99 protein-coding genes, 2 tRNA genes and 2 pseudogenes (1 of these 103 only partly in view) are annotated in these 98,663 nt (G+C 59.8%); 41 read left to right on the forward strand and 62 right to left on the reverse strand.

The features are described from left to right. Positions 1-712, forward strand: the 3' portion of a protein-coding gene (locus E4Z66_RS13880) for an OmpA family protein (protein ID WP_168797804.1). The gene continues 266 nt to the left of window position 1, outside the view; 712 of the gene's 978 nt are visible here — the last part of the coding sequence; its start codon lies off the left edge, out of view; its stop codon occupies positions 710-712. 167 nt (positions 713-879) lie between these two features. On the opposite strand, the gene E4Z66_RS13885 is transcribed toward E4Z66_RS13880, so the two are convergent. The 4 genes from E4Z66_RS13885 to E4Z66_RS13900 are packed head-to-tail and all read right to left on the reverse strand — an operon-like array spanning position 880 to position 4,654. Further along, positions 880-1,836, reverse strand: coding sequence for an ornithine cyclodeaminase family protein (locus tag E4Z66_RS13885; RefSeq protein WP_136463611.1), 957 nt, complete (start codon positions 1,834-1,836; stop codon positions 880-882). Then, entirely contained in the window at positions 1,833-2,333 is a 501-nt protein-coding gene (locus tag E4Z66_RS13890; RefSeq protein WP_246036031.1) for a TRAP transporter small permease, read from the reverse strand. Before E4Z66_RS13890 ends, E4Z66_RS13885 begins: the two co-directional genes overlap by 4 nt. Continuing rightward, positions 2,330-3,310 carry a TRAP transporter substrate-binding protein gene (locus E4Z66_RS13895; RefSeq protein WP_136463612.1) on the reverse strand — a complete coding sequence of 327 codons (981 nt, stop codon included), beginning with the start codon at positions 3,308-3,310 and terminating at the stop codon, positions 2,330-2,332. The genes E4Z66_RS13890 and E4Z66_RS13895 overlap by 4 nt, the downstream gene beginning before the upstream one ends. A gap of 24 nt (positions 3,311-3,334) precedes the next feature. Beyond that, positions 3,335-4,654: a TRAP transporter large permease gene (locus E4Z66_RS13900; RefSeq protein ID WP_136463613.1), complete on the reverse strand. Its 1,320-nt coding sequence runs from the start codon at positions 4,652-4,654 to the stop codon at positions 3,335-3,337. A gap of 83 nt (positions 4,655-4,737) precedes the next feature. Here E4Z66_RS13900 and E4Z66_RS13905 point away from each other — a divergent pair, with 83 nt between their 5' ends. Continuing rightward, complete coding sequence (locus E4Z66_RS13905) at positions 4,738-5,370, forward strand: helix-turn-helix domain-containing protein (protein ID WP_136463614.1); 633 nt, start codon at positions 4,738-4,740, stop codon at positions 5,368-5,370. After that, entirely contained in the window at positions 5,360-6,796 is a 1,437-nt protein-coding gene (locus tag E4Z66_RS13910; protein WP_136463615.1) for an amidase, read from the forward strand. Before E4Z66_RS13905 ends, E4Z66_RS13910 begins: the two co-directional genes overlap by 11 nt. A 185-nt stretch (positions 6,797-6,981) precedes the next feature. Here E4Z66_RS13910 and E4Z66_RS13915 read toward each other — a convergent pair whose 3' ends face one another. From E4Z66_RS13915 to hisD, 8 genes are all read right to left on the reverse strand, one after another. Next, positions 6,982-7,356, reverse strand: a complete 375-nt coding sequence (locus E4Z66_RS13915; protein ID WP_168797805.1) for an Arm DNA-binding domain-containing protein — start codon at positions 7,354-7,356, stop codon at positions 6,982-6,984. A gap of 131 nt (positions 7,357-7,487) precedes the next feature. Then, a tRNA-Phe gene (locus E4Z66_RS13920) sits at positions 7,488-7,562 on the reverse strand. A 79-nt stretch (positions 7,563-7,641) separates the two neighbouring features. Continuing rightward, positions 7,642-7,815 (reverse strand): DNA gyrase inhibitor YacG, encoded by a 174-nt coding sequence (locus E4Z66_RS13925; RefSeq protein WP_136463617.1) that lies wholly within the window; start codon positions 7,813-7,815, stop codon positions 7,642-7,644. Positions 7,816-8,066: 251 nt separating this feature from the next. Then, positions 8,067-9,059: a ribonuclease E/G gene (locus E4Z66_RS13930; protein WP_136463618.1), complete on the reverse strand. Its 993-nt coding sequence runs from the start codon at positions 9,057-9,059 to the stop codon at positions 8,067-8,069. Continuing rightward, a complete protein-coding gene (locus tag E4Z66_RS13935) occupies positions 9,056-9,637 on the reverse strand; it encodes a Maf family protein (RefSeq protein WP_136463619.1) in 582 nt (193 codons plus the stop codon). Before E4Z66_RS13935 ends, E4Z66_RS13930 begins: the two co-directional genes overlap by 4 nt. 87 nt (positions 9,638-9,724) lie before the next feature. Further along, positions 9,725-9,943, reverse strand: coding sequence for a translation initiation factor IF-1 (gene infA, locus E4Z66_RS13940; RefSeq protein ID WP_007205486.1), 219 nt, complete (start codon positions 9,941-9,943; stop codon positions 9,725-9,727). A 110-nt stretch (positions 9,944-10,053) separates the two neighbouring features. Next, a complete protein-coding gene (locus tag E4Z66_RS13945; RefSeq protein ID WP_136463620.1) occupies positions 10,054-10,962 on the reverse strand; it encodes a carbon-nitrogen hydrolase family protein in 909 nt (302 codons plus the stop codon). A 90-nt stretch (positions 10,963-11,052) separates the two neighbouring features. Beyond that, positions 11,053-12,348 (reverse strand): histidinol dehydrogenase, encoded by a 1,296-nt coding sequence (gene hisD, locus E4Z66_RS13950; protein WP_136463621.1) that lies wholly within the window; start codon positions 12,346-12,348, stop codon positions 11,053-11,055. A 167-nt stretch (positions 12,349-12,515) separates the two neighbouring features. Between hisD and E4Z66_RS13955 the strand changes: the two genes are divergently transcribed. Next, on the forward strand, positions 12,516-13,481 hold the full coding sequence (locus tag E4Z66_RS13955) for a LysR family transcriptional regulator (RefSeq protein ID WP_136463622.1): 966 nt from the start codon (positions 12,516-12,518) through the stop codon (positions 13,479-13,481). Here the strand turns inward: E4Z66_RS13955 and E4Z66_RS13960 are convergent. Together E4Z66_RS13960 and E4Z66_RS13965 are read right to left on the reverse strand one after the other, a co-directional pair. After that, positions 13,478-13,912 carry a low molecular weight protein-tyrosine-phosphatase gene (locus E4Z66_RS13960; RefSeq protein WP_136463623.1) on the reverse strand — a complete coding sequence of 145 codons (435 nt, stop codon included), beginning with the start codon at positions 13,910-13,912 and terminating at the stop codon, positions 13,478-13,480. The genes E4Z66_RS13955 and E4Z66_RS13960 overlap by 4 nt on opposite strands. A 45-nt stretch (positions 13,913-13,957) precedes the next feature. After that, entirely contained in the window at positions 13,958-14,677 is a 720-nt protein-coding gene (locus E4Z66_RS13965) for a site-2 protease family protein (RefSeq protein ID WP_168797806.1), read from the reverse strand. 64 nt (positions 14,678-14,741) lie between these two features. Here E4Z66_RS13965 and E4Z66_RS13970 point away from each other — a divergent pair, with 64 nt between their 5' ends. Next, a complete protein-coding gene (locus tag E4Z66_RS13970) occupies positions 14,742-15,440 on the forward strand; it encodes an NAD-dependent deacylase (RefSeq protein ID WP_136463625.1) in 699 nt (232 codons plus the stop codon). Between the two features lie 26 nt (positions 15,441-15,466). Here E4Z66_RS13970 and E4Z66_RS13975 read toward each other — a convergent pair whose 3' ends face one another. From E4Z66_RS13975 to meaB, 4 genes are all read right to left on the reverse strand, one after another. Beyond that, a complete protein-coding gene (locus E4Z66_RS13975; RefSeq protein ID WP_136463626.1) occupies positions 15,467-15,943 on the reverse strand; it encodes a copper chaperone PCu(A)C in 477 nt (158 codons plus the stop codon). A 35-nt stretch (positions 15,944-15,978) separates the two neighbouring features. Continuing rightward, the gene (locus E4Z66_RS13980; protein ID WP_136463627.1) at positions 15,979-16,320 is read right to left on the reverse strand and encodes a hypothetical protein; all 342 of its coding nucleotides are present in this window, start codon (positions 16,318-16,320) and stop codon (positions 15,979-15,981) included. A gap of 172 nt (positions 16,321-16,492) precedes the next feature. Continuing rightward, the gene (gene rpmB, locus E4Z66_RS13985; protein WP_136463628.1) at positions 16,493-16,780 is read right to left on the reverse strand and encodes a 50S ribosomal protein L28; all 288 of its coding nucleotides are present in this window, start codon (positions 16,778-16,780) and stop codon (positions 16,493-16,495) included. 134 nt (positions 16,781-16,914) lie between these two features. Further along, positions 16,915-17,895 carry a methylmalonyl Co-A mutase-associated GTPase MeaB gene (gene meaB, locus E4Z66_RS13990; RefSeq protein ID WP_136463629.1) on the reverse strand — a complete coding sequence of 327 codons (981 nt, stop codon included), beginning with the start codon at positions 17,893-17,895 and terminating at the stop codon, positions 16,915-16,917. Between the two features lie 161 nt (positions 17,896-18,056). On the opposite strand from meaB, the gene hrpB reads away from it, so the two are divergent. Next, a complete protein-coding gene (gene hrpB / locus E4Z66_RS13995) occupies positions 18,057-20,459 on the forward strand; it encodes an ATP-dependent helicase HrpB (RefSeq protein WP_136463630.1) in 2,403 nt (800 codons plus the stop codon). 18 nt (positions 20,460-20,477) lie between these two features. On the opposite strand, the gene E4Z66_RS14000 is transcribed toward hrpB, so the two are convergent. Next, on the reverse strand, positions 20,478-22,670 hold the full coding sequence (locus E4Z66_RS14000) for a transglycosylase domain-containing protein (RefSeq protein ID WP_136463631.1): 2,193 nt from the start codon (positions 22,668-22,670) through the stop codon (positions 20,478-20,480). A 262-nt stretch (positions 22,671-22,932) separates the two neighbouring features. On the opposite strand from E4Z66_RS14000, the gene E4Z66_RS14005 reads away from it, so the two are divergent. After that, positions 22,933-23,271 (forward strand): P-II family nitrogen regulator, encoded by a 339-nt coding sequence (locus tag E4Z66_RS14005; protein WP_136463632.1) that lies wholly within the window; start codon positions 22,933-22,935, stop codon positions 23,269-23,271. Positions 23,272-23,306: 35 nt separating this feature from the next. Next, positions 23,307-24,620: an ammonium transporter gene (locus tag E4Z66_RS14010; RefSeq protein WP_136463633.1), complete on the forward strand. Its 1,314-nt coding sequence runs from the start codon at positions 23,307-23,309 to the stop codon at positions 24,618-24,620. A gap of 79 nt (positions 24,621-24,699) precedes the next feature. On the opposite strand, the gene E4Z66_RS14015 is transcribed toward E4Z66_RS14010, so the two are convergent. The 4 genes from E4Z66_RS14015 to E4Z66_RS14030 form a co-directional block, all read right to left on the reverse strand. Then, the gene (locus E4Z66_RS14015; protein ID WP_136463634.1) at positions 24,700-25,299 is read right to left on the reverse strand and encodes an SDR family oxidoreductase; all 600 of its coding nucleotides are present in this window, start codon (positions 25,297-25,299) and stop codon (positions 24,700-24,702) included. A 111-nt stretch (positions 25,300-25,410) separates the two neighbouring features. Then, positions 25,411-26,595: an amino acid aminotransferase gene (locus E4Z66_RS14020; protein WP_136463635.1), complete on the reverse strand. Its 1,185-nt coding sequence runs from the start codon at positions 26,593-26,595 to the stop codon at positions 25,411-25,413. Beyond that, positions 26,595-27,449: a 3-mercaptopyruvate sulfurtransferase gene (gene sseA / locus E4Z66_RS14025; RefSeq protein WP_136463636.1), complete on the reverse strand. Its 855-nt coding sequence runs from the start codon at positions 27,447-27,449 to the stop codon at positions 26,595-26,597. Before sseA ends, E4Z66_RS14020 begins: the two co-directional genes overlap by 1 nt. A 170-nt stretch (positions 27,450-27,619) precedes the next feature. Continuing rightward, positions 27,620-27,895 carry a hypothetical protein gene (locus tag E4Z66_RS14030; protein WP_136463637.1) on the reverse strand — a complete coding sequence of 92 codons (276 nt, stop codon included), beginning with the start codon at positions 27,893-27,895 and terminating at the stop codon, positions 27,620-27,622. A gap of 316 nt (positions 27,896-28,211) precedes the next feature. Between E4Z66_RS14030 and E4Z66_RS14035 the strand changes: the two genes are divergently transcribed. Next, positions 28,212-29,927, forward strand: a complete 1,716-nt coding sequence (locus E4Z66_RS14035) for a glycosyl hydrolase 108 family protein (RefSeq protein WP_136463638.1) — start codon at positions 28,212-28,214, stop codon at positions 29,925-29,927. A gap of 63 nt (positions 29,928-29,990) precedes the next feature. Here the strand turns inward: E4Z66_RS14035 and smpB are convergent, their stop codons facing one another. Continuing rightward, the gene (gene smpB, locus E4Z66_RS14040; protein ID WP_136463639.1) at positions 29,991-30,467 is read right to left on the reverse strand and encodes an SsrA-binding protein SmpB; all 477 of its coding nucleotides are present in this window, start codon (positions 30,465-30,467) and stop codon (positions 29,991-29,993) included. A gap of 102 nt (positions 30,468-30,569) precedes the next feature. Here smpB and E4Z66_RS14045 point away from each other — a divergent pair, with 102 nt between their 5' ends. Next, complete coding sequence (locus E4Z66_RS14045; RefSeq protein WP_136463640.1) at positions 30,570-31,802, forward strand: lytic murein transglycosylase; 1,233 nt, start codon at positions 30,570-30,572, stop codon at positions 31,800-31,802. A gap of 107 nt (positions 31,803-31,909) precedes the next feature. On the opposite strand, the gene E4Z66_RS14050 is transcribed toward E4Z66_RS14045, so the two are convergent. Further along, entirely contained in the window at positions 31,910-32,728 is an 819-nt protein-coding gene (locus E4Z66_RS14050) for a sulfotransferase family protein (RefSeq protein ID WP_136463641.1), read from the reverse strand. Between the two features lie 143 nt (positions 32,729-32,871). Here E4Z66_RS14050 and E4Z66_RS14055 point away from each other — a divergent pair, with 143 nt between their 5' ends. Further along, the gene (locus E4Z66_RS14055) at positions 32,872-34,449 is read left to right on the forward strand and encodes a DUF5928 domain-containing protein (RefSeq protein ID WP_136463642.1); all 1,578 of its coding nucleotides are present in this window, start codon (positions 32,872-32,874) and stop codon (positions 34,447-34,449) included. A 60-nt stretch (positions 34,450-34,509) separates the two neighbouring features. Here the strand turns inward: E4Z66_RS14055 and E4Z66_RS14060 are convergent, their stop codons facing one another. The 7 genes from E4Z66_RS14060 to E4Z66_RS14090 form a co-directional block, all read right to left on the reverse strand. After that, on the reverse strand, positions 34,510-35,160 hold the full coding sequence (locus tag E4Z66_RS14060) for a DUF1523 family protein (protein WP_136463643.1): 651 nt from the start codon (positions 35,158-35,160) through the stop codon (positions 34,510-34,512). Positions 35,161-35,175: 15 nt separating this feature from the next. Further along, positions 35,176-35,439, reverse strand: coding sequence for a hypothetical protein (locus E4Z66_RS14065; protein WP_136463644.1), 264 nt, complete (start codon positions 35,437-35,439; stop codon positions 35,176-35,178). 1 nt (position 35,440) lies between these two features. After that, on the reverse strand, positions 35,441-36,784 hold the full coding sequence (locus E4Z66_RS14070; protein ID WP_136463645.1) for a DUF6638 family protein: 1,344 nt from the start codon (positions 36,782-36,784) through the stop codon (positions 35,441-35,443). 139 nt (positions 36,785-36,923) lie between these two features. Then, positions 36,924-38,861: an AAA family ATPase gene (locus E4Z66_RS14075; protein WP_136463646.1), complete on the reverse strand. Its 1,938-nt coding sequence runs from the start codon at positions 38,859-38,861 to the stop codon at positions 36,924-36,926. Positions 38,862-38,945: 84 nt separating this feature from the next. After that, on the reverse strand, positions 38,946-40,061 hold the full coding sequence (locus E4Z66_RS14080; protein WP_136463647.1) for a hypothetical protein: 1,116 nt from the start codon (positions 40,059-40,061) through the stop codon (positions 38,946-38,948). After that, positions 40,058-40,273, reverse strand: coding sequence for a hypothetical protein (locus tag E4Z66_RS14085; protein ID WP_136463648.1), 216 nt, complete (start codon positions 40,271-40,273; stop codon positions 40,058-40,060). The genes E4Z66_RS14080 and E4Z66_RS14085 overlap by 4 nt, the downstream gene beginning before the upstream one ends. Before the next feature lie 327 nt (positions 40,274-40,600). Then, positions 40,601-41,677, reverse strand: a complete 1,077-nt coding sequence (locus E4Z66_RS14090) for a hypothetical protein (RefSeq protein ID WP_136463649.1) — start codon at positions 41,675-41,677, stop codon at positions 40,601-40,603. A gap of 299 nt (positions 41,678-41,976) precedes the next feature. Between E4Z66_RS14090 and E4Z66_RS14095 the strand changes: the two genes are divergently transcribed. Then, positions 41,977-43,104, forward strand: coding sequence for a serine/threonine protein kinase (locus E4Z66_RS14095; RefSeq protein WP_136463650.1), 1,128 nt, complete (start codon positions 41,977-41,979; stop codon positions 43,102-43,104). Between the two features lie 15 nt (positions 43,105-43,119). Here E4Z66_RS14095 and E4Z66_RS14100 read toward each other — a convergent pair whose 3' ends face one another. Further along, a complete protein-coding gene (locus tag E4Z66_RS14100) occupies positions 43,120-43,581 on the reverse strand; it encodes a MarR family winged helix-turn-helix transcriptional regulator (RefSeq protein ID WP_136463651.1) in 462 nt (153 codons plus the stop codon). Positions 43,582-43,694: 113 nt separating this feature from the next. On the opposite strand from E4Z66_RS14100, the gene E4Z66_RS14105 reads away from it, so the two are divergent. Further along, positions 43,695-44,123 carry an organic hydroperoxide resistance protein gene (locus tag E4Z66_RS14105; RefSeq protein ID WP_136463652.1) on the forward strand — a complete coding sequence of 143 codons (429 nt, stop codon included), beginning with the start codon at positions 43,695-43,697 and terminating at the stop codon, positions 44,121-44,123. A gap of 2 nt (positions 44,124-44,125) precedes the next feature. Here E4Z66_RS14105 and E4Z66_RS14110 read toward each other — a convergent pair whose 3' ends face one another. Continuing rightward, complete coding sequence (locus E4Z66_RS14110) at positions 44,126-44,908, reverse strand: alpha/beta hydrolase (RefSeq protein ID WP_136463653.1); 783 nt, start codon at positions 44,906-44,908, stop codon at positions 44,126-44,128. 72 nt (positions 44,909-44,980) lie between these two features. Here E4Z66_RS14110 and E4Z66_RS14115 point away from each other — a divergent pair, with 72 nt between their 5' ends. The 3 genes from E4Z66_RS14115 to E4Z66_RS14125 all read left to right on the forward strand — a co-directional run bounded on the left by E4Z66_RS14115 (position 44,981) and on the right by E4Z66_RS14125 (position 47,711). Further along, positions 44,981-46,456: an NAD-dependent succinate-semialdehyde dehydrogenase gene (locus E4Z66_RS14115; protein WP_136463654.1), complete on the forward strand. Its 1,476-nt coding sequence runs from the start codon at positions 44,981-44,983 to the stop codon at positions 46,454-46,456. Between the two features lie 170 nt (positions 46,457-46,626). Continuing rightward, a complete protein-coding gene (locus tag E4Z66_RS14120; protein ID WP_136463655.1) occupies positions 46,627-46,920 on the forward strand; it encodes a hypothetical protein in 294 nt (97 codons plus the stop codon). Positions 46,921-46,928: 8 nt separating this feature from the next. Beyond that, a complete protein-coding gene (locus tag E4Z66_RS14125; RefSeq protein WP_246036032.1) occupies positions 46,929-47,711 on the forward strand; it encodes a DUF2145 domain-containing protein in 783 nt (260 codons plus the stop codon). 86 nt (positions 47,712-47,797) lie between these two features. Here the strand turns inward: E4Z66_RS14125 and E4Z66_RS14130 are convergent, their stop codons facing one another. The 6 genes from E4Z66_RS14130 to E4Z66_RS14155 form a co-directional block, all read right to left on the reverse strand. Beyond that, positions 47,798-48,250: an Hsp20 family protein gene (locus tag E4Z66_RS14130; protein WP_136463656.1), complete on the reverse strand. Its 453-nt coding sequence runs from the start codon at positions 48,248-48,250 to the stop codon at positions 47,798-47,800. Positions 48,251-48,393: 143 nt separating this feature from the next. Beyond that, positions 48,394-49,188: a trypsin-like serine peptidase gene (locus E4Z66_RS14135; RefSeq protein WP_136463657.1), complete on the reverse strand. Its 795-nt coding sequence runs from the start codon at positions 49,186-49,188 to the stop codon at positions 48,394-48,396. Then, positions 49,188-49,991 (reverse strand): trypsin-like serine peptidase, encoded by an 804-nt coding sequence (locus E4Z66_RS14140; protein ID WP_246036033.1) that lies wholly within the window; start codon positions 49,989-49,991, stop codon positions 49,188-49,190. Before E4Z66_RS14140 ends, E4Z66_RS14135 begins: the two co-directional genes overlap by 1 nt. A gap of 84 nt (positions 49,992-50,075) precedes the next feature. Continuing rightward, entirely contained in the window at positions 50,076-51,395 is a 1,320-nt protein-coding gene (gene glcF / locus E4Z66_RS14145) for a glycolate oxidase subunit GlcF (protein WP_136463658.1), read from the reverse strand. Then, a complete protein-coding gene (locus E4Z66_RS14150) occupies positions 51,395-52,480 on the reverse strand; it encodes an FAD-binding protein (protein WP_211097165.1) in 1,086 nt (361 codons plus the stop codon). The genes glcF and E4Z66_RS14150 overlap by 1 nt, the downstream gene beginning before the upstream one ends. Positions 52,481-52,518: 38 nt before the next feature. Then, entirely contained in the window at positions 52,519-53,958 is a 1,440-nt protein-coding gene (locus tag E4Z66_RS14155) for an FAD-linked oxidase C-terminal domain-containing protein (protein ID WP_136463660.1), read from the reverse strand. Between the two features lie 119 nt (positions 53,959-54,077). Between E4Z66_RS14155 and E4Z66_RS14160 the strand changes: the two genes are divergently transcribed. Beyond that, entirely contained in the window at positions 54,078-54,488 is a 411-nt protein-coding gene (locus tag E4Z66_RS14160) for a CopD family protein (RefSeq protein ID WP_136463661.1), read from the forward strand. A gap of 55 nt (positions 54,489-54,543) precedes the next feature. Then, positions 54,544-54,891, forward strand: a complete 348-nt coding sequence (locus E4Z66_RS14165) for a hypothetical protein (RefSeq protein ID WP_136463662.1) — start codon at positions 54,544-54,546, stop codon at positions 54,889-54,891. 126 nt (positions 54,892-55,017) lie between these two features. Here E4Z66_RS14165 and rlmH read toward each other — a convergent pair whose 3' ends face one another. Beyond that, on the reverse strand, positions 55,018-55,488 hold the full coding sequence (gene rlmH / locus E4Z66_RS14170) for a 23S rRNA (pseudouridine(1915)-N(3))-methyltransferase RlmH (RefSeq protein WP_136463663.1): 471 nt from the start codon (positions 55,486-55,488) through the stop codon (positions 55,018-55,020). An 8-nt stretch (positions 55,489-55,496) separates the two neighbouring features. After that, on the reverse strand, positions 55,497-55,961 hold the full coding sequence (gene rsfS / locus E4Z66_RS14175) for a ribosome silencing factor (protein WP_246036034.1): 465 nt from the start codon (positions 55,959-55,961) through the stop codon (positions 55,497-55,499). Positions 55,962-56,128: 167 nt separating this feature from the next. On the opposite strand from rsfS, the gene E4Z66_RS14180 reads away from it, so the two are divergent. Together E4Z66_RS14180 and E4Z66_RS14185 are read left to right on the forward strand one after the other, a co-directional pair. Continuing rightward, on the forward strand, positions 56,129-56,659 hold the full coding sequence (locus E4Z66_RS14180) for a hypothetical protein (protein WP_136463664.1): 531 nt from the start codon (positions 56,129-56,131) through the stop codon (positions 56,657-56,659). 77 nt (positions 56,660-56,736) lie between these two features. Then, complete coding sequence (locus tag E4Z66_RS14185) at positions 56,737-57,177, forward strand: hypothetical protein (RefSeq protein ID WP_136463665.1); 441 nt, start codon at positions 56,737-56,739, stop codon at positions 57,175-57,177. Here E4Z66_RS14185 and E4Z66_RS14190 read toward each other — a convergent pair. Beyond that, complete coding sequence (locus E4Z66_RS14190) at positions 57,174-58,556, reverse strand: mechanosensitive ion channel family protein (RefSeq protein ID WP_136463666.1); 1,383 nt, start codon at positions 58,554-58,556, stop codon at positions 57,174-57,176. The genes E4Z66_RS14185 and E4Z66_RS14190 overlap by 4 nt on opposite strands. 253 nt (positions 58,557-58,809) lie before the next feature. Between E4Z66_RS14190 and leuC the strand changes: the two genes are divergently transcribed. Next, entirely contained in the window at positions 58,810-60,216 is a 1,407-nt protein-coding gene (gene leuC / locus E4Z66_RS14195) for a 3-isopropylmalate dehydratase large subunit (protein ID WP_136463667.1), read from the forward strand. Positions 60,217-60,251: 35 nt separating this feature from the next. On the opposite strand, the gene E4Z66_RS14200 is transcribed toward leuC, so the two are convergent. Then, the gene (locus tag E4Z66_RS14200) at positions 60,252-60,467 is read right to left on the reverse strand and encodes a hypervirulence associated TUDOR domain-containing protein (RefSeq protein WP_136463668.1); all 216 of its coding nucleotides are present in this window, start codon (positions 60,465-60,467) and stop codon (positions 60,252-60,254) included. Positions 60,468-60,680: 213 nt separating this feature from the next. On the opposite strand from E4Z66_RS14200, the gene E4Z66_RS14205 reads away from it, so the two are divergent. Next, positions 60,681-61,166 carry a hypothetical protein gene (locus E4Z66_RS14205; RefSeq protein ID WP_136463669.1) on the forward strand — a complete coding sequence of 162 codons (486 nt, stop codon included), beginning with the start codon at positions 60,681-60,683 and terminating at the stop codon, positions 61,164-61,166. Between the two features lie 76 nt (positions 61,167-61,242). On the opposite strand, the gene E4Z66_RS14210 is transcribed toward E4Z66_RS14205, so the two are convergent. After that, on the reverse strand, positions 61,243-62,457 hold the full coding sequence (locus E4Z66_RS14210) for a TsoY family (seleno)protein (RefSeq protein ID WP_246036035.1): 1,215 nt from the start codon (positions 62,455-62,457) through the stop codon (positions 61,243-61,245). Between the two features lie 170 nt (positions 62,458-62,627). Between E4Z66_RS14210 and leuD the strand changes: the two genes are divergently transcribed. From leuD to E4Z66_RS14225, 3 genes are all read left to right on the forward strand, one after another. Next, a complete protein-coding gene (leuD, locus tag E4Z66_RS14215; RefSeq protein ID WP_136463670.1) occupies positions 62,628-63,233 on the forward strand; it encodes a 3-isopropylmalate dehydratase small subunit in 606 nt (201 codons plus the stop codon). 412 nt (positions 63,234-63,645) lie between these two features. Further along, positions 63,646-64,449, forward strand: a complete 804-nt coding sequence (locus tag E4Z66_RS14220) for a hypothetical protein (RefSeq protein ID WP_246036036.1) — start codon at positions 63,646-63,648, stop codon at positions 64,447-64,449. Between the two features lie 89 nt (positions 64,450-64,538). Continuing rightward, positions 64,539-65,453 (forward strand): endonuclease/exonuclease/phosphatase family protein, encoded by a 915-nt coding sequence (locus E4Z66_RS14225; RefSeq protein ID WP_246036037.1) that lies wholly within the window; start codon positions 64,539-64,541, stop codon positions 65,451-65,453. Positions 65,454-65,457: 4 nt separating this feature from the next. Here the strand turns inward: E4Z66_RS14225 and E4Z66_RS14230 are convergent, their stop codons facing one another. Next, on the reverse strand, positions 65,458-66,366 hold the full coding sequence (locus E4Z66_RS14230; protein ID WP_246036038.1) for a Rossmann-fold NAD(P)-binding domain-containing protein: 909 nt from the start codon (positions 66,364-66,366) through the stop codon (positions 65,458-65,460). An 89-nt stretch (positions 66,367-66,455) separates the two neighbouring features. On the opposite strand from E4Z66_RS14230, the gene E4Z66_RS14235 reads away from it, so the two are divergent. After that, on the forward strand, positions 66,456-67,367 hold the full coding sequence (locus E4Z66_RS14235; RefSeq protein ID WP_136463673.1) for a LysR family transcriptional regulator: 912 nt from the start codon (positions 66,456-66,458) through the stop codon (positions 67,365-67,367). Between the two features lie 6 nt (positions 67,368-67,373). Here E4Z66_RS14235 and E4Z66_RS14240 read toward each other — a convergent pair whose 3' ends face one another. After that, the gene (locus tag E4Z66_RS14240) at positions 67,374-67,688 is read right to left on the reverse strand and encodes a DUF6525 family protein (RefSeq protein WP_246036039.1); all 315 of its coding nucleotides are present in this window, start codon (positions 67,686-67,688) and stop codon (positions 67,374-67,376) included. A 136-nt stretch (positions 67,689-67,824) separates the two neighbouring features. Between E4Z66_RS14240 and leuB the strand changes: the two genes are divergently transcribed. The 3 genes from leuB (at position 67,825) to E4Z66_RS14255 (ending at position 70,210) form a co-directional block, all read left to right on the forward strand. Then, positions 67,825-68,928, forward strand: a complete 1,104-nt coding sequence (leuB, locus tag E4Z66_RS14245) for a 3-isopropylmalate dehydrogenase (RefSeq protein ID WP_136463674.1) — start codon at positions 67,825-67,827, stop codon at positions 68,926-68,928. Positions 68,929-69,124: 196 nt separating this feature from the next. Then, positions 69,125-70,120, forward strand: a complete 996-nt coding sequence (locus E4Z66_RS14250; RefSeq protein ID WP_136463675.1) for a DMT family transporter — start codon at positions 69,125-69,127, stop codon at positions 70,118-70,120. A gap of 13 nt (positions 70,121-70,133) precedes the next feature. Then, positions 70,134-70,210, forward strand: a tRNA-Pro gene (locus E4Z66_RS14255). Between the two features lie 121 nt (positions 70,211-70,331). On the opposite strand, the gene E4Z66_RS14260 is transcribed toward E4Z66_RS14255, so the two are convergent. From E4Z66_RS14260 to E4Z66_RS14275, 4 genes and pseudogenes are all read right to left on the reverse strand, one after another. Beyond that, complete coding sequence (locus E4Z66_RS14260) at positions 70,332-71,351, reverse strand: integrase (protein WP_136463676.1); 1,020 nt, start codon at positions 71,349-71,351, stop codon at positions 70,332-70,334. A gap of 56 nt (positions 71,352-71,407) precedes the next feature. Continuing rightward, positions 71,408-71,521 (reverse strand): annotated as a pseudogene (locus E4Z66_RS20015) (hypothetical protein); the annotation flags it as partial. 646 nt (positions 71,522-72,167) lie between these two features. After that, entirely contained in the window at positions 72,168-72,548 is a 381-nt protein-coding gene (locus E4Z66_RS14270; protein ID WP_136463678.1) for an Imm1 family immunity protein, read from the reverse strand. Positions 72,549-73,000: 452 nt separating this feature from the next. Then, positions 73,001-74,047: a LacI family DNA-binding transcriptional regulator gene (locus tag E4Z66_RS14275; RefSeq protein WP_136463679.1), complete on the reverse strand. Its 1,047-nt coding sequence runs from the start codon at positions 74,045-74,047 to the stop codon at positions 73,001-73,003. Positions 74,048-74,293: 246 nt separating this feature from the next. On the opposite strand from E4Z66_RS14275, the gene E4Z66_RS14280 reads away from it, so the two are divergent. The 9 genes and pseudogenes from E4Z66_RS14280 (at position 74,294) to fba (ending at position 83,199) form a co-directional block, all read left to right on the forward strand. Next, positions 74,294-75,328, forward strand: a complete 1,035-nt coding sequence (locus E4Z66_RS14280; RefSeq protein ID WP_136463680.1) for a TRAP transporter substrate-binding protein — start codon at positions 74,294-74,296, stop codon at positions 75,326-75,328. Positions 75,329-75,430: 102 nt separating this feature from the next. After that, a pseudogene (locus E4Z66_RS19885) lies at positions 75,431-75,973 on the forward strand (TRAP transporter small permease subunit); the annotation flags it as partial. Between the two features lie 174 nt (positions 75,974-76,147). Next, entirely contained in the window at positions 76,148-77,425 is a 1,278-nt protein-coding gene (locus E4Z66_RS19890; protein WP_246036043.1) for a TRAP transporter large permease, read from the forward strand. Position 77,426: 1 nt separating this feature from the next. Further along, positions 77,427-78,344 carry an L-threonate dehydrogenase gene (ltnD, locus tag E4Z66_RS14290; RefSeq protein ID WP_136463682.1) on the forward strand — a complete coding sequence of 306 codons (918 nt, stop codon included), beginning with the start codon at positions 77,427-77,429 and terminating at the stop codon, positions 78,342-78,344. Continuing rightward, on the forward strand, positions 78,341-79,612 hold the full coding sequence (otnK, locus tag E4Z66_RS14295) for a 3-oxo-tetronate kinase (RefSeq protein ID WP_136463683.1): 1,272 nt from the start codon (positions 78,341-78,343) through the stop codon (positions 79,610-79,612). The genes ltnD and otnK overlap by 4 nt, the downstream gene beginning before the upstream one ends. Next, entirely contained in the window at positions 79,609-80,259 is a 651-nt protein-coding gene (gene otnC, locus E4Z66_RS14300) for a 3-oxo-tetronate 4-phosphate decarboxylase (protein ID WP_136463684.1), read from the forward strand. Before otnK ends, otnC begins: the two co-directional genes overlap by 4 nt. Then, complete coding sequence (locus E4Z66_RS14305) at positions 80,256-81,014, forward strand: hydroxypyruvate isomerase family protein (RefSeq protein WP_136463685.1); 759 nt, start codon at positions 80,256-80,258, stop codon at positions 81,012-81,014. Before otnC ends, E4Z66_RS14305 begins: the two co-directional genes overlap by 4 nt. A 44-nt stretch (positions 81,015-81,058) precedes the next feature. After that, on the forward strand, positions 81,059-82,066 hold the full coding sequence (locus E4Z66_RS14310; RefSeq protein WP_136463686.1) for a class 1 fructose-bisphosphatase: 1,008 nt from the start codon (positions 81,059-81,061) through the stop codon (positions 82,064-82,066). A gap of 65 nt (positions 82,067-82,131) precedes the next feature. Then, entirely contained in the window at positions 82,132-83,199 is a 1,068-nt protein-coding gene (gene fba, locus E4Z66_RS14315) for a class II fructose-bisphosphate aldolase (protein WP_136463687.1), read from the forward strand. A 463-nt stretch (positions 83,200-83,662) separates the two neighbouring features. Here fba and E4Z66_RS14320 read toward each other — a convergent pair whose 3' ends face one another. The 8 genes from E4Z66_RS14320 to E4Z66_RS14355 form a co-directional block, all read right to left on the reverse strand. After that, on the reverse strand, positions 83,663-84,295 hold the full coding sequence (locus tag E4Z66_RS14320; RefSeq protein ID WP_136463688.1) for a tyrosine-type recombinase/integrase: 633 nt from the start codon (positions 84,293-84,295) through the stop codon (positions 83,663-83,665). 258 nt (positions 84,296-84,553) lie between these two features. Then, a complete protein-coding gene (locus E4Z66_RS14325; RefSeq protein WP_136463689.1) occupies positions 84,554-85,933 on the reverse strand; it encodes an FGGY-family carbohydrate kinase in 1,380 nt (459 codons plus the stop codon). Then, on the reverse strand, positions 85,930-86,247 hold the full coding sequence (locus E4Z66_RS14330; RefSeq protein WP_136463690.1) for an L-rhamnose mutarotase: 318 nt from the start codon (positions 86,245-86,247) through the stop codon (positions 85,930-85,932). Before E4Z66_RS14330 ends, E4Z66_RS14325 begins: the two co-directional genes overlap by 4 nt. After that, on the reverse strand, positions 86,244-87,245 hold the full coding sequence (locus E4Z66_RS14335; RefSeq protein ID WP_136463691.1) for an ABC transporter permease: 1,002 nt from the start codon (positions 87,243-87,245) through the stop codon (positions 86,244-86,246). The genes E4Z66_RS14330 and E4Z66_RS14335 overlap by 4 nt, the downstream gene beginning before the upstream one ends. Beyond that, a complete protein-coding gene (locus E4Z66_RS14340; RefSeq protein WP_136463692.1) occupies positions 87,242-88,222 on the reverse strand; it encodes an ABC transporter permease in 981 nt (326 codons plus the stop codon). The genes E4Z66_RS14335 and E4Z66_RS14340 overlap by 4 nt, the downstream gene beginning before the upstream one ends. Then, the gene (locus tag E4Z66_RS14345; protein ID WP_136463693.1) at positions 88,219-89,760 is read right to left on the reverse strand and encodes a sugar ABC transporter ATP-binding protein; all 1,542 of its coding nucleotides are present in this window, start codon (positions 89,758-89,760) and stop codon (positions 88,219-88,221) included. The genes E4Z66_RS14340 and E4Z66_RS14345 overlap by 4 nt, the downstream gene beginning before the upstream one ends. Before the next feature lie 80 nt (positions 89,761-89,840). Further along, a complete protein-coding gene (gene rhaS, locus E4Z66_RS14350) occupies positions 89,841-90,836 on the reverse strand; it encodes a rhamnose ABC transporter substrate-binding protein (RefSeq protein ID WP_136463694.1) in 996 nt (331 codons plus the stop codon). 25 nt (positions 90,837-90,861) lie between these two features. Then, positions 90,862-91,674 carry a DeoR/GlpR family DNA-binding transcription regulator gene (locus tag E4Z66_RS14355; protein ID WP_136463752.1) on the reverse strand — a complete coding sequence of 271 codons (813 nt, stop codon included), beginning with the start codon at positions 91,672-91,674 and terminating at the stop codon, positions 90,862-90,864. 187 nt (positions 91,675-91,861) lie between these two features. On the opposite strand from E4Z66_RS14355, the gene E4Z66_RS14360 reads away from it, so the two are divergent. The 3 genes from E4Z66_RS14360 to E4Z66_RS14370 all read left to right on the forward strand — a co-directional run bounded on the left by E4Z66_RS14360 (position 91,862) and on the right by E4Z66_RS14370 (position 95,577). Further along, a complete protein-coding gene (locus E4Z66_RS14360; RefSeq protein WP_136463695.1) occupies positions 91,862-93,964 on the forward strand; it encodes a bifunctional rhamnulose-1-phosphate aldolase/short-chain dehydrogenase in 2,103 nt (700 codons plus the stop codon). A gap of 21 nt (positions 93,965-93,985) precedes the next feature. Beyond that, the gene (locus tag E4Z66_RS14365) at positions 93,986-95,224 is read left to right on the forward strand and encodes an L-rhamnose isomerase (protein WP_136463696.1); all 1,239 of its coding nucleotides are present in this window, start codon (positions 93,986-93,988) and stop codon (positions 95,222-95,224) included. A gap of 122 nt (positions 95,225-95,346) precedes the next feature. Continuing rightward, positions 95,347-95,577, forward strand: a complete 231-nt coding sequence (locus E4Z66_RS14370) for a hypothetical protein (RefSeq protein WP_136463697.1) — start codon at positions 95,347-95,349, stop codon at positions 95,575-95,577. Positions 95,578-96,301: 724 nt separating this feature from the next. Here E4Z66_RS14370 and E4Z66_RS14375 read toward each other — a convergent pair. From E4Z66_RS14375 to E4Z66_RS14385, 3 genes are all read right to left on the reverse strand, one after another. After that, positions 96,302-97,039 carry a hypothetical protein gene (locus tag E4Z66_RS14375; protein WP_136463698.1) on the reverse strand — a complete coding sequence of 246 codons (738 nt, stop codon included), beginning with the start codon at positions 97,037-97,039 and terminating at the stop codon, positions 96,302-96,304. Then, complete coding sequence (locus E4Z66_RS14380; protein WP_136463699.1) at positions 97,036-97,941, reverse strand: hypothetical protein; 906 nt, start codon at positions 97,939-97,941, stop codon at positions 97,036-97,038. The genes E4Z66_RS14375 and E4Z66_RS14380 overlap by 4 nt, the downstream gene beginning before the upstream one ends. Positions 97,942-98,226: 285 nt before the next feature. Continuing rightward, the coding region (locus E4Z66_RS14385; protein WP_211097157.1) for a hypothetical protein at positions 98,227-98,663 on the reverse strand (437 nt) is incomplete at its 5' end.

Here is a 98,663-nt window from a genome sequence, read left to right on the forward strand (position 1 = left end):
TGGCGGCGAAGATGTCTCCACCTATGCGCTTTTTGCAAATTACCGCAAAGCGTTGGAAGCTATGGACGCGGACATCATCTTTTCCTGCGAAGGCCCGGATGAATGCGGAATGCACGGTGTTTTCATCAACAATATGGTGAACGACAAACCCGCAGCCTATCGCGGGTTTCGGGTCAATATTCCCGAAGATTTTGCGATCCTCACTGGCACGGTCAGCAACAGCGAAACTTTTGCGCACATTATGATTGCCCTTGGCACGCATCCCGGCACCGGTCGCCGCTATGTCAATCAATCCATCATCACTTCTGCGGCGCTTGAGACTGACAAACTTGGCATTGGCAGCTTGGGCGACCTGACCAAGGGTTTGGAGGATACCGGATCGATTGTGCTGGATGGTGTTCTGTTTGACTTCGATACGGCCGATCTCAAATCGGAATCCGAACCGGTTCTGAGCGTTCTGCGGGAATTTCTTGTGACGTCCCCAGATGTCAGCGTCTTTATCGTCGGCCACAGCGACGACACTGGGGCGTATGAGTATAATGTTGAGCTTTCCCAAAGAAGAGCCTCTGCCGTAGTGGCCGATCTGGTCGCGCGCGGGATTCCCGAAGCGCGGATGAAAGCCATCGGAATTGGCCCTGTGTCCCCTGTTGCGAAAAACGATACGCCGGAAGGCCAGGCGCTGAACCGCCGTGTCGAGATGGTCGTGCAATAGAGCCTGCCAAGCTTAGACGCTTGCTGGCGGATAGGGTGCAGATGGCTCACCCCGGGTCCCCGCCCTCTGTCATAGCCTGCTTCCGGCCCAGAAACGCGCATGGACAGCGCCGCTGCCGCGCTGCCCTATGGGATAGGTTCGCGGCGCGGCCAAAGCGACCGGTCGGCTCAAGTTCCGCCGATGCGCCTATAGACCTCCAGCGCGGCGGCAAGATCCTGCACGATCAGCCCATGCGACTTATACGCTGTGATCTGCTCAGCCGAGCTGCGACCGGCCTTCGTTTCGTTCAGCACTTCTCCGATCTCGGTGATCGGGTAGTCATCGCCAATAACGCCGGCCTTTTTGGCATCGATGATCTCGCCTGACTCCCGGGCTGAGCTTTCGCGCGCATCGGTAAACATCGACACGCGCGCAACCGCAGTATCGTCAACCTCGCGGCTATCCGCCAGGCTGGCGCCGACAAGGTTGATGTGTTGCCCCGGCTGCAGCAAGTCCCCCGGCAAAAAGGCGGCTTTTGAAGCCGTCGTGGTGTGGATCACATCCGCACCGTCCAGCGCCGGCGCGATATCCCGAAAGACCGCGATCTGACTCTGGTATTGTCCGAAGGTGGCGCGCAGACTTTCCGCCGCCTCGGCCCGGCGGGCCCAGATACGCACCATCGCGTCCGGGAAACAGGCAAGTGACGCGCGCAAATGCCATTCGGCCTGCTCCCCTGCCCCGCAAATCGTGACCACCTTGGGGTCTGGCCGCGCCAGCGCTTGAGTGGCCAGCATGGACATAACCGCCGTGCGCATGGCGGTAATCATGTCCGCGTCGAAGCTCGCCAACGGTCGTCCATTGGTGCTGTCGAACAGCACAACGAAGCCTTGGTGGCTCGACAATCCCTGTGCGGGAGCACCGGGAAAAAGGCTCAGGATTTTTGCTCCGTGAATCGCGGGTTGCGTCAGCCCGCCATACATCACCCCCATGCGCCCTGCGCTGTTCACCGGCGCCGCGAAACGGGGGGGATGTGTTGCGCGGCCTTCGGATACGGAAATCATGGCCGATTTCAGCGGCGCAATCAGATCCGGCAAAGGAAGCGCCGCGCGGATGTCCGCCGCCGAAAAGAAAGATGGGTGGCTCATGAGGTTCGATCCCGTGACGTGAGGTCGGCAAGCGAATGCAGAATGATCACGCAGCAACAAAGCGGGACAACAAATCCCACCAGCGCCATGTTCACCCCAAGACCCGGCGAGGTGCGATTGCTGCTGCGCCATAGGAAGCCGCGTTCAAAGTTCATATCCGGGCCGAAGAACGCATAGTAGAGAACCGGGGCGAGAAATATCAGAACGGTCGCCAACCTCAGACCGGATGACAGAACGCGCCGCGGCTGGCTGGCGTCTTCCGCTACGGTGACGACGGTGGGATCAAGGCGTCGCTTGAAGGCGCAGGTCGCCCCCAGCAGCCCACCCCAGACCATCAGGTAGCGTGCCAGTTCTTCCGTCCAGGTGAAGGGGTGATCGAACCCGTACCGCGCCCAGATTTGCAGCAGCACGATCAGGACCATGCCCACAAGGGCCGATTTCGCGACGAAGAGGCAAACACGGTCCACGCCCGTGCTTGCCTTTGCAAGTGCTCTCACTGGCGCGTCGCCTCTGCCAAGGCGCGAAAGGCGTCGACGGCCTCCGGCGGCATCAGCACGTCCCACGCCGCCTCGCTGCGCGTTTTGAAATCCTCCAGCGCTGCGTCATCAAGCGAAGAGACCGTTACGCCGCTTTTCTTCAGCCCCGCGATTTCGTTTTCCGCAGCCTTGGCCGTCCAGACACGGTTGTTGGCGTTGGCCTTCGCAACGGCCGCATCCACGATCTTCTGCGTTGCATCGTCAAGGCCCGCGTACCAGTCGGCGGACATCAGCGCCGACCGAAACGGCGTGCCCGCGCCAAGATCGGTGTAGTGGGTCAGAAACTCGGTATGGCGGAAGATCAGCGCCACGACCGGCGGGTTGAAGTAGCCGTCCACGATACCTTGCTGCACCGCGCCTGCGAATTCCGGCATATCGACGACGACACCTTGCACGCCCCATTGCTGGAAAAGCTCGATCTGGCTGGCATCGATCGCCCGCAACCGCACCCCATCAAGGTCGGCAACACTTGTCACCGGCTTGGCGGAATTGAAGACGCCCATAGTGCCGCCCAGACCTGTCAGCGCCGCAATCCGGATGCCCTGCGCTTCCATTGAAGCACGGATGCCATTCATCAGCTCGCTTTCGGTGTCCTGCGTGGCGCGAAAGAAATGGTCCATGTCGTCAAACATGTAAGGCGCCACGAAACCCAGAACGGTTTCATCCACTTCCTTAATCATCACGAAATTGGTCAGCCCGAATTGCAGCAAACCCTGGCTGAGCTGGTCCACCACTTCGGGGTCTTTGCCCAATGCGCCGCCGGTAAAGACTGTGGCCTCTAGCCCCGCGTCGCGCAGGCTGGTGGCCAGGTCTTCGGCATAGACCCAGTCAGCGCAGGCATCCACCGGCGGGCAACCCACCGAAATCTTGATTTCCTCGGCCAGTGCGGGCGCTGCCGTCAGCAACGCTGCGGCCATGGTGATCAGTGTCTTTTTCATTGTCTTTCTCGCAGGTTGAAAAGGTTATCGGATAAGACCCAGCGCGCGCGGCAGGGCCAGGGTAATTTCGGGCAGCAGGATCAGCAGGATCAGCAGGACGAGTTGCACCATCAGGAAGGGCAGTATGGCGAGGCTCAGTCGCAGGTAGTTCACGCCGCTGGCGGTGGATATGACCATCAAGCACCCGCCAAATGGCGGTGAGATCAGGCCGAGCGTCAGGTTCAGACAACTGACAACGCCCACATGTACCGGATCGGCCCCGCCCGCGATGGCCGCCGGGATCAGCACAGGCACCAGCAACACAAGCGCCATGGAGACATCCATCACCATCCCCGCAAGGAACATGATGCCGCTGGCCAGCAGGAAATAGGAGGTGTTGTTCAGCCCCGCCGATTGCACCCAAGAGGCGATCTGTTCAGGCACCTGCAACAGACCCATCAGATAGCCGAACACAGCAGCCGCGAAGAGGATCATAAAGATCGACCCGGTCAGCATCACCGTCCGTTCCACGGATTCGGATGTCAGGCGTGTTGTCTTGCGCAGGGCAGTACCGACGCTGTTGCGATCCATCATCGCGTAGGCGAATACCAGAACCAGCGTGATCGCAACGGCGATGCCCGCCGCTTCGGTCGGTGTGACCAGACCAAAGACAATGCCCGCAACGATCGTGACCGGAATCAACAGCGCTGGCAGTGCGCGCAGAACAGTCGGCCCCACAGGCGGCAGGCTTTCACGGGTGCCGCCCGGATGATCGTCGCGCCGTGCGATCCAGAAGTTGTAGCCGCACAGAAACACCGCCATCAGCAATCCGGGCACGATCCCCCCCGCAAACAGCGCCGCCACCGAGACATTCATCAACGCCCCGTAAAAGATCATCACGATGCTGGGCGGAATGATGGGGCCGATGACGCAGCTGGCGGCGGTCAGGGCGGCGGCAAAGTCCTTCCGATACCCTTTTTCGGCCATTGCGGGCACCAGGGTATTGGTGGTCGCCGCCGCATCCGCAACGGCAGAGCCAGAGATACCGGCCAGAAAGACGCTTGAGGCAACGTTCACATAGCCCAGCCCGCCCTTCAGTCGCCCCACGATCAGCATGGCAAGGTCGATCAAAACCCGTGTCACGCCGCCTTTGGTCATGGTTTCGCCCGCCAGGATGAATAGCGGCATGGCCAGGAAGGTGAACACGTCAATCTGACTGAAGATACGCTGCGGCAGGATGCCCAGATAGGCGGCGTGATCGCTGATCACAAAGGCGAGCACCGCAGCCGCACCGGCGACATAGCTGATCGCGACGCCCGAAAGCACCGCAACCAACGCAAAGATGAAAAGCAAAAGCCAGACCATAGAAACTCCTTGAAGGAAGCATAGTTTTCCGATACGAAAAATGTCAACAAATTTTCTTATTGGAAAAATCAGGTAGCACTCCCATGGCCAGCAAGAACTCGGAAACATCTGCGCATGATCATCGGACCGCCTTCGGAGACCGGGTTCAACAGCTGCGAAAGTCGCAAAACCTGACGTTGCTGCAGGTATCGCAGGCAAGCGGGCTGGCTGTTTCCACGATCTCCAAGATCGAAAACTCGCATCTATCGCCCACCTATGACGTCATGCTCAAGCTGAGCGCCGGGCTCGGGACCGAGCTTGTTTCACTATTGGAAAATTCCCCGACGCTGGCACCGAAACCGGCAAGCTCCGGGCGATTGGCGGTGTCGCGCGCAGGTGAATTGTCAAAATTCGACGCCGGGCCCTACACCTACGAGCCGATCGCGACCCAACTCAAGAACACGCTGATCGACGCGACCTTTGTGACGGTAACGGCGCGGGATGTGACCGAATTCGAAGACCCCATTCGCCATGCGGGCGAGGAACTGGTGGTTGTCATTTCCGGCGCGGTTGAATTGCACAGCGACCTTTACGAACCCATCCGCCTGAACGCTGGAGATAGCGTCTATTACGACGCAGGCATGGCACATGCCTATATCTCGGTCAGCAAAGAGGACGCACGCATCCTCAACATCGTGTCGGGCGCCTCCATGAAAGGACTACTGAATGCTGAATAGGGAAGAATGGACCCGTCTGGACCTTGTCGGACTTGCAGAGCTTGCCCAGTCGGGCGCCGTTTCGCGCCGCGAGATCCTGCAAACCGCCATCAGGGAAATCGAACGCCTGAACCCCGCCTTGAACGCCGTGAACGTCACGCAGTTCGAACAGGCGCTGGATCGTGCGGATGACGCCCCGGATTCCGCACGCTTTGCCGGGCTGCCCTATCTGGTCAAAGACCTACACGCCCCGGTCAAGGGTCTGCCGCTGTCCAACGGCAGCGCGCGGTTCAAAGGGACGGTGTTCGATTTCGATTCAACCACGGTGTCGCGCCTGCGCGGTAGTGGCCTTCGGTTTCTGGGCCGCACGGCCTCGCCAGAGTTCGGCCTGTCGCTTGCCACGGAAAGCGAAGCGTGGGGCATCACCCGAAACCCGTGGAACCGTGATCGGGGTGCGGGAGGCTCAAGCGGCGGATCTGCTTCGGCTGTGGCGTCGGGGATGCTTCCTGCCGCCCATGCAACGGACAGCGCGGGATCGATCCGCATTCCGGCGGCTTTCAACGGGTTGGTCGGGTTCAAACCCACCCGCGCGCTGAACGCCTTCGGACCGCATCGCGGCGATCCGAATTTCGGGATGAGCCATGAGCACGCCGTGTCCCGTACCGTGCGCGATTCCGCGGCCCTGCTTGATATCACCGCAGGTCCGGATGCCGGATGCCCCTATTTCACCGCCAAGCCTGACCAGCCGTTTGAGACATTGATCCAGACGCCGCCCGGACAACTGAAGATCGGTTTCGTGACAACGCAGTTTCACGGCGATGCGGTCCATCCGGAAAGCCGGAAAGCCGTGGAAGCGACAGCCAAAACGCTGCAAGACCTTGGCCACATCGTGACACCTGCCATGCCGCAATTCAATAGCCTGCTGCTGACCAACACGATGATCCGGCTGCTGATGGGCTCACTCGCTGGTCTGTTCGTCGGCACCCCGATGGGACAGGACACAGAGCTTGAAGGTTTCCAAGAAATCACCAAGCAGGCGATCCGGTTTTCACAGGAAACAACGCTGGGCGAGCACCTGCAAAGAGCGGCGATCATCAATGAACAGGTCCGCGCCCTTGCGCAATATTTCAACACCTACGATGTGCTGCTGACCCCGGCCACAAATGGCCCCGCGCCGGAACATGGTGTTCTGCGGATGGACCAGGGCGCGTTGGATGATTTTCTGGACCGGCTGTTCGCGATCAGCCCTTTCAGCGCCACCTTTAACGCCTCTGGTCAGCCAGCGATCAGCTTGCCGGTACATCAAACCGCCGATCACATGCCGGTTGGGATTCAGTTTGTCGGCAGGTTTGCCGAGGATGCCACGCTTTTGCAGCTGTCAGCGCAACTTGAAGCCGCCAGCGATTGGAACACACTCGCGCCAGATCCGGACATGTCGGCGGCGTGAGGAAAAGCAGAGGCTATCAAAGCTAGAGCAATCCTGTTCACGCCGCCGCTGGCGCGCCCCCGGCGCGCATCCGATCAACTTGGCGATTGTCGAGGTCGAAGCGCTTGGCAAAGCCCGATAAGGAACAAGCCATCTGGTGTTCATCCGGATGGCCAAACTCTTTTCGATGGATGGGTCAGATGATCTTACGCAGGACCTTGCCAACCGTGTGTTGATAGTGACGCATGGGAAGATTGAACAAGAAGGATGCGTTCAGCTTCGGCTCGGCGTCTCTGACCAGTCCCTTTACCGCTGGCTGTCCGGCCCTTAACCATGGCGCCCTCGCGTGCGTTCCTTGCATCGGCCAATGAAACGGCGGGATACGCCTCGAAGGACAGCCGCTTTTCACGACCTTCAAACCGATACTTCAAACGCCAGAGTAGCGATCCTGTCTTTGTTACCTCGACATAAAGGCCACCAGAGTCGCTAACCTTGTAAGTCTTCTCCTTGGGCTTGAGGTTCCGAAGCTTCGCATCGCTCAAAGGTATTGGGTGCATCCTGAAATCAACCAATCCGACCATGCCCCCAATCCTGCCCCCAAAGTGGGGGCATTTGGCTGGACGCGGAAAACCTCCATCGGACAACCGGAAGCACAAAAGCCCTGTTTTTGTGGGCTTTATCATATGTAGCTGTTTGTCTTCGGATGTTGAAGTGGTGCCCGGGGGCGGAATCGAACCACCGACACGAGGATTTTCAATCCACTGCTCTACCCCTGAGCTACCCGGGCACGGGTGATCGAACACGATCAGGGTGGCGGCGTTCTAGGCGGTGACGGCGGGGGGTGCAAGCCTATTTTTGCCTCTATGTCAGTGTTTCCACTCTTGTGGGTCTTCGGGCGCAACTTGGTCCTCTGGCGGCTCCTCGGTTTCAACGCGGTAGGAGCCGGTCATCCAACGCCCCAGATCCAGATCAGCGCAGCGTTTGGAGCAAAAGGGGCGATAGGTCTGGTCGCTGTCTTTTTCGCAGATTGGGCAGGGCATTTCACGCACATCTCCTTGGTATCAATACACTTCCCTAGCAATTCCAAGTCCGACCTGCCAGTTGCGCGGGGCATTCAGGCCACTCCAGCGACGTGCAGCGCGCGCGGGACATCCTACTGCAGCCCACGGCGTTGGGTATGTCGATATCTATCTCGTGCACGGGGTGAAGCTATCTGCCAAGGCGCCCTGGATGGCTGCTCCCAAGGCCAGAGCAACACAGATATACCGGGGAACAAAACGCACGGCCAACCTCACAAATTCAGCGGCAGCCTTGCACGTTTGCGGTTCAGTTCGAAATGGCCCATCTGGGTCCATCCGACCAGCGCCGTTTCCACATCATCCCCGCGCAGCGCCGCGCGCAGAACGGATTCGAGCCCCTTGCGGTCTTTCTTTGGCATGGGTGCGAAATCCACCACGACCTGCCCACCCAGACCGCGCACCCGCAGCGCACGCGGCAAGGCGCGCGCGGCAGCGATATTGGCTTTTTGCCCGGCGGCCGGAGAGGTATCGCCGCCTGTGTTCACATCGACCGCAATAAAGGCGCGGGTCGGTTCCACCGCCATAGAGGCGCCACCGGACAAGCGAATATCCGTCTTGCGCGCTTGCGCCAGCCACTCGGACAAATCGCCTTCGCGGACCGTATCGCACTGCCAGTCCCGCCAGGCCAATTCCTGCGGACCAGTGCCTTCGGACAGCTTTTCAATTCCGGCGCCATCATCATTCAGCACCGCCTGCGCGAGTTCGACCATCGCATCCACGTCCTCTGCGATGTCATCGGGGTCCGCCCCTGAACAGGCGGAGCGCAGGATCACGCCGAAGCCGCTGGCTTCGGCCAATTCGGTTTCAGCCGCGGCGCGGATATTCAGACGCTCTTCCTCGTCCTTGATGCTGCGCGAGATATTCATGCCCGGCGCATCCGGCGTGACGATGGCATAGCGGCTTTTGAACAGCAGCTTCGCGGTCAGCGGAATGGCCTTGCCCTCATCGGCATAGCCGGACACTTGCACCAGCAGAAAATCACCCGGCGCAAACCCTTTGGCCCCGCGCAGGAATCCACTGCCATCAGGGGTGTCAAAGAACATGCCACCCTGCCCTTTCACCGGGCGCGTGGCCTTGGCGCGGTAAATGGTGCCTGGGCGTGGCGCGTCGCCATCCACCAGCAGATCGTCGAGCTCACCGTCCACGATCAGCGCCGCGGCGTCACGTCCATCGACCTGTCCCAGAATGACTTCACGACCCTTCATGCGATCCCTTTCAGGCCAGCTGCACGCAGCAGGTTGGCAGTCTCTGTCAGTGGTAGTCCAACGATTCCGGTGAATGAGCCGGAAATCCACGGGATAAACGCCCCCGCCGGCCCCTGAATGCCATAGCCGCCCGCCTTGCCGCGCCAGTCTTCGCTGGCGATATAGGCGTCACGTTCGCTGTGCGTCAGTTGTTTCACGCGCACCGTGCTGACCACGTCGCGTTGCCACAGCTTGTCACCCCGCCGTACGCAGACTGCGGTGATAACCCGGTGCCGACGGCCGGAAAGCAGATCCAGAAACGCCGCTGCTTCGGCGGCATCGGCGGGCTTGCCCAGAATGCGCCGCCCCAAGGCAACGGTCGTATCGGCGCATAGCACGATATCATCCGGCCCAGCGGTGACGGCCTGCACCTTTTCACGGGCAATCCGGCAGCAATAGGGACGCGGCAATTCGGCCTTGTGCGGGTCTTCGTCAATATCAGGCGGGCGCACGTCATCGGGCACAACACCAAGCTGCGCCAGCAGGTCCAGCCGCCTTGGGCTGCCAGAGCCGAGAATGAGTTTCGGGCTGTCTGTCATGCAATTGCCCCAACACACGTCATTTGGCAGACGGAGTCGGCTTTGGCGAAGGCTGCGCCCGGCGTGGGCAGAGCCTTCGACTTGAGCTTACTTGAAGCGGTAATTGATCCGACCCTTGGTCAGATCATAAGGCGTCATTTCGACTTGAACTTTGTCGCCTGCCAGAACCCGGATACGGTTCTTGCGCATCTTTCCTGCCGTGTGCGCGATGATTTCATGGCCGTTTTCCAGCTCGACCCTGAATGTCGCGTTCGGCAGGAGTTCCTTTACGACACCAGGAAATTCGAGCAGTTCTTCCTTGGCCATGGTCTCTCCTTCGTTGCACATCCACCCGATATGGCGGATGAAAGGGTAAATGCGCTCAAACCCCAAGGTTTTCAAGTATTATCTTGGAACGGATACGGAACCGCGACCTTTTAGGCAGGCACGCCTGCCTGCATCAGTGACACGCATGGCGCAAGCTCCGACCGTCCGTTCTGGCAGGCCCAGTCGCGCCGGTTCAGAACGCCGCCATCGGCGCGCACATCGGCCACCCGCGCCACGTCAACATCCGCATAGACCCAGCCCGGAACGCCCAAGTCGCCCACCGCGAAAATGCCGGTGTCAGGAAAGCCGCGATCGGGCGGGCCAAAGACACCCCCTGCGCCGATTGAGACATCTACCGCCTCGGACCAGTCCGCCTGCCCGACGACCGACGACATGACGGTGATACATTGCTGCTCAAGCGCGCGGGCCTGCGACCCGATCTGCACCCGCGAATAGCCTGTCAGCGCCTCGGTCACGGACGGGACCAGCAGGATTTCCGCCTCGCTCAGCGCGCGCGCCAGAAGGGGAAATTCGCTGTCATAACAGATGAGTATGCCGATCTTTCCCAGCGCGGTTTCAAAGACTTGCAGCGGATTACCCGGCACCACATCCCACGTTTCCGCTTCGAACCGGGTCATGATTTGCTTGTCCTGCACACCGACCCCACCACCGGGCGCGAAAAGCCGCGCGCGATTGACCGGGCGTCCCCGCTCTGCCGTTGGGGGCTGGCAGGCCGGACCGGAGGCGGCAAGGATATGCACACCGAACTGCGCCGACAGATGCCGGTGCAGCGCGTCGGCGTCGGGCAAGCGGTCCGACACGGCGTGCAGTGATTTCTCCAGATCGCCTGCCACATCGCGGCCCGCCAATGTCGCCAGTTCCATCGCGCCGTATTCGGGGAACACCAGCAATTCGGCCCCATGGCTCGCGGCTTCGTCCACCCATTTATGCAGCTTGTCTTCGTATTGCGCCCAACTGTCCAGGAATGACAGGGGATAGGAAGCGGTGGCGATCTTCATGGCATCAGGCTCCGACAGCGCGATCAATCGCCCCGATGCTAAACGCGTCCGTCACAAATGGCAAAGCAGCGCCGCACCGGCGCGGGCTGGTCATTCCCCGGCGATGGCGCGCGCCGCTTTCAGCTTTTCGATCCGCAAATCCGCCGTCAGGGCATGCCCTTCCATTCCCTCCAGCCGGGAAATGCGCGCTGTGGCCGACGCAACGGGCACAATCGCTTCGGGCTCCATCGTCTGCCACGTGGTGATCTTCAGGAACTTGTGGACACTAAGCCCCCCGGTATAGCGCGCCGCGCGCGATGTCGGCAGAACGTGGTTCGTGCCGCTAGCCTTGTCGCCAAAGGCCACGGTGGTGTTTTCCCCAAGGAACAGAGAGCCATAGCATTGCAGCTGCTCCAGCCACCATTCCAGATCAGACGCCTGCACCTGCAAATGCTCCGGTGCGTAGGTGTCAGCGATTCGGGCCATATCCTCGCGGGTGTCGCACAGGATGACCTCGCCCAACTGGTCCCAAGCGGCGCGAGCGGCGGCTGCGTTCAACTCAGGAAGGGACGCATAGAGGCGCGGGATGATCGCCAGAACGGCTTCGGCCAGAGGGCGATGGGTCGTGGCAAGCCAGACGGGCGAGTTCGCCCCATGCTCTGCCTGCCCGATCAAATCCCACGCTACGGTTTCGGCATCAGCGCTGGCATCGGCCAGAATCATACTGTCCGTCGGACCGGCGAACATGTCGATCCCAAGCGGGCCGAACATCTGGCGTTTGGCCTCTGCCACGAATTGGTTGCCGGGGCCGACAAGAATATCGGCGGGTGTACCACCGAAAAAGCCCATCGCCATCGCGCCAATGGCCTGCACGCCGCCCATGGCAAGAACGCGGTCCGCGCCGGCCAGATGCATCGCATAAAGCACGGCCGCAGGAATCGCCCCGTCGCGCGGCGGTGTCGCGGCAGTGATCTGACCGACGCCCGCCGCTTTGGCGGTCGCAATCGTCATCAGCGCAGAGGCAACATGTGCATAGCGCCCGCCGGGCACATAGCAGCCCGCCGATTGCACGGGGATCACGCGCTGCCCGGCGACAAGCCCCGGACGCAATTCGATTTCCGCTTCCGTAAGTGACGCGCGCTGCGCTTCGGCAAAGCGGCGGATATTGTGGTGGGCAAATTCGATGGCGCCCCGATCCGCGCTTGGAACCTCGTCGATCGCCGCTTCCAGCGTTTCGCGCGGGACCAGCACATCGCCTTCCCACCCATCGAGCGTCTTGGCGTAATCCAGCGCGGCACCCTCGCCCTCTGCCCGCATGCGCGCAAGCATATCCGCTACGATGCCGGTCACGTCTGCGCCCTCTGCCGCCTGTGCAACTGTCGCCTTCTTCAGGTAGGTCACGCCCATGATATGTTCCCACGATTAACCATGGCGACACTAGCACAGAGCCAGCAAGGAAGGGTGAAAACGCAAATTCGATTTTTTGAAATCTATTTGCGGTGAGCGCGACGGTTCCGCTTGACGACCCTGCGTCAAGTTTCCAGATTGCAAATACTCTTTGAAGGATAGCGAACATGCTGAGCAAGGGTGTCACCCTGCGCGGCCTTGAGGTCTTCGAGGCGATTTCCTCTACCGGAACCGTGGCGGGCGCGGCCAGCCTGACCGGGCTGTCACAGCCTGCTGTCAGCCAACAGTTGCGCAATCTGGAAACCGCGCTTGGCACCGATCTGATCGATCACGGCAAACGTCCCATGCGCCTGACCCCGGCCGGAGAAAGCTTTCGCCGCCGGGCCGAAGCGGCGTTGATGCAGTTGCGCCTGGCGCAGTCCGAACTGACGGTGATGGATCTGGCGCATCTCAGCTCGCTGTCGTTGGGGCTGATCGACGATTTCGACAATGACCTGACACCGCGGTTGGTGACGATCCTTGCCAAAAGCCTGACGAAATGCCGGTTCCGCCTTGTGACCGCCCCCAGCCACGAGATCACCCGCGCCATTGCGAACAAACAGTTGCACATGGCCGTGTCCGCCTCTGCCGGGCAGGTATTGCCGGGCGCCGTCGAATACCCGCTGGCGCGCGATCCGTTCATCCTTGTGGCCCCGCGCGGCACCTTGTCCGGCGTGCCAAAGGATTTCCGCGCGCTCGATGATCTGCCCTTTCTGCGCTATGACCGCGAACAGATGATCGGTCGCCAGATCGAAAGCCATCTTGCCCGCCTTCAGGTCGTCTTTCCCGACCGTTTCGAAGTCGGGTCGCATCTGGCCTTGATGGCAATGGTCGCGCATGGGCTTGGCTGGGCGATCACCACGCCGATGGGCTACATGCGCGCGGGCCGCTTTCACGAGGATGTGGAGGCGTTTGCCCTGCCCGGTCACAGGTTCTCGCGAACCATCGTTCTGTATGCCGGGGCGGATTGGGCGGGCACCGTGCCGATGGATATCGCACGCACCATGCGTCAGTTGATTCAGACCCAGATCATCGAACCCGGCCTCGTGCAATTGCCATGGCTGGCAGGGGATTTCCGGCTGCTCGACAGTTAGGCGCGCATCGCGATGGCAAGGCTGCGCACGGCACGGTCCACCAGATCCAGCACTTCTTCGAAATCGCGCGTGTAATACGGATCAGGCACATCCGTGAGGCCATCGCGCGCATAAGGCGCGAAAAGGCGGACGGGCGTAGTGTTCCCGGCAGGGCGCAGCGCCTCTATCTGCATAAGATTGTTTTCATCCATGGCGAAGATATGGGTGAAGCGGGTGAAATCATCGCGCGTGAATTGCCGGGCGCGCAGGTCTGACAGGTCAAGCCCCCGCGCCCGCGCCGCTGTTTGCATCGGGGCATAGGGCGGCTCGCCCACATGCCAATCCGACGTGCCGGCGCTGTCACAGGAAATGTCCGGGCATTGCTGGCGAAAGGCCGCTTCCGCCAGGGGGGAGCGGCAGATATTCCCGAGACAGACGAAAAGCACGTTCATAGCGCATCCTTGTCAAACCAAAGTCAGGCCAGTTTCCGCTCCGGTTTAGACCGGGGCGTTCCCCTTTGCCATTTCCCAATGCATCCAGATCGGCGGCATGAACAGCAAAAGCCAGCCAAACTGAAGATACATCACCAACATGGCCGGAACCCATGCCAGCGCGAAGAACAGGCCGATGACCCCGGCGATCCGCAGCGCGGCCATCTGCGGGACAAAGCGCAGCAGGCCAAGATGCAGCAAGCGCCCACCATCAAGGGGCTGCACGGGAATCAGGTTCAGGATGAAGAGAAACAGGTTGATATGGGCGAACATCGCCAGCTTGGAGTAGATTTCCAGCTTGAACTGCGCCGTTGCGAAATCCGCAGGAGAGAGTTGTTCGCTGAAATCGAACCCCTGCAATATCCACCACGCGCCCAGCGAGGACAGCGCCCAAAGGGCAAGGTTCACCAAAGGCCCCATTGCCACGATCAGTTCCGACTCGCGCGGGCCGGTGGCGGCGTGCTGGCAATATCCGCCGCCGCCATAGATCACCACCTTCTGGACAGGCACGCCCTGCACCCATGCGCCCCATGCGTGGCCGAATTCATGCAGGAAGATGGACAACACCACCATGCCGAACAGGATCAGACCATGGACAAAGGCATCGGGGCTGGCGACCCCGACGCCGATGAAGATCAGCGCAAGAAAGATGATGGAAGTCCCGAACTCGACCGGCACACCAAGCGGACCGTTGAAACGGAAAATCGGGGCTTCATTGCCGAACATGGGTTGCCTCTTTGAAACTGCTTCGCCTTGATTAGCGCGTATCGCAACAGAAACCAGCAAAACTATGACAGACATTGTGATTTTGACCGGGGCCGGGATTTCTGCCGAAAGTGGGCTTGGCACATTCCGGGATGAAGGCGGGCTATGGGCGCAGCACCGTATCGAAGACGTCGCCACGCCCGAAGGGTTCGCCCGCAATCCGCAGTTGGTCACTGAATTCTACAATGCGCGCCGGGCGCAGGCGGCAACGGCCAAGGCTAATGCGGCGCATGAGGCCTTGGCACGGTTGGAATCCGCGCTGGATGGCTCGGTGACGATCGTGACGCAGAATGTGGACGGGCTGCATGAACAGGCCGGTGCGCGCAATGTGCTGCATATGCACGGCCAGCTGGATCAAGCGCTGTGCGCCGTATGTGATCATCGCTGGGCGGCTCCGCTGGAGATGGTGCCCGGCATGGCCTGCCCTTCCTGCAGCGCACCGGCCGCCCGACCCGATATCGTGTGGTTCGGCGAAATCCCCTATCATATGGACGAAATCGAACAGGTGTTGTCACAGGCGGACATCTTCGTGTCGATCGGCACGTCGGGGAATGTCTACCCGGCGGCGGGCTTTGTGCAGGCGGCACGTGCCTATGGCGCGCATACGGTGGAACTGAACCTGGAGCCGTCCGAGGGGGCCAGCCTTTTTGCCGAGCAGCATGTCGGCCGCGCGACGCAGATCGTGCCCCAATGGGTAAACCGATTGCTGCGCGACGCCGCTTAGGACGCCGCGCAGCCGTCCAATCGGCCTTAGTCGGATTTGTGCCCGTGGCCGTGTTTCATGCCGTGGCCGCCTTTACGCTCATTATCCACCGGCAGTTCGACGACGATGTCACCGGCTTGTTCGAAGGTCAGCGTGATAGAGATTTTCGCCCCCTGCTCCAGCGGTGCGGGCAGGCCCATGAACATGACGTGATCGCCGCCACGGGCCAACGCATGTTCGCCCCTTGCCGGAACCGCGAAACCGTCTTCGACCTCGCGCATCTTCATCACGCCATTCGCGTCCTCGATATGCGTGTGCAACTCGACACGCGGCGCGACATCAGACGAAACCGCAACAAGCCGATCGTCGGACTCACTGTGATTCACGATGGTGAAAAAGGCCGCGCCGGTTTTGGCACCGCTGCGGGCATAGGGGTCGATGATCTCGATCTTGGCGTCATCTGCAAAGGCGGGGAGAGTCAGCAGGGCAACAGCGCCGCCTGCCAGAAATTTCGAAAAGGTCATATCGTTTCCTTGATGATGTAGGGTGTTATCTGGGGTCAGCCAAACACAGGCGGCGGTCCCCGTGCCTGCGGTGACGTTACATCAATGGAAACAACGGCCAGTCGGACCGGAATCGGATCGAATGCGACAATACCGGACGGTGCCTGCATGTCGGGCATCTGCACGCTGAGCGCGACGAAAAGCGCCTGGGCGGCATCAAAGCAAAGTTGTGGTGGGCTGGTCGGACGCCCATCGGCATCCACATAGATCACGGACGTCCCATGGCCGGTGCAAAGCACGATCTGCCCATCCGCAGGTGCGCTGACACGCGCAACCGCTGCGCCTTGCGCCGTCAGCACAAGGACAAAGCCAAACAGGATCGAAAGAACCGTTTTCATGGCACGGTTTTAACCATTTCTCGCCTTCGGGAGAAAGCGCCATAACGACACATGTCCCGGCCCATCGGGGTCACACTGGCGCGCAGTGCACAATGCGTATCCCCCGCCACCGCCGCAACAGAAAAGGCCCCGCACCGAAATGCGAGGCCCTTGAAAAGCAAGAAGGTCGGGATCAGGCCGCGGCTTGCGCCTTGACGATCTCTTTTTTGACCTTGAGTGCGTTCGCGCTCAGCTCAGTGTCTTTTGCCTTGAGCAGATACGCGTCCAGACCACCGCGGTGATCGACGGAACGCAGCGCGCTTGCGGAAATCCGCAGCTTGACACCACGGCCCAGAACTTCGGACTGCAGGGTCACATCATTCAGGTTCGGCAGAAAACGCCGACGGGTTTTGTTGTTGGCGTGGCTGACATTGTTGCCAGTCATCGGGCCTTTACCGGTCAATTCGCAAACACGCGACATGGGTCTATCCTCGTTTCTTCGGAGCAGGCCCGTCCGAACGCTCAAGCCTGCCAACGTCAAAGGGCGCTGGCCATGCAACGCCCCGGGGAATCTCGTTCGGTGTCATTAAGAGCCTCGGCAAGGCGCGTCAAGTGTTATGTGGCAGAGCCGTGCAACTGCGCCAGGACCAACTGCGCGGCGGCGGTGGGTGTGGTCTGTGCAGCGGCCACGCGCGCGCCCATTTCATCCAGCAATCTGCGTCCTTCGGGGCTGTCCAACGGGGCCAGAAGCCCCTGCCGCACATCCTCTGCCAGCCAATAGCGGGCCTGCGCGGCGCGCGCGTGGTCCCAGTGGCCTTCGGAGCGGCGCCACGCCACAAGGGTCTGCATTGCGTCCCACGCGGTCTCCAGCCCCGATTGATCCAGCGCCGACACCATCATCGCCTGCGGATAATCCTGCGGATCCTGTGGGCGCTTGCGCAGCAGACGAAGCGCCCCGGCGTAATCGGCGCAAGTCCGCATCGCGACGGGCTTAAGATCGCCATCCGCCTTATTCACCAAGATGAGGTCAGCCATCTCCATGATGCCGCGTTTGACCCCCTGCAACTCGTCGCCGCCCGCCGGGGCCAGCAGCAGCACGAAAACATCCGAAAGCTGGGCTGCCACAGTCTCCGACTGGCCGACGCCAACGGTCTCGATCAGGACCACGTCGAAACCGGCCGCTTCGCACAGGCTCACAGCTTCGCGGGTACGACGCCCGACCCCGCCAAGATGCGATTGGCTGGGCGACGGGCGGATAAAGGCGTTGGGATCACGCGCCAGGCGATCCATTCGGGTCTTGTCCCCAAGGATGGAGCCCCCCGTCCGGGCCGAGGACGGGTCGATTGCCAACACGGCGACGCGCAGCCCACGTTCCGTCAACATCGACCCGAAACTTTCAATGAAGGTCGATTTCCCGACACCCGGCGTCCCCGACAGGGCAATACGCACCGCCTGACGGTCTTTCGGCAAGGCTTCGAGCAGATCGAGCGCCTGCGCGCGGTGATCCGCGCGCCCGCTTTCCACCAAGGTGATCGCACGGGCCAGCGCACGGCGCTCGCCAGCGACAAGGCGGGACTTGAGGTCTTCCGTATTCATACGCCGTTGATGGCGCGGCACCGCGTCAAGAGCAAGCCGGAAACCGATGCCGGGCCGGACATCCAGCCACAGGCGACCGGAAACTGACACAGTTTCCGGTCCGTTTTCTGTGCCAGAAAACGGGCCCTACACATGCCGGGCGCACTTGGTTAGGAAACAGCATGGACTTGCCGATTTCCGACATTCTGGACGACATAACCGGGGCACTGGCCACGCATGGCCGGGCTGTGGTTCAGGCGCCGCCGGGCGCGGGCAAGACCACGATGGTGCCGCTGCACCTGTTACCGCATGTCGATGGGCGCATTCTTGTATTGGAACCGCGCCGCCTTGCCGCCCGCCACGCGGCAGAGCGTATGGCCACCCTGCACGGCACAGCTGTGGGCGACATCGTAGGCTACCGGATGCGCGGCGAGGCGAAAACTTCGCGCACCACCCGGATCGAGGTCGTGACCGAAGGCATCCTCACCCGGATGCTGCAATCGGAGCCGGACCTGCCCGGTGTCGGCCTTGTCATATTCGACGAATTCCACGAACGCTCGCTCAACGCCGATCTGGGACTGGCGCTTTGTCTTGAGGTCTGCGGCGCGCTGCGGGATGATCTAAAGCTGCTGGTCATGTCGGCCACGCTCGACGCGGCGCCCGTGGCCGAACTGATGCGCGCGCCGATCCTGACCTCGGAAGGGCGCAGCTTTCCCGTCGACATACGCCATCTTCCGCGCCCCCTGCCCCCCGGACGGTGGGAGCCCGCCTTTCACGACCTGCTGGCAGAGGCGATCTCGCAGACCAGCGGGGGCGTTCTGGCCTTCCTGCCGGGGGAGCCGGAAATCCGCCGCGCCCAGTCCGCGCTGACGCGCCGCCTGCCGCCCGATTGCGTGATACTACCGCTTTACGGGAACCTGCCCTTCAAGGATCAGCGCCGCGCCACCAGCCTCTTGGACACGGGGCGCAAGGTCGTGCTGGCCACCTCCATCGCGGAAACCTCGCTGACATTGCCCGATATTTCGGTCGTGGTCGATGCGGGCCGCGCACGGCGTGCCCGGTTCGATCCCGGCTCAGGCATGTCGCGGCTGGTCACCGAACGCGCCTCGCGGGCAGAGGCGACGCAGCGCGCCGGACGGGCGGGCCGCGTCGGACCGGGCATCTGCTTTCGGCTGTGGACCGCTGGCGAGGAAGGCGCGATGGCCGCCTTCGCCCCGGCAGAGATCGAGACCGCTGACCTTGCACCGCTGGCCTTGGAACTGGCCGCATGGGGCGACGCCCCCGATGCGCTGTCTTTCCTCACGCAGCCCCCCGCTGGCACCTATGCAGAGGCCCGCGCGCTGCTGCATATGCTGGGCGCTTTGGACGCAAGCGGCCGCATCACGCCGCACGGGCAGGCGCTGTCCGGATTTCCGCTGCACCCGCGCCTTGGTCACATGCTGCTGACCGCCGGACCGCAGGCGGCGCCCCTGGCCGCGCTGCTGTCGGATCGCGATCCGCTGCCAGAGGCCGGCGCGGATATCGGCGCCCGCCTCAAAGCGCTGTCCGAAGGTGCCAAATCGCCCGGCTTTGCCCGCATCCGAACGGAAGCGCGCCGCCTCGAAAAGATGGCCCCAAAGCACCAGACAGACCCGTTGGAGCCGGGCGAAATGGCCGCGCTGGCCTATCCCGACCGGGTCGGCCTGCGCCGCAAGGGCGATGCGCCGCGCTACCTTTTGTCGGGCGGCAAGGGCGCGCATTTCCGCGAGGGCGACGCCATGGGCACGCTGCGCCTGCTGGTCGCCACCGATATGGACGGCGCGCAACGAGAGGCGCGCATCCGGCAGGCGGCGCCGCTTACCGAAACCGGGCTGCGGGCGCTCTTTCCCGATCAGATCGGCTGGCAGAACGCCTGCGAATGGTCCCGGCGCGAGGGCCGCGTCACCGCGCGGCAGCAGGAGCGGTTCGGTGCGCTCGTACTACAGGACCGGGCGTGGAAAGACGTTGACCCGGACCTTGCCGCGCGTGCCTTTCTGGATGGCGTCCGGCAGCTTGGCATAACCGACAGCGCCGCCACTGCCCGGTTCCGGGCGCGTGTGCGGCTGGCCCGCGCAGCGGGGCATGATCTGCCGGATATGTCGGATGACGCCCTGTTGACCGGGTTGGAGGACTGGCTGCTGCCGCATGTGACCGGGATGCGTAGCGCCGAGGATTGGCGAGGCTTCAACCTCTTGCCCGCGCTGACCGCAATGCTGGACTGGCCACAGACGCAGTTGCTGGACCGGGTCGCGCCCGCGCAGGTGACCACGCCGCTGGGCCGGAATATCCCGGTCAATTACGCCGAAGAGACGCCAACCATCGAAGTTCGGCTGCAAGAGATGTTCGGCACCACGCGTCACCCGCAGGTCGCCGGGCAGCCGCTGCGTGTGACGCTGCTGTCTCCGGCGGGGCGGCCAGTGCAGACCACGATGGATATTCCGGGCTTCTGGGCCACAAGCTATGCCGATGTGCGCAAGGACATGCGCGGGCGCTACCCGAAACATCCGTGGCCCGAAGACCCGACAACCGCCGATCCGACCCTACGGGCCAAACGGCGCGGGACATAGCCCCCGCCGCGCGTCCGTTTAGCGATCCGCCCCGGACGGGGCAGGTGCGCCGCCACCGCCACCACCACCGCCGCCGAAGATGTCGTTCAGCACTTGGTTGAGGATATTCTGCGCCCCCCCTTGCCCGCTGATCGGCGGCGGACGCCCTTCGTCATACAACACTTCGCCCGACGGCCCGCTTGGCCCCATCATCGGCAATGGCTGCGGGGCCAGACCATCATGGACACCGATCATCACCTCGCGCCAGATTTCCGCCGGCAACCCGCCGCCGGTCACACCGGTCAGCGGCGTGTTGTCGTCATAGCCCATCCAGACCCCCGCCACGTAATCAGCGGTGAAACCTACGAACCACGCATCACGGGCAGCTTGTGTCGTTCCGGTCTTGCCTGCGATCTGCCAGCCGCCGAACTGCGCCCGCGCGCCGGTGCCCTCGGAAACGACTTTTTCCATCATCCAGACCAGTTGCTGTGCCGCCTGCTGCTGGATCACGCGTTCTTGGATGCCGCCTGTGGCCTCCATCAGCGGCGCGTCATCCCCGGCCATTCGCAGTTCCACCAGACCATAGGGCTTCACGGCGGAACCGCCGTTCAGGATACCCGCATAAGCGCCGGTCATATTAAGAAGTGTGCTTTCCGACGCGCCTAGCGCCAGCGCCGGGCCAGCGGCAAGGTCACTGTCCAGCCCGAACGCCGCCGCCACCTGCCGCACCAGATCGCGGCCCACCGCTTCGGAGATTTTCACCGCCGGGATATTGAGCGATTCCCTGAGCGCCTCGGCCACGGTCACAGGACCGGAGAACCGGTTGGTATAGTTGCGCGGGCACCATTCGCCCGATCCGGGGATATTCAGGCAATAAGGTTCATCCACCACGGTATCGAGAGGGCTGTAGCCCAGATCCAGCGCGGCAGCATAGACAAAGGGCTTGAACGCCGACCCGGTTTGCCGCTTGGCCTGCACAGCACGGTTGAACGCGCCGGACACCTTGGTCTTGCGCCCGCCGACCATGGCGCGCACCGCACCATCGGCGCTCATCACCACCACGGCAGCCTGCGCCTTGGAGCCGGGGCGAACTTTCTCGTCGAAGACCTTCTTCACCCCGGCTTCGGCGGCCTCTTGCAGGCGCTGATCCAAGGTCGTGCGGATCACCACATCCGCGGTGGTCGTGGTAAAGAACTCAGGCGCATCGGACATCACCCAATCGGCGAAATAGCCGCCCGCGCGCTTTTCAGCGGCTTCCGACAGGGTCGCGGGGTTGTCCTGAAAGGTCTGCTCCTGCGCGGCGCTGATATAGCCCTGTTCGCGCATCAGACGCAGTACAGTGGCCGCCCGCGCTTGCGACCGTTCGATATCAGAGGTCGGCGCCAAGGCAGACGGCGCTGTCAGCAGGCCCGCAAGCATTGCCGCCTCTGCCGGGTTGGCCGCGTTGGCCGGCTTCCCGAAATAGCGCTGCGTTGCGGCTTCGGCCCCATACGCGCCGCCCCCAAAGTAGGCGCGGTTCAGATAGATCGAGAGGATCTCGTTCTTGGAATACTTCAACTCCATCGCAAGCGCATAGATCGCCTCTTCCGCCTTGCGCTGAACGGACCCACGGCGGCAATCCGCGACGTATTCCTTTTCGCTTTTCCACTCGGCCGGGTCGAACTCCCGCCCAAGGCAAAGCAGTTTGGCCGTCTGCTGGGTGATGGTGGAACCGCCATGCCCGGAAAGCGGGCCGCGCCCCTCGCTCAGGTTGATGCGCACGGCGCTGGCGATGCCGCGCGGGCTGACACCGAAATGGCGGTAAAAGCGTTTGTCCTCGGTCGCGATGACCGCGTTCTTGAGATGGGGGCTGACACTATCGGCAGTGACCGCGCCGCCATATTGGTCGCCGCGCCACGCGAACACTGCGCCGTCCCGATCCAAAAGCGTCACCGATCCGCGCGCCCGCCCGTCCAGCAGCTTTTCGACAGGAGGCAGGGAAGTGTAGTTGTAGCCCACCAGCAGCCCAAGAACGATGGCGACCAGCACTCCGGTCCGCCAGACGATCTTCCAGATCAGTCGCAGAACCCAACCGATGACAAAACGGAAAAACCCGACAATGCCGCCACGGCGCGGCGTGCGCGTTGCTTTCCGGCGCTTTGTCTTGCCAGCCGGTTTCTTTTTCGCCGCCGCTTTCTTGGAATAGCGCCTGTCGGCCACGAGCGGCTTCTTGCCGCGCGATGAATCACTCATGAAAGACCCCTGCCCGGCCCGTTGTTTTGGGTAATATAGCCCGTGTTGGGCCGGATGTTGAGAGAGCGCGGCCCAAGATCACGTTTTCACACCGCCCAAAATTTGAGCACACGCCATATACAGCGTAAATTTTAGGCATATGCCTAGCAAATTTGCGGCAATTTACGCGACTGCACTCCCCCCTTCTTCGCCGTTTGGAGTTTTCTGCAACGGCCAAGGCGCAGCACGTGCTGCGAGAGATAGTTAACCAGAGGGGAACAGGGTGAAACTGATCATAGCGACAATCAAACCGTTCAAGCTGGAGGAAGTGCGCGAAGCACTGACCGAAGCCGGCGTGCGGGGCATGATGGTGACCGAAATCAAGGGCTTCGGCTCGCAGTCGGGGCATACGGAAATCTATCGCGGTGCCGAATACGCCGTGAACTTCGTGCCGAAAATCAAAATCGAAGTCGTGGTTCCCGCCACGATGGCAGACCAGATCGCTGAAACCATCACAAAGACGGCCCAGACCGGCAAGATCGGCGACGGCAAGATTTTTGTGCTCGACGTGGAACAAGCGATCCGCGTGCGTACGGGCGAAACAAACGAAGACGCGCTCTAAACCGCGCCTCACGGGACCAAGGGATGACCAAACAAATGAAATCTTTGAAAACGCTTACCGCTGCCGCAGCCTTGTCGGTGCTGCCTTTCGCAGCATTCGCTCAGGACGCGGCGCCTGGGTTCGACGAGATCGGACCCTATATCATGACGACCCTGCTGTTCTGCATGGCCGGCTTCCTCGTCTTCTTCATGGCTGCGGGCTTTGCCATGCTGGAAGGAGGTCTGGTGCGTTCCAAGAACGTGACCATGCAGATGACCAAGAACATCGCGCTCTTCTCCATCGCGGCGATCATGTACTGGCTCGTCGGCTTCAACCTGATGTATCCGGGCGACTTCAACGGCTATGTCGGCGGCTTCTTCAACATCACCGTGCTTGACCCGGTGGGTGTTGCGGCTGCGGATGCTGCGCTTGACTATGCGTCTGTCGGCTCCGACTTCTTCTTCCAGCTCGTGTTTGTTGCTGCGACGGCCTCCATCGTGTCCGGCGCACTGGCCGAGCGGATCAAACTGTGGCCCTTCCTCGTCTTCACTGTCATCCTGACAGGCTTCATGTACCCGATCTCCGGTTCGTGGAAATGGGGCGGCGGCTGGCTTGATGCGGCTGGTTTCCAGGACTTCGCGGGTTCCACAGTTGTGCACTCCGTAGGTGGCTGGGCCGCTCTGGCAGGTGCGATCGTTCTGGGTCCGCGTCTGGGCAAATACAAGGATGGCCGCGTCAATCCGATGCCGGGTTCCAACCTTGCGCTGGCAACACTGGGTACGTTCATCCTGTGGCTGGGCTGGTTCGGCTTCAATGGCGGCTCGCAGCTGGCAATGGGCACCGTGGGTGACGTTTCCGACGTGTCCCGCATCTTCGCCAACACCAACATGGCAGCTGCTGCCGGTGCCGTAACCGCGCTGATCCTGACGCAAGTCCTGTATCAGAAGCCTGACCTGACCATGGTGCTGAACGGCGCGCTGGCCGGTCTGGTGTCGATCACCGCTGAACCGCTGGCACCGTCGCTCTTCGGTGCGCTGTGGATCGGTGCAATCGGTGGTATCATCGTTGTTCTGACGGTTCCGATGCTCGACAAGCTGAAAATCGACGACGTTGTCGGTGCGATCCCGGTTCACCTGTTCGCAGGCATCTGGGGCACAATCGCCGTGATCTTCTACAACGGTGACGCAACCATCGCAGGCCAGCTGACAGGTATCGTCGCATACGGCGTGTTCACCTTCGTCGCATCGCTGATCGTGTGGTTCATCCTGAAAGCGACCATGGGCATCCGTGTGAGCGAAGAGGACGAGATCAACGGTCTCGACATGTCCGAACTGGGGATGGAAGCCTATCCCGAATTCACAAACGGCTGAGTCTCCTTCCTCTCGGCTATGACTGGCCCGGGCGTCTTCGCCCGGGCCTTTTTCTTTGCAAGAACGGTCTTGCGCCCGGTTAGCAGGACTGCATCAGCACGGCCTTGCCGGACAGGGCCGGATCGGTCACGGCCCGCGCCAAAAGCGCCGCCACGTCGCCGCGCGCAGCCTCCGCGCCCGGATCGACATCGTCGCCCAGCCGCACATCGCGCCGCCCGTCCCGTTCCGTCAGTGCGACGGGGCGCAGGATGGCATAGTCCAGCCCAGAACCCATCAGATACTCATCCGCGTCGTGCTTGGCTTGCAGGTAATGAGCCATATCCTCACCCGCTTGCTGCGGGTTGTCCGCACCGACGCTGCTGAGCATGACAAAGCGCTGGACGCCCGCCTGCTTGGCCACATCCACCAAATCTATCGCGCCGTCGCGGTCGATCTTGTCGGTCATCTCCGGCCCGGTGCTGCTGCCCGACCCGGCGGCAAAGATCACCGCATCGCAGCCGTCACAAGCGTCATCGGACAGGTTCGTCAAATCCTGGGTACGCTGTGCGACACCTCGCGGCAATTCACTGGTGTCAGAGCTTTCGCGCACCATCGCAATTGGCTCGTGGCCTTGTTCGGCCAGTTCACGCACGACCCGCAGGCCGGTTTTCCCGGTGGCTCCAGCAACGAGGACTTTCATGGCAATTCTCCCTTTCATCGGGTGACAAATTGGAAGCGGCGAAGGCTTAACCTCCGCCGCCGGTTCAATCTGCCAACGCCTCAGCGCCGGGAGCGTTCCATGAATTCGTGATCAGATACCGCAGTCGATGATCGCTTGCGCCAGAATCGGCACGGTTTGCTTGTTGAGGCCGGCGATGTTCATCCGGCTGTCGCCAACCATGTAGATGCCGTGATCCACACGCAGTTTTTCAACCAGCTCCGGCGTGGTGCCGAGCCGCGAGAACATCCCACGGTGTTGGGCCAGGAACCCGAACCGGTCAGAGCCCGAAAGCCGCCGCAGCTCATTCGCGAGCTCTTCGCGCAGGCCCAGCATGGACAGGCGCACGTCTTCCAGTTCGGCCTGCCAGTCGGCACGCAATTCGGCATCCGTCAGCACTGCCGTCACGATCCGCGCACCGTGATCGGGCGGGAAGGAATAATTCTGGCGGTTCAGGAAGGCCAATGTCCCTTGGTTAAGCGCCTTCGCGCCCGTGTCCTGCGCGATCAGCATCAGCAGGCCGGTACGTTCGCGGTAAACGCCGAAATTCTTGGAACAGCTTGCCGCGATCAGCAATTCGGGCAGCGCGGCGGCCAGTTTACGGGTTGCGGCCGCGTCTTCTTCCAGCCCGTCGCCAAAGCCTTGATACGCGATATCGACCATCGCGGTGGCGCCGCTGTTCTGCAAGGACGCGATGATCGCATCCCAATCGGCAGAGTTCGGGTTCGCCCCGGTCGGGTTGTGGCAGCAGCCATGCAGCAGCACGACATCGCCCGGCCCCGCTTTGCCGATGTCTTCCAGCATACCCGCAATGTCGACGCCGCGCGTTTCCCCATCGAAATAGCGATAGGGCACGACTTCCATCCCGAGGTATTTCAGGATCGACAGATGGTTGGGCCATGTGGGATCGGAAACGAAGACGCGTGCGCCCGGACGGGCCATCTTGATGGCTTCGAACGCCTGACGACACGCGCCAGTGCCGCCCGGTGTGGCCACGGCGGCAATCGTGTCGCGGGCAACCGCACCCGCAAGGATCAGGTCGATCATCGCGTCGGCAAAGGCCGGATCGCCTGCCAGCCCGGTATAGGACTTGGTGTCCTGCGTTTCCCAGACTTTCTTCTCGGCCGCTTTGACGGCGCGCATGATCGGCGTCTGCCCGTCCGCATTCTTGTAAACGCCAACGCCAAGGTCGATCTTCTGTTCGCGCGGGTCTTCGCGGAACATCTGCATCAACATCAGGATTTTGTCGGCAGGCTGGGCTTGAAGCGTTTCGAACATCATGCGTCTCCGGTGGCAACGGGAAGGGTCGGGAACTGGCCCCATTCGGACCAGGACCCGTCGTAAAGGGACCAATCTGACTTGCCCATCCGCTCCATCGCGAGGGCAAGGATCGCGGCGGTCACGCCGGACCCACAGGTCGTGATGGCGGGTTTGGACAAATCGACGCCAGCCGCTTCGAAGGCCGCGCGCAGATCGTCCGGGGACTTCATCGTCTGATCCGGGTTCAAAAGCACACCGAATGGCACGCTTTTGGAGCCAGGGATATGCCCACCGCGCAGACCGGGACGCGGTTCTGCCGCATCGCCGCGGAATCGTTCGGTGGAGCGCGCATCGACGATCTCTGCATCGCCCAGCTTGGAGGCCTGACTGACCTGCGTCACATCGCGCACAAGGTGGTTCTGGACCCGCACGACCATGTGGCGGTCGCGGATCACGGGATCGAGATCCTCCACCGGGTGCCCTTCGGCCTGCCATTTGGGCAAGCCACCATCCAGCACCGCAACATCGTCATGGCCCATAAGCTTGAACAGCCACCAGACCCGCGCCGCGGACATCAGCCCCGCGCCGTCATAAACCACGACCTGATGGCCGTCACCGACGCCCATTGCGCGCATCCGCGATGTGAACTTTTCTGGGCTTGGGGCCATATGCGGCAAATCCGACCGGAGATCCGAAATCTCGTCGATGTCAAAGAACCGCGCGTTGGGAATATGGGCCGCGTCATATTCGGCCTTGGGATCGCGTCCGGCATCGGGCAAATACCAAGACCCGTCCAGAATCCGCAGATCGGGGTTCTTCAGATGGGCCGCCAGCCATTCGGTCGAAACCAGTGTTTTCGGGTCGTCGGACATCTCTTCCCCCATACGAAAAGGCTCGTCCTGATTAAGCCTGACGAACCAAGGGTGCAAGAGCGGGCGACGCTGTAAAGACAGCACAGAGTTGGCGAAGCCGGAGCATCCCGGATCCGGCCTCGCCTACGATCAGGGCAACCACAACCAGATGGCGACCCGATCGTAAGTCGTTATTTGGCGATTGCGTTGCGCACAAGGCCGACAATGGCAAGCAAAGCGCCACCACCGGCACCGCCACCGACGACTTGGCCAAGGATGCCCGCAAGGTCGAGCCCACCGCCCGCCACGTCACCCATGCCCAGCGCACCAAGGATCGTACCGCCCAAGCCACCGCCGACAATGCCGGCGATCGAGTTGACCAGCGCGCCTTGGTTGATGCTTTTTGCAAGCCCCCCGGCGACATTCCCGCCCAAGGCCCCTGCGATCAGGCTGATAATCAATTCCATGAACCATTCCCCCGTAAATCGTTTTCATCACGCGCCGGATCGCTGGGCCGTCAAACCAGCCCCACCGCCACATGATCGATCTAAAGCGCGGCAAGACCCATCTAAACGGGAAAAAGCAGGGGGATTTCCCCCGGCATCGCGCGGGGCCAGCCCGCAGGGTATGGAATTCCCGCCCTTCCGCCTTGTGTACTTTTTTCCGGTTAAGAGGTAACATTCTCGCATAGCGAGTTTTATTTGAGCCGTTTTTTTCCACATCTCCGCGCCGCTGGATGTCCAGATTTTCTTTGGGGCGGACGACATTGCAGAAAGCGATCCGATGAGCAATTCAAGCGCACGCGATGGCGATATTTCCCGCCTTCATCCCGCGATCCGCGACAAGGTTCAGGCGATACGGGACAAGCTGAACGACGAAGGTATCCGGTTCGAGGTATTCGAAGCGTTTCGCAGCCCTGAGCGGCAAGAAATCCTGTTTGCCAAGGGCCGGAACAAGCCCGGTCCGAAAGTAACTTGGGTGCGGGGCTGGGGCTCCATCCATCAATACGGGCTGGCCGTGGATTTCGTGCTGAAGGACCGCAATGGCAGATGGAGCTGGAACGACACCGGCGCGAATGCGAAAAAGTGGACGCGGATGCACGAACTGGCCAAGGAACACGGGATGACCCCACTGTTCAACAAGGCGGGCAAGCTGATCGAAAAACCGCATATCCAGCTGATCGGCGTATCGGCGCGAGACTTGCGCAAGGGCAAGTACCCCGAGGGCGGTGATGGCGTCTGGGCGGAGTGTCTGGCCACGCTGATCGACAATTGGGAAGGCAGCGGCGCGCCGCCCAAGCCCGATGCCACGCCCGAACGTCCGGGTCTGGATGACGAACTTGTCGCGCAGATGGAGGCCGAAGCGGGCACGGTTCATATCTCGACCAGCGGGCCCGCGCTGGCGGTGGAAGGCGCACAGGACGACGCGCGGTTCCAAAAACTGCATGCGTTCATTCGCCAATGGGAAGGCGGCTTTGTCGACAACCCGCATGACGCGGGCGGGGCCACGAATATGGGGGTTACGCAGGCCACCTTGTCGGCGTGGCGCAAAACCGATGTCACGGTCGAGGATGTGCGCAACCTGACCCGCGCCGAAGCCGATGCGATCCTGCGGACCAATTACTATAACCTGTGCCGCTGCGGCGAGCTGCCGGATCGGTCCGCCATGGTGCTGTATAACGCGGCGGTTCTGCACGGGCCCAAGCGTGCCGTGATGATGCTGCAAGCGGCCTTCAACGATCTGGGCATGACCGCTGACGGTGAGCCGTTGGAAATCGACGGCATCCTTGGACGGATCACCGTGACCGCCATTCGCCAAACCGATGCGAGCGTTCTGGCCACGGCCTTCATGGACCTGCAAGACGCCTATTTCCGCGCGCATGAAGACTTCGAACATTTTGGCGCAGGCTGGCTGAACCGACTGACCGCCCTGCGCAGTTTTGTTGATACATTGCCACAAGGAGCGGGCCTGCGCCCGAAAACGGTCATGAAGATTTCCGACAGAAGGCTCGACATTGACGGCGACGATCTGCTGCGGATTGCGCTGGCCGGGGCAACCGGCGGCAAAAGCGCGGTGCTGGGCGCCGTGCTGGGCAAGGCGCTGAAGAAAGACGTCGCAGAAGGCGATTCGCAGCGCCGCTCCAAGGCAATGCTGCGCGCCCTGCTGGAGGACAAGCTGGACCTTGAACTGATCGACCCCGATACGATCGACCCGCGCGCGCAGGTCAAAAAGGTGCTGACCCCGGTCAACGCCGCATTGGGTCAGACCGTGGGGCGGCTGCTGGACGGCAAGAAGTCGGTGATCGGCATTGCCGGCCTGATCGCGGCGGCGGTCATCCCGGAACTGGGGCTGCAAGCGCCCGGCTCGCCGCAACTGACCGAACTGCTCGACGGGGACAGCCAAACGATCATCTTCACGCTGCTGACGATCTTTACCGGTTGGGGCTTTCTTGGAAAGGTCGACAAGGCGATCCGCGACGTACGCACTGGTCTGGCCTAACGCGGCAGATCGGCACCGGACTTATGGCGCGCGGTCTGGGCCACCACGCGCGCGAGGCCCCTGTCAGCTATGTTCCTTGAGGAGCCGCGACTTCTGGCGGTTCCAGTCCCGCTTTGCACTGGTCTCGCGCTTGTCATGCAGCTTCTTACCCTTGGCGATACCGATCTTCAGCTTCACCTTGCCGCGATGGTTGAAATACATGACCAGGGGCACGATGGTCATGCCCTTGCGCTGGGTCATGTTCCACAGATGCGCCAATTCCTTCCGGCTCACCAGCAGCTTGCGCTTGCGCCGCTCTTCATGACCGAAGGTCTTGGCCTGCTCATAAGGTGCGATATAGCTGTTGGTCAGCCACAACTCGCCATCCTCCACCATCGCATAGCTTTCGGCGATATTGGCAGAGTTGACACGCAGCGATTTCACCTCGGAGCCCTCAAGGACGATGCCGCACTCGATATCCTCTTCGATCGCATAATCGAAGCGGGCGCGGCGGTTTTCCGCGATAACCTTGTAATTCGGATCAGTCTTGGGTTTGGCCATGGGATGTGTACCTAAGCAGAGCCTTGCCAGCTTGCAAGCTCCGCCTTGCCCAGCGCCGCAGGTCACGGCAGGATAGCGGCAAACAGGGCAGGAACAAAATCCATGACGATTTCAAGACGCGGCTTTATCGCAGCGACAGGGGCATTGGCGATTGGCGGATGCGTACCGGGGGCACCAACGGGCGGCAGCGGCGGGCAAACCGCATGGCGCAAAGCGGCCAATCTCGGATTCGATGCATGGCTCAGCGGGTTCCGGGGCCGGGCTGCGGCGGCAGGCGTGTCCTCAAGCGCCATTTCGCAGGGGCTGCGCGGCGCGGGCTATCTGCCTGCCGTCATTGCGCGCGACCGCAATCAGACGGAATTCACCCGCACGCTGGAAGACTACCTGGCCATTGCCGCCTCCGATGCGCGGGTCTCCACCGGGAAAGCCAAGCTGCGCAGCCAGTCTGGCACCCTCTCCGCTATCGAAGCACGATACGGCGTCGAGGCACGCATCGTCTGCGCGATCTGGGGGCTCGAAAGCCGGTATGGCGAACGCAAAGGCGACGCGCCCGTGATCTCCGCGCTGGCCACGCTGGCCTATGATGGTCGGCGCGGGTCGTTCTTCGAAAAACAACTCATCGCAGCACTGAAAATCATCGAGGATGGCGATGTATCCGCCAGCCGCATGACCGGCAGCTGGGCCGGTGCGATGGGGCACACCCAGTTCATCCCAACCTCCTACCGGGCCTTCGCCGTGGATTTCAACGGCGACGGACGAAGCGACATCTGGGGCAATGACCCAACCGATGCACTCGCCTCCACCGCCGCCTACCTGCAACGCAACGGTTGGCGACGCGGACTGCCCTGGGGTGCAGAGGTCATTCTGCCCGCAAGCTATACCGGCCCATTTGGCCGCAACGCCCGGCAAAGCGCCGCGAGCCTGCAGGCCGCGGGCATTCGCCGCGCCGATGGCGGCTCAATGGCCGCACTCAGCTCCGCAGGTATCCTGATCCCGCAAGGCCGGACGGGCCCGGCTTTCGCCGTCACCCGCAATTTCGGCACCCTGCTCACCTACAACAATTCGGAAAACTACGCGCTGGGGATCGGACATCTCAGCGACCGGATCGCAGGCGGCGGACCGATTCAGGGCAACTTCCCGCCCGATGCCTACGGTCTCACCCTGTCCGATCGCAAAGCCCTGCAACGCGGCCTGACCCGCGCCGGTTTCGATGCGGGCGAGGCCGACGGCGTTCTGGGGTCGAAAACCGAAACCGCCATCCGCGCCTACCAACAGGCCAACGCACTGCCGGTGACAGGCAAACCGTCACCAGCCCTTCTTGCACGGCTGCGCTAACGCCACCCAGCGGTTTCATTGTTCTTGATATACTCCGGGGGCGCGGGGGCAGCGCCCCCGCCTTTGTCGGGTCGGCGCAGCCGATCCGAAATCAAGCCGCACAGCGGTCAATCACCAAGCTTGGCATGCACCTCGTCCAGATCGATCTCCCCGATCGGCATTTTGTTCGACGGGTCCGCGAAATCGTATTTGAACAGATCGAAATCGCGTTTGTAGATTTCATAGACCAGATGCATCGACAGATCGTCGAAATAATCCTCGACCGGGTGCGCGCGTTTCGGACCGTGCCCTTCGCTCTCGTTGAACCGGGGAATATTGTCCAGATCGACGGCAACAGGCGTCTCGACCGCGTCCAGCACCTGCGCCATTCCGTCATTGAACGCTTCGGTCCAGAAAATCTTGTCGTAGCGCCCGCCATTGACGATGAAGGTCGACACATGCCCCGACATCGCGGACCAGTGAATGTCCGGCTCCATCGGGCGGCGCCAACGGATTGAATCGCGGGCAAAAAGAAGGAACCGGCGGAAGCTGCGAATTTGGTCGAACTCTTCCTTGCCGTCCTCGCCGCCCACCTCGATCCCGTATTTCTGGATCAAAAGCGGCACAAGGTTCCCACGGTAACGCCGCCCGTTGCGCTGAATACCGCAAATCTTGTCGAAGAACGAACTCAGGATGCGGGTGTAGGGGTTACGCACGCAGGTGAAGGCATAGGACTTATGCGCCACCACATTGTCCGAAATCGGCTGCTGGCTCTCGTCCAGCGCCCATTTGTGCAGCCCCGACTGCGCGTCATGGATGTCGCCGTCGAAAAATTCGCCATGGTCGGAAAAATACATGATCTGTCCGATGGTCGAACACGCGCATTTCGGCACAACCCGGTAGACCATGCTTTCGCTGGTCGTCATCCACGTTCCTGGAAAACCCATACCCGATACCTTCTCAAATCAACGCCGTTCTTGCACGCGACGCGCCCTATATATCAAAAAAAGCAAATAAATCGTGTTTATTCAATCGCTCTTCATCATTACAGATTATGGTCAAGAGCAATGCGAGCAGCAAGTGGCCGTCCATGGCGAAAATCGCGTATATCCTGCTGTGTCATAAAGACCCCGATGCGATCATCAAGCAGGCGGAACGGCTAACTGCGGTCGGCGACTACATGGCGATCCATTTCGATGCTTCTGCGTCGCGGGCCGATTACACCCGGATTCGCGAAGCGTTGGCGGATAACCATCAGGTCGCGTTTTGCAGCAACCGCATCCGCTGCGGCTGGGGGGAGTGGAGCCTAGTCGAAGCCACCCTCGCCTGTGTGCAAACCGCGATGGATACCTTTCCGCGCGCCACCCATTTCTACATGCTCTCGGGCGACTGCATGGCGATCAAGACCGCCGAATATGTCCATCGCTTCCTTGACGAAAACGACGCCGACTTCATCGAAAGCTTCGACTATTTCGAAAGCGACTGGATCAAGACCGGATGGAAGGAAGAACGGCTGATCTATCGCCACTGGTTCAACGAACGCACGCAAAAGCGCGCGTTTTATGCCATGTTCGAGCTTCAGAAAAAGCTCGGCCTGACTCGGAAAATCCCTGACGATATCCAGGTCATGATCGGCAGCCAATGGTGGTGCCTGCGCCGCCGCACGGTGGAGGATGTGATCGCCTTCACCCGCAAACGCCGCGACGTGCTGCGCTTTTTCAAGACCACCTGGATTCCGGACGAGACATTCTTTCAAACCCTTGTGCGCCACCTCGTGCCAGAGACGGAAATTCGCGCCCGCACGCTCACCTTCCTGATGTTCTCCGACTACGGGATGCCGGTGTCGTTCTACAACGATCACTACGATCTGCTGGTCAGTCAGGATTACCTTTTTGCCCGCAAGGTCAGCCCAGAGGCGTATGATCTCAAACGACGGCTCGGCCTGCTTTATGCGGCGACTGGAATTGACTTCAAGATTTCGAATGAGGGGCGCAGCCTGTTCAAGTTCCTGACGGAACGCGGGCGTATCGGACGCCGGTTTGCCTCTCGCTTCTGGGAAACCGAAAGCTCTCTGGGACGGGATCGCGAGTTGATGATCCTCGTGTGCAAGAAGTGGCACGTGGCAAAGCGCCTGCTGGAACGGGTGCGGCAGGTCACGAACGTCCCCACGATCGAATACCTCTTCAACGAAGAAGACACCCAGTTGCCCGATCTCGGCGGTATTCAAAAGACGCTTGGCAAGCGCACCCGGCACCGACGGGCGCTGATGCGGATGCTCTTCGACTATTTTGAAACGGACCGGCTGATCGTGTGCATGGACCCTGCCAATCTCGATCTGCTTCAGGACTTCGCAACGGATCGATCCCGCACGAAATTCCTTGAGATCGAATGCAAGTTCTCCGACTCCTACCTGATCGGGCACGCCATGCGCGTTGGTCTGGCCGGGCAGCAAACCCAGCGCGAGACTCTGGAACGGCTGCTGCCAACGATCCGCGGTGATATCGAACATGAAAGCGATATGATCCGCGATGCCGGGTTCGATCACCACTACCACTTTAGGGAAGCGGCAGAGCCGGAGGAAAACACACTCGCCCTTTCCGAATTCCTGTCGATCGAACCCAACAAGGCGCGCGAGATCGCGCAATCCGATTACCTGTTCGCGGACTGATCGGAGCGGGCGCGCCCTCGACGCGCGCTGAATACCTTTGGGCGGGTCACGCCGCGCCGCTTACTTGCGCCGCCACGTATCCAGCCAACGGCGGAACCGGTTGCGACGATCTTCCATCGCCTCGCCCGCGGCTTCGAAATTGTCCTGCCACTCTTCCAGTGTCGGATCGATCCGCTTCATCCGGAACCTGCGCCAGCGCACCCAGATACCATATATGATCGCCGCAAAGATCGTCAGGATCACGATATTGACCCACGGGATCGGCTTGCGGCCATCCGGACCTTCGGGGAAGGGCTTCACGCTGATCGCGTTCGGAAAAATCGACAGGAACTCGTTGCGCCATCCGTAATGCGTGACCAGAACCCATTCAGGATCGTCCTTCGAAGACACCGCATCATTCGCTTCGGTATACAGATTCGCAGTATCGAATTTGAAATAGGGCGGCCAGCTCCAGCCCGTGTCCTCATTGCGGTACACGATCGGTCGGCCATTCGCGCGCACCCCTTGGATGAACTGCACGTCTCGGTTGGCCAGATCGACTGACTGATCCTCCGGCACAGACCAGAACATCCGCGTCCAGTCGCGCAGATCCTGCCGCTCCTCATAGGTGTTCACGATCCGCACCACATCTTTTTGCGGCAGCGTGTAGTGAAAGAAAGTCGCGACAGCCATCCAGAACACAAGGATGACGAACCATTTGACGTAGGACATGTGCCTCTCTCCCGATCAGGCGAAATTAGTCAGATAGATGATAAGCGCGACCACAAGGGTCGGCACGATATAAACACCAAGGATCAGCTTGCGACGCAGCGAACTGTCATACTCCTCCAGCCCCGCTTCGACGAACGCCTCGCGCGGGCCTTGCGGGTCTTCTTCCCATTCCTCGTTCAACTTGCGGCGGCGCACCGACCGGGAATAGAGCGAAAGAACGATATAGACGAGGGTCATCAGTACGAACCCCACAACCACCAGCCTCGCCAATGCAAACATACTACCGCCTCCTGATGGCGCCCCAAGGCCCCACTTGCGTCACCAAATCCTTGGGCGGCGGCGTATCGCCTTCCATCGCCGGCTCCCGGCCAAAGATCGCCGCCCGCGCCCCCGCTTTGTCCACCTGATACTCTCGTTCAAGATAATCCGCCACATAAGCCTTCTTGGCATCCGGCCAGGCGGCATAGGTCTGATAGAACAAGTCCTTGTGGCAAATGAACAATTGCCGGACATCCTTGGGGGACAATTCCGCCAGCGCCATGTTGATCAGGTCCGCATCCGGGTGGTCCGCAGCCCGCAACGTGTAGAAATAGGCCGGATGCTTCGATGTAATCCGCGGCCACGGCCCACCGTTTTCGGCCCAGTTGACCAGCGCGGCCAGCGCATGGAATTCCTCGGGCAACCGGTCCGCATAGGTGCGCGCAAGCCGCCGCATCTCGGCGCGGGACCGCAAATCAAGGTCGGTCGCCTCCCCCGCCACCGCATCGATCAGGATGAAATCCATCTTCTGGCGCAGGATCGCGGCCGCATCGACCCCTTGCGCCGCTACGATCGGCTCAACCAGCCCGTTCAAATCAAAGAACTTCGCAATCTCGTTGCGCTGGCTCATATGGAACACATAGGGCACCGGCACGCCCTCAAGGATACGCGGATCGCCCGCCGTCAGAATGGCCGGGTGCGTCACATCCTGAAATACGTAAAGCGGGCCGAAATGCGTGGTCCAGAAATTGCCCTGCTCGAACTCCATGTGCTTCAGCCGCACCGGATTGCGCGTCACATCCCCGGTCTTTTCGGCAAGCTGGATCATCTCGCCGATCAGCACATCGTCGAACCAGGCCTCCTCTTCCTTGAGAAACCGATCGACCTTGGCCCCCAATGTATGCGCATGGGTCACCGTCCCCTGCGTTGTATCGGCATCGATTGTGATCTTGCGGATATCGAACAATTTGCGCGGGCTGGTGATCGTATAGACGGAATTCACCAACTCCCCCGCCACCGCATCCCGCGCCGTCAAGGCAAAGAGCTCTGGCTCGTTCTCTTCAATGAAATGCCGCAAGATCGTGCGCGAGGTCGAGAATTTCGCATTGAGGAGCGGCGCTTTCTTTTGCTCCGTCGTGAGCAGAATGAACTGCCGGTTCACCCCCGCATGATTAAGATAAAGCTCATCCTCAAGCTCCAGCCCGATCTCCGGGGAAAACCCGGAAATATCGATGTAGAAATCCATCAGCGCCGTGCGCTTGCCGGTCAGATGCTCCAACGCGCGATTATACCGCTCCACCATCGCGGGGCTCGCCACATGGATCAGATTGCCGAACATCAGGCCTTTCTGGATAAGACGCTTCATCGCAGCGCTCCGCGCAGATCAGATGACCCGGCCGACCCGATCGAACCCAAACGTGGCAAAGCCCGCCGCGCCATGACCAAGTCCGCTTCATTGTTCCTCAAATACTCAAATCCGACCGCGCCAAATGCGCGTGCGCGCTTCATCCGCCGCCCTCCAGATACCGTTTCTTCGCCTCGGCAGAACGTTGCATGTCCCGCACCATCCCATCGATCGCGACCTCGTCAGACTTGTCAGCATACCGGAACTCACTATCGGCATAGCGGTTGATCTCCTGCACGACCATATCCACCGTGATCGGCTGACGCAGCTCCGCGATCATGCCCAGCTTTTCGTCATACGGCTTGAACAGGAACAGATCAGGCTCTTCCATCCAGTCATCGGGCAGCTCGAAATCCATCGCGCGGACCTTCACCGCATCGGTGATATTCTTGATCGCCCGCCCGGTGAACCGGGGGTCCGCCTCCTGAATGGCCTTGAGGTAGGCGCCCAGCTTGGCAATCGTGTCGAGCGCCCCAACCCGCGCTGCGACCTCATCGAACACCCTGACCAGCCCCTCTTCGTGAGGCCGCGCATGCCCGTCAAAGCTCTTGGCAACCGCGCGCTTGATCTCTTGCGCCGCGTAAAGCTCATGATCGCCCAACGGAATATCGTGGTTCTTGCCCATCAACAGCGCAAGGATATCGACATAATCCTCCCGCGTCTGCGGACCGTCCACAAGGAACCGCGCCCCCGCCCGCTGGCGCAACGCATCGTCCACATTCTCCGGATAGTTGGAGAACATCCCAAAAGTGCAATTGCCCCGCACCACGGTATTGGCACCGGCGAAACTCTCCATCAACACGGCGGTAATTTCCAACTGCCCCGAAGATGACTGCCGATCTCCGCGCTTGCCGGCCAACTGGTCAATATCGTCAATCGTGCCAAAACCAATGACCGACGGGTCCAGCACGTTGTTGATAAAGGCCTTGGCGTTCTGCCCCGATTTGCCCTGATAGCTGTCGATATTGTCCGTCGACAGGTTCTGATAGCGAAACGGATAGCCCGCATTCAAACAATACTCGTTGATCAGGCCTGCCATCATCTGGATCAGCGTGGTCTTGCCCGTCCCCGGCATACCATCCCCCATGAAGGTAAGGATGAACCCACCCAGCTCCACAAAGGGGTTCAGCCGCCGATCAAAATCATAGGCCATGATCATCTTGGCGAGCCGCATCGCCTGATACTTCGCGATGTGGTTGCCGACCACCTCGTTGGGCTTCTTGAAGGTCATCGTCAGCGTAGAGGATTTCGCCTTGGTCGCCGGGACGAACCCGGCAATCGGCAGATCATCTGCCTCCACCCGCCACCTTGCCGTCTCGAACGGACCCAGACGCTCTGCCGATTGGGCGCGCAGCGCAACCTTCTCCATGACCGTTTCCGCAAAGGCCGCGACCACCGCCACCAGTTGCGCATCCTCAGGCGCATGTGCCGCCACCGCCTGATCCAGCGCCCAAAGCGCGCCATGCAAAGCGGTTTGACCATTATCGGTCAACAGCTCATCGAACTCGCCTAGCTCAACCGTCACCTCGCTCAGATGCGGGGCGATCAGGAAGGCCGTCGCATTGGCAAAAACATGCAGCGTGACCAAAGCCTCCGCCGCCAGCAATTCGGTAAATTCGGTCCGCCGGTTCTGCGCCAGATGCCCTTCCAGATTGTCCCGTTTGAGATCGCCCAGCCCGGAAGTCTCCGCATAGGCCTCCGCCACCGCCAGAGAAATCGCCAAAGCGCGCCGCAATACGTTCAGCACCGTCGCCTGCAGGGGGGAGACAAGCGCGTCGTCCTCGTCGGCCCCCTCGATCCGGTTCACCAACTGCACCGCGCCAACGGGAACCGTGCGCCGCGTCACCAGACCCGGCGTCGTACTGCGAAACCTGCGCCGCGTGCCAATCCCGGCAGAGCGTTCCGGCTCCGGCACCGCAGCCACGGCCTTACCGATCCGCGGCGCATGGTCAAACCCCTGAAGCAAAGCCAGCGCCATCGGGTAATGCTTGACGATCTCCGCCTCGCGCAGTTCCATCTCATTCGCCGTTTCGGTCATTCCACCCTCATTGCCTTTGCAAGCCGGCCCATCGCCGCCACTCCGCTTGCATTCATTGTTCCCCAAATACTCCCGCCGGAGGCGTCAATACCGCAGCACACGCGATCCGCTCACCACATATTTGCGCACGGTATCGAAACCCGACGGGTTCAATTCACTAAGCACCTGAAACGGACGCGCGGGCAAAATGATCGATCGCTGCATGCGCGTCGTTCCCGTTTCCGCGCCGCGGCCAGAGAACGGATCCAGCGCGAAAATTTCGCGCTCCACTTTCGAAAACCAACCGGCACGTTCTTCGACGACGCGCTCGGACTGCAAATCCTCTTCGGTCCACACCAGCGCCCAATCTTGCCCAACAGGGGCCTTCGCCGCGCTCAGCACCTCGCCCAGTGGGCCGGATTGCGCCGTAAAGGCCGAGGAATACAGCGGACCGACATGAAGCCGTCGCAATCGCTTAGGATGCAAGTCGTCAAAATCCTCGTCGAACCCCTTGGCGATTGTAACCAGTTTGAGCGCACCAAGGCTTTGCGCCATCAAATGGGCTTGCGCCTCGGGCCAGCGGCGCTGGTCTTTGGGCAGCGGAGTGCGACCGGTGTCCTCGCATTCCATCAAATAGATGACCGGCAGATTCAACTGGCTGTCCCAGACCGCCCAGTGGATCAAAAACCTGCGCCGGTCCTCGCCCAGATTGCCCAACCATTGAAGGCTTGGATCATTGCGCGCCCAGAACAGTTGGCCCTTCTGCAACTCCTCATAATACAGCCGCTGCGACAGCGCGAATTGCAGCTTGGTCGGCACTTTGCGTTCACCGATGATGACATCGACCATCTGCCGTTTGAGATCGGCGACCGACGGCGCTCCGGCCAGATGCGTGTCGGCCTGAAGCGCATCATGTCCCATCGTCAGGATTTCCGTCGCCGTCGGGAAACCGCTTTCCGTCCTGTCGATGGCGAGCGAGCCGAAGAACCGTCCGGTATCCCGACCCACCAGCAGGTATTTGAGGCTGAGCGCCCGGAAGGTAAACGTCAGCGCCGTCGCATAGCGCACCAGCAGCTTGACCTCCTCCCGGCTCAGATCGCCTTCGGTCTCCATCACGCCGGCGACACGCGCCATGTGGCCCATCACCGTTTCGAACTTGCGGAAATAGCGGCGCGAAGCGAAGAGGTCGGTCAGGCCAGCGGAATTGGCGGGATCAGTCATCTGCGTTTTTCGTCCCAATCGAGATCGAATTCATAATTCGTTTCCTGCCTCGCATGCCACACCGCAAACCTGGGAAACCAGCGCCCCAAAACTCCGAATGCCGCGAAGGTGGAACGCGGGTACACAGCAAACATGATGAAAGGGATACCCAGAAAGCTCATCGTGATAGCCACAAGATTGGCAACCTGCGAACCGTTGAAAAGAAGCGCCATCCAGACCACTTGAGCAAACGCAAGCCCGGCCCAAGTGTACCGCCTTAATCGTACCCATCGCGGCTTAAAGTCAGCCCCCAACTCGTTCAGGCTTTTTACCCTCAACGGCTTTGGTCGTTCAAACAAGCTTTCTGGCTTCAAGCCCGGCCACCCTTCTTCGTCTTACCCAACAGAACCAGTCCAGTGGTCCCGGCGACGATCCACAGAACAGAAACGAAGATCAGAAGAGTTCCGATACTCATGTTTCATTCTTTCCTGCTTTCTCGTCTTTAGCGCTCCGCCCATCGTCGGCCTAAACGCACCTTTCAGAGCGCTCCTGGGACGCCGCTACCCTCCATACGCATTTGCGTCGTGCTTTTTCACGATATCTTCAAACCGGCGGGCAAAGCGTTCGTCGGCCTTGGCCTTGGCTTCCAGCACGTCACGGGCAAAGACCATCTGGTCCTCATGCGCTTCCATCATGTCGGCCATTTTCTGGTTGGTCGCAGCGCCGATCCCGGCCATGGCGGATTGCGCCTCTTGATCCGTCTTGACGCCGATCTCGTTGATCCGGTGCGCCACGTCCTGCTGCTGCGCCGTTTTCAAGGATTTCGTCAGCGCATCATAAAGCACGACCCGCTGCTGCGTGTCTGTTTGCAGCTTGTTGATCAGCACCATCTGCGTCGCCGCCTGGTTCTGCAAGCTGTCGACCCAAGTCTTGCCCTTTTCGATATAGCGCCCAAGCGTTTGCGATTTGGCCAGTTTGACCTGCTCTTGTTGCACCATCTCGTTATATTGCTTGTTCACATCCGCAAGCTGCGTCTCCAACGCGGTGCGCTTGGCCGCATCGGTTTCAGAGGCGATCTGGTTTTCCAGCGCAATGATCTTGGGATCCATCGCCTTGATCTGGTCCTGCAGATCCGCCAGCTCCTTGACCGTGAATTCGCGCTCATCCAGCGTTTCGGTCAGGTTGATGCCGACCTTGACCTTCTCGCCTTCCAGCACGTCAAGCTGACCTTGCAGCAGTTTCACAATCGTATCGGACTTGGCGATGAGATCTTGCAGCTTGTCATCGATGGAGGCAGTGCGAATACGTTCGGCCCGCATGGAATCCGACTTGGCCTTGGCGAAGATACCGACGAAGCTTTCCCAGCCGGTTTTCGTGCGCATCTCGTCGAAATCCTTGGAAAATCCCGCCGTCACATCATCAAGCCCCATGATAAGTTCGGCGATATTGGCGTTCATCACTTCGGTGTGGGCGTGCACGTCGTCCAAGGTGGCGTTCTCGATATCGAACTGGATATCGGCGCCTTCCTTCATTTTGGCCCGCGCTGTTTCGATCCGGCTTGTCAGCTCTGCGATCTTCGACTGTGCTTCCGCCACTTGCGCCTGCGAATCCCGAACCTGCGCGTCAAAATCAGCCATTAAATCGTCCCCTCTTTCCAAACATGTGCGACGGATATAGGGAATGTGAATGGCATTTACATCATCCGCGCCGTCGATTTTCCAACAATGTTCGCAAATTGGGCGACCCATGGGAAGAAAAACACGCAAAAGCGGGCGGCTCTTTCGCGGGCGTTGCGCGTCTGCTATGGCGAGGACGGGCCGCGGGCGATGGCGTCGCGGGAGAGGTACCTCTTGGCCCGCTTTTCGATCCTGTACGCCGGGACTTTCAATCGGGAGATTGGAGGCCCGCCCCTTCTCCCAAAGCCGGGAGACGCGCCATGTCGGATTGGTCGCCAGAAAAAACGCAAGTCAAAAGCTGGAATGAATGGGATAGGCTGCGCCACGTGATCGTGGGCCGCGCCGATGATTGTCATATCCCGCCCGAAGAACCCGCGCTGGACGCCAAGGTGCCCGAGGATTCCGACATGCGCGGCCAATGGGGCCGGCGCCCACAGGAAACCATTGATCGGGCCAACGAACTGCTGGACCAGTTCGCCAACCAACTGAAAGCACGCGGTATCCGGGTGGATCGCCCCGACAGCATTGATCATTCCAAACCCGTCACGACGCCCGATTTCCACACCGACAGTCAATTCGGCTGTATGCCGCCTCGCGACGTGCTGCTGACGGTGGGGCATGAGATCCTCGAAGCGACCATGTCCTACCGCTGCCGTTGGTTTGAATATCTGAACTATCGCCCGCTCATGCAGCGCTATTGGGACGAAGACCCGAATTTTCGTCATGAGGCCGCGCCCAAGCCGCGCCTGACGGATGCGGATTATCACCCCGACTATCTGTCCGAGAAAATTGGCGTGGAAAAGCGCCTGCAATGGGCGGCGGAGAAGTTCTTTGTCACGACCGAGGAAGAGCCGTTGTTCGACGCCGCCGATGTGCTGCGATTTGGGCGCGATCTGGTCGTGCAGCACGGCTTTACGACGAACCTCAAGGGGATCGAATGGCTGCGCCGCCACTTCCCGGATCACCGGGTGCATACGGTCAACTTCCCCGGTGATCCCTACCCGATCCACATTGATGCGACCTTCACGCCGCTGCGCCCCGGCCTGATCCTGAACAACCCGCAACGCCGTCTGCCGGAGGATCAGCGCGGCATATTCGAAAAGAATGGTTGGGAAATCGTCGATGCGGCGCAACCTGCACACAATGCCCCGCCGCCGCTGTGCTATTCCTCCACATGGCTCAGCATGAATGTGCTGGTGCTGGACCCGAAAACAGTCTGCGTCGAGAAGTCCGAGGTTTATCAGGCCGAACAGATGGACAAGCTGGGCATGGAGGTGGTCGAAGTCGACCTGCGTGATGCCTATGCCTTTGGCGGCGGGCTGCATTGTTGCACCGCTGATGTGTATCGCGATGGCGATTGCGAGGATTACTTCCCCAACCAGCCCTGACGCCGGACGGCCAATTCAAGGGCGCTGCGCGGCATCCAGTTGCCGGGTGAGATCGCGCAGCTGCTCTTGCAGGTCACGGATTTTGGCCGGGTCGAACTTCCCGGCCCTGGCCATGCAGCGCGGAACCTCTCGTGCCGCCTTTTGCGCTTCCACGCCCTTGTCCGTCAGACGCAGCAGCACCCGTCTTTCATCCTTGGTATCGCGCAGTCGCTGGATCAAACCTGCCTGCTCCATCCGCTTGAGCAGCGGCGTCAGCGTGTTGCTCGCCAAGCCGATTGCAGTGCCGACATCGCCCACAGACATCAGGCGCGCAGCGTCAAGCAGCAGGATCACCAGATATTGCGGGTATGTCAGCCCGATTGGCGTCAGAAACGGCTTATACAGCCGCCCGAACGCCTGATGCGCAGCGTAGACATCAAAGCACAGCAACGCGTCCAGCGCATCGCGATGGGTCTGGGTCGTGTCAGGATCATTCATACGACATGAAATAGTCGTGCGCGATTTTATCGCAAGCCCATCTTGACGATTGCCTCGGAAATGCCATTTATATCGCACACGATATAAACCTGCACGATGCAAAGGAAGTCACAATGCTCAGCAAGATCGTCTACTCCACCAGCGCCACTGCAACGGGCGGCGGTCGCGATGGCCACACCGCGCTTGACGATGGCAGCTATGGCACCGACCTGGCCGTTCCGAAAGAAATGGGCGGCCCCGGCGGTGATGCGCTGAACCCCGAAAAGCTGTTCTCGCTTGGCTATGCGGCGTGTTTCATGGGCGCGCTGCGGTTCTACGCGGGCCAGAAGAAGGTCGCGGTGCCCGAAGATACCAAGGTGACGGTCGAAACCGGCATCGGTCCGCGCGAAGACGGCGGGTTCGGGATCGACGTGAAAATCAAGGTGTCGCTGCCCGGGCTCGATGAAGAGACGGCCCAAGACCTGATCAAGGGCGGCCACCATGTCTGCCCCTATTCCGACGCGACGCGCGGCAGCCTGAGCATTTCGCCGGAACTGGTCTGACCTCAGGTCAGGCGCGCAACAAGATCGCTGGCCGGATAGGCCAGCGCATCGATCACGTCGAAATGGTGCTTGCCCGGCACTTCCACATGTTCGGCACCCCACGCTTGGGCCAACCAACGGGCCTGATCCAGAAAGGCTGGACGTTCCTGCCCGCCGACCCAGACGGATACGGGCACCGATGGCGCAGGTTGCAGAACCGGGCTTTCCGCCTCGGCCCCCGCAGGATCAAGCCCGAAATCTTCGTTCATCGATGTCTTAAGCAACGGTCGCAAGTCCGCCACGGGCGAGATCGGCACAACCCGCTTGATCCGGGCGACCACATTTTCCGGCAGCAGCCCCGGCGCCAGCATCCGCGCGACCAGATGACCGCCAGCGGAGTGACCGGTCAGGGTGATTGGCCCCTCGAAGCGCTCTGCCATGGCCAGAACGGCGCACGCGATTTGCTGGGTAATCTCTGCAATCGGCACCTGCGGCGCGAGGTCGTAAGAGGGCATCACAACAGCCCAACCGCGCGCATTTGCCCCTGCCGCCAGATGGGACCAATAGGACCGGTCGAATTTCAGCCAATAGCCGCCATGCACGAACATGCAGACCCCGTCTGGCGCATCCTCTGGCAAAAACACGTCGAAGGCTTGCCGCTCTGACGGACCATAGCTGACGCCGAGCGTGGCGCGATCCGCCAACGCGGCGCGATACGCTTCGGCCGCCGCAGCCCAGCGCCCAGGATAGGCTTCCGCCCCGTCGATATAGGCGCTGTTTGCATAGGCATCATCCAGCTTGGCCATCTCGCTCTCCCTCTAGACAATCGGCACAAGACCCTATTTCAAAGAGACACGCAAACCGATGGGAGGAAGACCATGCTCGACGCCGCAACCGATCTGCGCAGCCTTCTCAAAGACCCCAGCCTGCTTGAGACGCGCGCCTATGTAAACGGGGCCTGGACCGATGGGGCAGATGGCACCTTCGATGTGATGAACCCGGCCCGTGGCGATGTGATCGCGCAAGTCGCCGATCTGAGCCGCGCACAAGTGGCCGAAGCCATCGCCGCCGCCGAAACGGCGCAGAAGGACTGGGCCAAGTGGACAGGCAAGGAACGCGCCGCCGTGCTGCGCAAGTGGTTCGATCTGATGATGGAACATCAGGATGACCTTGGAACGATCCTGACTGCCGAACAGGGCAAACCGCTGGCCGAAGCCAAGGGCGAGATCGCCTATGGCGCCAGCTTCATCGAGTTTTTCGGCGAAGAGGCCAAGCGCGTTTACGGCGAAACGATCCCCGGCCATCAGCGCGACAAGCGTATTCAGGTCTGGAAACAGCCCATCGGGGTTGCAGCCTCGATTACACCTTGGAACTTCCCCAATGCGATGATTACCCGCAAGGCGGGACCGGCGCTGGCTGCGGGCTGTGCCTTCGTGGCGCGCCCCGCTGCGGAAACGCCGCTCTCGGCCATTGTGATGGGTGTTCTGGCGGAACGGGCCGGGATACCGGCAGGCGTGTTCAATGTCGTCACGTCGTCTTCGTCCTCTGAAGTCGGCAAGGAATTCTGCGAAAACCCCGCGGTGCGCAAACTGACCTTCACCGGATCGACCGAAGTCGGGCGTATCTTGCTGAAGCAAGCTGCCGATCAGGTCATGAAATGTTCGATGGAACTGGGCGGCAATGCGCCCTTTATCGTCTTCGATGACGCCGATCTGGACGCCGCCGTCGAAGGCGCGATCCTGTGCAAGTTCCGCAATAACGGTCAGACCTGCGTCTGTGCCAACCGGATTTATGTGCAGGCGGGTGTCTATGATGCTTTCGCCGAAAAGCTGCACAAGCGCGTGAGCGAGATGAAAGTCGGGGATGGCCTTGAAGAAGGCACCGACCTTGGGCCGCTGATCAACAGCGCCGCTTCCGAGAAAGTGACCGAACATATCAAGGACGCCACCGACAAGGGCGCGAGCGTGCTTCTGGGATCGGCCGAGCAGAAGATGGACGGCAACTTCTTTGCCCCTGCGATCCTCACGGGCGTGACGCAAGATATGAAAGTCGCGAAGGAAGAAACCTTCGGCCCACTGGCACCGCTGTTCAAATTCGACACCGAAGACGACGTAATCGCGATGGCCAATGACACGATCTTTGGTCTGGCGAGCTATTTCTACGCCAAGGATCTTAGCCGCGTCTATAAAGTGGCCGAGGCGCTGGAATATGGCATCGTCGGGATCAATACCGGCATCATCTCGACTGAGGTCGGCCCCTTCGGCGGCGTGAAGCAATCCGGCCTTGGCCGCGAGGGATCGCATCACGGGATCGAAGACTACCTTGAGATGAAATACGTCTGTATGAGCGTCTGACACCAACGCACCCAAACTGATTAAACGCCCCGCCGGACTGCTCCGGCGGGGTTTCTTTTATTCCGAATCAATATCTTAGGCAATTTTCCTGAACGCTGTTCACGAATTTCATTGAAACAGTGCGGCACCCTCCCCACCTGAGATGAACAATGTTCAATAAGGAGGTTTCCATGCGTTTCATGAAAGCAATTGCTCTATCCATCGCCCTGCTCAGCCCCGTCGCGGCACTGGCTGGCCCCAGCGGACAACATAGCCAGCAAGCCAGCCAGCACTCCGGTGCAGCCGCCAGCCACAGCGCTGCAAGCGTTGCTACAGGCGCGTCAGTCGTCGTTGCGACGCCGCTCATCGTGACCGGTTCGGCATTGGTGGTGTCTGGCGCGGCGTTGGCCGAAAGTGGGCAAAGCATGGCGCGCAGCCTGCCGAAACCGACCGTCGCGCCGATGCCTGTGCCCACATTGGATTGAGGTGCGCCTTGAGACGTTTTTGGCTTCTTGTCGGGCTTTTGATCCTGACCGCTCTGCCGGGCATCCTTATGGCCGGCAGCAGCGAGGCGACCAAACCCGTGCTGCCACCTGCAAAGGTCGCGCGCTTTGCCGATCAGGTGCAGCAGGAACTGGCCCGGCGCGGGACGCAGGTGGCGATTGTCGCGCGCATGGGCCGCGACCCCAGCGTTTTGCCCAAGGGCGTGCGCTATACCCATGTGGCCTATTGGGTGTATTCCGACATACAGACCCAAGATGGGCAGCGCGGCAAAGGCTACCGGGTGTTCAACCTGTACCAGACGGCCGAAAACGCCGCGCGGAGCACCCTGGTACAGGACAGCCCGGCCGATTTCCTTGCGGGCGCAAAGCGGCTTGAGGCGGGGATCATCATTCCTGATCGGCGTTTGCAACGTAAGCTCGCGCAGACCATTGCCAGCCCCACCTATGCCGCGCTGCATAATCCCCGCTATTCGGTACTGGCGAACCCGGCATCCCGGCAGTTTCAGAACTGCACGGAACACACGCTTGATGTGCTCATGGCGGCGCTATACGGGGTGCGGGGCCCGGACCAGATCAAGGCCAATATCGCCGCGCATTTCACGCCGCAGCCGATCCCGCTGGGCGGTTTGAAACGGGGGTTTGCCAGCCTGACCTCCGCCGCGCTCACTACGCAGGATCACGGGGCCTCGGTAGCGACGGCAACCTTTGGCAGCATTGCCGGGTTCATGCAAAAGCACGATCTTGCGCAGTCCGTGTTCCGGCTGACACCTTAACGCCGGGCAGCGAAGGGCATCTTGCAGCCGCTCAAACGAAAAAGGCCCGGAGTTTCCTCCGGGCCTTTGCAGTCAGGATCGCGGGCTTAGTTGACCTGCGATTCAATTGCCTTCGTACCAGTCGCAATTTCGATGCGGCGCGGCTTGAGCGCTTCGGGCACTTCGCGCTTGAGGTCGATATGCAGCATCCCATCCTCGTGGGTGGCGCCGGTCACATGGACATGATCGGCAAGCTGGAAACGACGCTCAAAAGCGCGGGTCGCAATACCGCGATGCAGGTAGACACGTTCCTGCCCTTCATCGGCTTTGCGCGCAGCCACGATCAGCGCGTTTTCCTTGACCTCGACGGTCAGATCCGCGTCCGAAAACCCGGCAACAGCCACCGAGATACGGTAAGCGTCATCGCTGGTTTTCTCGATGTTATAAGGCGGATAGGTCGGTTGCGACACGTCGCTGGACAGCACGCGGTCCATCATGTCTGCGATTTGGTCAAAGCCAACACTGGCACGATACAGGGGAGCAAGATCAAAGCTTCGCATGAGGTTATCCTTTTCAAAGCGATACCAAGTCATGGGCTCTCCGATATGGACGAGCCCGGCGTTTAACGCCCGGAGCCCTGTTGCGGCGCTCCGAACACCTTCGATATGGGAAGGCCTTTCGCGGTTTCAAGAGCTTGCGCGGGTCAGTTGACCTTGACGAATTTCGCCCCGCTGGCGCGCTGCCCACCAATGCCGATCCGTTTGATCCGGGCGGCGGGGCCACGTTGCTGGCTGCGCAAATCACGCTTGAGGCGATCCACCAAGGGCGGAAGATGCGGGCCAAGCGCGACCTGCCCGCCATTCCAACGCCCCCCGCCAGAAATCACCGACAGGATGCGGCCGCGTCCGTTCAGATGGCTGAAAACAGGCGCGCCGGACGATCCGAACGTCACATCGCAATCGAACATCAGCACGTTTTGATGCCGGTCGAGCAGGTTACAGGCGTTCTGGCGCGATTGAATATCCTCGCGGCCACGACCATAGGACACAACGCTGACCTGCCCGTTCCTGACCGCCTCGCCATGCAGCACGAACGGGTCGATTTCGTGGGTTGGGATCGGCTCAGCCAGTTGCAGAAGCGCAAGATCATGGCGCACATTCTGCAAGGTCATGGTGGCATTGGGATCGTAATCGGGATGCGCGGCGATCTTTGCGACCGGGCGCGTTGCGGCGGCGGTGCCATTGCGCAGACCGGCGTTGAAGGTCATCTGCTCCGGCTTGCGAAGCTGGTTGGCCCGGTCATACACGCAATGCGCCGCCGACAAGACCAGATCGGGCGCGATCAAGGTGCCAGAGCAGAAGCCGCCATTCTGCATGTCGAGCCGTCCGACCGCCTCCCAGCCCTGGGCCTGGTAATCGCGGTCAAGCGAGCGCAGTTTGGACGTTTCCGCGCTGGCGAGCCCGGGGATTAACCATAATATCAGCAGCAACCACCGCATCACGGACGCACGAATTTCGCACCAGTATCGCGGCGCGGCTCGCCCACAAGGACGCGCGGGCGCGTCTGCCCGGTCGTCGGCAGGAAACCGGCCCCGGCTTCCATTTCCTCTTCGAGGTCGCGCAACTGCGTGGAAAGCGATGTGCCCAAAGACACTGGCTGTCCTTCGGCTTCAGCCTTTGCGGAAACAACAGACACGATATGCACCTGCCCGTCTTCAAAGGCGAAGATCGGCGCGCCAGAGCTGCCGAAATCCACGGTGCAGGTTGTGACCAGAACGCCCTCCTGCCGGGCCAGCACGGTGCAGACTTCTTGCAGGCTTGGCGCCTCGGACCGGTCCTTGGCATAGGACACGACCCCGACATTGTCGCCTTTCGTCGGGCTTGCGCCTGTCGCGAAGGGGCGGATCACCCCATTTCGGATCGGCCAGCGCAATTCCAGCAGGGCCAGATCGTTGCGCACCCGGTCCGGTGTCAAATCCGAGGAATAGTCATATTGCGGATGCACGACGGCGCGTCGCACCTCGCGCGTGGCAGAAGCACGGCCATTGCGCCAACCGGCGCGGAATTCGATTTTCTCATGGTCCAGCCGTACGCCGCTGGCCTTGTCAAACAGGCAATGCGCAGCGGTCAGCACCAGTTTCGGGCTGATAAGCGCGCCGGTGCAGAACCCGGTGCCGCCGATGTCCAGACGACCGACAGCCTCCCAGACGCGGCCTTCGTTCATCGTCTCCAAACGCCGCAACCGCGCGTCCTGCGCGAACGCAGCGCTGGTCACGACAAGGACCATGAACGAAATGGACATCCATCGACGCAAGAGTTTCATCTCCTATCCCCTGCCTCTGGTTAGCGTCGAGTTGAGGCGAAAATGGGGCATGGACAATGAAAATCAGCGAAGGCGCGGGATTTCAACCTCTGGTTTTACGTCCTCCTGCAAGGCAGGCGGCTTGGGTCCGCCGGTGGCCCAATCAAGCAGTTCGACCGTATGCACGATAGGCACCTGTGTGGCGGAGCCGATCTGCATCATACAGCCGATATTTCCCGCCGCGATGATGTCCGGGGATTTCGCCTCGAGCGTGCGGACCTTCCGCGCCTTCAGCTTGCCGGAAATTTCCGGCTGCATCATGTTGTAAGTGCCTGCCGACCCGCAACAAAGATGGCTGTCCGCAGGTTCGACCACGGTGAAACCCGCCTGTTTCAGCAGGTCTTTCGGGAAGGTCTTGATCTGCTGGCCGTGCTGCAAGGAGCAGGCGGCATGATAGGCGACTGTGATGCCCTTTTCCGCGCCATCCGGCAGATCCAGCCGCATAGCAAGCTCGCTCACATCCATCGCGATGGCAGAGACGCGCGCGGCATCGTCGGCAAGCGCCGTGCCGCGGAACATGTGGCCATAATCCTTGACCGTGGTGCCGCAGCCCGAGGTGTTGATCACGATGGCATCCAGCCCCGCGCCGTCCATCTCGGCCACCCAGGCACGGATGTTCTGTTCTGCCGCGCGGTGGCTTTCATCGGTCTTGCCCATGTGGTGGGTCAGCGCCCCGCAGCAGCCCGCACCTTGCGCCACCACGACCTCTGCCCCGAAGCGGGTCAGCAGACGGATCGTCGCATCGTTGATATCGGTGTTCAGCGCCTTTTGCGCGCAGCCCGTCATCAATGCCACGCGCATCTTGGGCGCAGGGGTTGAAAAGGTCTGGGGGTCATCATTGCGCGACACCGGCGGGATGTGCTTCGGGGCCATCGCCAGCATGGCCCGCAGTCGCGCGTCAGGAATGAGCGGCGCAAAAGGCTTGCCGATTTTCGCCAGCAACAGCGCCACGCGGAACCGCATCGGATAGGGCAGGATACGCGCCAGAACCCAGCGCAAGGCACGGTCGGTGAATGGCCGCTTGTAGCGCGCTTCGATATATTCGCGCGCGTGGTCGACCAGATGCATGTAATGCACGCCGGATGGGCAGGTCGTCATGCAGGCCAGACAGCTGAGGCAGCGATCCACATGCTGCACCGTTTTCGGGTCCGGGTCGCGGTCGTTCTCCAACATGTCCTTGATCAGGTAGATACGTCCGCGCGGGCTATCGAGTTCGTCGCCCAGCACCTGATAGGTCGGGCAAGTGGCCGTGCAAAATCCGCAGTGGACGCAGTTTCGCAAAATCTCGTTCGAGCGCGCGATCTGCGGGTCTTTCAACTGCGCGTCTGTAAATGTCGTCTGCATCAGCCCATCACCCCCGGATTGAGTATTCCCCTTGGGTCGAACTTCGCGCGCAACGCGGTGCTAAGCGCTGCAACCTCGGGCGGCTCTGGCTGGAACCGGGGGAAGCCGCGCCCGCGTACAAGCTGCGCATGGCCCGCAATGCCGGTCAATGCCGCGCGCAGATCTGTGCCTTCGGGAAGGCAAAGCCAGACCAGACCGCCGCCCCAGTCCAGCATCGCGGTGCCCTGCCCGGCCGCCGCGATGACAGCTGGCCCGTCCGATGGTTTGACGCTTACGCGCCACACGTCGCCTTGCATGTTTGCAAAGGCCTCAACGTCGCGAATTTCGGCCCATCTGGCGGCGCTGTCTTCGGCCTCCAGAAGCGTAATTTCCCCATAGGTCGCAAGTGCTTGGGTTAGACGCTCTGCCCGGTAGGCAAGGCTTGGGGCGAACCCTTCAAGCCGGATAGAAACAGCACCCTGCGCCCACGCCGCCCCCGTGACATCATAAGGCGATCCAAAGGCGGCCGACATTGCCGCCACGGCTGTTTCGGGCGATGCCACGGAAAGGGTCAGGGTCGCTTCGGTTTCCGGCACCGGCAAAACCTTCAGGCTGACTTCGCTAAGAACGCCCAGACTGCCCCACGAGCCGGACAGCAGCTTGACCAGATCATAGCCGGTCACGTTCTTCATCACCCGGCCACCATTCTTGATGACCTGCCCGGTTCCGTCCACATAACGCACGCCCAGCGCGAAATCCCGCGCTGCACCGACCTGCACCCGACGGGGGCCAGAGACATTTGCCGCGATTACACCGCCAATGGTCGGATCGCCCGTGGTTCCCAGCAGCGCGCGGTGATCCATCGGCTCGAAGGCCAGGCGCTGGCCTTCGCCTTCGAGGACACGCTCTATCTCAGCCACGGGGGTGCCGGCCTGCGCCACCAGCGTCAGTGCCCCCGGCTCATAAAGCGTGACGCCCGACAGCCCGGCAGTGCTGAGCGCGGCCCCGTCCAGGGCCACGCCGCGCGTGCCGCCCCCCTGTATCGCCAAAGGCCCCTCCGCCGCAGCGATCACTTCGGCCAACTCGGCCTCTGCTTCCGGTCTGATCATTCTCTTGTCTTCCGATAGGTTTCGCGGTCGCGCGATTATTCTGCGGCCATGCGTCGTGTGTCGCTGGCATCCAGCGGGAATACCTTGGCCGGGTTCAGCAGCCACGCCGGATCGAATACATCCTTCACCGCCATCTGCGCTTCCAGATCGGCCGGGGCGTATTGGTGGCTCATCAGGTCACGCTTTTCGATGCCGACACCGTGTTCCCCCGTCAGGCAACCGCCGACCTCGACACAAAGCTTGAGGATTTCCGCGCCCATTTCCTCGCAGATTTCCAGATCGCCCGGCTTGTTGGCATCATAGCAAATCAGCGGATGCATATTGCCGTCGCCCGCATGAAACACATTGCCCACCGCAAGCCCGTATTGCTTGGACATCTCGCCGATGCGGCGCAGCACGTAGGGAAGCTCACTCACCGGGATCGTCCCATCGAGACACATGTAGTCGTTGACCCGCCCGATCGCCGAGAACGCCGCCTTGCGCCCAGCCCAGATACGCGCCGCCTGATCGGCGCTTTCGGCTTCTTGCATAGCGACAGGGTCATGCCGCTCGGCGATCTTCTTGATCAGGGAAAGCTGATGCGCGATCTCGCTTGGTGCGCCTTCGACCTCAACGATCAACAGCGCCTCGCATTGCGGATAACCCGCCTTGGCGAAATCTTCGCAGACTTCGATCAACATGCGGTCCATGAATTCAATCGCAACCGGCAAGACACCGGCCTTGATGATGTCAGCGACACAGGCCCCCGCGACCTCGGCACTGTCAAACCCCATCAATACGGGCAAAGCGCCCTCTGGCTTGTGCAAGATGCGCAGCGTCGCTTCGGTCACGACGCCAAGCTGCCCCTCCGAGCCGCAGATAACCCCCAACAGATCGATCCCGCCCGCATCCAGATACGCGCCGCCCAGTTCCACGACGGTGCCATCCATCTGCACCATCGTCACACCCAGCAGGTTGTTCGTCGTGACCCCGTATTTCAGGCAATGCGCGCCACCCGAATTCATCGCCACATTACCCGCAATCGCACAGGCAAGCTGCGAGGACGGGTCCGGGGCGTAAAAAAAACCATCCGCCTCAACCGCGCCAGTCACGCTTAGGTTCGTGCGGCCAGTCTGCACCCGGATCACGCGGTTTGGATAGTCGACTTCCAACACCTCATTCATCCGCGCCACACCAAGAATTACGCAATCGGCCGTCGGCAAGGCCCCACCCGCAAGCGATGTGCCAGATCCGCGCGGCACCACGGGCACGCCCTCCTCATGGCAAATGCGCAGAACATCCGACACTTCCTGCGTGCTCGACGGCAGCACAGCGATCATCGGCGGGCAGCGATAGGCTGTCAGCGCATCGCACTCATAGGCGCGAGTCTCCGCCTCTTCCGAAATGACGGCGTCAGGCGGCAAAACCTCTTGCAAACGCGCAAGAACGCGCGGCTTGCGCGCGATGATTTCGGCGTCGGGCTGGGGCATCTGCATGTGGCAACCTCCCTGCTGGCTCCCTATTGGTAATTTTTCCTTACCAATTTTTCGCAAATGGAGCAAGTGCGACAGCAATGCCGCTTGCACCGCCGCCCCGGATCGTTCACCACTCGGCCATGGATTGGATCAAGGTTGTACATCTGCTGTGCGTCATGGGCTGGATGACCGGCATTTTCGCCGTGCCGCGCGCCGTGATCTTCTGGAAGCGTGAATACGCGCAAACCGGGCAGTTCGGGCCGACCGGCGACCTGACGATCCGCATCTACCGCTTCTCGCTCGGCCTTGGCGTGATCGCGATCGTGACCGGCCTCTGGCTTGCGCATCTGTGGGGCTGGCCCGCCTGGACCCATCTGAAAATCGCGCTCGTCGTCGCGCTGGCGGCGCATTACGGCTGGACAGGACGGCTGGTCCTGCGGGCCCGCAAAGGGGTGTTCACCGAAAGCGACCTGTTCCTGCGCATCTTCAATGAAGTAAGCGTGCTGGGCACGATCGCCATTCTGATCGTGGTGGTGTTCAAACCGTTCTGATCACGAATGCGTGGCCCCTCTCGCCTCCGCGAGGGCACCCGGCTAGCCTGCTGCCATGAAATATGTTGCCGCCTTCTGCCTGTTTCTTGGCCCCGCCTTCGCCGATGCCCCCGTGATCGAAAACGTCACCGCGACGAAAAACGGGGCGACGTGGCGGTTCGACGTGACCCTTTCCCATCCCGATACCGGCAGGGACCACTATGCTGACGGTTGGCGCGTGCTCGACATGCAGGGCAATGAACTGGGCTACCGTGAACTGTTCCACCCACACGTGAATGAACAGCCCTTCACCCGCTCCCTGTCCGGCATCACGATCCCGGATGGCACAGCGCAAGTCCTCATCGAAGCGCGCGACAACAAGGACGGCTGGTCAGGACAGAAAATCCCCTTCACCTTGCCCTGACAGCGCCTTTCGCCTGTTCCAAATACTTTGGGGGACTCCCGAAGGGAGGGGGGCAAAGCCCCCGCTGCCGCGCGGCCCCCGGCCGCGCCAGATTGACTTGCGGGCCAATCGGCCCGCACCGCTGGATCAGACCCGGTGGTAAGGACTGCCCGCCAGAATGCTGGCCGCACGGTAAAGCTGCTCTGACAGCATCACCCGCACCAGCATATGTGGCCAGACCATCTTTCCAAAACTCAGCGCGAAATCCGCGTCAGCGCGCAAGGCCGGGTCGATCCCGTCCGCACCGCCAATGATCAGCGCCAGATCGCGGACGCCATCATCGCGCCAGCGCGCCAGTCGGTTTGCAAAATCGGGGGACGTTTCGATGCGTCCGCGCTCATCAAGAATCGCCAGCCGCGCCCCGTCCGGGATGGCTTTGCGCAGCAATTCCGCTTCGGCCGCCATGCCGCCGCCCTTTCGGTCCTCGACCTCACGAAGCGCCACAGGCCCAAGGCCCAAAGCGCGTCCAGTCTTGTCGAACCGCGCGAGGTAATCCTCCACCAAATCGGCTTCGGGCCCCGCCTTCTGGCGGCCGACCGCAATCACGTGCAGGCGCATGGTTCAGATCAGTTGGCGGCTGCCGCAGGCTGCCACATCTTTTCCAACTGATAGAACTCCCGCACTTCGGGGCGGAAGACATGCACAATCACGTCGCCGGTATCGATCAGCACCCAATCGCCGGTTTCCTTGCCTTCGCTCCGGATGGAAATGCCGAACCGCGCCTTCAGGCGTTCCGACAGCTTGTCCGAGATCGCCGCGACCTGCCGCGAGGATCGCCCCGAGCAGATGACCATGTAATCGGCCATAGCCGTTTTGCCGCGCAGATCGATCTGCACGATATCTTCGGCCTTGTCGTCAGAAAGCGAGGAAAGAATGGCTTCCAGCAGGGACGTGGATGTCACCGTCTCAGGGGTGCCGTCTTGGGCCAGGGTGCCGCCCTTGGCCCGGTCTTCAGCGGCCATAACCGCATCAGTGTGAAATGACAGGACGAAGTCCTCCTTTTCAGATGCACCGACGCCCGGTGCCAGCATGATACAATGTTAACAACGCCAGCATGAAATTTCAATGAAACCGACGTTCTGCGCAGTCGCGCAGCACCGGGTGCACATAATGTAACAGGTTCGCCCTGCCAATCCCCATATGCTTGCGTTGCGCTGCTTCCTGATTCTACAGTCCGCCCGGACCTGGGAGAACCCGAATGGGACTGCAGCTACGCTGGCTGAGCCTGATGGCCTATCTTATCACCGGCCCCACCTTCGCAGAGGGTTGGGTGCGGGACGTATGGCACATCGTCAGCGATGACAGCCCCTTCTTCGCGCCGGACAGGCCCGACCAGAATGCGGCGGCGCTGCTGCAAAGCGATGGTCGATTTGCCCTGCTGGTGCTTGGAACGGACGCGCAGGGTGCGCTGGTATCTGTCAATTTGCCCGGCACCACAGCGGCAGAACGTCTGACATCAACGCTTGTGATCGCCAATGGCACGGTTCTGACCCGCGAAATTTCCGGCGACCAGCTTCTGGCGCAACCGATTCCCGATGGCGAGACTGTCACCTATTCCTTCCGCATCGCCCCCGGCGATCTGGAATCCTTCATGGCGGCCAGCGAATGGCGTCTAAATGCGGGCGGAACGGTCACGACGCTGACGCTGGACGGCAGCCGCAAGGCGGTCTCTGCCGCTATCGAGGCGCGCGATGACACCCGTCTTTATCCGTCGCGCCATGACGATTGACCTCAATCAACTGATGGTAGATTTACGCACCGCGAATGCTCGCAAACCGCGAATCATCTGCCTATGTGGAGTCCGTCTTGCCCATTGAGTTTTTCACATCCCTTGATCTCGATCTGGTGTTCGCCCGGTGGTGGGGGGTCGTCGATGACAGCGCCGTCCGTGTGAATTTCATGAACTATCTTGGCGATCCAAATTACCGCCCGGGGCGGCCAGAACTGATCGACCTGTCACAAATCAAGCGGTTCGATATCGATTTCGCCGCAACGCGCGGACTGATCCAGACCGTGAACCGGCAGGTTCCCGGTGAAATCGTCCATACGCCGACAATCGTCTGGGCGCCTAGCGACGGCTCTTACGGCATGGCCCGGATGTTCCAGCAGCTTGCAGAAATCACCGATGGTATCGTTGTGAAAATCTTCCGCGATGAACGCGCCGCGCTGGATGCGGCTGGCCAATCCCATGAAAGTATCGCCGACCTGTTGGCGCGCGGCAATTTCCTGGAAGGCGCCCGCAGTTAGTCGCCCACGAATTCAGCCCCAGATTCGGGGGTGGTTTTGCCCAGCATTCGCACTTCCCTCTGAGGGAAGGGAATGGAAATGCCGTTCTCTTGAAATGTGTCCCAAAGGGCCAGAAACACATTTCCGCGAATGTTGGTCAGGCCGCCGGTCGGGTCCGTGATCCAGAAACGCAGGATATAGTCGACGCTGCTATCGCCGAACCCCACGATATGACAGACGGGTGGACGGTGGGTCAGCACCCGGTCCACGCTTTGGGCTGCCTCGATGGCCAGTGCGCGTACCTTGTGCGGATCATCGCCATAAGACGTGCCGAAATGGATATCGAGCCGGACGAAATCGTTGGTATGTGACCAGTTGACCACCTGGCCCGTGATCAGATCTTCGTTCGGGATCAGGTACTCCTTGCCGTCGCGAGTCACGACAGAGGCATAGCGCGCACCCAAAGTCTGAATCCAGCCGAAGGTCTCGCCCAGACTAATCACGTCGCCCGGCTTGATCGACTTGTCCAGCAGGATGATCACGCCGGACACAAGGTTCGACACCACCTTTTGCAGGCCAAAGCCCAAGCCCACGCCGATCGCACCGGACAGGACCGCCAGCCCCGTCAGGTCGATCCCGATGGCGCGCACGCCGATGAAAAAGGCCAGCGCATAGAACACGACCTGCACGACCTTGACGATCAGCACCCGCATCGACGGGCTGATCTCTTCGTTGGCCTGCACCCGGCTGGATGTCGATTGCGTCACGAAACGCGCCAGCGCCAGCAGAGCACCGATAATGACAATCCCCTGCACCACCAGCAGCAATGACAGCCGGAACGACCCGATGGAGATCGCCGCCGCATCGAGGATGGAAATCGCCTCGTCCAGCAGCCCCAGCACATAAAGCGTCACATAGACCCACGCGGCATAGCGCACCGTCATGCGCAGCGCGCGTGACCGGATCAGCCGCGTCAGGAAGACGACCATCAGCCACGCTGTTGCAAGCGTCGCGATAACCCCGATCAGGTAAGACCGTGACGGCCATGTCAGCTCGCGCATGACCAGCAGGACGATCCAGATCATCAAGACGAAGAAGATCGGCATCAGCCGTTGATGGATGACAACCAGCACGCGCATGCGCCATGTGGGCCATCCCTCACGGCTGGCCATCCACGCGCGAATGCGCGGACCGAACGCGGCGCGCAGCAGGTGGGCCAGTACCCAGACACTGATGGCGATGAGGACCTGATAGCCATTCCAGGGGCGCAGGAAGGACGTCAGAAAGGCCTCTGCCTGACCGGCCAAAGATTGCCCGATATCCAGAATTTGCCCAGCCGTTTCCGAGACAGAAGGAACCTCCTGTTGCGCTGCCTCGTTCGCCTCGACGTGATTTGCCATTCGCGGTCTGCTCCCTTGCGGCAAGTGTTACACGCGGACGGGTACAGGGCAAGCTGGCGACGCGCGACGCTCCCTTGCAGCCTTGACGCAAAGTGAGTATCTGAACCGCATGGCGACACAGCTTAACATTTGCGATCACAACCGTCTGCGTGAACGGTTTTTCGGGGCCACCCATACGGTGCGCGCCCGCCTATCCCGTTCCTGACCGGACGCTTCGCACTTTGATACCGCAATGACCCACGGGAGAGGACCAATGTCCCCCAAAACGCTTTATGACAAAATCTGGGATGCCCATGTCGCCCACGAGGCCGAGGACGGCACCTGCCTGCTTTATATCGACCGGCATCTCGTGCACGAGGTGACAAGCCCGCAAGCCTTTGAAGGGCTGCGCATGGCGAACCGCCCGGTCCACGCGCCGGACAAGACCATCGCCGTGCCGGACCACAACGTGCCGACGACGATGGGCCGTGAGAACCCCGACCAGATGCCGGAAGACAGCCGCATTCAGGTTGCCGCGCTTGACAAGAACGCGAAGGATTTCGGCATCCACTACTATCCGGTCAGCGATATTCGTCAGGGTATCGTTCACATCGTTGGCCCGGAACAGGGCTGGACGTTGCCGGGCATGACGGTTGTGTGCGGCGATAGCCACACCGCGACCCACGGTGCGTTCGGCGCGCTGGCCCATGGCATCGGCACCTCCGAAGTGGAACACGTTCTGGCGACGCAAACGCTGATCCAGAAGAAATCCAAGAACATGAAGGTGGAGATCACCGGCAAGCTGCGTCCGGGCGTCACCGCCAAGGATGTCGTGCTGACCATCATCGGCGAAACCGGCACCGCCGGTGGCACCGGCTATGTCATCGAATATTGCGGCGAAGCGATCCGCGATCTGTCGATGGAAGGCCGTATGACCATCTGCAACATGGCCATCGAAGGCGGCGCGCGCGCTGGTCTGATCGCACCGGATGAGACAACCTTCGAATACGTCAAAGGCCGCCCGCACGCCCCGAAAGGCGCACAGTGGGAAGCCGCGCTGGCGTGGTGGAAGACACTTTATTCCGATGACGATGCGCATTGGGACAAGGTTCTGGTCATCAAGGGCGAAGACATTGCGCCCAGCGTGACATGGGGCACCTCGCCCGAGGATGTTCTGCCGATCACTGACGTTGTGCCCGAACCGTCCTCTTTTGAGGGCGGCAAGGTCGAAGCGGTCCAGCGCTCGCTGGATTACATGGGCCTGACCCCCGGCACCAAACTGTCGGATATCGCGATCGACACCGTCTTCATCGGATCGTGCACCAATGGCCGGATCGAAGACCTGCGTGCAGCGGCCGAGATCGTCAAAGGCAAGAAGATCAAGGACGGGATGCGCGCCATGGTCGTTCCGGGGTCCGGCCTTGTACGGGCGCAGGCCGAGGAAGAAGGCCTTGCCGATATCTTCAAGGAAGCCGGTTTCGAATGGCGCCTTGCGGGCTGTTCCATGTGCCTTGCTATGAACCCGGACCAGTTGAAACCGGGCGAGCGCTGTGCGGCGACGTCGAACCGGAACTTTGAAGGTCGTCAGGGCCGTGGTGGCCGGACGCACCTGATGAGCCCCGCGATGGCGGCGGCCGCAGCGGTCACAGGCAAGCTGACCGATGTACGGGAGCTGATGTAATTCAGCCCCGTTGAGTTTCGCGCGAGGCGTCTTTTTCAGGATGCCTTGCGCAGTTCGGAATGGGATTTCAACACTTCGTCCCCGTCCGATTGCTCGATCTTGTAGGCAGGCGAATCTTCCGACGCGTCGCGCGTCACTTCGCTGCCTTTGATCTTGAGCGTGATCTTCTGGGTATAGACTTTTGTGACCTCGCCCTGCGCGGTTCCGTTGCCCCAATCCCATTCGACTGTCGTTCCGGTGTCATAAGCCATTGCGCGTGATCCTTTGTGCTGTTCACCCAGTCAACGCCGCTAGCCACCGAAGGGTTCCCGGCCTTCATGATCCGTGCGGGCCGCCGGGCTTTGGCGGCAATCCTTGCGCCGGACCCGTTCGGATATCCGGGAAAACCTGCGCCCCTTTCCCCGCAAAACCTAGGCCTTCGTGCCTATCTGTTAGATATGACGACCAATCCCAAGGGGGCGATCATGCGACGACGCCAGTTTCTTTCGCTGCTTGGGGCCGCTGGAATGGCCCCGGCCCTGCCTATGCCCGCCGCCCGCGCGGCCGCCGTCGGCGCGGCTGGCTATAACCGCTACATGTACGGGCTGGCGGTGTTTCACGCCCATACCCGCGCCTCGATCAGCGCTGTCGATCTGGCGGGGAAGCTGAAGGTCAGCCTTGGCACCGCCGAAGCGATGCTGGGGGAGATGACGGCCAAGGGGGTGGTTGGTCCGATCCTGAATTCCTCGGCGATGCGGGCCATCAGCCGGACCTCGGTCGGCCCTCATGTGGTCAGCGTTCCCAAACCCTCAGACCTTGGCGCGGCGCCCAAAGACCTGCTGAACCGTGTTGCTGCCCAGCTGGAGAGCGATGCGGTCGCACCCGATGCAGACGATGATGTCCCGCCAGCGATATCACCGGACGCGGCCCCTGACGCGGACACGGTGCAAGACCGAAACGCAGCACCCTGAACCTGCGCCGCGTTGCCAAAAATAGAAAAGGCCGACCCCCTTCCCCGGTGCCGGCCTTTTCCCCATTTCGGCCGTGTCACTCAGCCGGAACGGGCGCTACCGCATCTTCGGATCGAAGATGTTTGGCGTTCAGTTTGAAGACCAGCCAGATCATCGCGACTTGCAAGGCAATCGCCACGGCGCTGATCAACAGATAAGCAACAGAGAATTTGGCAACGAGACCGACTGCGACCAGTCCCTTGTTCAGCCAAAACTGGGTCATCACCGACAGCGCCACCCCCGGACAGACCAGCGCATAAGAGCCGACGGAGCGGGCGGCGCCTGTGACATACTCCCCCAGATATCCAAAGCGGTTCAGGACGGTCAGCCCAAGGCCCGTAATGGCAAGCTGGATCATCAGCATGGTGGTCAGCAGGCTGAAGTTTTCACCGCCCCCGCCATGGACGCCGAACTGCGTGTGCAGCCCGTGTTGCTGGCGCAGCAGCGCGATGGAGATCACGGTCACCAGTGGCACGATCACCAGCAAGGTCGGCGCGCTTTCGGCATTTGCGCCATGCTCCATCATCGCGCGCATCCCCAGCACAAGGTTGACCACCGCCAGCAGAACCGCCGAAACGATGAAGAAGCTCGACAGGATGAAGGACACCCCAACCGTCAGCGGGACGGTGCTCATTGCGGCGGGCGCTGTCAGACCGACCCCGACCATCGCCATGGCGAACGCCGGCAAAACCTGCGCGAAGCTGTTGTTCTTGGAACAATCCAGCCCGCCATCCGTCATCACACGGCCATAGAAGTCAGCCATGATCCGCAAGGCGTAGTACCCGATCGCAGCAAAGGCGATCAGTGCCAATGGGAACAGGTATTCCACCACCGTCCACAGACCCGGCACGAAGACGAGGCCGACGATGAACGCGCCATTCACGCCCATGGCCAATGCCAGCGGCACCGCCATCAGCTGCGTTTCGGCGTTGGACTGGCGCAGTTGGGTATAGGCTTCGGTCGTGCGATAGGCCGAGAAGGCGCGCAGGTTCCAGATCAGCGTCCGAACCAGTAGATAGGCAAAGACGGCGATGCCAATCGCGGCCACCACAATCGCGGCCTGCAACGCCATGCCCCCGGCCATGAAAGCCGCGAGAATATCTTCGAAGATCGGCACCGGTTGATTGAGATGCGGCACCCAGAACATCAGATACATGAAGAACGTCACCATCAGCCCGCCAGCCCCAAGCGTGGCGAGGAAGTACAGCGGTGAATAGCGATCCTTGATCGCCTCGGCCGGAATCATGGACATGAGACCTTCCTCCTTTTTCCGAATTACACATTCGAATATGTATATTCGACGGAGAGTCGCCTTGATCCAGATCAATTGCATCTGCTTGGTCTTGGCACCGGCGCGTTTGGGGCGTAAACCACCTGCGTTATCAAGACGGGCCACGGCCCCAGCCAGAAGAGGGATGACAAATGGACAAGTTCGAGACTTTGACAGGGATCGCGGCCCCGATGCCGCTGGTCAACATCGATACCGACATGATTATCCCCAAACAGTTCCTCAAGACGATCAAGCGTTCCGGCCTTGGCGTGAACCTTTTCGACGAGATGCGGTATGACTCCGACGGCAACGAAATCCCCGATTTCGTGCTGAACAAGGATGCGTATCGCAACGCAGAGATCATCGTGGCGGGCGACAATTTCGGCTGCGGGTCTTCGCGTGAACACGCCCCTTGGGCGCTGAAGGATTTCGGCATCCGCGCGGTGATCTCCACCTCCTTTGCTGACATCTTCTACAACAACTGCTTCAAGAACGGCATCCTGCCCATCGTTCTGCCGAAAGAGGCCGTGGATGTTCTGATGAAAGATGCCGAGAAAGGCGCGAATGCCCGCCTGACCGTCGACCTGGAAGCACAGACGGTGACCTCGTCCGACGGGGATGTGTTCAGCTTCGAACTCGACAGCTTCAAGAAGCACTGCTTGCTCGAAGGGCTGGACGATATTGGCCTGACCATGGCGAAATCCGACAGCATCGCCTCCTTCGAGGCGCAAGCGGCGCAGTCCCGCCCCTGGGTCTGACCCGCAGCCTTTACAAAGCACGACAATGAAAAGCCGAGGATCTTCCCGGCTTTTTCCGTTTGTGGCAGCAATGGCCGTTAACTTGTTTGATCAAGAGCTGCCAAGGCCGAATACGCCTCTATAGTGGCGGGATTGGCAGCAAACACCACATCTGGGACAGCACCTCATTCTCGCCTTAAAATTGATGCAAGATGGCACCAGTTCCGTCGACAAACCACCCAACTTCCAGTGTTTCGTTAACCAAACAGCTTGAGTGCGAACCGGAAAGTAGGCAAAAATTGGGCGAGATTGAGGCACACCGTCATAATTGGCGGGATCAAGTTGGAATAAAGCGCGGACAACGAATTCGCGCAGGCCAGTTTGAAGGGACAAAGCAGTGATTGCACGTGTTGCAGGGGCGTTCACGCGCGCCATGTTAGTTGGTCTGTTGATCGCAACTCCGTATCTTATGATGCCCGGCAATGTTGCCGATGCACCGCAAATGGTGGTTCTGGCCGCGCTGCTTGCAGGGCTTCTGACCTTCATCGAGTATAGCTCTCACTTCCCGTCCATCGTCGAGTTTCGCGATGCTCCGCCGTTCAACCGGCTGCGTTTCCTGATGCTCTTCACCACGATCTTCCTGCTGTCCGCCGTAAGCCGTGGTACGTCTGAACCGTCGGTTCTGACCGGGGCAATGACGTCGCTTGGCACGATCATCGGCAATGCCATCGATTTCCCGTTCTCGCCAGTGCGCCTTGTGGTGCTTATGCTGCCCGAAAATGCCAGCGCCGCTTTGGTGGCCTCGGTGCGGACTGCGGCGGGGATTTCCTACCTCGTGTCGCTGACGGCGATGGTGTGCTTCGTGTTCCTGATCCGCGTTCTGGGTTGGCCGACACGCAATCGCGTGTTCAATGTCTGGGTCAACCTGCCGCTCTTCGACCCCACGACAGGCGGCGATGTGCTGGACCGGCTTCAGCGCGACGCGCGCATCAACATCGCCCTCGGCTTCCTTCTGCCCTTCCTCATTCCGGCAGTGGTCAAGGCGGCCAGCTTTCTGGTAGACCCGATCACGCTTGCAAACCCGCATACGCTGATCTGGACGATGACCGCATGGGCTTTCCTGCCTGCCAGCATGATCATGCGCGGACTGGCCCTGCACCGGGTCGCCGATCTGATCGAAGAGAAACGCCGCCGGACCTATGCCGAAGCGGAAGAGGATGGCTTGCAGCCGGCCTGACCTGCCTTGCGCTGACGACAAGTCCGGCGCAAGCAGACCCGCTGCGCATCGCCTTTTTTCACACCGAACTCAGCCGGGACGGCCCCGGATTGCTGCTGCGCGATATTCAGCGCGGCAAGGACGCACAGGTGACGGCGGTTGTCGATGTCATCGCGCAGGCGTCCCCGGACATTCTGGTTCTGCGCGGGATCGATTGGGATCTGGAGGCGCGCGCCCTCGACGCGCTGGCAGAGGTGCTGATCACCGCAGGACACCCCCTGCCCCACCGATTTACGGCGCAGCCCAATCGCGGGATGCCCACCGGGTTCGATCTGAACGGCAATGGCCGCGCGGGCGATCCGGACGACATGCAGGGCTATGCGGAATTCACAGGGCAAAACGGGCTCGCGATCCTGTCGCGCTGGCCAATTGGCACTGTGACCGACGCGACGGACATGCTGTGGCGCGATCTGCCCAATGCGCTGGTGCCGTGGCCGGGCCAACCCGACGGCAGCCTTGATGTGCTGCGCCTGTCCTCTACCGCGCATTGGCTGGCCCCGATCGACGCGGGTGATTACGGCGAGGTGACGATTGGAACTTTCGCCGCCTCCACCCCCGTCTTTGATGGGGAGGAGGATCGCAACGGCCGGCGCAACCACGACGAAATCGCCTTTTGGGCGCAGCTTCTGGACGGCGCTTTGCCCTATGCCGCACCGGCCGATCTGATCATTGCCGGCCATGCCAATCTTGATCCCTTGCGCGGCGATGGGCGGCGGGAGGCGATCCGGGGGCTTCTGGATCATCCCGCGTTACAAGACCCGTTCCCGGCGGACATTCTGACCGTCGATTGGAAACGCGATGACCTTGAACCAATGCGGCTCAGCTATATCCTGCCCACGCAAAGTTGGGACATCGTTGCCAGCGGTGTGATCTGGCCAGAGCCGGGCGATCCTTGGCTTGAGACGGTGGAAACAGCCAGCCGCCACCGCCTGATATGGGTCGATCTGGAACGCCGCAGCCCATAGCGTCCTATGCCCGCGGCAATTGGCCCGCTTCCGGTCCGGGAACCGGTCCCAGATGTTGGATGGCCGCCGCCATGGCCGTATCGACGGGCGTCATCTGAAAGTCCGGCACCACCGCGCGGAGCAATTTTCCGTCCAACGCATGGCGCGTGTCCCACAAGTACCGCTGCGCGCGCAGGTGGCGCATCAGCGGCTTGATTGGGGACAACAGCGCCAGCGGCCACCACGCCATCTGCGTGACGCGCATGGGCCTGCCTGTCACACGTTCCAGCGCCTCGGCCATTTGCAGGGCTGTCAGCGTATAGCCGGGGAACGGGATGTCGGCATAGCAGGGAAGCTGCGCGCGCCTTTCGACCAGATGCACCGCCGCCCGCGCCACGTCGGGCAAATAGGCCCAGGCATGTGCGATATCGGCGCGGCCCGGATAGGTCAGCTTACCGCGCAGAACCTTTGGCGCCATGACAAGGTCAAACCATTGGCCCGAGGCGCAGGTATCCAGAAAATCCCCGCAGCGCAGCACGATGACCCGGAGGCCGGAGCGTTTGTATTCATCCTCGACCTGAACCCGCATCCGGCCCAGCGGCGTCGGGGCGGCATGCTTTGTCCGTTCTGACCATGGTGCGGGCGCAGTCGGCGCAAAGACATAGACATTGGCGGGCAGGATCACCGTCGCATCGCTGCCTTGCATCGCATCCATCAGGCGGCGGTGCATCGGCAACAAGTCCCGGTGCCACGTGGTATAATCGGGCGGGTTCCAGCCGTTCACCACCACCTGAACCCCATCCAGCGATTGCTTCAGATCATCCCGTGCCCGGTCGAATTTTCGAACGGTCCATCCGGCCTGCGCGAAGGCATTCGCAGCGTTGCGCCCAAAGCGGCCCGATGCACCGAGGATCAATACTGTACGTGACATCATGTTTCTCCTTGCTTGTGACCACGGAAAATTATCGCTCGGAAAGGACCAAAGAAATTACACGAAACCGAAGGTTTGCTATTCATAAATGAATGGCACCTGCGCTTTCCTCTCTTGACTGGACCTTGATCCAGAGCTTCCTCGCCGTGGCCGAGGCCGGCTCCATGTCGGCGGCGGCGCAGCAATTGGGGCAAAGCCAGCCCACGGTGGGACGCCATGTCAAAGCGCTGGAAACCGCGCTTGGGGTGGAGTTATTCCAGCGGCATTCGCGCGGGCTGCGGCTGACGGCAATGGGCGCGCAAGTCTTGCCCGCGGCAGAGGATATGCGCCGCGCCATGACGCAGATTGCCCTGGCAGCAGAGGCCGAGGCAGGCACGCTAGAGGGCGAGGTCCGCATCGCGTGCTCTGCCTATGCGGCGCATTACGTGCTGCCGCCGATCATCGCGGATATACGCGCAGCAGAACCCGCCATTTCGATCATCCTGCACGCCAGCGATGATACCAAGAACCTGACCTTCCGCGAGGCCGATATCGCGGTACGCATGTATCGCCCGACGCAGCTTGACCTTGTGGCGCGCCATATCGGGGAGCTGCCGATTGGTGTGTTCGCCGCGCGCAGCTATCTGGATCGGCGCGGTCGCCCCGGCAGCTTGGCAGAACTGATGACGCATGACCTTGTCGGCTTTGACCGGACCCGGTTGATCCTTGAGGGGATGAAGGCGGCGGGTCTTTCTGTGTCGCCATCAGATTTCGCGACGCGCTGCGACAATCAAAGCGCCTATTGGGCGCTGCTGCGGGCCGGTTGCGGCATTGGGTTCGGGCAAATGAATGTGGGCCGCTCCGATCCGCTGATCGAAGAGATCAAAATCGACGGCGTCGTACTTCCGGCCCTGCCGGTCTGGCTGACAGCGATGGAAACCGTGCGCCGCCTGCCGCGGGTGGACCGGGTGTGGCAGCTTCTCGTCGATGGTCTGGGTGCCGTAGTGGACCGCCCCGGCAGCTAAGCGCGGCTACCCGCACGCCGCTTGTGGGTGATCCGCGCCCCAGACCTTTCCCACATCCCGCGCGACCTGCGCCTTTTGCATCCGGTCAAGTTCGCGCAACGCCAGTTCAGAATCGCCCGTCCGCGCAAGCGCTTTGCGATAGGCCGTGCGGACGGACCCTGCCCGCCACGGCAACATGGCCCCTGCCACCCATTGCCGCAGTTCCGGCGGAAGTTGGTCATGCTCGCGCATCGGGTTCGTCGCCCGGCGTTTGCATTTCAGACTGGTTTTTCCGCGATTTGTGGGCATCCGCACCTCTTCATCATAGTCATCACGCTGCACCACATTTCCCAATACGCAGCGCCGTGATTCGTTATGTCATAACATAACATACCGCAAGCCCTTCCCTGCGCGCTTATTGACCCTTCCCGGCCAAGCAGGTACGCCGCCTGCAACGATTTCTTGGAGGAAATGTAAGATGTCCAACCCCTCGCTTTTGATCCTGCCCGGCGACGGTATCGGCCCCGAAGTCATGGCCGAGGTTCGCCGTATCATCGACTGGTTCGGCGCCAAGCGCGGGCTTGAGTTCGACGTAAGCGAGGATCTCGTGGGCGGCGCGGCATATGACAAGCACGGTGCGCCGCTGCACGACGACACGATGGCCAAGGCGCAAGAGGTGGACGCGGTTCTGCTGGGCGCTGTGGGCGGGCCGAAATACGACGATCTGGATTTCTCCGTTAAGCCTGAGCGTGGCCTGCTGCGCCTGCGCAAGGAAATGGACCTGTATTCCAACCTGCGCCCCGCGCAGTGCTTTGACGCGCTGGCGGATTTTTCGTCGCTCAAAAAGGACGTGGTCGCCGGTCTTGATATCATGATCGTGCGCGAGTTGACCTCCGGCGTCTATTTCGGGGAGCCGCGCGGCATCTTCGAAGAGGGCAATGAGCGCGTCGGCATCAACACCCAGCGCTATACTGAAAGCGAGATTGATCGCGTTGCGCGCTCTGCCTTTGAACTGGCGATGCGCCGGGGCAAGAAGCTGTGTTCGATGGAGAAGGCCAACGTGATGGAAAGCGGCATTCTCTGGCGCGAGGTCGTGACCCGTGTCGGCGCCGATTACCCCGAGGTCGAGTTGAGCCACATGTACGCGGATGCAGGCGCGATGCAATTGACCCGCTGGCCCAAGCAGTTCGACGTGATCGTGACCGACAACCTGTTCGGCGATCTGTTGTCCGACCTTGCCGCGATGCTGACCGGCTCGCTTGGGATGCTGCCCTCGGCCTCGCTTGGTGCGCCGATGGCCAATGGCCGGCCGAAAGCCCTGTACGAGCCGGTCCATGGCTCCGCGCCGGATATCGCTGGTCAGGGCAAGGCGAACCCGATTGCCTGTATTCTCAGCTTCGCGATGGCGCTGCGCTATTCCTTTGACGCGGGCGATGAAGCCGCGCGTCTGGAAGACGCCGTGAATGCGGTTCTGGCCGATGGCGTGCGCACAGCAGACCTGCTGGGCGAAGAAGGCGTGACGCCGGTCTCTACCTCGCAGATGGGCGACGCGATCTTGGCGAAACTGGACGCCAGCGTCTGATCGCAGCGCCGCACCTGCGGTTTCAAAACGATGGGATCGGCAGACCCGCGCTGCCCATCCCGCCCCTGCCCCGCGAAACGGCATTGACGCGGCGGCCCTGCCGCAGACCGGCAGTTGGGTAAAAAACGACCCGGTTCCGGGTTGACCGTCATGGCGCGAAAGACAATCCTGCACATGACCTCAGGATCGCGCGCACATGTCTTCCAGCCTCAAAGGCGTTCTTTTTGCACTTGCCGGATATGCTTCGTTCTCCGCCCATGACGCGGTGATCAAGTATTTGGGCGGGTCTTATGCCCCGGCGCAAATCCTGTTCTTTTCCGTCATTTTCAGCTTTCCCTTCGCCACAGTCATGATGATGGGCGACCGCAAGGCCGGCACGCTGCGCCCGGTCAATCCCGGCTGGGTCGCCGTGCGAACGATTGCCGTGACGGTGACGACCTTGTCGGCCTTCTACGCCTTCACGCAATTGCCGCTGGCGCAGGTCTATGCCTTCATCTTCGCCGCGCCGCTGCTGATCACCATCCTGTCGATCCCGATCTTGGGCGAACGGGTCGGCATCCACCGCTGGGTTGCGGTGATGATCGGCTTGGCCGGGGTCTTGATCGTTCTGCGCCCAGGGGCCGAAGCACTGACCGCCGGACATATCGCCGGATTGGTTGCGGCGGCGGGCAGCGCCACCGTGTCGGTCATCACCCGCAAGATCGGGCGGGAAGAGCGCGCCGCGGTCCTCATGCTTTATCCGATGGTGACGAACGTGATCCTGATGGGGGCCGTGCTGCCATTCGTGTACAACCCCGTGCCCTTGGGCGATCTGGCCCGGTTCGGAGTGATTGCGGCGCTCGGCTTTACGGGCGGGCTTTGCGTGATCGCTGCCTATCGCCATGCGGATGCGGCGCTGGTCGCGCCCATGCAGTACAGTCAGATCATCTGGGGCGCGGGCTTTGGCTTCCTGATCTTCAACGAGGTGCCAGACCGATATACCGGCCTCGGCGCGGCGGTGATCATCTTCTCTGGCCTCTATGTGGTGATCCGCGAAAGCCTTGGCGGCAAGTCCACCAACACGCCTGTGCTGCGGACCCGGACCCGGACCGGCGCGGCCAGTTCCCCCAATGTCGGTGCCTTTGTCAGGGGGCGCACATTCGGCGATATTACCGCTCAGAACCCCCTTGCAAATGCTGGCGAAGGGCAGTAATCCCGCTCCTTGTCGGAGTGTAGCTCAGCCTGGTAGAGCACTGTCTTCGGGAGGCAGGGGCCGGAGGTTCGAATCCTCTCACTCCGACCAAATAAACAACGCGCCTTCGTTGTTTGCATCATTTCGACCGCAACGATATTCGCAACGTTTCAAACGGCGAATGTACTTCGTTCGTTCGCAGCCGGCAGCAAGCTAGTGCTTCGGAACCACCTCATATCTTCCAATCCATGATCTCAGCAGCGTTCTTTAGCGCATCTGGGCTGTAAGACCGGTAGACGTTTTCCAAGGTCTCGCGCGAGGTCGCAAAATAGGCCGTGGCGTCCTCCAGTGTCATGCCGCGCATGAACGCCCAAGTAACCGCTGTATGCTTCAGTGTGTGCGGTGTCACATCCTCAAGACCGGCACGAGAAGCGGCAGCACGAAAGGCTTTGTCAATTCTATCTATCGGCGCGCCATTGAAGGACACCACGTGGCTCCCCTCCTGCGTCCAGGTCTTCATCTCCGCAAAGAGCGTTCTAGGCATCTTTACCATGCCCTTTCGCTTTTTTGTCTCGGCCTCAGCTTTTCCAAGGAAATGGATCACGCCGCTGTTAAGATCGACCCAGCCACTATCTATGGAGGGCATCCATTTCAGCCTTGTGATCGCTGTCTTCCGGCGCCCAGTGTAGAGCGCAATCTTTATGAAGCGTCGGACGTGAGGCGCAGAAACCTTCAACAGTCGCTGGGCCTCCGCCTCTGTCAACCAACGGTCGTTGGCGACGCCCTTCTCAGGCAGGGTTACGATCGGTGCGTGGCTAATCCTGCGCGTCGCCAAAGCGTATTTGACGGCGGCGTTCAGAGTGTTCATCTCACGCCGGACAGTCCATGCGGCGCGTTTTCTCCAAGCCGAGTAGCCCCGGCACTTGTCGATGTCGATTTCTGACAGCCTGAGATCACCCCAGTAGGGCGACAATGCCCTTATCGTGTAGAGAAGGCGATCCTTATCATGAACAGCCTTCACTTTTTCCTCGCCGTAATGAACCAAAATCTCGCCCACAGAGATCTCACTCGGCTCACGAACACGGTCATCCTGCCGTTTCTTGCCAGCGATGTATGTACTCAGGGCTTCTTCTGCTGCCTCATGAAATCCATCACCATAGCCTGTCCGGATTTGCCGCCCTTCGTCGAGAATGACCCAGGCGCCGTCGTCCTTGCGTTGGAACAGCCGGGCTGGTTTGCGTTTTCTTGGCATTGGGAAATGAACCTCCTCAGTTCGTCGCGCGTCATGTAATAGCGCTGCCCAATCTTTGTCGCGTTGATCTGGCCGAGGTGTATCATCGTCCTCACCGTTCTGGGCTTCACAGTGCTATGAAGAGCAGCCGCGAAGTCATCGATGGTCAAAAGTGCTTCTTCGCCGTTCATAGTTTGACCGCCGTGAGGCTTTCATCCGCCATCAGGTCTCCGCTGTGAAGGTTAATGTTCGACACCTCGGGCTTGCGTGTCGAATTCCTGTTCTGAGTGGACATGGTCGGGATCCTATTTCTTAAAAAGCTACTTACTCTATAGCAATTCCGAGCTCGCGTTCGCGCAGAATACTGAAGAAAATCATAACCCACTGAAATAATTAAAAAGATTGTTCGGGCCTGAACTGCCATCCGCCGGGTTTGACGACAAGTTCGATGGCACTCGGGATTCAGAAGGAAAACAAAGGTCTGTCTGTTAGCGTGTCCCCTCGAACTCCTCGGTGCCCTTGGCGAGACGTGAAGCGTCGCCTACTTGGGCACGTCGCTGTCCACACCTCGGATAATCCTTAAGTTCAGGACGGGAGAAAGACGAAGAGTGAGTGGCCTCCGGAGAGAACCACCCTCGAAGTTGCGAACCGGGTATTGGCCCAAAGCCGCCTTTCACGTCGACCGCGCCGAATGATTACAGTGCAGCCGTTAGCCGACATTGATACACTTGACCCAATGCTCCGAAGCGGCTCGTCAAACCGGACCTTCGCCGCGCTGACCTATTCCGAGCATTGTTGGTTGTCAGCTGAGCGGGACTTTTCTGCCGTTCGCCTGAGCTATGTATCGTCGTGCCAATCGACATTTGCCGGCCTCCGACCTGAAGTGACAAATTCGAGAAACGCATCAAAGACAATCTTGCGCTCCATGGTCCATGAGCTGGGGTAACTGTCGACTTGTCCATTCGACAGGACGAAAATTTCTTCCGGGCCTTCACTCTCTTCTTTCAATGGATTCCGCGAACTGAATCCGGCATCACCCTCAAATCGTAGAAACATCAGCCAACCACGGTGCCGGTTGAAAAGCGCACAAAGCGATGATCCGTCGCCTTCGGATGCCCAGATTTCCAGGTCATCAGTTTGCTCAATTTGAGCGAGAAGTCGTTCGGCTTCCTTGACTCCGGTAAGGCTGTGGGGTTCTCCGTTGATCGTGACTTGCATGCCAATACTGCCCTCTGAGAAGTCCACTCAAGACCATTGTGCCGATACGACAAGGGCAATTTGGGCTCAGAGCTGTCGATCGCTGCATTCAGTCTGGATGACCGCTCAGCGGACAAAGCCGACCTTGGATTCTAGGCCTTCGCTGACGCAGTATCCCTTCGCGCGTGCGGCGTACTTGTTGCTGCGGTGCAGTGCATGTCACTCAACCGGTCGTTCAAAGATATCGGATTTTCCCGTTCCGATACCGTGCTTTTGCCGCTGCTCATTCCGATCATCCAGATGCGGACTATGGGACTCAGTTCTGCCGCGGAGATACACCCTACCGATCGTATGAGGCAGCTCAGATCCGTCGAAACGATTTGATCTCGCGCAACGGGTCATCGCGACCTCCAAGTCGAGAGGCATCTCTGAAAGTTTGCGAGCAGAGCTATCAAGGTCGTAGCTAGTCAAGGTCAGTCGGGCTTGTCATTGGTCACAGCCAGTTCGCCAAGCGATATTTCTGGCTTCAGGATGTGCAGTTTGCCCATCTCGGCAGTCGAATGCTCCAAAGTCTCAAGGATCATCCTCGCCGCCAGTTTGCCGATCTTTTTGCGGGCTGTCCGAGACGTGGCTATCTTGCCGGGAAACCCTTCAATGATGCCCAAGCCGTTGAAACCAGCCAGTGCGACTTTGCGTGGAACGTCTATTCCTGCCGCAATGCAGTGACATAAACCACCAAATGCAAGGTCATCGTTTGAGAAATAGATACAATCAAGATCAGGCCTCCGATTCAGAATGTCTGCGGTCATCCGGCGACCGCATTCAACGGCAGAATGCGCCGTAGCATCGACGGCTAAATCTGATCCATCGATCACGTCGGCAAATGCGAGACCATGGTCGCGCAGTGCGCTTTGGAAACCTTGTTTCCGTTTCGCGGCCCTAAGGTCCTTATCGAGGTTACGCCCAACGTAGCCAAAGCGCCGTAAGCCTGTTTCAAACAGGGCGACAGCAATGTCATGGCCGGCTTCGCTATGCGAAAATCCGATACAGGCGTCTACAGGATGGCCGTCGATATCCATGATTTGTACAACCGGAACGCCTGCGTCTTTCAGCAGTTGGCGGGTTTCGGGTGGTTGGTCAATCCCGGTCACGATCAATCCGGCAGGGCGCCAAGACAACATGTTTCGCAAGGTTTCGTATTCCGTTTCGGGGTCATAGTCGGTGACCCCAAAAACCGGCTGTAGCAAGGTGCCTTTCAACGCATCGGTTACCCCGGACATGACTTGGGGAAACACGATGTTTGACAGGCTAGGCACCACGACGCCGATCAGGTCGGTGTGTTTGCTCGAGAGGGAGGAGGCAAACTGATTCCCGTAATAGCCTATCTCGCGCGCAGCCTGTTTTACCCGTTCAATGTTGGTCTGCGAGACGTCCTTGTCCCCACGAAGCGCACGTGACGCTGTCATTTTACTGACACCGGCAGCGGCGGCGACGTCGGCTAAAGTTTTTCTGCGTTTCATCGGCTTGCCTTCCTTCTGTCTGCCGGTAGGTGGCCCATCGCCAGCAAAATTCGAGCCTCTATTCACGCGTCTGTATCGCAAAGTCGACGTCGAAGCATTGACAGAATAGGTCGGATCGGGCACTGGTATCAATACCGGTATCGGTACCGGTTGCGATACCGGTGAGTAATCCGGGCATTACCGTGGCTTCGGAGGAGGCCACGATCAACTGAAAATTAGCGCTATTTCGGCGCTGTGGGAGGAACCATGACACACTACACTTTCAAATCGCTCGTCCTGAGTGGCATCGCTGCCGCATCAACTCTTTCAGCGAGCACGGCGCTGGCGCAAGATTACCAATGGACGTTCCAGACCTCCGCACAGGCCGGGGACAACTTTTTTCCGATTGAGGAAGCTTGGGCTGATCGCGTCAATGAACTGTCCGACGGCCGCATCGAAATCACCGTTGTGCCAGTGGGAACCGTGGTGGCCCACAATGAAACGCTCGACGCCGTAGGTGCGGGCATTCTGCAGGGCCATATCACGGACCCGTCATATTTCTCGGGTAAGGATCCGGCGTTTGCCATGTTGGGCAACCTTGTCGGCGCATGGTCCGCACCCGAGCAAATGTTCGACTACATGGAGAACGGTGGCGGCAAGGAGCTCTTCAACGAGCTGGTGAACCCATATGGTCTGCAGTTCCTCGGTGCATCTGCAACCGGTGTTGAAGCTTTTCTGTCAACGGTTCCGATTTACGGTGTTGATGACCTCCAGGGCATCAAGATGCGCGCGCCTGAAGGCATGGTGCAAGAGGTATTCGCCGCGGCGGGTGCATCGCCAGTGAACCTGCCCGGCTCCGAAGTCTATACGTCGCTGGAAAAGGGCGTCATTGACGCTGCGGATTATACCGTGTTCTCGACGAACCATGCGCAAGGCATGCATGAATTCGCTAGGTATCCGCTTTACCCCGGGTTCCATTCCATGCCTGTGATCGAAGTCTCGGTTAATAAGGAGATCTATGACGGCTTGCCCGAGGATCTTCAAACCATCCTGAACGAGTCTGTTTCCGTCTTTGCGCGCGATATGGTCAGCCAGCTGGACGAGCAGAACGAAATCGCCGTTGCAGAAGCGATGGCTGATCCAGACATCACCGTAATCAACTGGTCCGACGAAGAACGCGCGCGGTTCCGCGGTATCGCCAAGTCGCAGTGGGCCAATTGGGCAGAGCGTTCCGAGATGGCTGGCAAAGCCTATGATAGTGTCACGACTTACCTGACTGAGGCCGGGCTTCTGGTCGAATAACGCGGAACATTTGTAGTGATGCGAGGGGGCCGATATTGGCCCCCTCGGTCCAAAATATAGCTCACGTTCCGGGAGGGGACCATGGCACAGCATGAATCGGCGATGATCGAAGCCGAAGTTGAGGCGCAGCTCGAAGCACTAAAACGGGCCCACGAAGAAGACAGTGCCGGTCCACAGAACGCTTTGGATCGAGGCATAATTTCCGTAGGGACTGCCTTTAGTTTTCTGTTTGCAATCGCAACAGTGATTTCCCTCTACGAGATCGTTGCGCGGTATTTCTTCAATGCTCCGACGATCTGGGCGCATGAGACAGTGATCGCGCTGATCGCCGCATGCTACCTATACGGCGGTATGCAGTGTCTTGCAGCAGACAAGCATATACGCATCGGGTTGATCTATTTCGGCACAAGTGGCGGAACGCGGAGACTGTTGGATGTCGTAAACGGCCTACTTGCGTTGTTCTTTGCGGTAGCGATTGCCTACGCGGCCTACACGATGGTGGAAAAGTCGTGGTGGACGCCGCAGGGCGACATTCGCCTCGAACGTTCGGGCTCGGCTTGGAATCCAATTACGCCTGCCATCATCAAGATGATGCTTCTGATCACTGCAATCGTTTTGGCAATTCAGTCGGTGGGCCATATCTGGACCGCCTGGAAGGGCACCGGATATCGCCAAAGCGCCGGCGAGACACCAAGCAAATGGGCCATCATTGGCATTGGGGCCGTTTTCGCGATCCTCGCAATCGGCGGTTATTTGTTGTTTTCCGAAGGTCGGAACCTCGGCATTCAGACAGGGTCACTATTGCTTGTCGGCTCGATCATGGTGCTGATCCTGACCGGAATCCCATTGGCCTTCGTCACTGGATTGATTGCGATCCTATTCACAATTGCCTGGTTCGGAACGTCGGGCGTGCCCTTGGTGTCGAGCCGCATTTACTCTTTCGTCAATGAATACGTCCTCGTGGCCATTCCGATGTTCGTCTTGATGGCGTCTCTTCTTGACCGTTCGGGCATGGCGCGGGATCTTTACGATGCGATGCGCCTTGTCGCTGGTCGGATCAAAGGCGGTGTTGCTGTTCAAACACTGGTTGCAGCCGTGTTCCTTGCTTCCATCTCGGGTATCATCGGCGGCGAAATCGTTCTTCTGGGCCTGATTGCCCTGCCGCAAATGCTGCGGCTTGGCTATAACCGCGCCTTGGCCATTGGCACGGTCTGTGCAGGTGGCTCGCTTGGCACGATGATCCCGCCGTCGATTGTTCTGATCGTTTACGGGCTTACCGCCAGCGTTTCCATCGGTGATCTGTTCCTTGCAACAGTGACACCGGGTCTGATGCTGGCCTCGTTTTACATCATCTACATTCTTATCCGCTGTTACGCGAACCCCGAAATGGGCCCGCCGATTTCGGACGAAGAGCTCAACATCCCAATGTCCGAGAAATTGCGCAAGATGCGCGGTGTTATCTTGCCGGTTGGCGTGGCGGTGACCGTGTTGGGTTCGATCTACGGTGGCATTGCCTCTGTTACTGAAGCCGCCGCGATGGGTGTTGTCGGCGTCTTCCTTTCGGCGGCTATTCGGCGTGAAGTGACCTGGGTACTTATCCGCGATAGCCTGAAACAGACGCTTGAGACTTGCGGAATGATCATCTGGATCGGCCTGGGTGCGGCAGCTCTGGTGGGTGTCTACAACCTGATGGGCGGCAATCGGTTCATCGAAAGCACCATCCTCGATAGTGGTGCCTCACCGATTGTGATCGTGCTGATCATGATGGGCATCCTCGTGGTATTGGGCCTGTTTATGGATTGGATTGGCATCGCTTTGCTGACCATGCCAATCTTCGTGCCGATCATCATCAAGCTTGGCATGGACCCAGTATGGTTCGGCATTCTTTTTGCGATGAACATGCAGGTCAGCTACCTTTCTCCGCCTTTTGGTCCTGCTGCCTTCTACCTGAAGTCTGTGGCGCCCAAAGACATGAGCTTGTCAGAAATATTCCGCGCACTCATCCCCTTTATCTGCATTCAGGTCGTCGCACTTGCTATCGTCCTGTTCTTCCCAGACGTTGCCCTATGGCTGCCGAATTGGCTGAAAGGAAACTAAAATGACCACTAATCCCAAAAGCTCCCAAAATGTCGCTGTCATCGGCCTTGGTTCGATGGGGTATGGCATGGCCGCTTCGGCATTGCGTGGTGGGCACAACGTCTGGGGCGTCGATATCAATCCGGACCAGATCGCCAAGTTCAATGCTGAGGGGGGGCAAAAGAGTTCCCTTTCTGAGGCCGCAGACAAGCTCGATTCCATTGCGGTGGTGGTATTGAACGCGGCCCAAACCGAAAGCGTTCTGTTCGGAGAAGACGGCATCGTCGCGAAACTGAATCCCGGCGCGGTTGTGCTGGCTTGCGCGACCGTCCCTCCAGCCTTCGCCAAAAAAATGGCCGCAAGGTGCGGTGAACACGGCGTTCACTACCTCGATGCGCCGATTTCTGGTGGATCGATCAAAGCCGCCAGCGGTCAGCTTTCGATTATGGCGTCCGGCTCTGCGCAGGCATTCTCTTCCGCGCGCCCGCTGCTGGACAGTATCGCCGAAATGGTTTTCGAGCTTGGTGACGAAGTTGGGGCTGGCAGCGCGATGAAAGCAGTGAACCAGCTTTTGGCTGGCGTCCACATCGCCACCATGGCTGAGGCTCTGACCTTTGGCATGACTCAAGGCGTGGCTCCTGAGAAGTTTGTTGAAGTTATCAGTAAATGCGCCGGAACCAGTTGGATGCTGGAGAACCGCGCGCCCCATATCGTGGCGGGGGACTACACGCCGCATAGTTCGGTCAACATCTGGCCCAAGGACCTTGGCATCGTGCTCGATATCGCAAAATCAGCACAGTTCAGCGCACCCATTACTGCAGCGGCGCTACAGCAATTTATTGCAGCTGCCGGGATGGGACATGGGCAAGAAGACGACGCAGCCGTCGCTAAGGTTTATGCCCGCAACGCTGGATTGACCTTGCCAGGAGAGGACTCATGACCACCATCCTTGGCTGCATCGCCGATGACTTTACGGGCGCAACCGATCTTGCGGGCTTGCTCGCACGAAGTGGCGTACGCGTCTCCCTGCGCATCGGTGTTCCCGATAGCTCGCCTTCTGAAACTGCCGCATTCGAAGTCATCGCACTAAAGTCTCGTACTGCACCAGTTGATGAGGCGGTCACCGAGACCCGAGCCGCGTTGAAGTGGTTGCAGGCAGCAGGGGCGCAGAGGTTCTTCTGGAAATACTGCTCCACCTTCGACTCGACAGCGGAAGGCAACATTGGCCCCGTCGCAGAGGCGCTGATGGCCGACCTTGGCACTGACCAGACGATCTATTGCCCGGCTTTCCCCGAAAATGGGCGCGCCATCTTTATGGGCAATCTGTTTGTCGGACAGCAGCCTTTGGCAGAAAGCCCGATGAAGGATCACCCGCTGACCCCGATGCGTGACAGCAACCTGATGCGTCTTATACAGCCGCAGGTCACCCGCCCGGTCGGTCTGGCCGACCGGTTGACAGTGGCGCAAGGATCCGACGCCCTTCGAAATGAACTCGAGCAGCTGAAAGCCAAAGGCGTGGCGCATGTGGTCGTCGATGCCGTTGCCAATTCGGATCTGGAGATAATCGCCGAAGCCTGCCGTGATATGCCGCTGATGACGGGCGGAAGTGCCGTAGCAATGCCTCTTCCCGCCCTCTATTTGGCGGATGGCACCTTGTCGGCAGACGCCCCTAAGGCGCAGGCGCCGCAGCTTGGGGTGGCAACGATTGTGCTGTCCGGCAGTTGCTCCGCCATGACGAACAAACAGGTGGCCGACTACACAAGCCGCGGCATTCCGGCGTTCCAGTTGGACCCGCTGGCTTTGGCCGAGAACGGCCCGCAAAAAGCGCTTGATTGGTTGTCCAAGCAAGACCTCGACAAGGCTCCGATCATCTATGCAACAGCCAACCCGCAAAGCGTTCGCGCAGCGCAGGAAAAACTGGGAGTGGCCGGTGCCGGAGAGATTGTAGAGGCTACCCTTTCAGCCTGTGCTGTTGCCGCACGAGATAAAGGGGCGCGCCGGGTCATCGTTGCGGGCGGTGAGACGTCGGGGGCAGTGACCAAGGCGCTTGGTGTGACCCAACTTGATATCGGAACGGAAATCGCACCGGGTGTCCCTTGGACCTATTGCCAGTCAGGCGGGCATCAGATTGCCCTGACCCTCAAGTCCGGCAATTTCGGGACAGAAACCTTCTTTACCGACGCCCAAGAAAAGCTAAACGCAGTATGACAGGCGAAGCAAAACTGCGCGAGCAAATCTGCGTGCTGGCCAAATCGATGTTTGATCGCGGGCTAACCGGTGGCAGCACCGGCAACATCTCTGCCCAGACCGACGATGGCGGACTGTTGGTGTCTCCTACGGGGACAAGTTTTGGCAGGCTTGATCCGGGCAGACTCAGCCGCTTTGATGCATCCGGCACACATATCGACGGCGACAAGCCGACGAAGGAAATGCCGCTCCATACGGCATTCTACGAGACACGCAGCACGGCAGGCGCGGTGGTGCATCTGCATTCCTGTCACTCGGTCGCGCTGTCGCTGATGCCGGACGCCGACGAAGATAACTTTCTGCCACCGCTGACTCCTTACGGAATCATGAAGCTGGGGAAGGTCAAGTTGCTGCCGTTCTTCTTGCCCGGGGATCCGGCAATGGGGGAGGCTGTGCGTGGGCTTGCCGGTAAGCGTAGTGCGGTCATGCTGGCCAATCACGGGCCGGTTGTTGCAGGCAAAGATATCGAAGCCGCCTGCAACGCCATCGAAGAGCTCGAAGACACCGCGCGACTGGCCATGCTCACGCGTGGCATGAACCCGCGGATGCTTACGGGGGCTCAACAGCAGGCCTTGATTACAAAATTTGATGTGGAGTGGGACCAATGAGTTTTTCTGCGAACCTGGGGTTTCTGTGGGCGGACCGGCCTTTGCCCGAGGCGATCCGTGCGGCCAAAGCCGCAGGATTTGACGCCGTGGAGTGTCATTGGCCCTATGACGTGCCCACCGAGGCTGTAACAGCGGCCTTGCAAGAAACCGGCCTGCGCATGTTGGGGCTCAACACCCGGCGCGGGGATGTAGCGGGCGGCGAGAACGGATTGTCCGCGTTGCCCGGGCGCGAGGAAGACGCACGCGCCGCCATTGATGAGGCGATTGCCTATGCGGTCACGATCAACACGCCCAATATTCATGTCATGGCCGGGTTTACGGAGGGCCGCGATGCCCATGAAACCTTCGTCGAAAACCTGCGCTACGCTTGCGAAAAGGCGGCCCCCTACGGGATCACGATCCTGATCGAGCCGTTGAATAGATATGACGCGCCGGGCTATTTCCTGACCACGACCGATCAAGCGCTGGCCGTGATCGCCGACGTCGGGGCCTCGAACCTGAAACTCATGTTTGATTGCTACCACGTGCAGCTGATGGAGGGTGACCTGACCCACCGGATCGAAGCGCTCCTGCCCTCAATTGGTCATATCCAGTTCGCCTCTGTCCCCGATCGGGGGGCCCCGGACCACGGTGAGGTCAACTATACCCACATTTTCAGCATCATCGCACGGCTGGGATATGACGCGCCCCTGGGAGCCGAATACAAGCCCGGCGGTGATACGGATGCGACGCTGAGCTGGATGAACGACGCCTGACACTTGGGCGTCTGTGTCGCCCCTTCAAAGAAAAGGCCTGTGCCATGAGCGCTGATCAAATCACCTTTCGCGAATTTCTGTTGTCCCAACGAAGTCAGCACAAACTGGACAAGGATCTGATCTTCCTTATGGAAGACATTGCGACTTCTTGTCGGATCATCTCTCACCAAATTCGCGGCGGAGCGTTCGCTGGCAGGCTGGGAGCTACGACGTCGACCAATGTTCAGGGGGAGACGCAAAAGCAGCTCGATGTGATCGCCAACGATGTCTTTGTCCGACACTGTTCGAATTGCGGGCGCGTTGCTGCGCTGGTTTCGGAAGAGGTCGACGAGGTTTATTGGCTGAAAGACAAGCCTGAAGCCGGGGATTACCTCGTCTATTTCGACCCGCTTGATGGGTCTTCAAACCTCGACGTGAACCTTTCCGTCGGATCCATCTTCTCGATCTCGCAATTGCCCACAGCTATTGATGCCACTGACGACCGGTCCGTGCTGCGCGTGGGCGCTGAGCAGATCAGTGCCGGTTATTCGGTCTATGGCCCTTCGACCGCTCTCGTCATCACGACCGGCAATGGCGTGCATGGTTTTACGCATCAACAGGGCACCGGTGAATTCCGCTTGACCTTCCCCGATATGACGATCCTCGAGGCCACGAGCGAATTTGCAATCAATGCCTCTCGTTACACACTCTGGGATCAACCGGTGAAGCGCTATTTTGACGAATGCATCCGAGGCAAAGACGGCCCACGTGAAAAGACCTTCAACATGCGCTGGACTGCTTCGATGGTTGCTGAAGTCCACCGGATCCTGATCCGTGGTGGCGTGTTCCTCTATCCGCGTGACGCGGGCAATAATGCGGACGGCGGCAAGCTACGCTTGATGTATGAAGCCAATCCGATGGCGTTGATTGTCGAACAGGCAGGTGGTTTCGCGTCTACGGGAATCGAACGCATTCTGGATGTGCAACCCAACTCGCACCATCAACGTGTTCCCGTGATCCTCGGCTCGAAAGAGGAAGTCGCCGTTCTGGAGCGATATCACCGCGAGAGCTAAACACAGTCCCCTGAGCCGCTATCTTCAATTTTCCTGGTGCGTTGCGCCACAATGGAGCGCTTGAAATGCCACTGATTTCCCTTCGCCAACTTCTTGATCACGCCGCCGAGCATGACTACGGCCTCCCGGCGTTTAACGTCAATAATATGGAACAGATGCTAGCCATCATGAAAGCGGCCGACAAAGCGAACAGCCCGGTCATCATGCAGGCCAGCCGTGGGGCGCGGGCATTCGCCAACGACATCGTTCTCGCACACCTTATTCGTGCTGCGATTGAGATGTATCCGCATTTACCGATCTGCATGCACCAAGACCATGGAAATTCTCCGCAAACTTGCCTTTCGGCACTTGTGAACGGCTTTTCCTCGGTCATGATGGACGGGTCGTTGAGTGAGGATGGCACCACGCCTTCGGACTTCGAATACAACGCGAACGTTACAGCAAAGGTCAGCGAAATGGCCCACCTTGTCGGTGCTTCGGTAGAGGGCGAAATCGGGCATCTCGGCTCTCTGGAAACCGGCAAGGGTGAGGCCGAAGACGGTCATGGATTTGATGGGGAATTGAGTCGGGACCAGCTCGTGACGGATGCAGATGAGGCTGCGGAATTTGTTCGGCGCACCGAGGTCGACGCCCTCGCCGTCGCTATCGGAACCAGCCACGGAGCCTACAAGTTCACTCGCAAACCGGATGGCGATATCCTCGCCATGGACGCGCTCAAGTCGATCCACGCCAAACTGCCGGACACGCACCTTGTAATGCACGGCTCCTCCTCTATTCCGCAAGAACTGCAGGACATCATCAACGAACATGGGGGTGCCATCGCCCCAACCTGGGGCGTGCCCTTGGAAGAGATAGAACTGGGCATCAAGTATGGGGTGCGCAAGGTGAACATCGACACCGACCTGCGCATGGCCCTCACCGGTGCGATCCGTAAGGTGTTTGCCGAGGACAAGGGGCAATTCGATCCCCGCAAATATTTAGCACCGGGTGTGGACGCTATGTCGGCGGTCTGTTTCGACCGGTTTGAGCGGTTTGGTTGCGCCGGAATGGCGTCAAAAATCTCGTCCATTCCGCTCTCGGACATGGCCCAACGATACCAATCCGGAAGCATGAAACCCTCTTTAGGTCGCTGAGACCTCACCCTTTTGTTTTGATCTCCATTGCCTGTTTCTGGCGCGCAGCTACTGCAGGCACGCGACGAGACCATATAGTGCCGCCTTTTTTGTATCAGGGTATCCACTCCGTCTGCTTACAACTAATTCGGTATTGTAGGCTGTTTTCGCAGTGAGTTTCGGTTGTCCGCCCTATTTCTAAGTACTTTAGCCGCTGCAGCGATGACCAAGCAGGCGCGACGAACGGCAGATTGGTACGCGATTTGATCTTGGTCGTTTGATATTTACTGCGCCAAGCACGAACAACCGGTGTCCCCGCCGCTTCGCAGCAGAGGGATTTTTGCACGTGCGGAACCTTTCATGCCGCGATCGCATGCCGCAAGATGTCCATAGGTCTGGTATGGGCTCAGAATGATCTTGCGCCGCATAAAGGATGGACAACCGCTTCGAAATGGCGAACGGCGGAACCGTTCGCCAGGGTTTGTTAGATGTCGATGCGCTCGGCTATGCTCAAAGCATCTTCCAGTTCGACTCCAAGGTAACGCACCGTGCTGTCGACTTTGGTGTGACCAAGGAGCAGTTGCACCGCGCGAAGGTTGCCAGTCTTGCGATAGATCTCGGCAGCCTTTGTTCGGCGAAGCGAGTGTGTACCGTATCCACTCGGCTCCAAACCAATCGCCTTCACCCAGTCGCGGACAAGGCGACCGTACTGGCGCGTTGAGATATGTGGTCTGTCGTGAAACCGGCTCGGGAACATGAACGGGCAAGCAAGCATCTCCGGAGAACTGACCCAGTTCAGAACGGTTTCTCGGGTGTTTTCCGACAGTTCAAATTGAACAGGCCGCTTGGTTTTGCTCTGGATTACTGAGACACGTTCCCGGACGCGATCGTCTTTGACAAGATCAGTCACGGTTAGGCTGACCAGATCGCAGCCTCGAAGTTTGCTGTCGATAGCGACGTTGAACAAAGCCAGGTCGCGCAGGTTGCCTGCAAGTTCGAGCCGTGCACGGATCGCCCAAACTTGTTTTGGCAGCAATGGACGTTTCTGCCCGATAATCCGCCCTTTGTTCCAAGCCTTGCGTTTTGGGGTGACGGCGGGAAGTTGGACTCGTGGCATGATTTGCCCTCCGATCCTCCCTCCAAGCCCAATCATCAGCACCGCGCTGACCGGGTGAGTGTACTAGCAGAGCTGAAGGCTCGTTTTGGAAAGCCAAACAAACGGACATCTTCTGCGCGCGCATTCGGCCGCTTGGAGCCCAGAGTGTCGAATGCTGCGTAGCGCCGAGATGTCATCCCCGATGGAAAGCGGACGTTTTCTGCGGTGGCGAGATCACCATACAACCGACTACGATCTGTCGCTCCGTAAGTCTCGCGGCTACACGGTGCCGGCCAGCTCTGTCCACAGATCGGCATAAATCCTGAGCGAGTCCAAAGGCAAAGTTGTCTCAAATTGGTCAAGTTTAGGAGGAAACGCATCACCGCCGAGCAACATGGCTGCACCGATGCTCGTTCCTGTAACGGCTGCATTCGTTAGAACCGGGCGTGCCGTAACGGAATGCAGCATGGCGAGAAACTCGGGGTTTCTTGCGAACGGCCCTTCCACGATCGTGGGGCCAGCCCCACCGACGAGTTTCAGACAAGTGCCTGTCATCAAGGCAAGATAGAACGAAAGCGCGGCCGACCGTTGGCCCGTACCGACCTCTGGTTCATCGCCGCGCCATTGCATCTGGCTCCCCTGAAACGGGCCCGAACCAGTTTCGACGGATGGCAATAGCATGCGAGGTCCGTCCAACACTGCCGACACGTCTTGCTTCGTTGGTTCGACCCGTTGGCCCTGTTGGATCACTTCGAACTCACGTCCACCCATGAAGCGCGCGCTGGCCACAGCTTGTTCGTACGCGTTGACGTTGACGAGGGTATCGCGGGCCGGGTCGAGTGTGACCGCACCACCCGTTTTCATTGACATGACGATCACCCACGTTCCAGTTGAGACCACTGAGACTGGCCCGTCCTGCGACACAACGTGCGGATAGAGCGACGCGTTGGAGTCGTGGATGCCGACGCAAACTGACGTATCGGGCGCAAGACCGGTGGCCTTTGCTATCTTTGGCGAAATCGGTCCCAAGATGTCGCTTGGGCGGCGAACGGGTGCAATCTTGTCGCGAATGCCGAGCTTCTGCGGTAGATCAGAGAACGCCCCGTCGTAGGGGTTCCACAAGTCAGTATGGCAGCCGATGGATGTTACATCCGTCGCGGTCACGCCTGTCAGGCGGTGCCCCCAGTATTGCGGGTAGGTCACGATTTGCGCGGTGCGGCCTTTGAGGGTCGGATCGCTTGTAAAAAGCCAGTGCAGCTGTGCGCCAATGTTCAGACCGCCCGCGAGTTTGGGCGATCCGGTTTTTGAAAAATCGGGTTTGATCGCATCGTAGGCATTAACGGTCTCGGCGGGATAGGTGTGTTCGTAGTCAAGGATGGGCGCAGCGAGGGCGCCATTCGAGTCTAGCAGCGCTGCACACGCACCGTGGGTTGTTACGGAAATTGCGTCGACACGGTGATCTCGATGGAACGTCGCCAATGCATCCAGAAGAAACGCCCAGTGCCCATCGACATCATAATGTGGATATGGAGGGGCGGATCTTACGATGTTCGGGCGTGTGACGACGGCCATTTCTGTCAGGGTCGACAAATCGACCAGCGCGAGTTTTGCGTTGGTCTTGCCGATGTCGATGACTGCAATGTGGCGCGGCGCGGTCATGGCATATGAAACAGCGGCGTGAGGGGAACAGCGACGGGCGAGTTATCCTCGTTCGTTTCCATGATGTCCCCCATATGGATCCACCATTTCTGCATGACAGGATTGTCTGGCAAGGCCTCCATCCCGTGATTTTCCGTTCGCGTAAGAACGCCAATGAGGTGACCCGTCTCCTCGTCCAGATGAATCGAATAGTCGCTAACGCCGGCGTTGTGCAACAAGTCGACCAAACCGGGCCAGATGGCGTCGTGACGTCGTTTGTACTCTTCGGCCATTCCGTCGTTTAGCCGCATTCGAAAGACGTAACGCTCGCTCATGACTTGCGCCGCGCAGAAGCCATCGCCCAGAGGCGCGGCAGGGCAATCACCCCGATCAACAGCAGGCCAATGAAAATCGACATCACGATGCCGGGCACGTTCAACAGACCGAGACCAAAGGTGACCAAGCCCATCACGAAAGCCGCTATCACCACCCCGGGGATGGTGCCGGACCCGCCAAGGATATTGACGCCGCCAAGGACAACCATTGTCACCACCTCAAGCTCCATTCCTGTCGCGATGCTGGGTCGCGTCGATCCAAGACGCGATGTCAGGCATATTGCGGCGATGCCGGACATCAGGCCGGTCAAGAGGAACAGGACGAACTTGACGCGCTGCACACGAATGCCGCTAAACAATGCCCCCGTCGGGTTGTTGCCGATAGCATAGACAGCGCGGCCAAAGTTGGTCTTGTGCAGCAGGACACCGTAGATGATCGCAATGATCACGAAGAGCAGCATCTCAACTGTGAAGACCCAATAGATATAGCCCTGCCCGAACCACGAGAAGCTGGATGGATAACCCCGGAATGCATCGTCCCCAAGGATGATAAAGCTGATGCCGCGGAACAGGCTCATGGTGCCGATGGTCACCACAATCGACGGTAGGCCCAGCACCGTGACGAAGAACCCGTTGAAGGCACCGCAGAGCACACCAACCGTCAGGCCGATGATAACGAGCTCCGGCGTGCCAGCCCCGTATTGCAGGGCCAGACCCATCGCCGTGCTGGCCAGCGCGATGATGGAGGCGACGGACAAGTCAATTTCACCCGAGATGATCAGCAGCGCCATGGCAAAGGCGATCATCGCTTTTTCGGTGAAATTGAATGTCGCATCGCTGAGGTTCCATGCGCTCAGGAAATAGGGGGAAGCAAAGCTGTTGATCACGAAGATCGCGATGGCCACGGCCAACAACAAGGCCTCCCAGCTTTTGAAGATACGTGCAGCGCGGCTGTTCAGGCGGTCGGGGACATGGCGGGTTTGGGTTGCGTCCGTCATTGTGTGGCCTCCGCCTCTTTGAGAATAATTCGGCCCTTGGTGCGGCCTGCACGGGCGTTGAATGCGACGGCAATCAGGATCGCGCTGCCAGAGATGGCGAGTTGCCAGAAGGGGGAGATATTCACGACAGGAAGCGCGTTCTTGACGACGCCAAGGAAGATTGCCCCCAGCACCGCGCCGCCGACAGAGCCGACGCCGCCAGCGATCGAGATACCCCCGATGACGCAGGCTGCCACGACCTCAAGTTCGAACCCGCCTGCGATATCGACGTAAGCCACCGCAAATCGCGACACCCAAAGGTATCCCGTCAGGCCAGCCAACGCGCCGGACACAACGAAGGCCCAGAACTGGGTTCTGCCAACGTCGATACCGGTGTAAACGGCAGCATGTGGGTTGCCGCCCACCGCGAAAATGGACCGTCCAAATTGCGTGCGCGCCATCATGATTCCGAAAAGGATGATCGTGATGATCGCGGCCCATGACAACACGGGCAGTCCCAGCAGCACCATGCGTGGGAAGTCGGTGAAGGCCGGGGACATCTCGTGAGAGTTCACCCATTTCCCGTCTGAAATCAGGAAGATAATGCCTCGAAAGATGGTCATCGTGCCGAGGGTCACAACGATCGGTGGGATCGCCAATTTCCAGACCAGCACCCCGTTGATCGCACCCATGATCGCACCCAGCAGAACCGCAATCGCGATGATCACAGGAATCGGAAGGCCCGGCATAGCGACGTTGATCATTGCCACCGCCATGCCCGTCAAAGCAAGGTTCGCGGCCACCGACAGATCAATGCAACGGGTCAGGATCACGACCATCTGCCCAAGCGCGAGGATGATCAACGGGGCCGTATCGTTGAACACATTGGCCAGATTGGAGGGCGCGACAAAGCCTGCAAAGCGGGAAGAAATCAGAAGGAGGAGCACCAAGATGGCACCGCCCAAAATCGTTTCGCGTACGGGTATAAAACGGGTCATGCCGCTGCTCCATCAGGTGTGATGCCCGCTGCATGGCGCACAAGGGTCTCAGGGGACAATTCGTCTTTCGTCAGCTCGGTGGCGATACGTCCGTCACGCATGACGATCACACGATCTGACATGCCGATAATCTCCGGTATTTCCGAACTGACCATGATGACGGACAGGCCTTGTGCGGCCAACTCAGACATGAATTCATGCACGGCCGCCTTGGATCCGATGTCGATGCCCTTGGTGGGTTCGTCCAAGATAATCACCTGAGGCTGGGTCGCCAGCCATTTGGCGATGACGACCTTTTGCTGATTGCCGCCTGACAGATTGCCGACGTCCTGGTCAAGTGATGCCGCCCGGAGGTCCAGCCGCTGCGAATACTCGCGTGCAAGTTTGAATTCTTCGGCGAGCTTCAGAAACCCACGTCGGGACGTCTTGCTCAAGGACGGCAAAGTAATGTTCTGGAAGATGGGCAATCCGATGACCGCCCCCTGTTTGCCGCGATCCTCGGGGACATAGACGATCCCGTTGGACACGGCATCTGCCGGAGAGCGGATCACCTTGATGTCGCCATTGACCCGGCACACGCCCTTGGAGGGTTTCGTGATCCCGAACAGGGCCTGCATAAACTCGGATCGGCCAGCGCCAACGAGGCCATAGAAGCCGAGGATTTCGCCCTTGTTGAGGCTGAAGTTGATGTCGGCGAATTCTGTCGGGTGTTCATATCCCACGACTTTCAGAACTTCATCGCCAATGTCATGGTCACTTTGCGGGAAAATCTGATCCACGGATCGCCCGACCATCATGGTTACAAGATCGCCTTCGGAAATGTCGTCGATCCTGCCATCGCCAACGAACGCGCCGTCGCGAAACACGGTGTAACGGTCGGCGATGCGGAAGATCTCGTCGAACTTGTGGCTGATGAACAGGATCGCTTTGCCCTGCGATTTCAGAGCTTCGACCAGTTCATACAGCTCTTCGATTTCTTTGTGTGACAGGGCCGCGGTCGGTTCGTCCATGATGACCACGCGCGCGTCAACGGACAGCGCGCGGGCAATCGCCACAAGATGTTTGTTGGCAATGCCAAGATCGCGCAATTGGGTGTGTGAACTGAAGGGCGCGCCAATGTCGGCCAGCAGCTTGGCGGCCGAGCGGTGCATTTGAGCGGTATCAATTAGGCCGAACCGCGTGCGGGGTGCGTGGCCGATGTAGATATTCTCTGCCACGGAAAGCTCATCGAACAGAACAGTCTCTTGATGGATGGCCGTGATGCCCGCCTTTGCAGCATCATTGGGGGAAGCAAAAGAAATTGGGTCGCCGTCGATGCGGATCGTCCCGCCATTCGGTTGGTAAATGCCTGTCAGGATCTTGACGGTCGTGGATTTACCGGCGCCGTTCTCACCGACTAGGGCGGTTACTTGGCCGGGGTAAAGATCGAGCTTGACTTCATCCAGGGCCTTAACCCCGGGAAATGTCTTGGTGATCATGTCCATCGAGACCATGGGGGACACGTCAGGCGATATGGGGGACGCGGTGCGGGTCGACATGCCGATACTCTCTCAGGATAAGGGATTGGGGTAATTCGGCCCGGCGCACGTACAGCGCCGAACCGAACCAGGGAGACAACTTAGAAGATCGACTTGAACTGATCGATGTTGCTGGCGTCGTAGACAAAGGGATCGGCCATGGCGCCTTCATTGTTTTCATCCAGCGTAAGGTTGCCCATGCGGCCCATCGGGATTTCCGCGCCGGGGGCGGCTTCGACACCGTTCTGGCTCAGCTCATAGGCCAGCATGGTCGCAGAATAGCCCAGATCGATCGGGTTCCAGATCGCAAAGGACTTGGAGGCACCGGACTCAATTGCACCGGCCATTTCAGAAGGTAGGCCAAGGCCCGTCACATTCACTTGACCGACTTTGCCAGCGTCCACAACGGCCTGAGCTGCGGCCACGATACCAACGGATGTCGGCGCGATGATCGCATCAAGATCGGGGTAAGACTGCATCAGGCCTGTGGCCTCGCGGTAGGATTTGTCGGCAAGGTCATCGCCGTACACCGTCGCCACAACGTCGATGCCGGGGTAGTCGCCCATCACTTTGTTCATTTCTTCCATCCAGATGTTCTGGTTGGTTGATGTTGTCGTCGCAGATAGCAAAGCCACTTCGCCACCATCTGGCAGGTGATCTGCGGCCAATTTGATGATCATATTACCAATCAACGCATTGGAGGACGGATTCAGGTGCAACTGGCGTCCTTCGGGGGCAACGCCGGAGTCCCAGCTGATCACCGTGATGCCGCGCTGCATGGCACGCTGCAGGGCGGGAACCAATGCGTCGGTGTCGTTTGCGGAAATCGCAATTGCGTCGACCTGCTGTGCGATCAGCGCATTGATCACTTCGATCTGACCTTCTGCGGTGGTGTCGGTTGGACCTGTATAAATGATCTCGACATTGCCAAGTTCAGCGGCGGCCTCTTCAGCGCCTTCTGCAGCAGCTTCAAAGAACCCGATGCCGAGAGCTTTGACGACAATCGCAATGCGCACATCGTCTTGTGCGAACGCTGGCGTGGCGATCATCGCGGCGGCCATTGCAGCGGATGCTGCCAGTTTCTTCAGTACACTCATGGTTTCCTCCCTGGAGTGGTTGCGGTCAGGCTGGCAGTGTTGCCACCCCCTCTTTCTGCGCAGCGCCCGAGGGCACCACGATCAGTGTCACATCCGCCGTTTCCAACATGGTCGCCGTGCGGTCATCGATCTTGTCGTCGGTGATGATTGTGTCGATCCGCTCAAGTGGGCACAGCACAAGGCTGGAGCGTTGTTCAAATTTGGTGCTGTCCACCAGAACGATGAGTTCCTCGGCTTGGCCTATCAGCTTTTGCTCGGCCTGGATCAGCAAAGGATCGCCTTCCATAAGGCCTAGCGGACCGATGCCCTGCGCGCCCATGAACATCCGCTTGGCGTAGAAGTTGCGGGTCACGTCATTGTCAAACGGCGACAGGATGATGTTTTGTTCGCGGTAAATAATTCCGCCGGACAACATCACCGTATTTTGGGTGTTCTTCAGCAGATGTTCGGCGATCGGGAACGAATTGGTAAAGACCTGCATCCGGCGCGATGCAAGTGGGTGGACCATCTGGAATGTCGTGGTTCCACCGTTGATGATTATTGGCTCACCATCTTCACATAGTTCGACAGCGGCGGCGGCAATCGCCTGCTTTTCTGCACTGTTTAGCGTCTCGTTGACGGAAAATGGGCGCCCTGCGAGGCCCACAAATGGGGTCGTTGTCAGCGCTTCCGCGCCACCACGCACCCGGCGCAGCAGCTTTTTCTCATCCAGGGTATTGATGTCACGCCGCACTGTCGCTTCCGACGCGCCAGTCAATGCACACAGGTCAACGACGGTCACAAGGGATCGATCTTGAACGGCGGATAGGATGACTCTGTGGCGATCTTTTTCGTGCATGGGGTGTCCCTTTGATTGCTCTGAACGTGCGGCGAATCGCGACAGTTTGTCAATCATTATTTGTCATTTTCAATCATTCCGCACCGCAGCATGATTGTTTATGACTGAAAATGATTGACTTGCCCGCCGCCTGCCGTCACGTTGATTTCGAATAGTTAGTCCTAACCCGCCGTCCACGGAGACACACATGACATCTTCCAAGAATAGCCAACATCTTGAAAACAAATGGGATGCCGCCCACGCCAGCAAGATGAGCGAGCCGGAGAAACTGCTGTACCGTTCAAATTTGCTGGGGTCTGACAAGAGAATCACCAATTACGGCGGCGGCAATACCTCTGCGAAGGTGATGCAAGATGATCCGCTGACGGGTAATGCGACTGAGGTGCTGTGGGTCAAAGGATCGGGCGGGGACGTGGGTTCGATCAAAATGGACGGGTTCTCGACACTTTACATGGACAAGCTGAACGCGCTCAGAGGGCTGTATCGCGGGGTCGAGTTCGAGGACGAGATGGTCGCGTATTTGCCCCACTGCACTTTCAACCTGAACCCGCGTGCGGCGTCAATTGATACGCCGCTTCACGCATATGTGCCCGCAAAACACGTGGATCACATGCACCCCGATGCGATCATCGCGATTGCGGCAGCCAAAGACAGTAAAGCACTGACGCAACAAATCTTCGGTGACAGCATCGGCTGGCTGCCCTGGAAGAAACCAGGCTACGAATTGGGCCTTTGGCTGTCCGACTTCTGTGAAAAGAACCCAGAGGCCAAAGGCGTCGTCCTTGAAAGCCATGGGTTGTTCACCTGGGCGGATGACGCAAAGGACTGCTATGAGCTGACGCTGGACGTCATTCAGACAGCGATGGATTGGTTCGCCAAGAAAACCGCTGGCAAGGATGCGTTCGGCGGGGCGGTTCACTCCAGCCTCGATGCGGATTCACGCCGCGCGACCGCCGCGCGCCTGATGCCTGCCATCCGTGGATATGTGTCTGGCCAACAGCATATGGTCGGCCATTTCACCGACAGCGATGCGGTGCTGGAATTCGTCAACGCCAAGGACATGGAGCGGCTTGCCGCCTTGGGCACATCCTGCCCCGATCACTTCCTGCGTACGAAGATCTGCCCATTGGTGGTCGATTTTGATCCTGCAAAGCCGAACGTAGATGCCACTATCGCTGGCCTAGATGAGGCTATCGCTGAATATCGCGTCGCCTATCAGGCCTATTATGATCGCTGCAAACACGACGACAGCCCTGCCATCCGCGACCCCAACGCGGTGGTTTACCTGATCCCGGGCGTTGGCATGATCACCTTTGCCAAAGACAAGGCGACAGCCCGCATTTCAGGCGAATTCTACGTCAACGCTATCAACGTGATGCGCGGTGCGGACGCGGTGTCTGAATATCAGGGCCTGCCCGAACAAGAAGCCTTCGACATCGAATACTGGCTTCTGGAAGAGGCCAAACTGCAACGCATGCCCGCGCCGAAATCGATGGCTGGGCGCGTGGCCTTGGTCACTGGCGGCGCGGGTGGAATTGGGGCCGCCACGGCAGACCGTTATTTGCGCGAGGGCGCCTGCGTCATGCTGGCCGACATTGATGATGCAGCCCTTGCTGAAACCCTCGAAGGTCTCAGCACGAAATACTCCGCAGACGTTGTGCGCACCGTGAACATGAACGTCACCGATGAGTCCGCTGTCGCATCTGCCTACAGTGAAATCGCCGCAGAGTTTGGCGGCGTGGACATCCTTGTCTCCAACGCAGGTATCGCAAGTTCGGCACCCATTGAAGACACCAGTCTTGATCTGTGGAACAAGAACATGTCGATCCTGTCCACCGGCTATTTCCTTGTGAGCCGCGAGGCCTTCAAGCTGTTCAAGGTTCAAGACATGGGCGGCGCGGTGGTCTTCGTCGCCTCCAAGAACGGCCTCGCGGCCTCGCCCAACGCCTCTGCCTATTGCACGGCGAAAGCCTCTGAAATTCACCTCGCCCGTTGTCTGGCTCTTGAGGGCGCTCCGATGGGCGTGCGTGTGAACGTTGTGAACCCTGATGCGGTGTTGAAGGGGTCCAAGATCTGGCAGGGCGAGTGGCTTGACCAGAGGGCCGGCACCTACGGCACTGACAAGGACGGGTTGGAGGAAATGTATCGCGATCGCTCAATGTTGAAACGCTCCGTTCTGCCTGAAGACATCGCGGAGGCGGCCTATTTCCTTGCGTCCGACCTGTCGGCCAAATCCACGGGCAACATCATCAACGTTGACGCCGGCAATAAAGAAGCGTTCACGCGCTAAGCGTCCGAGGGGGGACACAACATGAGCTATGACAGCGCGAAAGCCGCCTTTGCAGATTTGGGCGTAGATACCGAAGCAGCACTAAACCGGCTGGCTGACATCCCGATCTCTATGCACTGCTGGCAAGGGGACGACGTCGTCGGGTTCGAGCAAAAAACCGGTAGTTCCGGCGGCGGCATTCAAGCCACGGGCAACCACCCAGGCCGCGCCCGCACTCCCGACGAGCTTCGCGCGGACCTAGAGTTTTCCTATTCGATGATTCCCGGCAAGCACCGGCTCAACCTGCATGCTTGTTACCTTGATACCGACCAGAACCCTGACAGGGACGAGATTGAATTCAGCCATTTCGCCCCTTGGGTCGATTGGGCGAAAGATCAGGGCCTTGGCCTCGATTTCAATCCGACCTTCTTTGCCCATGCCAAGGCCGACGACAATCTGACACTCAGCCATCCAGATCAGGGCATTCGCGATTTCTGGATCGAACACGGCAAACGCTCACGCGATATCGCGGCGCAAATGGGGGCCGCGCTTGGCACCCCATGTGTCAACAACATCTGGGTGCCCGACGGCTACAAAGACACGCCCGTAGACCGCATGGCGCCACGCCAACGGCTGGAAAATTCGCTCGACGCGATGATGGCCACCCCGCAGGATAAGGCGCAAGTGCTCGATGCTGTCGAAAGCAAGCTGTTCGGCATCGGCGTTGAAGCCTGCACTGTCGGCAGCCACGAATTCTACATGGGCTATGCGATCCGCAAGGGCACCTTGCTGTGCCTCGACATGGGGCATTTCCACCCGACCGAAAACGTCGCCGACAAACTCAGCTCGGTTGCCTTGTCGGTCGACGAAATCCTGCTCCATGTCAGCCGCCCAATGCGATGGGACAGCGACCATGTGATCTTGCTGGATGACGCGATCCTTCAGATGGCGCAAGAACTGGTGAGCGCGGACCTGCTGGGGCGAACCCATATCGGGCTTGATTTCTTTGATGCCACGATCAGCCGCACGGCGGCATGGGTCATCGGCACACGTAACATGCAAAAGGCACTGCTGCGTGCGCTGCTGGCCCCTTGGGGTGGGCTTAAGTCAGCGGAAAACAACCTCGACTACACGTCCCGCCTGGTTGTTACCGAAGAGATCAAGGACTTGCCATACGCAACAGTCTGGGCGGAGTTCTGCGACCGGATGGGCGTCGCTTCCGGCCAAGCTCTTGTCTCGGACCTTCACCGATACCAAGCCAGCGTCGCTGGCCGCGGTTGAGCATGCTGCCCTGCAGAGCTACCGCCAAATCCGAACAGCACTAAACGAATGATCGGTTTGGCGATTTAAGCTGTAAAGCAGCGCTCAGGGCGCTGCACCAGCAAGCACTTGTTGCGTCAACAATGGCTGCAGTTGCACAGGTCAGCTTTGTTCGCGTCCTGATCCTTGAGTGTGTCGTTTCCGCTGCGGTCTGCATGAATGGCCGGTCTTCCTGCTGCGCGGCGGCACGCTATTTCTCGCTCATGCAGAATTTCCTGCGCTGCGAGCGCACGCAGCAGGAAAACCGAATTTACAGAATGGGCTCATTCATGCTGTTCGCCGCGCCCGCGCACCAAACCGAGACTGAAACCTGAGGTCAAGGTCGGCTGAGTGGACGGAGCTGCCTTTCGAAGAATCCGATACCGGCTTCTAAATTCTAATCTTGAGAGAGCGAGAGAACCATTGGAAATTGTAGGACGAGCAAACGAGCCGTGGGATGCATTGTTTATTTTCCACTTTCTTTCAGCTGAGACGGACGAAGCAATTGCTGAGCGGCTCCAAAAATTAGTCGCGCGTGAAGCCGCCACAGGCCTTGATTTCAATGCCGTGGTGACAGCAGGCAAGACAAAGGCGCCGTGTAGGATACTGGGCCGTTTTCTTGAACATAATGAATGCCATGCGCTTCTCTCCGCTTGGAACGATCCTGACGGAAGACTTCCATTTATGTGCTACACACCCAACCATGGGATCGCGACTGTCAGGAATGGGCGCTTGGACTGGTGGGCACTCATTTGCTTCCAATGTGCCAATGCTCACTGGTCGGGTCCACTCGCAATTGGAAGCGGCGGCCGTCTACTGGAACCGAAGAGCGCATTGCAAAAGCACTTGATAGATCTTTTGCCTGAACGCCCGTTCCCCATACGCTAAGGAAGGGCCGTCCTAAACAGGTTGGGGTGCTTGAGCGCAATGGATGCTGCGCAACGTTTAACGGCGTCAGAGAGCCCTCTTCGACCGACGCGGCACTTCACATGAGTTACTGCTTTGGTAAGGTAAAACCAACATAGGCCAAGAAAAACCGGCACTGAAATAAGGATGATGTCACCGCAGATGATGCGCGTCAGCGCGCCTTCCTCCAAGCACCGTCATCCCGAAAAGCGAGAACAACCGGAGAAGCCCGCTCGCGGGGAGGGGCACAGCCGCAACTTCAATTTCCTCCGGGATCAAAATTGGCTGAACATCTATAAAAAAGCCTGCAAACTGCGTGCCTTGCACGAGGTCGGAGTTGAAAATTGTCGCCACCTGCGTCGCGTTCAAAGTGGTTTTGCTATTCGGGGACACTGACATCAGGTTATCGACGCCGAAGTCCGTCCGAAAAAACGGAGGTTGCGGGGCGCCTTCATGCTCAAGCCCGAGCAGGAGCCCGATTTCGCGGGCAATCACTTCGACCTGCAAAGGACCGGGGGCCTTGGTCACTGCAAAGCTGATTCCGGTGCCGATCCCTTCCGCGATACCGGATGCAAACTGACCAAATACCCGGATTGACTCCACCCAGAAAAGATTAACCATCGGTTCTGCCGCACCTAAAGCAAAAAGATCGAAGAGATTGCCGACTTCCCCCACGTTCTGCGTGTCCGAAAAAGGGTTAGCCACAAGATCGAGCCTGACATCCAATAAGTCGGGTCGTGCAAGTGACTTGCCCGGCAGCAGTCGAATATCTATGACGGATTGACCGTAACTTGCCTGACCGAATATTGCGTCCAAAGCCGCCTCGTCAATCGTTGTTGCACGCGCCTCGACCGCGAGGAACAGACAAGCGATTGAAAACCAGCACTTCATCTCTTAGCCCTTTTCCTCAGCGTCCGAAGGCCGACCAACCCGATAGCCAGAAACCAGGCATTTGCAGGCAACGGGACCGGTGAGGGTGTGTCGGCATGGGAATACCGGTTGTTGGCGATCCGGGGTTCATCGATGTCGATGAAATATCCATCGGGCAGATTGAAGACATCGCCTTCGAGCGCGAATGAAACACTGTTGCCACCATTGGCAAATCCAACCGCTTCTAGCCCGGCAAGAAGCCCAGACGCGCTGCTTGCTAGACCAAAAGAAATTGATCCCGTTTCGCCTGGCCGTAGCAACACCTTTGGTGTCGTGATTGAGCCGGATAAAGAGTCGAACTCTGAGTCTCCCACATTTGCGGAGACGCTGATGCGTTCTTCGAACGTATATGACAGGGCGCCATCGGAAATCGCGCCAAAGGCGCGAAGGCTGGCCGACGTCCGCTGACCCCCGTTCAGAAGCGAACCCTGATCATTGAACAGCGCTGTGCTTGTCGCTGAAACGCTTCCCGTCGCGTGCAAGTTTATGGAGATGGGAACAGGTGCGACGCCGATAAAGTCGGAGCGAAGAGTAAACTGGTATGTGACCGAAGCGGAGGCGGTTGCACGCCCTTTATTTTGCTGTTGAACATTGTCGAACCCGGGGTTTGCAACCAGGGCTTGTGCCTGTACCGTTCCAGCGTTCGCGCTTGCAATTGCGGATGCACCACACGCACCTGCTGGTCCGGTTCCCGCGTTGGCATTCAACGAAAGACCAGTGGTCGAAAGGGTGACCGTCTCAGAGTCAGGAGGTTCTACACCACAAGAGGCGACCACGCTGACATTATGCAATGTTGCTGCAGCACCTGCCGACGCCAAGGAAACTGCAAAACCGGCTATCAGACAGAAAAAACATGTTCGCACGACAGAACCCTTACGTTTGCGCCGATGTTTTCGTAATTGCCAAATCGCAAGGGGAAAGGCGAACCTTTTTGCTTCCCAGCAATAAAGACACCGAAAACTCGATACGGTTGACTTTCAATCTTACCTGCTTGCCGCCTCACAGTTCATGAACGGACAAGCCCACCCCCAATTGTGTGCCGAGCTGCATTGCCCTATTCAATCCCCTTAAAGGGTAGGGTTTGATTGATGACAGAACCGCTCAATGCGCGCGCCATGCAACCGGGTGACGGTAGGGCCGTTGTCGCATTATGGAAACGATACCTGCCAGACACCGAGGACTGGGAGACGTGGCTGCCTGATCTTCTGGATCGACTCGTGTGCGATGGCGCGGTTCTTGGGGGCGTGGTCTTTACCGAAGGACAGACACCACGCTGCTTGGCGGCAGGCATCACCTGTTTCTTGCACGAAAGCGTTGCCGAAGATTTCGTCGCGCGACCCAAGCCGTATTTGAACCGCAGGTTGCTGACCCGGTTTCGTGATGGCGACAGGTCCGTTTTCCTGTTTCCGCAGGAACAGGCACCGCGAAACGCCGGGGCCGGGCTGGAAATGTTTGTTCTTGAATACTGCCAGGAGACATTCGATTTCGAGAGCTCCCTGGCTCATCAGATTTTGAACGCGATCATTCCAGTCTATATAGCGGCGCATACCGGATTTAATGTCAAACGCTGCCTGCATGAAACCGA

The organism is Aliishimia ponticola, assembly GCF_004803475.1.
GTDB lineage: Bacteria > Pseudomonadota > Alphaproteobacteria > Rhodobacterales > Rhodobacteraceae > Aliishimia > Aliishimia ponticola.

Excerpts from the sequence above, each read along its gene's own strand:
- E4Z66_RS13885 (WP_136463611.1), bottom strand. The coding sequence starts at position 1,836 with ATGAGCCACCCATCTTTCTTTTCGGCGGCGGACATCCGCGCGGCGCTT.
- E4Z66_RS13895 (WP_136463612.1), bottom strand. The coding sequence starts at position 3,310 with ATGAAAAAGACACTGATCACCATGGCCGCAGCGTTGCTGACGGCAGCG.
- E4Z66_RS13900 (WP_136463613.1), bottom strand. The coding sequence starts at position 4,654 with ATGGTCTGGCTTTTGCTTTTCATCTTTGCGTTGGTTGCGGTGCTTTCG.
- E4Z66_RS13905 (WP_136463614.1), top strand. The coding sequence starts at position 4,738 with ATGGCCAGCAAGAACTCGGAAACATCTGCGCATGATCATCGGACCGCC.
- E4Z66_RS13910 (WP_136463615.1), top strand. The coding sequence starts at position 5,360 with ATGCTGAATAGGGAAGAATGGACCCGTCTGGACCTTGTCGGACTTGCA.
- E4Z66_RS13915 (WP_168797805.1), bottom strand. The coding sequence starts at position 7,356 with ATGGTCGGATTGGTTGATTTCAGGATGCACCCAATACCTTTGAGCGAT.
- E4Z66_RS13925 (WP_136463617.1), bottom strand. The coding sequence starts at position 7,815 with ATGCCCTGCCCAATCTGCGAAAAAGACAGCGACCAGACCTATCGCCCC.
- E4Z66_RS13930 (WP_136463618.1), bottom strand. The coding sequence starts at position 9,059 with ATGAAGGGTCGTGAAGTCATTCTGGGACAGGTCGATGGACGTGACGCC.
- E4Z66_RS13935 (WP_136463619.1), bottom strand. The coding sequence starts at position 9,637 with ATGACAGACAGCCCGAAACTCATTCTCGGCTCTGGCAGCCCAAGGCGG.
- infA (WP_007205486.1), bottom strand. The coding sequence starts at position 9,943 with ATGGCCAAGGAAGAACTGCTCGAATTTCCTGGTGTCGTAAAGGAACTC.
- E4Z66_RS13945 (WP_136463620.1), bottom strand. The coding sequence starts at position 10,962 with ATGAAGATCGCCACCGCTTCCTATCCCCTGTCATTCCTGGACAGTTGG.
- hisD (WP_136463621.1), bottom strand. The coding sequence starts at position 12,348 with ATGGGCGTGACCTACCTGAAGAAGGCGACAGTTGCACAGGCGGCAGAG.
- E4Z66_RS13955 (WP_136463622.1), top strand. The coding sequence starts at position 12,516 with ATGCTGAGCAAGGGTGTCACCCTGCGCGGCCTTGAGGTCTTCGAGGCG.
- E4Z66_RS13960 (WP_136463623.1), bottom strand. The coding sequence starts at position 13,912 with ATGAACGTGCTTTTCGTCTGTCTCGGGAATATCTGCCGCTCCCCCCTG.
- E4Z66_RS13965 (WP_168797806.1), bottom strand. The coding sequence starts at position 14,677 with ATGTTCGGCAATGAAGCCCCGATTTTCCGTTTCAACGGTCCGCTTGGT.
- E4Z66_RS13970 (WP_136463625.1), top strand. The coding sequence starts at position 14,742 with ATGACAGACATTGTGATTTTGACCGGGGCCGGGATTTCTGCCGAAAGT.
- E4Z66_RS13975 (WP_136463626.1), bottom strand. The coding sequence starts at position 15,943 with ATGACCTTTTCGAAATTTCTGGCAGGCGGCGCTGTTGCCCTGCTGACT.
- E4Z66_RS13980 (WP_136463627.1), bottom strand. The coding sequence starts at position 16,320 with ATGAAAACGGTTCTTTCGATCCTGTTTGGCTTTGTCCTTGTGCTGACG.
- rpmB (WP_136463628.1), bottom strand. The coding sequence starts at position 16,780 with ATGTCGCGTGTTTGCGAATTGACCGGTAAAGGCCCGATGACTGGCAAC.
- meaB (WP_136463629.1), bottom strand. The coding sequence starts at position 17,895 with ATGAATACGGAAGACCTCAAGTCCCGCCTTGTCGCTGGCGAGCGCCGT.
- hrpB (WP_136463630.1), top strand. The coding sequence starts at position 18,057 with ATGGACTTGCCGATTTCCGACATTCTGGACGACATAACCGGGGCACTG.
- E4Z66_RS14000 (WP_136463631.1), bottom strand. The coding sequence starts at position 22,670 with ATGAGTGATTCATCGCGCGGCAAGAAGCCGCTCGTGGCCGACAGGCGC.
- E4Z66_RS14010 (WP_136463633.1), top strand. The coding sequence starts at position 23,307 with ATGAAATCTTTGAAAACGCTTACCGCTGCCGCAGCCTTGTCGGTGCTG.
- E4Z66_RS14015 (WP_136463634.1), bottom strand. The coding sequence starts at position 25,299 with ATGAAAGTCCTCGTTGCTGGAGCCACCGGGAAAACCGGCCTGCGGGTC.
- E4Z66_RS14020 (WP_136463635.1), bottom strand. The coding sequence starts at position 26,595 with ATGTTCGAAACGCTTCAAGCCCAGCCTGCCGACAAAATCCTGATGTTG.
- sseA (WP_136463636.1), bottom strand. The coding sequence starts at position 27,449 with ATGTCCGACGACCCGAAAACACTGGTTTCGACCGAATGGCTGGCGGCC.
- E4Z66_RS14030 (WP_136463637.1), bottom strand. The coding sequence starts at position 27,895 with ATGGAATTGATTATCAGCCTGATCGCAGGGGCCTTGGGCGGGAATGTC.
- E4Z66_RS14035 (WP_136463638.1), top strand. The coding sequence starts at position 28,212 with ATGAGCAATTCAAGCGCACGCGATGGCGATATTTCCCGCCTTCATCCC.
- smpB (WP_136463639.1), bottom strand. The coding sequence starts at position 30,467 with ATGGCCAAACCCAAGACTGATCCGAATTACAAGGTTATCGCGGAAAAC.
- E4Z66_RS14045 (WP_136463640.1), top strand. The coding sequence starts at position 30,570 with ATGACGATTTCAAGACGCGGCTTTATCGCAGCGACAGGGGCATTGGCG.
- E4Z66_RS14050 (WP_136463641.1), bottom strand. The coding sequence starts at position 32,728 with ATGGGTTTTCCAGGAACGTGGATGACGACCAGCGAAAGCATGGTCTAC.
- E4Z66_RS14055 (WP_136463642.1), top strand. The coding sequence starts at position 32,872 with ATGGCGAAAATCGCGTATATCCTGCTGTGTCATAAAGACCCCGATGCG.
- E4Z66_RS14060 (WP_136463643.1), bottom strand. The coding sequence starts at position 35,160 with ATGTCCTACGTCAAATGGTTCGTCATCCTTGTGTTCTGGATGGCTGTC.
- E4Z66_RS14065 (WP_136463644.1), bottom strand. The coding sequence starts at position 35,439 with ATGTTTGCATTGGCGAGGCTGGTGGTTGTGGGGTTCGTACTGATGACC.
- E4Z66_RS14070 (WP_136463645.1), bottom strand. The coding sequence starts at position 36,784 with ATGAAGCGTCTTATCCAGAAAGGCCTGATGTTCGGCAATCTGATCCAT.
- E4Z66_RS14075 (WP_136463646.1), bottom strand. The coding sequence starts at position 38,861 with ATGACCGAAACGGCGAATGAGATGGAACTGCGCGAGGCGGAGATCGTC.
- E4Z66_RS14080 (WP_136463647.1), bottom strand. The coding sequence starts at position 40,061 with ATGACTGATCCCGCCAATTCCGCTGGCCTGACCGACCTCTTCGCTTCG.
- E4Z66_RS14085 (WP_136463648.1), bottom strand. The coding sequence starts at position 40,273 with ATGGCGCTTCTTTTCAACGGTTCGCAGGTTGCCAATCTTGTGGCTATC.
- E4Z66_RS14090 (WP_136463649.1), bottom strand. The coding sequence starts at position 41,677 with ATGGCTGATTTTGACGCGCAGGTTCGGGATTCGCAGGCGCAAGTGGCG.
- E4Z66_RS14095 (WP_136463650.1), top strand. The coding sequence starts at position 41,977 with ATGTCGGATTGGTCGCCAGAAAAAACGCAAGTCAAAAGCTGGAATGAA.
- E4Z66_RS14100 (WP_136463651.1), bottom strand. The coding sequence starts at position 43,581 with ATGAATGATCCTGACACGACCCAGACCCATCGCGATGCGCTGGACGCG.
- E4Z66_RS14105 (WP_136463652.1), top strand. The coding sequence starts at position 43,695 with ATGCTCAGCAAGATCGTCTACTCCACCAGCGCCACTGCAACGGGCGGC.
- E4Z66_RS14110 (WP_136463653.1), bottom strand. The coding sequence starts at position 44,908 with ATGGCCAAGCTGGATGATGCCTATGCAAACAGCGCCTATATCGACGGG.
- E4Z66_RS14115 (WP_136463654.1), top strand. The coding sequence starts at position 44,981 with ATGCTCGACGCCGCAACCGATCTGCGCAGCCTTCTCAAAGACCCCAGC.
- E4Z66_RS14120 (WP_136463655.1), top strand. The coding sequence starts at position 46,627 with ATGCGTTTCATGAAAGCAATTGCTCTATCCATCGCCCTGCTCAGCCCC.
- E4Z66_RS14130 (WP_136463656.1), bottom strand. The coding sequence starts at position 48,250 with ATGCGAAGCTTTGATCTTGCTCCCCTGTATCGTGCCAGTGTTGGCTTT.
- E4Z66_RS14135 (WP_136463657.1), bottom strand. The coding sequence starts at position 49,188 with ATGCGGTGGTTGCTGCTGATATTATGGTTAATCCCCGGGCTCGCCAGC.
- E4Z66_RS14140 (WP_246036033.1), bottom strand. The coding sequence starts at position 49,991 with ATGTCCATTTCGTTCATGGTCCTTGTCGTGACCAGCGCTGCGTTCGCG.
- glcF (WP_136463658.1), bottom strand. The coding sequence starts at position 51,395 with ATGCAGACGACATTTACAGACGCGCAGTTGAAAGACCCGCAGATCGCG.
- E4Z66_RS14155 (WP_136463660.1), bottom strand. The coding sequence starts at position 53,958 with ATGCAGATGCCCCAGCCCGACGCCGAAATCATCGCGCGCAAGCCGCGC.
- E4Z66_RS14160 (WP_136463661.1), top strand. The coding sequence starts at position 54,078 with ATGGATTGGATCAAGGTTGTACATCTGCTGTGCGTCATGGGCTGGATG.
- E4Z66_RS14165 (WP_136463662.1), top strand. The coding sequence starts at position 54,544 with ATGAAATATGTTGCCGCCTTCTGCCTGTTTCTTGGCCCCGCCTTCGCC.
- rlmH (WP_136463663.1), bottom strand. The coding sequence starts at position 55,488 with ATGCGCCTGCACGTGATTGCGGTCGGCCGCCAGAAGGCGGGGCCCGAA.
- rsfS (WP_246036034.1), bottom strand. The coding sequence starts at position 55,961 with ATGCTGGCACCGGGCGTCGGTGCATCTGAAAAGGAGGACTTCGTCCTG.
- E4Z66_RS14180 (WP_136463664.1), top strand. The coding sequence starts at position 56,129 with ATGGGACTGCAGCTACGCTGGCTGAGCCTGATGGCCTATCTTATCACC.
- E4Z66_RS14190 (WP_136463666.1), bottom strand. The coding sequence starts at position 58,556 with ATGGCAAATCACGTCGAGGCGAACGAGGCAGCGCAACAGGAGGTTCCT.
- leuC (WP_136463667.1), top strand. The coding sequence starts at position 58,810 with ATGTCCCCCAAAACGCTTTATGACAAAATCTGGGATGCCCATGTCGCC.
- E4Z66_RS14200 (WP_136463668.1), bottom strand. The coding sequence starts at position 60,467 with ATGGCTTATGACACCGGAACGACAGTCGAATGGGATTGGGGCAACGGA.
- E4Z66_RS14205 (WP_136463669.1), top strand. The coding sequence starts at position 60,681 with ATGCGACGACGCCAGTTTCTTTCGCTGCTTGGGGCCGCTGGAATGGCC.
- E4Z66_RS14210 (WP_246036035.1), bottom strand. The coding sequence starts at position 62,457 with ATGTCCATGATTCCGGCCGAGGCGATCAAGGATCGCTATTCACCGCTG.
- leuD (WP_136463670.1), top strand. The coding sequence starts at position 62,628 with ATGGACAAGTTCGAGACTTTGACAGGGATCGCGGCCCCGATGCCGCTG.
- E4Z66_RS14220 (WP_246036036.1), top strand. The coding sequence starts at position 63,646 with ATGTTAGTTGGTCTGTTGATCGCAACTCCGTATCTTATGATGCCCGGC.
- E4Z66_RS14230 (WP_246036038.1), bottom strand. The coding sequence starts at position 66,366 with ATGATGTCACGTACAGTATTGATCCTCGGTGCATCGGGCCGCTTTGGG.
- E4Z66_RS14235 (WP_136463673.1), top strand. The coding sequence starts at position 66,456 with ATGGCACCTGCGCTTTCCTCTCTTGACTGGACCTTGATCCAGAGCTTC.
- leuB (WP_136463674.1), top strand. The coding sequence starts at position 67,825 with ATGTCCAACCCCTCGCTTTTGATCCTGCCCGGCGACGGTATCGGCCCC.
- E4Z66_RS14250 (WP_136463675.1), top strand. The coding sequence starts at position 69,125 with ATGTCTTCCAGCCTCAAAGGCGTTCTTTTTGCACTTGCCGGATATGCT.
- E4Z66_RS14260 (WP_136463676.1), bottom strand. The coding sequence starts at position 71,351 with ATGCCAAGAAAACGCAAACCAGCCCGGCTGTTCCAACGCAAGGACGAC.
- E4Z66_RS14270 (WP_136463678.1), bottom strand. The coding sequence starts at position 72,548 with ATGCAAGTCACGATCAACGGAGAACCCCACAGCCTTACCGGAGTCAAG.
- E4Z66_RS14275 (WP_136463679.1), bottom strand. The coding sequence starts at position 74,047 with ATGAAACGCAGAAAAACTTTAGCCGACGTCGCCGCCGCTGCCGGTGTC.
- E4Z66_RS14280 (WP_136463680.1), top strand. The coding sequence starts at position 74,294 with ATGACACACTACACTTTCAAATCGCTCGTCCTGAGTGGCATCGCTGCC.
- E4Z66_RS19890 (WP_246036043.1), top strand. The coding sequence starts at position 76,148 with ATGGTGCTGATCCTGACCGGAATCCCATTGGCCTTCGTCACTGGATTG.
- ltnD (WP_136463682.1), top strand. The coding sequence starts at position 77,427 with ATGACCACTAATCCCAAAAGCTCCCAAAATGTCGCTGTCATCGGCCTT.
- otnK (WP_136463683.1), top strand. The coding sequence starts at position 78,341 with ATGACCACCATCCTTGGCTGCATCGCCGATGACTTTACGGGCGCAACC.
- otnC (WP_136463684.1), top strand. The coding sequence starts at position 79,609 with ATGACAGGCGAAGCAAAACTGCGCGAGCAAATCTGCGTGCTGGCCAAA.
- E4Z66_RS14305 (WP_136463685.1), top strand. The coding sequence starts at position 80,256 with ATGAGTTTTTCTGCGAACCTGGGGTTTCTGTGGGCGGACCGGCCTTTG.
- E4Z66_RS14310 (WP_136463686.1), top strand. The coding sequence starts at position 81,059 with ATGAGCGCTGATCAAATCACCTTTCGCGAATTTCTGTTGTCCCAACGA.
- fba (WP_136463687.1), top strand. The coding sequence starts at position 82,132 with ATGCCACTGATTTCCCTTCGCCAACTTCTTGATCACGCCGCCGAGCAT.
- E4Z66_RS14320 (WP_136463688.1), bottom strand. The coding sequence starts at position 84,295 with ATGCCACGAGTCCAACTTCCCGCCGTCACCCCAAAACGCAAGGCTTGG.
- E4Z66_RS14325 (WP_136463689.1), bottom strand. The coding sequence starts at position 85,933 with ATGACCGCGCCGCGCCACATTGCAGTCATCGACATCGGCAAGACCAAC.
- E4Z66_RS14330 (WP_136463690.1), bottom strand. The coding sequence starts at position 86,247 with ATGAGCGAGCGTTACGTCTTTCGAATGCGGCTAAACGACGGAATGGCC.
- E4Z66_RS14335 (WP_136463691.1), bottom strand. The coding sequence starts at position 87,245 with ATGACGGACGCAACCCAAACCCGCCATGTCCCCGACCGCCTGAACAGC.
- E4Z66_RS14340 (WP_136463692.1), bottom strand. The coding sequence starts at position 88,222 with ATGACCCGTTTTATACCCGTACGCGAAACGATTTTGGGCGGTGCCATC.
- E4Z66_RS14345 (WP_136463693.1), bottom strand. The coding sequence starts at position 89,760 with ATGTCGACCCGCACCGCGTCCCCCATATCGCCTGACGTGTCCCCCATG.
- rhaS (WP_136463694.1), bottom strand. The coding sequence starts at position 90,836 with ATGAGTGTACTGAAGAAACTGGCAGCATCCGCTGCAATGGCCGCCGCG.
- E4Z66_RS14355 (WP_136463752.1), bottom strand. The coding sequence starts at position 91,674 with ATGCACGAAAAAGATCGCCACAGAGTCATCCTATCCGCCGTTCAAGAT.
- E4Z66_RS14360 (WP_136463695.1), top strand. The coding sequence starts at position 91,862 with ATGACATCTTCCAAGAATAGCCAACATCTTGAAAACAAATGGGATGCC.
- E4Z66_RS14365 (WP_136463696.1), top strand. The coding sequence starts at position 93,986 with ATGAGCTATGACAGCGCGAAAGCCGCCTTTGCAGATTTGGGCGTAGAT.
- E4Z66_RS14370 (WP_136463697.1), top strand. The coding sequence starts at position 95,347 with ATGGCTGCAGTTGCACAGGTCAGCTTTGTTCGCGTCCTGATCCTTGAG.
- E4Z66_RS14375 (WP_136463698.1), bottom strand. The coding sequence starts at position 97,039 with ATGAAGTGCTGGTTTTCAATCGCTTGTCTGTTCCTCGCGGTCGAGGCG.